At 57.2% G+C, this 103,993-nt stretch carries 96 protein-coding genes and 3 pseudogenes (1 of these 99 only partly in view); 34 read left to right on the forward strand and 65 right to left on the reverse strand.

Annotation, left to right across the window (positions count from 1 at the left end):
* Both ACRWA7_RS34860 and ACRWA7_RS34865 read left to right on the forward strand, forming a co-directional pair.
* Positions 1-257, forward strand: the final stretch of a protein-coding gene (locus ACRWA7_RS34860; protein WP_438397181.1) for a M15 family metallopeptidase. It extends 343 nt beyond the left edge of the window; only the last 257 of its 600 coding nucleotides appear in the window; its start codon lies off the left edge, out of view; its stop codon occupies positions 255-257.
* A 191-nt stretch (positions 258-448) separates the two neighbouring features.
* The gene (locus ACRWA7_RS34865) at positions 449-1,816 is read left to right on the forward strand and encodes a hypothetical protein (protein WP_438397182.1); all 1,368 of its coding nucleotides are present in this window, start codon (positions 449-451) and stop codon (positions 1,814-1,816) included.
* 295 nt (positions 1,817-2,111) lie between these two features.
* On the opposite strand, the gene ACRWA7_RS34870 is transcribed toward ACRWA7_RS34865, so the two are convergent.
* From ACRWA7_RS34870 to ACRWA7_RS34980, 23 genes are all read right to left on the reverse strand, one after another.
* Positions 2,112-4,991: an LPD7 domain-containing protein gene (locus ACRWA7_RS34870; RefSeq protein WP_438397184.1), complete on the reverse strand. Its 2,880-nt coding sequence runs from the start codon at positions 4,989-4,991 to the stop codon at positions 2,112-2,114.
* Between the two features lie 22 nt (positions 4,992-5,013).
* Positions 5,014-5,391 carry a plasmid mobilization protein gene (locus ACRWA7_RS34875; protein ID WP_438397185.1) on the reverse strand — a complete coding sequence of 126 codons (378 nt, stop codon included), beginning with the start codon at positions 5,389-5,391 and terminating at the stop codon, positions 5,014-5,016.
* Positions 5,392-5,417: 26 nt separating this feature from the next.
* The gene (locus tag ACRWA7_RS34880; protein ID WP_438397186.1) at positions 5,418-5,873 is read right to left on the reverse strand and encodes a PH domain-containing protein; all 456 of its coding nucleotides are present in this window, start codon (positions 5,871-5,873) and stop codon (positions 5,418-5,420) included.
* A gap of 119 nt (positions 5,874-5,992) precedes the next feature.
* Positions 5,993-6,430 (reverse strand): single-stranded DNA-binding protein, encoded by a 438-nt coding sequence (gene ssb, locus ACRWA7_RS34885; protein WP_438397188.1) that lies wholly within the window; start codon positions 6,428-6,430, stop codon positions 5,993-5,995.
* Between the two features lie 31 nt (positions 6,431-6,461).
* The gene (locus ACRWA7_RS34890; protein WP_438397190.1) at positions 6,462-6,878 is read right to left on the reverse strand and encodes a hypothetical protein; all 417 of its coding nucleotides are present in this window, start codon (positions 6,876-6,878) and stop codon (positions 6,462-6,464) included.
* Between the two features lie 12 nt (positions 6,879-6,890).
* Positions 6,891-7,262: a hypothetical protein gene (locus ACRWA7_RS34895; RefSeq protein ID WP_438397191.1), complete on the reverse strand. Its 372-nt coding sequence runs from the start codon at positions 7,260-7,262 to the stop codon at positions 6,891-6,893.
* 64 nt (positions 7,263-7,326) lie between these two features.
* The gene (gene stbB / locus ACRWA7_RS34900; RefSeq protein WP_438397193.1) at positions 7,327-8,070 is read right to left on the reverse strand and encodes a StbB family protein; all 744 of its coding nucleotides are present in this window, start codon (positions 8,068-8,070) and stop codon (positions 7,327-7,329) included.
* Positions 8,071-8,094: 24 nt separating this feature from the next.
* The gene (locus ACRWA7_RS34905; RefSeq protein WP_438397195.1) at positions 8,095-10,287 is read right to left on the reverse strand and encodes an LPD7 domain-containing protein; all 2,193 of its coding nucleotides are present in this window, start codon (positions 10,285-10,287) and stop codon (positions 8,095-8,097) included.
* Positions 10,280-12,289, reverse strand: a complete 2,010-nt coding sequence (locus tag ACRWA7_RS34910; protein ID WP_438397196.1) for a type IV secretory system conjugative DNA transfer family protein — start codon at positions 12,287-12,289, stop codon at positions 10,280-10,282. The genes ACRWA7_RS34905 and ACRWA7_RS34910 overlap by 8 nt, the downstream gene beginning before the upstream one ends.
* Before the next feature lie 122 nt (positions 12,290-12,411).
* Positions 12,412-13,578 (reverse strand): ATPase, T2SS/T4P/T4SS family, encoded by a 1,167-nt coding sequence (locus tag ACRWA7_RS34915; RefSeq protein WP_438397198.1) that lies wholly within the window; start codon positions 13,576-13,578, stop codon positions 12,412-12,414.
* Complete coding sequence (virB10, locus tag ACRWA7_RS34920) at positions 13,556-14,860, reverse strand: type IV secretion system protein VirB10 (protein ID WP_438397199.1); 1,305 nt, start codon at positions 14,858-14,860, stop codon at positions 13,556-13,558. The genes ACRWA7_RS34915 and virB10 overlap by 23 nt, the downstream gene beginning before the upstream one ends.
* A complete protein-coding gene (locus tag ACRWA7_RS34925; RefSeq protein ID WP_438397200.1) occupies positions 14,860-15,564 on the reverse strand; it encodes a TrbG/VirB9 family P-type conjugative transfer protein in 705 nt (234 codons plus the stop codon). The genes virB10 and ACRWA7_RS34925 overlap by 1 nt, the downstream gene beginning before the upstream one ends.
* A 137-nt stretch (positions 15,565-15,701) precedes the next feature.
* A complete protein-coding gene (locus ACRWA7_RS34930; RefSeq protein WP_438397201.1) occupies positions 15,702-16,754 on the reverse strand; it encodes a virB8 family protein in 1,053 nt (350 codons plus the stop codon).
* Between the two features lie 157 nt (positions 16,755-16,911).
* A complete protein-coding gene (locus tag ACRWA7_RS34935; RefSeq protein ID WP_438397202.1) occupies positions 16,912-17,232 on the reverse strand; it encodes a hypothetical protein in 321 nt (106 codons plus the stop codon).
* Between the two features lie 35 nt (positions 17,233-17,267).
* The gene (locus ACRWA7_RS34940; protein WP_438397204.1) at positions 17,268-17,951 is read right to left on the reverse strand and encodes a type IV secretion system protein; all 684 of its coding nucleotides are present in this window, start codon (positions 17,949-17,951) and stop codon (positions 17,268-17,270) included.
* An 18-nt stretch (positions 17,952-17,969) separates the two neighbouring features.
* Positions 17,970-18,914, reverse strand: a complete 945-nt coding sequence (locus ACRWA7_RS34945) for a type IV secretion system protein (protein WP_438397206.1) — start codon at positions 18,912-18,914, stop codon at positions 17,970-17,972.
* Positions 18,911-21,091, reverse strand: a complete 2,181-nt coding sequence (locus tag ACRWA7_RS34950) for a transporter (protein WP_438397208.1) — start codon at positions 21,089-21,091, stop codon at positions 18,911-18,913. The genes ACRWA7_RS34945 and ACRWA7_RS34950 overlap by 4 nt, the downstream gene beginning before the upstream one ends.
* 260 nt (positions 21,092-21,351) lie before the next feature.
* Positions 21,352-21,765, reverse strand: a complete 414-nt coding sequence (locus tag ACRWA7_RS34955; RefSeq protein WP_438397209.1) for a VirB3 family type IV secretion system protein — start codon at positions 21,763-21,765, stop codon at positions 21,352-21,354.
* Positions 21,762-22,067: a hypothetical protein gene (locus tag ACRWA7_RS34960; protein WP_438397210.1), complete on the reverse strand. Its 306-nt coding sequence runs from the start codon at positions 22,065-22,067 to the stop codon at positions 21,762-21,764. Before ACRWA7_RS34960 ends, ACRWA7_RS34955 begins: the two co-directional genes overlap by 4 nt.
* 58 nt (positions 22,068-22,125) lie before the next feature.
* Positions 22,126-22,794 (reverse strand): lytic transglycosylase domain-containing protein, encoded by a 669-nt coding sequence (locus tag ACRWA7_RS34965; protein ID WP_438397211.1) that lies wholly within the window; start codon positions 22,792-22,794, stop codon positions 22,126-22,128.
* Positions 22,791-22,997: a hypothetical protein gene (locus ACRWA7_RS34970; protein WP_438397212.1), complete on the reverse strand. Its 207-nt coding sequence runs from the start codon at positions 22,995-22,997 to the stop codon at positions 22,791-22,793. The genes ACRWA7_RS34965 and ACRWA7_RS34970 overlap by 4 nt, the downstream gene beginning before the upstream one ends.
* Positions 22,997-25,108, reverse strand: a complete 2,112-nt coding sequence (locus tag ACRWA7_RS34975; RefSeq protein ID WP_438397213.1) for a DNA topoisomerase — start codon at positions 25,106-25,108, stop codon at positions 22,997-22,999. Before ACRWA7_RS34975 ends, ACRWA7_RS34970 begins: the two co-directional genes overlap by 1 nt.
* 834 nt (positions 25,109-25,942) lie before the next feature.
* Entirely contained in the window at positions 25,943-26,224 is a 282-nt protein-coding gene (locus ACRWA7_RS34980) for a hypothetical protein (protein WP_438397215.1), read from the reverse strand.
* Positions 26,225-26,621: 397 nt separating this feature from the next.
* Here ACRWA7_RS34980 and mnmH point away from each other — a divergent pair, with 397 nt between their 5' ends.
* The gene (gene mnmH, locus ACRWA7_RS34985) at positions 26,622-27,680 is read left to right on the forward strand and encodes a tRNA 2-selenouridine(34) synthase MnmH (protein ID WP_438397217.1); all 1,059 of its coding nucleotides are present in this window, start codon (positions 26,622-26,624) and stop codon (positions 27,678-27,680) included.
* On the opposite strand, the gene ACRWA7_RS34990 is transcribed toward mnmH, so the two are convergent.
* The 4 genes from ACRWA7_RS34990 to ACRWA7_RS35005 form a co-directional block, all read right to left on the reverse strand.
* Positions 27,606-28,412, reverse strand: a complete 807-nt coding sequence (locus ACRWA7_RS34990; RefSeq protein WP_438397219.1) for a fatty acid desaturase — start codon at positions 28,410-28,412, stop codon at positions 27,606-27,608. The two genes, mnmH and ACRWA7_RS34990, sit on opposite strands and share 75 nt — an antisense overlap.
* Before the next feature lie 211 nt (positions 28,413-28,623).
* Positions 28,624-29,364: an autoinducer binding domain-containing protein gene (locus ACRWA7_RS34995; RefSeq protein WP_438397221.1), complete on the reverse strand. Its 741-nt coding sequence runs from the start codon at positions 29,362-29,364 to the stop codon at positions 28,624-28,626.
* A 24-nt stretch (positions 29,365-29,388) separates the two neighbouring features.
* Complete coding sequence (locus ACRWA7_RS35000) at positions 29,389-29,619, reverse strand: hypothetical protein (RefSeq protein WP_438397222.1); 231 nt, start codon at positions 29,617-29,619, stop codon at positions 29,389-29,391.
* Positions 29,620-29,626: 7 nt separating this feature from the next.
* Positions 29,627-29,902, reverse strand: a complete 276-nt coding sequence (locus ACRWA7_RS35005; protein ID WP_438397224.1) for a hypothetical protein — start codon at positions 29,900-29,902, stop codon at positions 29,627-29,629.
* 900 nt (positions 29,903-30,802) lie between these two features.
* On the opposite strand from ACRWA7_RS35005, the gene ACRWA7_RS35010 reads away from it, so the two are divergent.
* Together ACRWA7_RS35010 and ACRWA7_RS35015 are read left to right on the forward strand one after the other, a co-directional pair.
* The gene (locus tag ACRWA7_RS35010) at positions 30,803-31,144 is read left to right on the forward strand and encodes a hypothetical protein (protein WP_438397225.1); all 342 of its coding nucleotides are present in this window, start codon (positions 30,803-30,805) and stop codon (positions 31,142-31,144) included.
* Positions 31,145-31,893: 749 nt separating this feature from the next.
* Positions 31,894-32,937, forward strand: a complete 1,044-nt coding sequence (locus ACRWA7_RS35015) for a rod shape-determining protein (protein ID WP_438397227.1) — start codon at positions 31,894-31,896, stop codon at positions 32,935-32,937.
* Positions 32,938-33,607: 670 nt separating this feature from the next.
* Here the strand turns inward: ACRWA7_RS35015 and ACRWA7_RS35020 are convergent.
* Positions 33,608-34,978, reverse strand: coding sequence for a hypothetical protein (locus ACRWA7_RS35020; protein WP_438397229.1), 1,371 nt, complete (start codon positions 34,976-34,978; stop codon positions 33,608-33,610).
* A gap of 365 nt (positions 34,979-35,343) precedes the next feature.
* Positions 35,344-35,928 carry a DUF7713 domain-containing protein gene (locus ACRWA7_RS35025; protein WP_438397231.1) on the reverse strand — a complete coding sequence of 195 codons (585 nt, stop codon included), beginning with the start codon at positions 35,926-35,928 and terminating at the stop codon, positions 35,344-35,346.
* A 317-nt stretch (positions 35,929-36,245) separates the two neighbouring features.
* Here ACRWA7_RS35025 and ACRWA7_RS35030 point away from each other — a divergent pair, with 317 nt between their 5' ends.
* Complete coding sequence (locus ACRWA7_RS35030; protein ID WP_438397233.1) at positions 36,246-36,779, forward strand: nucleoside 2-deoxyribosyltransferase; 534 nt, start codon at positions 36,246-36,248, stop codon at positions 36,777-36,779.
* Between the two features lie 130 nt (positions 36,780-36,909).
* On the opposite strand, the gene ACRWA7_RS35035 is transcribed toward ACRWA7_RS35030, so the two are convergent.
* From ACRWA7_RS35035 to ACRWA7_RS35070, 8 genes are all read right to left on the reverse strand, one after another.
* Positions 36,910-37,062, reverse strand: coding sequence for a DUF2256 domain-containing protein (locus ACRWA7_RS35035; RefSeq protein ID WP_082771563.1), 153 nt, complete (start codon positions 37,060-37,062; stop codon positions 36,910-36,912).
* A gap of 373 nt (positions 37,063-37,435) precedes the next feature.
* Positions 37,436-37,942, reverse strand: a complete 507-nt coding sequence (locus ACRWA7_RS35040; RefSeq protein WP_438392298.1) for a hypothetical protein — start codon at positions 37,940-37,942, stop codon at positions 37,436-37,438.
* A 106-nt stretch (positions 37,943-38,048) separates the two neighbouring features.
* Positions 38,049-38,555 (reverse strand): hypothetical protein, encoded by a 507-nt coding sequence (locus ACRWA7_RS35045; RefSeq protein WP_438392299.1) that lies wholly within the window; start codon positions 38,553-38,555, stop codon positions 38,049-38,051.
* Positions 38,548-40,872 (reverse strand): hypothetical protein, encoded by a 2,325-nt coding sequence (locus ACRWA7_RS35050; protein WP_438392300.1) that lies wholly within the window; start codon positions 40,870-40,872, stop codon positions 38,548-38,550. The genes ACRWA7_RS35045 and ACRWA7_RS35050 overlap by 8 nt, the downstream gene beginning before the upstream one ends.
* Positions 40,869-42,413 carry a site-specific integrase gene (locus ACRWA7_RS35055; protein ID WP_438392301.1) on the reverse strand — a complete coding sequence of 515 codons (1,545 nt, stop codon included), beginning with the start codon at positions 42,411-42,413 and terminating at the stop codon, positions 40,869-40,871. The genes ACRWA7_RS35050 and ACRWA7_RS35055 overlap by 4 nt, the downstream gene beginning before the upstream one ends.
* A gap of 2 nt (positions 42,414-42,415) precedes the next feature.
* Complete coding sequence (locus ACRWA7_RS35060; RefSeq protein ID WP_438392302.1) at positions 42,416-43,654, reverse strand: site-specific integrase; 1,239 nt, start codon at positions 43,652-43,654, stop codon at positions 42,416-42,418.
* Between the two features lie 193 nt (positions 43,655-43,847).
* Positions 43,848-44,480: a TetR/AcrR family transcriptional regulator gene (locus ACRWA7_RS35065; protein WP_438397235.1), complete on the reverse strand. Its 633-nt coding sequence runs from the start codon at positions 44,478-44,480 to the stop codon at positions 43,848-43,850.
* Positions 44,481-44,649: 169 nt separating this feature from the next.
* Positions 44,650-46,056: an efflux transporter outer membrane subunit gene (locus ACRWA7_RS35070; protein WP_438397236.1), complete on the reverse strand. Its 1,407-nt coding sequence runs from the start codon at positions 46,054-46,056 to the stop codon at positions 44,650-44,652.
* A gap of 282 nt (positions 46,057-46,338) precedes the next feature.
* Here ACRWA7_RS35070 and ACRWA7_RS35075 point away from each other — a divergent pair, with 282 nt between their 5' ends.
* From ACRWA7_RS35075 to ACRWA7_RS35110, 8 genes and pseudogenes are all read left to right on the forward strand, one after another.
* Entirely contained in the window at positions 46,339-47,460 is a 1,122-nt protein-coding gene (locus tag ACRWA7_RS35075) for an efflux RND transporter periplasmic adaptor subunit (RefSeq protein ID WP_438397238.1), read from the forward strand.
* Positions 47,457-50,564: an efflux RND transporter permease subunit gene (locus ACRWA7_RS35080; RefSeq protein ID WP_438397239.1), complete on the forward strand. Its 3,108-nt coding sequence runs from the start codon at positions 47,457-47,459 to the stop codon at positions 50,562-50,564. Before ACRWA7_RS35075 ends, ACRWA7_RS35080 begins: the two co-directional genes overlap by 4 nt.
* A 10-nt stretch (positions 50,565-50,574) precedes the next feature.
* Positions 50,575-50,799, forward strand: coding sequence for a hypothetical protein (locus tag ACRWA7_RS35085; RefSeq protein ID WP_438397241.1), 225 nt, complete (start codon positions 50,575-50,577; stop codon positions 50,797-50,799).
* 236 nt (positions 50,800-51,035) lie between these two features.
* Positions 51,036-52,019 (forward strand): alpha/beta fold hydrolase, encoded by a 984-nt coding sequence (locus ACRWA7_RS35090; RefSeq protein WP_438397242.1) that lies wholly within the window; start codon positions 51,036-51,038, stop codon positions 52,017-52,019.
* Between the two features lie 237 nt (positions 52,020-52,256).
* Positions 52,257-52,856 (forward strand): annotated as a pseudogene (alr, locus tag ACRWA7_RS35095) (alanine racemase); the annotation flags it as partial.
* A gap of 156 nt (positions 52,857-53,012) precedes the next feature.
* Entirely contained in the window at positions 53,013-53,390 is a 378-nt protein-coding gene (locus ACRWA7_RS35100) for a Rid family detoxifying hydrolase (protein WP_438397244.1), read from the forward strand.
* A gap of 128 nt (positions 53,391-53,518) precedes the next feature.
* Positions 53,519-54,094 (forward strand): LysE family translocator, encoded by a 576-nt coding sequence (locus ACRWA7_RS35105; RefSeq protein WP_438397245.1) that lies wholly within the window; start codon positions 53,519-53,521, stop codon positions 54,092-54,094.
* A gap of 68 nt (positions 54,095-54,162) precedes the next feature.
* Entirely contained in the window at positions 54,163-54,798 is a 636-nt protein-coding gene (locus tag ACRWA7_RS35110; RefSeq protein WP_438397247.1) for an FMN-binding negative transcriptional regulator, read from the forward strand.
* A gap of 296 nt (positions 54,799-55,094) precedes the next feature.
* On the opposite strand, the gene ACRWA7_RS35115 is transcribed toward ACRWA7_RS35110, so the two are convergent.
* From ACRWA7_RS35115 to ACRWA7_RS35165, 11 genes are all read right to left on the reverse strand, one after another.
* Positions 55,095-55,394 (reverse strand): hypothetical protein, encoded by a 300-nt coding sequence (locus ACRWA7_RS35115; RefSeq protein ID WP_438397249.1) that lies wholly within the window; start codon positions 55,392-55,394, stop codon positions 55,095-55,097.
* A gap of 375 nt (positions 55,395-55,769) precedes the next feature.
* The gene (locus ACRWA7_RS35120) at positions 55,770-56,771 is read right to left on the reverse strand and encodes a transketolase family protein (RefSeq protein ID WP_438397250.1); all 1,002 of its coding nucleotides are present in this window, start codon (positions 56,769-56,771) and stop codon (positions 55,770-55,772) included.
* Entirely contained in the window at positions 56,768-57,610 is an 843-nt protein-coding gene (locus tag ACRWA7_RS35125; protein ID WP_438397251.1) for a transketolase, read from the reverse strand. Before ACRWA7_RS35125 ends, ACRWA7_RS35120 begins: the two co-directional genes overlap by 4 nt.
* A 36-nt stretch (positions 57,611-57,646) precedes the next feature.
* Positions 57,647-58,975, reverse strand: a complete 1,329-nt coding sequence (locus ACRWA7_RS35130; RefSeq protein ID WP_438397252.1) for an MFS transporter — start codon at positions 58,973-58,975, stop codon at positions 57,647-57,649.
* Between the two features lie 80 nt (positions 58,976-59,055).
* Entirely contained in the window at positions 59,056-59,805 is a 750-nt protein-coding gene (locus ACRWA7_RS35135; RefSeq protein WP_438397253.1) for an SDR family NAD(P)-dependent oxidoreductase, read from the reverse strand.
* Between the two features lie 149 nt (positions 59,806-59,954).
* Positions 59,955-60,866, reverse strand: coding sequence for a LysR substrate-binding domain-containing protein (locus ACRWA7_RS35140; protein WP_438397254.1), 912 nt, complete (start codon positions 60,864-60,866; stop codon positions 59,955-59,957).
* A 188-nt stretch (positions 60,867-61,054) separates the two neighbouring features.
* Positions 61,055-61,414: a hypothetical protein gene (locus tag ACRWA7_RS35145; protein ID WP_438397256.1), complete on the reverse strand. Its 360-nt coding sequence runs from the start codon at positions 61,412-61,414 to the stop codon at positions 61,055-61,057.
* Between the two features lie 73 nt (positions 61,415-61,487).
* Positions 61,488-62,660 carry a hypothetical protein gene (locus tag ACRWA7_RS35150; RefSeq protein WP_438397258.1) on the reverse strand — a complete coding sequence of 391 codons (1,173 nt, stop codon included), beginning with the start codon at positions 62,658-62,660 and terminating at the stop codon, positions 61,488-61,490.
* Between the two features lie 359 nt (positions 62,661-63,019).
* A complete protein-coding gene (locus ACRWA7_RS35155; protein WP_438397260.1) occupies positions 63,020-63,289 on the reverse strand; it encodes a DUF1488 family protein in 270 nt (89 codons plus the stop codon).
* Positions 63,290-64,048: 759 nt separating this feature from the next.
* Positions 64,049-65,218: a zinc-dependent alcohol dehydrogenase gene (locus ACRWA7_RS35160; RefSeq protein WP_438397262.1), complete on the reverse strand. Its 1,170-nt coding sequence runs from the start codon at positions 65,216-65,218 to the stop codon at positions 64,049-64,051.
* A gap of 1,039 nt (positions 65,219-66,257) precedes the next feature.
* Complete coding sequence (locus ACRWA7_RS35165) at positions 66,258-67,352, reverse strand: LysR family transcriptional regulator (RefSeq protein ID WP_438397263.1); 1,095 nt, start codon at positions 67,350-67,352, stop codon at positions 66,258-66,260.
* 199 nt (positions 67,353-67,551) lie between these two features.
* Between ACRWA7_RS35165 and ACRWA7_RS35170 the strand changes: the two genes are divergently transcribed.
* The 6 genes from ACRWA7_RS35170 (at position 67,552) to ACRWA7_RS35195 (ending at position 72,732) form a co-directional block, all read left to right on the forward strand.
* Positions 67,552-68,526, forward strand: a complete 975-nt coding sequence (locus ACRWA7_RS35170; RefSeq protein ID WP_438397265.1) for an agmatinase — start codon at positions 67,552-67,554, stop codon at positions 68,524-68,526.
* 62 nt (positions 68,527-68,588) lie between these two features.
* Positions 68,589-69,446, forward strand: coding sequence for a transporter substrate-binding domain-containing protein (locus ACRWA7_RS35175; protein ID WP_438397266.1), 858 nt, complete (start codon positions 68,589-68,591; stop codon positions 69,444-69,446).
* A gap of 45 nt (positions 69,447-69,491) precedes the next feature.
* Positions 69,492-70,157, forward strand: a complete 666-nt coding sequence (locus tag ACRWA7_RS35180; RefSeq protein WP_438397267.1) for an amino acid ABC transporter permease — start codon at positions 69,492-69,494, stop codon at positions 70,155-70,157.
* Positions 70,158-70,193: 36 nt separating this feature from the next.
* Positions 70,194-70,916, forward strand: coding sequence for an amino acid ABC transporter permease (locus ACRWA7_RS35185; protein ID WP_438397268.1), 723 nt, complete (start codon positions 70,194-70,196; stop codon positions 70,914-70,916).
* Positions 70,913-71,749: an amino acid ABC transporter ATP-binding protein gene (locus ACRWA7_RS35190; RefSeq protein ID WP_438397270.1), complete on the forward strand. Its 837-nt coding sequence runs from the start codon at positions 70,913-70,915 to the stop codon at positions 71,747-71,749. Before ACRWA7_RS35185 ends, ACRWA7_RS35190 begins: the two co-directional genes overlap by 4 nt.
* A gap of 2 nt (positions 71,750-71,751) precedes the next feature.
* Entirely contained in the window at positions 71,752-72,732 is a 981-nt protein-coding gene (locus ACRWA7_RS35195) for an arginase family protein (protein WP_438397272.1), read from the forward strand.
* 676 nt (positions 72,733-73,408) lie between these two features.
* Here ACRWA7_RS35195 and ACRWA7_RS35200 read toward each other — a convergent pair.
* Positions 73,409-73,684, reverse strand: coding sequence for an HU family DNA-binding protein (locus tag ACRWA7_RS35200; protein ID WP_438397274.1), 276 nt, complete (start codon positions 73,682-73,684; stop codon positions 73,409-73,411).
* A gap of 353 nt (positions 73,685-74,037) precedes the next feature.
* On the opposite strand from ACRWA7_RS35200, the gene ACRWA7_RS35205 reads away from it, so the two are divergent.
* From ACRWA7_RS35205 to ACRWA7_RS35235, 7 genes are all read left to right on the forward strand, one after another.
* Complete coding sequence (locus ACRWA7_RS35205) at positions 74,038-74,640, forward strand: amino acid synthesis family protein (protein ID WP_438397276.1); 603 nt, start codon at positions 74,038-74,040, stop codon at positions 74,638-74,640.
* Positions 74,609-75,439 (forward strand): alpha/beta fold hydrolase, encoded by an 831-nt coding sequence (locus tag ACRWA7_RS35210; RefSeq protein WP_438397278.1) that lies wholly within the window; start codon positions 74,609-74,611, stop codon positions 75,437-75,439. Before ACRWA7_RS35205 ends, ACRWA7_RS35210 begins: the two co-directional genes overlap by 32 nt.
* 97 nt (positions 75,440-75,536) lie before the next feature.
* A complete protein-coding gene (locus ACRWA7_RS35215) occupies positions 75,537-76,397 on the forward strand; it encodes a flavin reductase (protein WP_438397279.1) in 861 nt (286 codons plus the stop codon).
* An 11-nt stretch (positions 76,398-76,408) separates the two neighbouring features.
* Positions 76,409-77,446, forward strand: a complete 1,038-nt coding sequence (locus ACRWA7_RS35220; protein WP_438397280.1) for an LLM class flavin-dependent oxidoreductase — start codon at positions 76,409-76,411, stop codon at positions 77,444-77,446.
* 12 nt (positions 77,447-77,458) lie between these two features.
* A complete protein-coding gene (locus ACRWA7_RS35225) occupies positions 77,459-78,928 on the forward strand; it encodes an aldehyde dehydrogenase (protein WP_438397282.1) in 1,470 nt (489 codons plus the stop codon).
* A 110-nt stretch (positions 78,929-79,038) separates the two neighbouring features.
* Entirely contained in the window at positions 79,039-80,451 is a 1,413-nt protein-coding gene (locus ACRWA7_RS35230; protein WP_438397283.1) for a purine-cytosine permease family protein, read from the forward strand.
* 148 nt (positions 80,452-80,599) lie between these two features.
* Positions 80,600-81,331 carry a glutamine amidotransferase gene (locus ACRWA7_RS35235; protein WP_438397284.1) on the forward strand — a complete coding sequence of 244 codons (732 nt, stop codon included), beginning with the start codon at positions 80,600-80,602 and terminating at the stop codon, positions 81,329-81,331.
* 466 nt (positions 81,332-81,797) lie between these two features.
* Here the strand turns inward: ACRWA7_RS35235 and ACRWA7_RS35240 are convergent, their stop codons facing one another.
* The 12 genes from ACRWA7_RS35240 to ACRWA7_RS35295 form a co-directional block, all read right to left on the reverse strand.
* Positions 81,798-83,222, reverse strand: coding sequence for an NAD-dependent succinate-semialdehyde dehydrogenase (locus ACRWA7_RS35240; RefSeq protein WP_438397435.1), 1,425 nt, complete (start codon positions 83,220-83,222; stop codon positions 81,798-81,800).
* A gap of 222 nt (positions 83,223-83,444) precedes the next feature.
* Positions 83,445-84,152 (reverse strand): GntR family transcriptional regulator, encoded by a 708-nt coding sequence (locus ACRWA7_RS35245; RefSeq protein ID WP_438397286.1) that lies wholly within the window; start codon positions 84,150-84,152, stop codon positions 83,445-83,447.
* A gap of 194 nt (positions 84,153-84,346) precedes the next feature.
* On the reverse strand, positions 84,347-85,435 hold the full coding sequence (locus ACRWA7_RS35250) for an ABC transporter ATP-binding protein (RefSeq protein WP_438397288.1): 1,089 nt from the start codon (positions 85,433-85,435) through the stop codon (positions 84,347-84,349).
* 10 nt (positions 85,436-85,445) lie between these two features.
* Entirely contained in the window at positions 85,446-86,249 is an 804-nt protein-coding gene (locus ACRWA7_RS35255) for an ABC transporter permease (protein WP_438397290.1), read from the reverse strand.
* Position 86,250: 1 nt separating this feature from the next.
* Positions 86,251-87,132: an ABC transporter permease gene (locus tag ACRWA7_RS35260; RefSeq protein WP_438397292.1), complete on the reverse strand. Its 882-nt coding sequence runs from the start codon at positions 87,130-87,132 to the stop codon at positions 86,251-86,253.
* A 54-nt stretch (positions 87,133-87,186) separates the two neighbouring features.
* A complete protein-coding gene (locus ACRWA7_RS35265; protein ID WP_438397436.1) occupies positions 87,187-88,185 on the reverse strand; it encodes an ABC transporter substrate-binding protein in 999 nt (332 codons plus the stop codon).
* 87 nt (positions 88,186-88,272) lie between these two features.
* Complete coding sequence (locus ACRWA7_RS35270) at positions 88,273-88,587, reverse strand: NIPSNAP family protein (RefSeq protein ID WP_438397294.1); 315 nt, start codon at positions 88,585-88,587, stop codon at positions 88,273-88,275.
* A gap of 182 nt (positions 88,588-88,769) precedes the next feature.
* Complete coding sequence (locus ACRWA7_RS35275) at positions 88,770-89,726, reverse strand: flavin reductase family protein (RefSeq protein WP_438397295.1); 957 nt, start codon at positions 89,724-89,726, stop codon at positions 88,770-88,772.
* Positions 89,719-90,633: an alpha/beta fold hydrolase gene (locus tag ACRWA7_RS35280; protein ID WP_438397297.1), complete on the reverse strand. Its 915-nt coding sequence runs from the start codon at positions 90,631-90,633 to the stop codon at positions 89,719-89,721. The genes ACRWA7_RS35275 and ACRWA7_RS35280 overlap by 8 nt, the downstream gene beginning before the upstream one ends.
* 226 nt (positions 90,634-90,859) lie before the next feature.
* Positions 90,860-91,537 carry a GntR family transcriptional regulator gene (locus tag ACRWA7_RS35285; RefSeq protein ID WP_438397298.1) on the reverse strand — a complete coding sequence of 226 codons (678 nt, stop codon included), beginning with the start codon at positions 91,535-91,537 and terminating at the stop codon, positions 90,860-90,862.
* Between the two features lie 188 nt (positions 91,538-91,725).
* Positions 91,726-92,760, reverse strand: coding sequence for a GNAT family N-acetyltransferase (locus tag ACRWA7_RS35290; RefSeq protein ID WP_438397299.1), 1,035 nt, complete (start codon positions 92,758-92,760; stop codon positions 91,726-91,728).
* A gap of 344 nt (positions 92,761-93,104) precedes the next feature.
* Positions 93,105-94,229: an MFS transporter gene (locus tag ACRWA7_RS35295; protein ID WP_438397300.1), complete on the reverse strand. Its 1,125-nt coding sequence runs from the start codon at positions 94,227-94,229 to the stop codon at positions 93,105-93,107.
* A gap of 912 nt (positions 94,230-95,141) precedes the next feature.
* Here ACRWA7_RS35295 and tnpA (ACRWA7_RS35300) point away from each other — a divergent pair.
* From tnpA (ACRWA7_RS35300) to tnpC (ACRWA7_RS35310), 3 genes are read left to right on the forward strand one after another with little or no spacing between them, the layout of a single operon-like run.
* Entirely contained in the window at positions 95,142-95,489 is a 348-nt protein-coding gene (tnpA, locus tag ACRWA7_RS35300) for an IS66-like element accessory protein TnpA (protein WP_438397302.1), read from the forward strand.
* Positions 95,486-95,836 (forward strand): IS66 family insertion sequence element accessory protein TnpB, encoded by a 351-nt coding sequence (tnpB, locus tag ACRWA7_RS35305; protein WP_438397303.1) that lies wholly within the window; start codon positions 95,486-95,488, stop codon positions 95,834-95,836. The genes tnpA (ACRWA7_RS35300) and tnpB (ACRWA7_RS35305) overlap by 4 nt, the downstream gene beginning before the upstream one ends.
* 30 nt (positions 95,837-95,866) lie before the next feature.
* Positions 95,867-97,471 (forward strand): IS66 family transposase, encoded by a 1,605-nt coding sequence (gene tnpC, locus ACRWA7_RS35310; protein ID WP_438397305.1) that lies wholly within the window; start codon positions 95,867-95,869, stop codon positions 97,469-97,471.
* 390 nt (positions 97,472-97,861) lie between these two features.
* On the opposite strand, the pseudogene ACRWA7_RS35315 reads toward tnpC (ACRWA7_RS35310), so the two are convergent.
* Positions 97,862-98,050, reverse strand: a pseudogene (locus ACRWA7_RS35315) (transposase domain-containing protein); the annotation flags it as partial.
* A 171-nt stretch (positions 98,051-98,221) separates the two neighbouring features.
* Here ACRWA7_RS35315 and tnpA (ACRWA7_RS35320) point away from each other — a divergent pair.
* On the forward strand, positions 98,222-98,650 hold the full coding sequence (gene tnpA / locus ACRWA7_RS35320) for an IS66-like element accessory protein TnpA (protein WP_438397307.1): 429 nt from the start codon (positions 98,222-98,224) through the stop codon (positions 98,648-98,650).
* On the forward strand, positions 98,626-98,865 hold the full coding sequence (tnpB, locus tag ACRWA7_RS35325) for an IS66 family insertion sequence element accessory protein TnpB (protein ID WP_438397308.1): 240 nt from the start codon (positions 98,626-98,628) through the stop codon (positions 98,863-98,865). The genes tnpA (ACRWA7_RS35320) and tnpB (ACRWA7_RS35325) overlap by 25 nt, the downstream gene beginning before the upstream one ends.
* Here tnpB (ACRWA7_RS35325) and istB read toward each other — a convergent pair.
* Together istB and istA are read right to left on the reverse strand one after the other, a co-directional pair.
* Positions 98,822-99,661 carry an IS21-like element helper ATPase IstB gene (gene istB, locus ACRWA7_RS35330; RefSeq protein WP_438391858.1) on the reverse strand — a complete coding sequence of 280 codons (840 nt, stop codon included), beginning with the start codon at positions 99,659-99,661 and terminating at the stop codon, positions 98,822-98,824. The two genes, tnpB (ACRWA7_RS35325) and istB, sit on opposite strands and share 44 nt — an antisense overlap.
* On the reverse strand, positions 99,658-100,725 hold the full coding sequence (gene istA, locus ACRWA7_RS35335) for an IS21 family transposase (RefSeq protein ID WP_438391857.1): 1,068 nt from the start codon (positions 100,723-100,725) through the stop codon (positions 99,658-99,660). The genes istB and istA overlap by 4 nt, the downstream gene beginning before the upstream one ends.
* 137 nt (positions 100,726-100,862) lie before the next feature.
* On the opposite strand from istA, the gene tnpB (ACRWA7_RS35340) reads away from it, so the two are divergent.
* Both tnpB (ACRWA7_RS35340) and tnpC (ACRWA7_RS35345) read left to right on the forward strand, forming a co-directional pair.
* Positions 100,863-101,042 (forward strand): IS66 family insertion sequence element accessory protein TnpB, encoded by a 180-nt coding sequence (tnpB, locus tag ACRWA7_RS35340; protein WP_438397437.1) that lies wholly within the window; start codon positions 100,863-100,865, stop codon positions 101,040-101,042.
* Positions 101,043-101,160: 118 nt separating this feature from the next.
* A pseudogene (gene tnpC, locus ACRWA7_RS35345) lies at positions 101,161-102,501 on the forward strand (IS66 family transposase); the annotation flags it as partial.
* A 160-nt stretch (positions 102,502-102,661) separates the two neighbouring features.
* On the opposite strand, the gene ltrA reads toward tnpC (ACRWA7_RS35345), so the two are convergent.
* Positions 102,662-103,990: a group II intron reverse transcriptase/maturase gene (gene ltrA, locus ACRWA7_RS35350; RefSeq protein ID WP_438395213.1), complete on the reverse strand. Its 1,329-nt coding sequence runs from the start codon at positions 103,988-103,990 to the stop codon at positions 102,662-102,664.
* Positions 103,991-103,993 lie beyond the last annotated feature (3 nt).

A 103,993-nucleotide genomic window follows, 5' to 3' on the forward strand; every position in this document is an offset into this window, starting at 1 on the left:
ATTCAAACCACAACTTCGGAATTGCATTCGACATCGGTGTTTTCGAAGGAACAGCGTACCTTTCCCAATCTGCAAAGTACAAAGCTGTCGGCGCGTTGGGAATGCAACTTGGCTTGTCTTGGGGCGGAACATGGCAGACATTCCACGACGAACCGCACTTCGAACTGAAACCACTATGGGCGACGACCATGCCCGAAACTAAAATGGTCGATGAATTGCGCCGCCGGAAGGATGCAGGCACCGACGCCTTCGCCTGAGGCCATGGACTTCCCCTCGGCTCGAGTATTGAAAACCCCGATTTACCTCATTTAGTCCCAACCCAATAAAAATTATTAATGAGTAACTTGTATTTGGTAGAAACGGCGTAACACAGAAATCCACTTCCATGCGATCGCAAATCAGGTCGTCAGTAATTCGGTTTCCTGATTGTTGCTAGGCGGAGCGTAACGTGTTGCAAATACTCTTGGTTGCTCAACGGAAGGCTCGGTTCTTACTCACAGGTATTCTGATATTCATCTGCTGTTTCGACGTTTGTGCTCAGCAGTCGGCCGCTTCAGCGCAAAGCACCTGCGTAGACTACGCGACGATCATCAAAGACAATAATGCCGGGGACCTCGCCGCGCAAGCGGTGACCCGCGTCGTGCCAGCAGAGGGAGACGCACGCTTCGTGTTTAGGAAGCCACTCGAGACCGCGAATCCCCAGCACTTCCGCGTCTTCAACATTCCGGACGGTTCGGAGGTCTCAGTCGTGAGTGTCGAACCGGCTCCAGAGAAACTGGTCAGCGGCTACCGGCCATCCGATAGCGTTCTCCTCCATCTTGATATACCTGCGAAGTCCGCTTCACCGTGGGACAAGCGCACGTTTATAATCGTTGAATGCACGGATGGAAAGTTCAAGTCTTGGGCTAGAGTACAAGCGCATGTCAGCGCAGCTTACGTCTCGCTCTTCTGCATACCCGTGGCTCTCGTTTGCTTTGGGCTTTCTATTTTCGCGGTTTACAAGTCTCGCGAAGAAACGGTGGCTGGCTTGATTACTAAGTATCCTGCAGTGTTTGGCGCGAAGAAGTTCGACAAAATTGATTTTTTCAATCCTATCCAACTGGCCGCAAATGCATTCAACCAAGGAAGCGTTCAAAAACTCCAAGTTTTGCTTTTCTCGTTCCTGATCGGCTGCCTCGTCCTATCGCTAGTTCTCCGCACGGGTACCCTCGCCGACATGTCGGCGACAATTGTTGGCTTACTGGGGATTTCGGGAATTGGTGCTGCAGTCTCCCAGGTGACTTATACCTCGCGTACACGCTTGTCTTGCGAGAACTGGTCGTGGCTACAATCAAGAAATATCCTGAAGCCTTCAGAGCCTCGCGGTCCGCAGTGGAAAGATCTCGTGCTAACGAACAGAGAGTTCGATGTGTATAAACTGCAGACCATCATATTTAGTCTAGCCGTGGCTGCGGCATTGGTGGCTGCCGGCGCATCTGATTTGGCGACGTTTGAAATTCCGTCCGCAATGCTGGGCGTCCTTGGTCTGTCGCAAGTAGTTTTCGTAGGCGGCATCCTTGTCCGGCCTCCAGCGACCGGCGATTTAGATGATACGCTCAAAGGGCTACGTGCGGCTGCGGATCTATGCAGACAGGCCAAAGAACGGCGCATGGACGTAGATTCGGAGGGGAAGCTTGTAGCGATTTCGGCTGACGTCGAGCCAGGACTGGCCGCCAAACGACGATACGAGAAGCTCGCGACTGATGCAGTGCCAATGATTGAGTCGACGCTCGAAGTCGAGGTTGATGAGCAGAAACTTCTATCGATATGCCCATGACGCGCTTCGCTGGCCAGTGAAGGAGTCAGATCAGCATATGGCCGCTGCACTCTGGGACAGGACATTGAGGCGTTGATCAAATGATTGACTGCATAGGGCGACTTCTGCCAGCCGCTGGTCAAGGGTCACCTAGTTGATCGCAGATTCGAAAGACTTGCCGTTCGCTGTGGTCCAGACGACAACGAAAGGCAAATTTCATCTCGGCGTGTCCATCGTCCCTTGCGCAGCCGACCACGGCAGTTCGCGCCAATGATTTGATCGGCTTTTTAGCGGCGATCTTGCGCAAATCGTACCGTTATAACGTATGAGCAGACGGACTGGACGGCGGTAAGTCTTCATTCGGCGTCGACTTCACGCTAAGGACGGGATCAGGTGCATGGTCTTGACCTGCCGGCATCGGCTTTGCTGGCGCGTCGCGCCCGCGTGAGCGATCTTTCGATCGCGTCTCAAGCACCGTCGCACGGTCTGCGATCAACTCGACGCGCCGGTCTTGCATGATGACGTTAAGCGAATTGTCGGAAAACTCCACGTATAACCCCGCTTCGGCGGCGACTCTCGCTGCTTCCCGCTGCATTTCCACGGGCCCTTGCAACTTAAGTACGGGTCCGAACTTCGCTTGCGAGAGGCGCAATGCCGCTTCGATGGCTGCAGGATCCGTTTTCAGCACGCGTACAGCGGACCCGTGATCGCGAACCACGCTGCGCCCATCATGTTGATAGGTCACGACGCCGTCCCGATGCACTTCGTAGCTCAAGTGCGGCGCCCGGTAGATGATTTGGTTGTCGTAGCCGGATTCGCTCAAGTCTTCTTTGCCCTCTGCCGTGGGCGCTTGTCGCTTCCCGCGCGCGCGCTCCTCGCCCACTGGCATGATCCAGTTTTCTTCGGGCTGAGGCGGCTCCGGGGTCGTCGGCCGCATCCGGCGCAGCTCGACCAACGCGCGGGTGTCGCCGGCTTGTGCACGTGCCTGCAAGAACTCGCCAAACGACGCGCCTTGACGCGGACCGTACTTCGCTATCAGCGCATCGCGCTCGAGTTGAATCTGACCGCGCAACGTTTGTTCTGCGTCTGCCTTAGTCATTCGGGCGATCGACACCAGTGCGCGTCGGCCGGACGGCCGCAAATCAAAATTGTTGCGTGCTGCGTCGCAAGCAATATTGAAGGTCTGCTTGATCTGAGCGCGGCGTGATTGTTCGCTGGTTTGCTGTGTCGCCATGGCGTCCTGTCGCGCGCGCCTGAATACGTCTCGGTCGGTCGTGTACTCGCGCCAGAGTGCGGCCCGTGGAAGCTCGCGGGTCATGGGGATCGCTGCGCCCGAAATCTGGCGCTGGTACGAACCGCGGAGGATATCGGATGCGTCGCGCCAAGGCAGGTGGAGTTCCTTGGTCAAAAAATCCGAGACGTTTAAATGCCGTGCGCCGGCGCGAATCCGGCTCGTGCCATCGCGACCCATCGTGATCCTGTATTTCTCCGGCCGCACGCCATGGGAGTGCGAGAGCTCGGCAAGCAAACGATGCGGATCCAGGTTCGAGCGAATGACCGAGTACTCATCGCCGGCAGAACGCTGCACGATCCGTTCGCGCTCGTCGCGCATACGTTGGGACAGCGCGCTATCGGCGCGTCGGCCAGTTTTCCTTACGCCTGCTCGCTCGCGATGGCTATTCCGTCGCACGCTATCCGATGGTACGGCGCGTTCGTGCTCCAGCTGGTGAAGTGCATGATCCGGCACCAGCACTGCACGTCGTGGGGCGAAGCGGTCCACAGGGACGCCGGACATACCTCGCATACCGTTGAGGGCCGGGGCCGGCGTTCCTTGGGAATCTGGGAAAGCGCCATACTGCTGGCGTTTGGCAAAAGTGCCGCGGGGTCCGCTGGGGATGTCGCGCCGGGCATCGAGCGGGAGGGCGCCGGGGCTTCCTGATCCGAAGCCGTGCGGGAATCGGTCATCACCCCTGGCATCGAGCCGGGGATCGACTCGCAATCCGCTTCGGGGACCTCGGTCGAATTCATGTAGTCGTCCATCGCCGCGAAGACGTCGGTTGCTGGTGCCGTGTTCGTTGACTCTTCGCGGACTGCCTGGCGTACTTCCGCCGGATGCGCTGCCTGGCGTGCTACCTGATCGTCCGCTTGATGGTCGTGCTGTTCCTGATTCATGATGATCCTCCAAATGTTTTGAATAGAAAGCGTCGCGCCGTTGTTCAAGCATGGCCACGCGTTCATCGACGGACGCCGCCTGATACGCCGGAAAGGTTTTGGTGTTGCCGTTATTCAGATATTTCACTTCGAGTGCGCGGGTCGTGTGCCATCGATCGAGGGTTTCAAGAATGGCCGGCGCCGTCTCACGCGAAGTACCGCCCGATTCGTATTTGGGTTGAAGGTCGGCCGACAGATGCATGAGCTTTTCAGCGGTCGGCAATTCGACGAACGCGCGCGAGAACACGTGATCTTTCAAGTTCACGCCTTTCAACGCATCGGCCACCTTGACGTTCGGATACTCGTTTTCGCGCCCCCGGTTGCGCAGGCGCGTCTGTCCATGTTCAGCGAGCAACGCCATGAAATCGTCGTACTGCTCGATCTTCCTGTCGAGCATCGAATCCAGGAGCGTCTCCTTCAGAGCACGGCTCGAACCTTTAAAAAGATCACCCTTGTATCGACTGATCATCTCGGACGCATCCGAGAATTCGATACGACGGTTATCTTTTGGACTGGCTAGACCATATTTCGCGTTGATGTGCTCTTGAAACGCATCAATGAAATCGATGTTCGACTTAACGAAGCCCAACGGTTCAAGATGACCGCCAGAGATGAGATTTGTTTTCGGTATCACCACATGGATATGCGGTTTGCGCTCAACAAGCTTTCCCGACGCATCGTCAAGATAGCTTTTGACCTTCGGCAAATGGGCTTCGGCGTAGAAATTGATTTCGTCCGGGCGATAGGCGGCAGAAACGAACGCACGAAATTCCTCAGTGATTGCGAGAAGTGTTTCGCGACTCACTTCGTCTTCCTTGAAACTCAAGGTGACAGACAAATACCGGTCAACATCTGACGCGACATTGATCGACTGAATGATCGAATTGGTTAGCTCAAGATCGCCGACGAGAATGACGCGCTCGTCCATCTCATCACGCTTGAGCTCGCGGCCGAGTTTGCGCCCGTTCTCAAGATATTCCTTCACGCCATCGTGGCGTCCTTGCGGTCTAATCAACATTCTTCAGGTGTGCCCGTAGCAGCAATTCGATGCTTTCCAGCGTATCGAGCGCGGCCAGATACGTGGTCTCAGAAGCACTTTGATCAAGTCGAGCAGCGTTCAGCACGTGAGCGATCTGGTTCAAATTATTTCCCGCCTTGTTCACAACAAATACGGTGCGGTTTCGGTCGACGCTAGGAGCCGCTCGTGCGATAACCTTGGTGCGGTTCGTGAGCACGCATTGACGAAAGAATTCAGCCTGCGTTAATCCCGACTCATGAACCTTCGCGAGAAAAGCATCACGATCTGCAAGCGGCAGCCTGAAAGCGATTGGCTTATCAAACTTTGTTTCTTTGCGTGGCCGACCGCGCTTGATCTCAGTCGTCACGCGGTCAGCCGTCACTCGGTCCGCCATCACACGCGCCCCATGTTGACTTCACGAATACTTTTGGCGTCGCGTCGCGCGATGGCTGCGAGATTCATCCACTCTCGCAAAGCTTCGACATCAGGCATTCCACGCAAGGTCCATCGCGGATGATTGACGTCGCTGCTCTCGACAACCAGCGTCCCGAAGCCCATCAGCCGTTCCCACCAACGGCTCACGCACGCAACGTTTTGGACCCGGTACATCTCAACGCTCGCCACGCGTCGGCTAAAAACGCCGCAGCGCATGGTCATGCGAACGCTATCGATCACAATCTGTGTTTGCGCCGTTGTGGCCGCACGTAGGCCGATAGCGATAGCAATCCCGACGGTCCCCACTATCAACAAAAAGAACGGAATGAGCGTGGGCCACGCGGCTGACTCCCACACAACTAACAATCCAACAATCAAGGCCAATGCGCACTTCAAATAAAAAGGCAGGTTCATGGCCCAGCTCGGCGAACCGAGAAACCTGACCACTGTGGGCTGATTGACCGACGGCGGAATTGCGATAGCGTGAACGTTTGAGCGAAAATCGTGGTTGATTCTGTTCATCGTTTACCTTTTCACTTAGCAATACCCTGAGATAACTCCGCTTCGTCGTACGCACGAACCCATTCGTCTCCATCGCTTGGCATCGGCGCGGCCGCGTCGGCTTCTCCTTCTGGGTGAGGGTGACCACGTGGTGCGCCAATCATTTCGATTGATTCGACAACGATTTCAGTGGTGTACCGGTCCTGGCCATTGCTGGACCACTTACGCGTGCGCAGCCGACCGTCGATATAGATGCGAGAGCCCTTCATTAAAAAGTCCCGTGCAATTTCGGCATAACGTCCGAAGAACACAAGGCGGTGCCATTCCGTTGCCTCTTTCATAGTGCCGCTCGCTCGGTCCTTGTAGTAATCAGTCGTCGCGAGTCGACAATTGGCGACTACGCCCGCGCTCAGGTCCTTCACGTCCGGGTCGGCGCCCAGGTGGCCAGTCAGCGTTACTCGATTTACCATGACTTACTCCTCGATAAATAGGTTGGTGAAACTACTTTCGCGTGAGGGGGACGTCTTCTTTACGCGGTACTACGGGATCCGAATTTGCCCAACGGGGCAACGGTGCGTGCACGGTCCAGGGCTTCGATTCGGCGTATGCGCTGAACTGCTTGCGGTTGAAGGTGATCGTCCAGAAATCAAGCTCCGGGCGCAGTTGCCGTATGTAGAGGTACGTCAGGAACCACCCATCTCCAGCTCGCGCCATATCCGCCCACCGGCTGGCGTGGATATCCGACGAGTACGCTTCCCAAGCCACGCCCACCGCATCGGCGGGCCACGTTTCAATTTCTGCGTAAAACGCCTGCAGGGTGGCGATTGTGGCGCGCTGTGCGATTGACCACGCGTGACCGGAGAGCGCCTGCTCGTCGAACTCGAATCCCTCCCGTGTCGCGTCAAATTTGAATGTCATTGCCGTTTGGTCTTAATGGATCAACGCCCAGACGCCTGCGAGGGTCGCCGCCCCGGCAAGCGCCGCACTTGCAAGTGCGACAGCAAACAGCTCGATGAGCCGGCGAGTAGAGCTTTCGCGCACAGTCCCGCCAATCGAGGCGAGCGTTAGTTCCACTTTGGCGAGCGTCCCCCCGAGCGAGTCCGCAATGCGCCGTTGGGTAGCAATGCTTGCCTGGGCGGACAACTCCGCGATTGCGCCCTCGCGTGCATGGGCGAACTCACGCGACGCCTTGAGAAGCTCAGCGATACGGCCGCTCAAGCGTTCGTCGGATGTCTGGATAATTGCCGCAAGATCGCTCACCGACTTGTGCAGCATATGAACGTCACCCAATATCTCCGCCATAACTTCATCGCGAACGTGCGGCGATAGCGGATCTCGACGTACGCGAGCGTTTGGCTCGCCGGTCTCACTCATCGCGCGCATCAGCAACCACCGCCACGGCCGGACGAACGATTGCCTCAAATACCGCGTCGAGCTCGGCGTTCACACGTGAGGCCAAGCGACGCAGACCTAACAGCGCAACAAGCCGGTTTTTCTCGGTGCCGGCCGGTGTCTTTGCAATTGCAGATTTGTAGTCGGTAGGGTCTGTCAATACGTCATGCATGCTGCGGCCAGCCTCAGCGGCATACCTATAGACGTCGCTTTGGTAGAGCACTGCGTCACAATCGAGGCGAAACGACCGTTTCAGGTTATAGAAGCTGAAGATTGAGCTGAAATGGCTTTCCTGAAATCCGAGCACTCGATCGACCTGATTAAAGACGACAACAATTTTCTCCCGATCAATACCCATGTTCGCGAGATTCAAGAGGGTAGCAACGGTGTCGCGTTGCTGTTTTTCTGCGCTGACGACGGGCACCACGAACAAATCGAAATCAGCATGTGAGCCGTCGAACTCGCTCATCAGCGCGACGAAGGACTCGACGTTGGATGCGCCTACGTCAACCACCACGTTATCCCCCGACAACAAACGGGCTTGCAATTCCGAGAACTGCCGACCGCGCAGCTTTTCGTCAGTCTCCTGTGCGCCATCGTCAGCATTAATTGATTCAATGGCGATGACCTTGGCATCGCGAACACGCGGCGCTAGCAGATGTCGCGCGATCGTGCTCTTGCCAACGTTGCCCGAAAAATTGATTACGGCGATATTCATGGTCGTTCCTTAATTGAGTGTGGTTTATCGCGCGACGCTCGGTGCGGTTTGTTTCGCGACGTCGCGCTCAGGGTTGCGCTTTGGTTTTGGCGCTTGTGCGATTGCTTGACGAGCCTCGCGGTCAACATCGACCTGAGCCAGGCGCGTATCGATCGCTTGCTTTAGATCTCGTGCGGGCGAGGCCGCCTTTTGCTGCTCCGTTTGCACTGCAAATCCGGCTTGAAGACGCTCGGCCAGCCGATCCATCACCTCCCGCACGACGTTATCTGGCTGACCCGCTAGCGCTTTCTCAACCTGCTCACGCAAGCCCGCAACGTTCATTGCGTAAGCGGTCGGGTCCTGAGCGTCCGGAGATTGTCTTTCCTGCTTCTGGATGTCCCAGACGTTGAGCCGCGTATCGATTTGCTCGACTCCTACTACCTTGCCTTCAGCATCTTTGATCGACCGATTGACGGTGACCGGGCGCGAGCCGAGGTTTTCAAGCGTGAGTGCGTCACCTAGCTCAACACCCGAATCCCGGATAGCGCGTTCCAGATCCTTACCCCATACCGTCTTTGTGGCGCCGTCGGATTCGCGATATGAGACGTAGTAACTGTCAGCGTTGTCCTTGTCGTGCTTGTACGGTGCTGCGCCATGCGCTAAGAGCACGTTTTGATTAGGCTGTACCGGGGCCGGGCGTATTTCAGGAACAATTGGCGCGGCCGATGCTGAAATTACGGTCGGCTCTGTCGATGCGACAGAAGGAGTCGGACCGGTGGGCTCTGAAGGGGTAGCAGTGGCCGGAGAAGCAGACGCGGCCCGTGAGACTGTATCCACTGGCGCCGCGGCGGTGGGCGCGGCTGCGCTGGACGCAGCCGCACTTGGGTTGTCCACTCGACGCTCGGGCGGCTGCTTGGCTCTCGGTTCAGTTGTAGGTGCCGCTGTAGGCGGCGACTGCGGTCGCGAAGCGTCGGGGACACGTTGACCGGCGGTGATGGTCAACGTGTCGCGCTCGCGGCGTGCCGCTTCGAGCATCGCGCGGTCTTGTTCTTTCGGCTCGAATCCGTGGGTTTTGATTCCCGCAAGCTGGGCTTCCATCCATGCGTTGCGACGGAACGGTTCGCTACCCTTAAGCGTGACCTGTTGCCAGCCCTTTGCCTGCGCAACTGTCACCATGTCTGCTGCTGTGCCGCGATCGTCTCCGCGTGTGGCCAGGCGAGGGCCTTTGTCGGTGAACTTCGGTTCATGCTTATCGGCGTTGGAAGGATCCTTTCCATCAAAGCGCCAGAAATCGCCATTACGCACGATGTAGCGGGATGCGATAGTTTCAGGGACGGCGTAGCCGTCCTTCGTCATGACGGCCGGTGACGAAATCTCGTTACCGCTGCCCGCGCGCTCACGGCCGACGAGCGATCGCGTAAAAGCGTCTAGCAGACGCGCGCCGGCATTGCGGCGCGGGATCTTTTCCTCAGCTTCGCGGTGCTTCTCGGAATCCGGCACTTGATTTGGCAAGTGCTGGCGCGTGGGGGCCGGTACCGCCTCGATAGCGTTTTCCTCAGCGGCCTCGCTGTCGTGCGCCGCGCTTGGCGCTTGCGGCGTCGACACTGTGGTTGCGGCCGCGGACAAATCCGCCGGCGCGCTAGCAGGTGCGACCGTAGCTGGTGATTGCGCTGCGCTATTCGCGGCCGACGTGGGCTTTTCGACTTTGATATCGCTGCGTGCGTTAAAAGTTCGCACCGCCTCGCGCTCCAGACCGTAATCGACTTGCGACAAGGCTTCTCGGTACTGCGGCATACGCATGTTGTCCACAATCGTGTCGAACGCCTTTTCACGCGCCTGCGGATCTGCGATTAGTTTCAGATCTTCCGAGTCTCCCGACGCCCATACTCGATATGCTCTCTCGCTGCCCAGATCAGACAACACACCGACGGCCAGTAGACCATCGCCGCTATGGCGAGACGCGATCCGCTCCTCAGGGGCTTTAATTGTTCCCGAGGCATTGCTCAAAGCACCGCCGACGCCTTGAGCACTTAGCCATGCCGGGGGTACCGATGGAGTCGCTGTACTGGCACCCGGAACTTCTGGCGACGAGGGTTCGGGCACTGCTCGACCTTCCCGAGCACGTGCGAAGAACGCGTCACGAGCCGCCTTGATCGCGGCTCCTTCTGGCGTTTCAGGCGCATCGCTGCTGGCGCCGTGGCCCTGGCGTGATGACTCGATGGGATTATTTTCAGCCATGAGTGGTTTCCTCTTGAATAGGCGAACGAGAGCTATGGGCCGCGCTGGCCTGGCTACCTGTGTCCGCAAAGTTGAATCGCTTGCCGGTTAGTTCCAGCAAGTCGGCGTAGACGCCTTCTGCGAGCGCAGCCGCAAGCGCAACTGACACTTCAGCGTCGCGCATTGCGACAAGATCGGTCGCGCGAGCGACGCGGGTACCGTCTGGATGCTTTGCTGCGGTCGCGGCGCGGCGCTTTGCCTGCCATTCGATCGGCTCGATGACCGGCACATCGCTTGTGCAGAGCTCGTTTGCGCCCGCGGCTTGCTTGAGCTGCGTTTCAGTAGGCAGTTCCTCGCCCAACGCACTTAACGACAGGCTCATTTCCTTGAGTCGGTCCACAAAGACTGGATCGTTGTAATAGAACGCTTTCTTACAGCGAATCGGTTTGCCAAAGCCGAGCAGGATTTCTTCGTCCTGTCCCATCTCTTCGAGCTCTTGCGGCATCATCAGCGCGCGCTTCTGATCCGAATGGTTCTCACCGCGTGGCTTTCCGGGCGTCCTGCTTTTCGAAACCGACGTCTCGGTGAAATAGCCCAGTGCGTCAGACAGATCCTTCGCTTCCTGGTGATCCTTAGGCGGATAAACCACCTTGGCCCCGTGGTTCACGACGAGCGTGCGCGTGCCTTCCTTGCCATACAACGACGGGCGTTCCATCTGTGACACCGCCTGGATAATGGTGAGCAGGCGCAGGTCATAGCCCGCAATGAACGCGTTCGACGTATCGATGATGTTCACTCGGCCAATGGCCGTGAACTCGTCGAGCACGAGCGTGCATTGATATTTGAGCGACGCGTCGTGCTCGGGCAGCACCGATGTGTTCAGATCGATCAACTGCGAGAAGAACAGGTTCACGAGGAGCGCTGCGTCCTCGAGCCGATTCGGCTGAATACCGATATAGATCGTCATGCGCTGACGGCGCACTTCGTTGATATCGAACGACGAATGGCTGGTCGCCGCGTCGACGATCGGGTTATCAAAAATCAGCAGCGGCGCATTGAAGGTCGACAAGATCGATGACAGAACCTCGTCGCCGGAGGCCAGGAAACGGTTCAATGCACCGGTACACGCCTCTGACAAACCCTTGGTGGCCCGCAACTGCGCGATGTGCTCCTTGATCGGTTTGCCCATACCCGACGATTGACGGAAAATTTCGCCAAGCGTGCAATGGCGCTCCATGGTCGCGGTCTCCATGAGATACAGGCTCAGACCCACGAACAGATTGCGCGCCAGGTCGTTCCAGAACTTGGTTTTCGCCTCGACGTTGGTCGGATAGAACTTAAGGCCAATCGCCTGCACATCACCAATGCGAAGATGCTCCGGGCGATGAGCGATCGAGTCGAACACGTTCCACCCGTGCGACTTGCCATCTTCCGCAAAGGGCGCCCACAGGAACACCTTCTGCCCGTACTTTTGCCGGTAGGCGGACGTGTACTTATAGTTCTCCAGCTTCAAGTCAAGGACGACCATCGAATCCGCATAGGTGAGGAGATTCGGGATCGCCACGGCCACGCCTTTTCCCGATCGCGTAGGCGCGGCGAGCATGACAAATTGCTGGCCCGGAAACGTCAGGTATTTGCCGCGATATTTACCGACGATCAGCGCGGGCTTGCCGTCTTCGTTGTCAAGTAGTCCGGTCTTGCGGATTTCGTGTGCTTTCGCGAACCGCGCACTGCCATGAAGCTCGCGTTTGGCTGTACCGAAAGCAGCAAAGCAGGCGGCCGTGATCGCACCGACGGGAATCGCTACCGAAACAAACGTACATGCGGTCAGCGCTTTCTTGACGGCAGGTACATCGCCATAGGCATGCCAGTAGTCGCGCAACGTAAAGATGCCAACCACCGACGACGGCAAGTGCTGCATTTTTGCGAAGAGCGCAGCGCCCGCGTACTGGCCGCCCACCGCAACGGCCGCAACGCCGGCGGCTGCAAGTGCGCTCACGAGGATCTTTGATTGAATCGTCATGTCCGTGACCTAAACGCAGCTGACTGCATCGCCGGGACTAAACATCCGAGTGGTCCAGTCACTGGCTGCGACCAACCCGGACGCAGCGTCAATTGGAAACACGGGCATCTTGCATCGGTCATTTATGCGAGCCCCCGCAAGAGCTTCCACTTCTCCACCGGGTCGTAGTGGATCTGCGTCAGGCGTTTCCGTTCCATGAAGAGCACCAGGTCGATGGTGGTCTTCACCTCGTGAAGGATGTAGCTCCAGTCGAGCGTCTGGCCAACCTGGCTTGCCTTGACCAGTGTCGCGATCCGCGAGAACGCAGACGCACAATCGTTCGCATGCACGGAAGTCATTCCGCCATCGGTACCGGTATTGAGCAGCGTGAGGTAATCCCACGTTTCATCGCCGCGCAGCTCGGTCAGGAACACGCGGTCGAATTTCATGCGCAGCGTCGAGCGGACGATTTCTTTCGCCGGCAAGCTGTCGCTAAAGAACATGTGGACGTGGTTGGGATGGTTCGGCAACGACATTTCGTGCGTGTCTTCGATCGTGCCAATGCGCGTGGTGGGTGGCACGAGATCGGCCAACATTTTCATGAGGGTCGTCTTGCCGGACCCGACACCACCGACCGTCACGATGTTGAGCTTGTGCTTGATCGCCAGTTCGAATAGCCGCGGGACGTTGCGCGCCGCTTTCGCCGCCAGCATCTCCAGCTCGAAGGGCGCAAGCGTGACGTCGGCCGGCACGAATTCGATGGGTGCAACATCCCGAACACCGTCATCCAACAAGCCAGGCATACGCCGTACGGCGGCCGATGCCGCCAGCACCGACGGAGATACATCCACGAACCCTGTCAGCGTGCCCGCACGAACATAATCGTCTTTGGAAAAGCGAACCGTGCTCGGAATTCGGATGGTCATCGAGACTGTGCCCGGCTCACACGCGGGCGCAGTCATGACCTGTCCACGCTCACCGTCGGGAAAGCGCACCGGCTTAATCGGCGCGAGGGCTGACAGAGGGGGGGTTGCCTTGTTGTAGATCGTCAGCGCGTCAGCCAGCTTCTTACAAAGATCAAACGTCAGCTCGGGTGCTGGATGTTGCTGCCATCCATCTACCGTCTCGGTCCAGATCTCATGAGGACGATTAATGGTCACTTCCGTGACACCTTGTGTAATCATTTTTTCGGCAATGCCGGTTGAACCAAGATAGCTGCGGACCGTTTTGCTCGAATCGAAATGGGTCGATGCAGCATGGATTGACGCAGCATGGGCGGACCCGACATTACTGCTGGTGTTCGAGGTCATAGACGCTCCTGAAGTCCACATCGCGTGCCACGAAAATGTTCAACGCGGAACCCTGATTCGAGTACGCGGTGGGCGGGATATCGATGGTGTTTTTGAGGGTGTCGTCCGCCAGGCTTTGCCCAGCCGACGAGGTGTTGGAAAACTGGATTTGGTTGTTGCCGTTGCCAAGCGACCGGTTGCTGGCGGCCTGCCCAAAGTCGCCAATGAGGCTCACCATGATGGCGCCCCCGAAACGATCCCAGAAATGGGTATCGACATAGGCATCAAGTCCGCTTGCGCCAAGCGAATCCGAGCCCGGCGAATTCAATGGGATCGTGACGCCATTGGGCATATCGATGCGTGACCACAGTACGAAGATGCGCGCCTGACCCTGCATGAGCGCGGTCCGCTGCTCGCCCGTGGCTTCGCTGCCACGTTCGATCAGGAGTGTTCGACCGTCTGCTGAATACACGTCCTTGGTAACGATGCAAGAAGTCGCGCCAGGATAGGTTGTAACGATCTTGGTTCTCTGAGCGCATGGGATGATGATCCCCCGCTTGAGCAGATAGTCCAGATCAGGGAGAAAGCTCGCTTTGACGCTGGCTAGCGCCGAGGGCGTGAGCCGGTCATCCAGACCGCCGGTGACGCCGCGCGCGACAACAGGGACGAGACTTGCGCCCTTGCCACTGCTACTTCTGGTGTCATTTGGAGCGCCACTGCCGCCTTTGTCGTCGTGGTTGTTCAGCAATACATCTCCATCAAGACGGCGCTCCGCGACGGTCTCGACGTGTGGCGCGGGTTGGGCGGCCCCACCCCCATGTGCACCAGCGCTTGTTACCGCGACAGCGCTCGCGGGCGCGCCGCTCGGCACGGGCATCGATGCCGCTGACTGCGCGGCCGCAATGGATGCTTGTTCGGCGGCCGCCGCTCTTTCGCGCTTTAAACGGTCCGCATCGACTGCAAAATCGTGTCCAGTGTCAGCGCCCATTTCTTTCGGTGCTGCGCGCGAATCAGCCTTGGCCTGGTTGTGCTGGTCCTGCAAGCGCTTGGCAAACATCGCACCGCCTAATGTCACCGTGGCCAAGGCGATCACGGCGATCGACACAGCGGTCAATTTGTTGACATTCGCTTTCTTGCGCGTCTGCTTAAGGTTCGGCATCCCGCGATCGCCGGTCATTCCCGCTGCGCCCACGCCCGCTTCGCTGGATATCGACGACATCCCGGACTCGCTGCGTTCATCGCCATTGCCTCCGCCGTCATGTCCTTGACCTTCACGCCCCGAGCCAGATTCGATTCCGCTCATTACTGATGCTCCTTCGTGATCCGCACGGTGCCGGGAACCGTGGTGCCGGTCGCGTTGAACTGCCCGTCGGGCGTGTAGTTGTTGTTGCGCACCCCCAGCACTGACTGCCCGAGGCGCAACATGAATTTGGCCGCTGTTTCGTGCACGACAACCGTGTCACCATCCACATGCGAATTCACCAACGCTTCCGACCCGTCCGGAAGCACGCGGTTAATGTCCGGCAAATCACGCGTCGTCGCGTATCGGAAGTACGTGAAACGACCGTCGTCCCACATCGAGGTGGGCGCAAGTACGGTATCGCCCTGCATGTCGTAGTTCTCGTTCGCGTGAAGGGACGTCGCCGCGCTGCTACGCGCGCGGTCAGCGGCCAGCGCCTGTTTTTTGGCCGTCGCCTGCGCCTCACGCGCTCGCGTGTCCGGATAGGTGAAATTGAGCGACCACACAGCAGCCTCGCCACGATCTGCGGTGACGAGCTCAACCGCATAGCGTCGGCGATCAGTGACCACAATCAGATTGGTATCCGCATGCGCCTCCGTGGGCTTGAACAAAATCCAATTGCTCTTCGCACCCACTTTCCAGGCTTTCGAATCGCCCATACCTATCCCGGATGCAGGACCATCGATCACCTCGCCGGGCTCCAGCTGAATAAGCGTTGCGGTACCGGCCCGAAATGGCACACGGTAAACTTCCGTCGAATCGAACACAGCACAGCGAATATGGGCGTCCGTGCCACACGGTCCAGGTGTCGTCAACGCGTGTGCAGGGAGCGCGCACACAGCGGCCGCGATCGCAGAGGACGCGGCCAACGCATTTGCGCTGCACCGCAAGTTCATTGTGATCGTCATTGCGCGGTACCTCGCTGAACGGCGGCACCGGCGGCCGCAGGTGACACTGGCTGAGTACCAGACTGTGCGGGGGGCATGGGCGTCGGCGTGTCAGACGCGCGCGTCCAGTCGCGATCGACGACATAGCTGGTGACACGAAAGCCTGTCGGGTCCAGCTCCAGCTCACTGGCTTTTTCCGGGAGGTGATCGTGCCGATAAGCGATGGTTGCCACCCAGTACTCCGTCTTCGGCGGCATGCTGCCGCTCAATGAGATGAGCTTGCGTGAAAAAAACACTTGCGCCGTGCTACCGACAAACGTGATCGCACCCACGCGTGCAATCACGCGGTACTGGTCCTTGAGCACCTTTTGCGGGGCGTTAGCCAGTGAGTACATCGAGATGAACTGGTCACGCTCCTTGTCGGCTGACATGAGCTTGACTGCATCGAACATATCCTGGATTGTTTCCCAGTCGTAGCTCTCGCGCATCTCGACATAACGGCGCAAATCGGCGCGGTCGTTTTTTTCGGTGAAGATCTCCCGATTGTTGGGGCTCACATTCAGCACGTCGACCACCCCGGTCGTATCGTTCATGCGCAACACAGCAGGTGGGTTGGGTCTCTTCAGTTGTACTAAAGCTGCCGAACCAATAATAGAAACAACCGCAATTGCGCCAGCGCCGATCGCAACGCGCCACGCGAGTTTGGTTTGCCGGGCCTGTTGCTCCTGCTTGGACGCTTCAAACTTCAACGCTTGTTGCAAGTACCAACGTCCGGTCGCAATGGCAGAACCATTCTTTTCGGCAGGCTCTGTCTCGCCGGAACCAGGTACCGCAACGGCTTGGTTACTCATCGCGAGCTCGGACGCGGGCGGGCGCTTGCGTTTTGAAAACATGATCATGCTCCCTTTGACGCAGTCGACAACGGCGCAGCGGATGACGACACTGACGGCGGATGATTGACAGGGACCCACGCGCCCGATGGCTGCGGTGGCTGCGGCGGCGAACACCCTGCCAAAAGCACCACGAGAAGTATGCAGATTGAAACGGCTTTCATTGGTCAGCCCCGACATTGCAAGGCGCCGGTGCGGCCGTTCGACACGCGAGGCATGTTGGTCCAGCTAAGCGGCCAGATACATTCATCTCAATCTCCTTAAGCGACTTGAATATCATTTATCGCGAGGCAGGCGACTTACGTCACCGCCCTGCATACAGGCAATAGAAAACGTCTTACTTTCCACCGCGCTGCAGCTCTTCGCCCGCAATCAATAGATGGCCTGTCGACTTGTCGATCACCACAGGAATTTCTCCGCCTACGCCTGCGTGTAGCACCAAGCGATCGCCAACCATGTCAGCGGTGAATTGATCGAATTGCCCGGTCATCAAAACGCTAGGCTCTTTGATAACGAACACGTCTCCGTGCTTTTCGATCGTCAGATCGGGGCCTTGCCCAGCGACTTTCGTCCAGTGGCCGAGGTAGTCCTCACCCGAAGACTTCCCGCACGCGGAGATCAACACGGGAAAGAGCGCTGCGATAAAAAGCATTTTCATTTTTGTTCCTTCAAAGTGTTAGGCGCGCGTCGTGACTACTGCGGCGTTTGCGAGGCGCTTCCCATCAGCGTGTTCTTGAAGGTGTCGGCGTCCTGCTTTTCTGCGAGCTTTTCTTCAGCCTGCTGCAGCTGACCCACCAGGTTAAGCTTGGTCTGTTCGTTCTGGATCATTGCGTTTTCGCTAAGCAACCGATTTTGCAAATCAGCCTTCGCCGCGGGGTCCTGCGTCAGGTCGGACTGCTGCATCAGGTTCTGTATGTTTTGGAGCCGGGCGGCCGACGCTTGATAGGCTTGCGTCGCCATTGCTTTGTTGGTTGCGAGCGTGTCGTTGTAACGCTGCTGAGAAGGTGTGTGTGCGGCCATGCCTTCCTGGCTTTCGATCTGCTGCGCAGCACTGCTTAACCCTTGCAATTGTCCGGACTTGACCTGGCTATAAACCGATTGCCATTGAGAAGGCAAATAGCTCGTCAATGAAGGGTTGTTCAGGATCTGCCCGAAACCACGATTTCCAGTCAGTGCGTGGTATTGATCCGTCATGGTGACAAGCTGCGATTGGAGGTTTTTTGCCATAAGCAGGTCTTGCGCAAGTTCGCTCGTGCTGATGACAGGGATACCCTGTGCATGTGCGGGAGCAAATTGTCCTTCGATAGCGAGGATGCAACCAACGAGCGTCATCATCTGCCGAAATTTACTGGTTCGAGTTTTGACGTGTGCAAACATAATTACTCCTGGTATGAATTACCCTTCGATCGATCCGCCGGCAGCACGGCCGGTCAACTGCTTGGCAGCCCTGTATCCCGAGCTGATGCCTTTACCAACGCTCTTTCCGGCGAATCTGGCGGGGCCCCCTGCGTGCTGTGCCATCGCCGAGATGCCGACGCCACCGGCCAGTGCGGAAGCCAGCGCAGGTAGGTTTAGTGATACGACGATGAACGTGATCCCCATCATGGCGAGCTTGGCCGTGGTCGGAATGTCCGTCAGGGACCCCGCTGGTACGCTCGCGGTTGCGAACTTGACCTCAATGGCGCCGGCCGCTGCGAAGAGCGCTGTCAAGAACGCGTAATTGAGGCATTGCGCGGTCCATGCTTCAAAGAACTTGCGCGTTGCAGGAAAGAGCGCCGCCGCGATGAACATCGGCCCCAGAGCGAGCAACAGCCCAAGCGCGAACTTCGCAAGAATCAGATAGGCGGCCGCAAGCGCGAGAAAGGGAAGGGCGACTAAGATGATCAGCAACGCGTTGGCACACGAAGCAACGTAGCCACCGACGTTGAACGGGCTCAAAGGGGCGAACAGGTTGTTGATCGCGGTGAGATAAGACGACAGCAAGGTGTCCAGGGCCGTACCTGTCGAGGAGCTATTCGTCAACGCCTGAGCAATATCGTCGCCGACGCCATTGAAGAAGGGCACCACATACTCGGTGTAGTACTGGATGTTCATCCCGGCGGTGATAATGAGTCCCCAGGCCGCGAACCGCATGAAGAAGTCGATCACTGGCTGGTCCGTCGCACCACGCCAGTAGGAGGTCATGATCAACAACATGTAGACGCCGAGGCCAGCGGCGACCAAAGGGCTGATCAACGTGATGAGGTTGGCAGAGCCCGTCATGATCGTCTGGTTGACGGTCGTGTCGAACATGGTCATGAGGGGCTGGAAAATGGCGACATTGATCGGCGCAACGCTCATGATGTTGCTCCCTCTTCAAGACTTGCTGCATAGGCTGGGCCATGCGAGGGGTCTATGGCATGCCGATCGAATTTGGCAGCCTTCTTCTTGCCCTTGCGCCGTGATTGGAAGACGGCCATAGACTTGTCGATATCAGGCCCAAACTCAGCCCATACTTCGTCCCAAATCGGAATGTTGTCCGTCGTGCCGGAGAGAACTGCAAGCGCGTCCGACATGCCATATAGATCAAGCGTTGCAAACACTGACTGATTGCTCTGTTTGATGAGAAACGTCCGCGATTCCTTGTCGAGGCTCTTGAGGACGTCGAACTCCTTGCGATTCATGTTGCACATCTCGTAAGCCTCGAACCGCGCGTCCGGATTCGGTAGGTAGATCTTGGTGGCCGTCTGCTGTTGAATCGCGGGAAAGATCGGGCTCGCAATGGCATCTTCCGGCGACTGCGACACAAGCAGCACGAACTCTTCGATCTTCCGACCCGTCTTGAGCGACTTCAAAATTAACTCTTGCGTCACGGGGTACTGCGCTGGCAACCAGAATTCTTCGACGATCGTCACCAGCAACCCGCCGTTCTCCTGCATCAGCTTTTTCAGGTAGAAGAGGTAGGCAAGAACTGGCTCAGTTGGCCGATAGTTTTTTTGCAGGAAGTCGGTGACATCAAAGCCGATGCGGTGCTGCTTCGTTACGTCGATCATCGTGTTGGGCACGTTATCGAGCGCCCATGCGAATTCGCCATCGGCCGCATGGCACCACTTCGACAGCCGCGTCCAGAGCGAATTGGGCGTACCGTCATCCGCAATGTTTTCGAGCAAGCGAGAAAACACCCGGTCTTCGACCCGTTCGATGGCATAGATGGCATCTACTGCGTTCTTGACCTTGATCGCGTCGGCGTCCGTAATCTGTCCGGCAGAGTCGCGACCGCACGAACGCACCAGGCTGTAAAGAAATTGCAGATTCGCTTCGGTCGGCGGAAGCTCGAACGGCGCAAGCCCCGTTTCGACACCGGCCTTCAACGGCAGATAGACACCGCCTAAGTTACGAATTAAGATCTCCATGCTCCGGTCGAGGTCGAGTGCGAAAATCTTCGGATCAAACCGCTCGAGAAATCCCACGAGGGCGAGTTGCAGCGTGGTCTTACCTGTGCCTGTCGCACCGAGCATCAGGGTGTGACCTGCGAATTTCTCGCCGGTGTTGTCCTGATCAGGCAGCGACGCGTGAAAATTGAAATCGAATCGACCCTTGCCGATGGTCGAAAGCGGCATGACCGCAGTACCGTCGCCGATCGGATTGCCTCGCGCCTTGCCGGTCGAGTAGTTGTGCATGCAGGACGTCGACGCCAGCGTGCGCGTAGACCGCGGACTGGGTCGCGGCTTTTTGGTCGCCCCCGGGACCTGACTAAAATAGGTCACCGGTGCCGACAAAGTCGCAGGCATCCAGCTCACGCCGCATTCATTGAGCGACTGCGCGGCAACGTAGGTCCCGTTTTCGATTGCCTTCTGCGCGCTCGATCCGTACACCACGAGCGCACCATGGTAATCACCGAATGCAAGCTCACGCGCAGCGAGTAGGGCCTGCGCATGGCTCAGATCATCGATTTGATGAACCGCCTTGTCTTGCACCGACGTAAGCTTGCCAATCTGTGTTTCGATCTTCGCGTTCGCCTGATGCGTGCCCAGAAATCCGAACGATTGCGTCAGAGTGAACTCGACTGGCACAGTCAGAAGCGAGTTCATCTGCCCCCAGCCGCTCTTCGGCAAATCCTTCAGGTCGTAGCAAACAGCGTATTTAGTGTTGTTGTCGGCGCGCACTTCCAAAACGTCGTAGCCAAAGTGCATCCACGCGTTGGGTATCGCCTGGTAGCCGGGCATTTCGGTCACTGGCACCCGACGCTCGACGCCATTGATCAGCTCGCCGATGAATTCAAAGGTTTCGGAAAACATCACGCCATTGCGCTCGTAAGCGCACAAGATCTCCGGGTCGTACGCGTTCAGGGCTTTTACGATGGTCTGCAAGAGCTCTTCCATCTCGGCCACGCCTTCCGCGAGATCGTCGTGCTTAAGCACCACGCTCAAAAAATAAGTGTTTTCGAAATAGTCGGTTTTCTTGAAGCGCGCGAGATACTGTTCGCTAAAGTCCTTCATAAACGACGAGCGAAACCCGTACGTCTGGTCGAGCGCCATGCGCCGGCGCTTGAGCGTCGTAGTGATCGACAGTCGATTGCCTTTGGTCGCGCCGAGAGACGACAAGAAGCGATTGAAGGAGTCGAAGCGGTTTTCCAGAATGGAGTCCGTCGCCGACTCAAACGGGATGCCCGGCAGACGAATCACGCCCAATGTTCGATCGTTTCCGCAGCTCGTTACGTGCTCAGACACCGCATGACCGACCTTGGGCATCTTGTCTTCGACTGCCGGTTGACGTTTCATTTTTTCGTAAATGGACATCAGTTTTCCTTGTGCTGCGAGAACGCGACGCGAAACTGCTCATGGGCTACCAGCGAAGGCGTGCGCTCAAATGCAGCTCTGAACGTGTCGAGCCGGTAGCCGTACTTCATCGGGCTGAGCGTGTAGGTGTTGCCAAACATCCGAGCGTTGGTGCGTCCTAGAAAGCAACGCATTTCCAGCAATAAGATGTTGAGCGCCTGGTCATCGGTCGCGCACACCTGCTTGATGAACATCACGGGTGCAAGGCAGGGGACGAACAGGAGAAACCCCGCTGGTCCGAAGGCGAAGCCGCCAACCATGGCAACCGCGACGCTGATTCCGAAAAGGACCAAGCCGGCCATGAGGGGAACGCCTTTAATCATGGCAACGCGCCCAAGGCCCGCATACGACGAATACAGGGCTTTTTCGCTCATGATCCGAAGACGGTCCAGGCCCACGCTGCGAGAACTGGAACGGAGCCAACGGCCGCTACCTTGGCAATGGCGCCACCAAAGTCATGCACCCAGTCGGCCTTGTTGCTCCAGCACTGAATCCCGACCCAGAGCAGGTAGCAAATCGCGAGAATTCCGCAAATCGTAAAGAACCAAACTTCAAAATTGGTGATCGCGCTGGTCCCGGCTGTCAGGCCGCCTGCATACGCGCTCGCGCTTACCAGCGATACAGCGAAGCCAACCAACGGCGATACAAGCAGGGATAATAGTTTGGTACGTTTCATAGTTGTCCTGATAACAGGTTGGTAATTTGGTTGCGAAGAAGAGGGCTGGATCAAAGGTTCAAAAATCTCCGAATGTGTCCCAGGATGGGTGGGTATGCTCGGGTTGCGCACGCCGTGATGTCGAAGGCGTTTTAATCGCTGCCGGTGCCCCTGTATCAGGGTCGAGTCGCGGCACGGTTTGCCGCACGGTCTCGGGCGTAGCGACTGGCACGACAGCAATGGGCCGAACGTCTCCCTTAGCCGTTTCCGGGTCTGTCGACGCTACGAAGGAAACAATGCGCCGGACGTAGCTCGATGTTCCTAAATCGCGGACAAATCCACGCTTAAAATTCCCGCTGTAGTAGCAGCTGAACGCCGCGCGCAATGCGTTCTGGCCAGCACCCATACGGGCCGACGCACGGCTATAACAGTCCGACAAGATCGCCGAGCCGGCGCGCAGATTTGTGCAAGGATCGAATGCAGCATTTGCGTCCATGCCATACCTCGCGAGGTTGTAGCGATTCACTTGGCTTAAGCCCATGCTGTAGTTCCAGCCTCCCGCGTCGAGCGCCTTAACAGTGGCCATCGCTTCATCGCGGTTCTGTGGCTGACGCACGAGGCGACCTCCTACGACACCGATCGCAAAGGGGTTGAAACCCGACTCGGCGCGAACAATCGCCTGCAAAGTCGTCGGATGAACTGCGGGCGCGCATTGCTGCGCGAGGCTATTGAAGTCGGCGGGCATCATTGCGCGGCTTCGCTGTCAACGTCCGGATCTTCGTCCGGACGGTCTGGTTCTGCATTCAGGAGCGTGTTCAAAGACGTCGTTTTCCCGACGTGGGCCGAATCCGAAACCATCGTGTTCCCGGCTGGTGGCTTTTCATCATCCGACGGCAGGTATGCTTCAGTCGCAAAATCCCACACGCGATCTTGTTTGGGTTGCTCAGCCATTACATCGCTCCCACTTTCTTAAATCCAAAGCCCTTGCTCCTGGGTTTCAGTTTCGACGTGAAGTCTGGTGCGCCGTCACGGTCCGGATAGGACGCGGAGCACTTGGGCTGCGCCTTGAAGTTCGAGCAACCCCAAAAGTGGCCGTCATTGCCAGAGATTCGCCGCAAGCGGCCCGATGTACATTTCGGACATGCTGGTGCGGGTGCCACGGGCAAGTTCATCTTCGAGGTCCGCAAGCCCGCGATCACCTTGGTAATGAAAGCGACGTTGCGGTCAATGAACTGGTCGTACGTGATCTGCCCGCTCGCTACCGCGTCGAGCGCGATTTTGAACATGCCGGCCATCGTTGGATCCTTGACTGGGCCGGGCAGTGCCGTAAGCAACCCCCGGCCGCTCGCGCTGCACGTCAGCTTGTTTTTGGTGCCCTTGGCGATCTCGAGGAAACCACGCTCGCGCAGGTCCTTGATGATCCCGGCGCGTGTGGCGCTTGTACCAATGCCTTTTCCCTCTTTCAGGCGTGCCTTGGCCGCTGGATCGGTCGTGAATTTGTGAAGGTCAATCATGGCGCTCAGCAACGATGCTTCATCAAAGCGGGAAGGGGGCTTCGTTGCTCGGCTCGCGGTATCACATGCCGTGCACGTTGCAGGGTCGCCCTGCGCCATGTCCGGAAGTGTTTGCTTACCGTCATCGGTTTCGCTTTCGACCGGCGTTTGTACAGCCGCTTCCTCGTGCGGCGCATAGACCTCACGCCAGCCGGCGGACACGGGCGTCTTGCCGTTCGCGGTCAAGCGCTCGCCGACACATGAAATTTCGATGCGTGTTTGCATAAATACGGCGGGCTCGAAGAATTGGGCGAGATAGCTGCGCACGACCAGGTCGTAGACGTTGCGCTCAATTTCATTCAGCGCGGATAGGTCCGTTACGCATACGGTCGGCACGATGCCGTGGTGCGCTTCACCATTCATCTTCTTGTCGTCGAACGCAGCCGATTTGCGTTTCGTGTCGGCGCAGCTGATCAATGAGCCGAGCCCGGGCAGGTTTCGGCTAACCGACGCCAGAATGGTCGGCGCTTCATCGTGCTGCGCCTCCGACAGATAACGGTTCTCCGTGCGCGGGTAGCTTGTGACTTTGTAACGTTCGTACAGCACTTGCGCCGCGGCCAACACTTCGTCACCCGTGTAGCCAAACTTGCCGCATGCGGCCACTGTCAATTCGTTCAGGGACAAAGGCAGCGGCGGCGCCTCTCGCTTGGGCGACTTGTCATACGCTGATATCTCTGCCGGCTGGTTTCGCATCTGGACAACAAGCGCACGCGCAACGGATTCGTCGATCAAACGGCCCGCATCGTCGAGACCGGCTTGGTCTTCGCGCGCCTTCCAGTTGGCGACAAACAGGCCGTTCTCATGCTGCATCTTCGCCGCGATAGTGAAATAGCCGGCCGGCTTGAATGACTCGATAGCCCGATCGCGTCCATATACGATCATGAGCGTCGGGGTTTGGACGCTCCCGACGGTCAATACGCCGTCGAATCCGAGCTCACGAGCGCGTAATGTGGCGGCACGCGTTAAGTTCAGACCGAAGAGCCAGTCGTAACGCGAACGCGCGAGTGCCCACACAAACCATGCGCGAAACTGCTGCTCCTCGTTGCTGTGCATCGAGTCAAGTGCCTGACGGACTTTGGCCGGGTTGTAATCGTTGACGAGCAGCCGTAGGACGGGCTTGGTGTTACCTAGATAGATCAGAACTTCATCTACAAGAAGCTGGCCTTCCTCATCCGGGTCACCCAGATGCACGACTTGATCGACCTCGGACAAAAGTTTTTCTACCGCGCGGACGTTGCGCTCCAAATCACCACGGGGAGCCATCAGCCAGGCAGTTGGTACGATCGGAAGGTCTTGATAACGCCAGATCTTTGAACCGCTCTTGCTGCGTGGTAGGTCATCGGGAAGATACTCGTCTGGCATGGCCTGCTCGAGTGCGTGACCAGCGAGCGGCACGAACGCATCGTCGCCGATATAGGTCGCCACGCCGTCGCGACGCGGCGTGCCCGGCAAGACTGCGACCACGGCTTGCACGAGAGATGACTTTTCGCCAACGAACAATCTACGCACCTTTATTACCTTTCAGTTGTACTAATTGGCTGATCGAGATCAAGCGCTGTTTCTTGATACGGTGCCTGACGTCGCACCAACTGCAGTGGGGATTACAGCGACAGTACGCGTGCGCAGGTTAGTGATTGCCGCCGGTATCTACGCCAGGCGACTCACCGGCCCCTGGCGCATCGGTCCTTGACAGAAATTGTTGCGCTGATGAGGCGGGGTCATAGGGGACTGTGGCCGACCCTTGCCCATAGAACTCGGTGATGGTCGCTTTGCCGTTGATTCCCCACCAAACACGGGTGAACAGCTTGTTGTCGATGGTGACGTTGATTGCGCCACGAGCGCCGCATGTGAGCATGCTTTGCTCGGGTGGACCCCAGAAGAGGAGATCTGGGCTGCAGTAGTTTGGGCCTGCGCCTACGCTTTGCGCGCCTGTGCCTTGGCCAGCATTAAGCGAGCTCGCAGGCAATGAGCTCCTGACATCAGGCGGGAGGTCTGCCACGCTGCTATTCAAGTCGCATGTGGGAAAGGGCTTGCCATGTTCAAGCGCATTCCAGAGCTTTTCGATGGGCGGCTTGCATTCTGATTCAGTCTTTGCGCCGCGAGGATCGGCAAGGCACAGCAACACTTGGCAACCCCAATCGTCGGCGAAAACTAAGGAGGGCGTTACGAATGTCAACAGCCCGCCGCAAACTATAAGGCTATGGACTCCGCCTTTCCAAATCAACGGACGAGTCTTTCCACCTATAATGGAGTCAGCCATTTGAGCCTCAACAGTTCCAACAATGGTTAGGTTGATGTCGGTGTTGGTAGCACTAGCATCAACCGCTTCATCTCACGTCGCAGTCACGTCGATTCTTTACGCAGTAACACGTGTACCGTGCTGACGCGCGGGCAAGTCTCTTTGACAAAATCAACCGCAATATCAAGGCGCTTCCATAGCTTCGTCCGCCCCAACGCGGTTTGGACGAGGTAGACCTTCGATTCGCTAGGTATCTTCACGTTCATCAACCACCAGCCATCACGGTCATCACCAGTTTCGCTCTCGCTGGTCTCCACCAAAAACACCTCGTATTCAGGTTGGGCTCCGTCGAGGACCGCGAGGTCCCGTTTCGTCAGCGTGTGCATTTGATCCCTTGCAATCGTTCGTACAGCAAGGAGTAATGCCACGAGACAGCTTAGTTTTCCATGATTCAACCTACCAATCTCACGAAATGCATCGAGTGTTTAACGTTTGATATGATTTGTTATACATGGGAACACGTTTATGGATTTGATTCAACAGATTTATTTGTTGAAGGTGTGTCGCTTCGTAACGCGATGCCACGTAGGGTGGAAGTCTGCAAACGATCCCTTGCGATCCGCACGCATCTCTTGCGGTACGATTGCAGACTGCTCTCTCGCGGAGGACGGCGTTTGCGAGTGACCCGCCTGTCTTGTCTTATGGTAGCCCGACCTTGATTAGTAACGGTGCAGGTGCGCTTAGTATTGACTTACTTCAGATGTTATGGTGGCGGAACGAACTATGTATGACTTGCAAACGTTGACGGGCTTCGATTTGATCATCGACGCAAGGAGCCCGCGGGAATTCAAGGAAGACCACGTGCCGGGAGCTATTAACCTCCCCGTGGTATTCGATGAAGAATACGCTGAGGTCGGGACCACTCATCGGACTGACCCGATGCGGGCTTATCAGATCGGGGTCGCATACTCGCTTAAAAACATTGCTCGTCATTTGGAGCTTCCGTTTTTCCAGACAAGCAAGCGAGCGACCATCCTTGTGTACTGTTTTCGCGGCGGGAAACGGAGCAAGCTTTGGACAGATGCGCTGGAGACAATTGGCTACAAGGTAGAACGGTTACCTAGAGGGTGGAAGGGCTATCGGAACTGGGTGAGAGAAACACTTGCGCAAGTGCCTACCAAAATGACTTTTAATGTGCTTTCTGGTCCGACTGGATGCGGAAAGACGAGTCTGCTTCACGCGCTGCGAAAGGCGGGAGCCCAGATGCTGGATCTCGAAGCGCTCGCTTCACACAGAGGTTCCATAATTGGCGGCATCCCCGGGCATCCCCAACCCAGTCAGAAGTACTTTGACACGCTTCTGCTCGACGAAATAAGTCGGTTTGACCTAGCGAAGCCTATCTGGATCGAAAGCGAGAGCAAGAAGATCGGTCAGGTACAGTTGCCAACTTCATTATTCGAGGCGATGCATCGCTCCCGTTTGTTTATCGTGCACACACCGATGTCAGAGCGTGTTGCGATGTGGCACCGAGAATATCCACATTTTGCAGAAGACCCTGTTGGGCTGATCGAAAAACTAACCTACCTGAAACCGCTGGTAGGAGGGGTCACGATCGACAGATGGAAGGAACTCGCTGAGCGTAGGGAAATGGACGCGCTTTTCGAGAGCATCATGGTTGATCACTACGATCCCGCTTACACGCGGTCAACAAACAAGAACTACGGCAAGACCGGGGAGACGACTGCAATACACTTGGATTCTCTCGACTCAGACTATCTTGCCGCGGTCGCGGAGGGACTGCTCGCGAAGGGTGACCAGTTGTCGGCGCCGTCGCTTGTTTAGGACGTTGACGCGTCTATCCATGACGGAGAACCAAGCCGGCGGCACAAGGCTCAGCCAAAGCATGTGGAAATAACCCCCCGGTAAGGCGGCTCGGGTTGGACGCAGTTGAGTGTACGGCGACCGTCCGTTTTCGTGGTGTGCCCCATGGTATCCGTTGTTGACCAACAGGCAATTGGACAGCCAAAAATCAACATCCCAGGAGTGGATAGCGTCGTGTTGGCTTTGGTGGTCAAAGCCGTAGTGCTGCATGTAACCTACAGTCTCGACGATGAAGACGCTAATTGTCGCGTAACCAAACACGAACAATGACAGCCGCCAAGCTTGCAGCGTTAGCGGCAAGATCACCAGCAGAAGGGCGATCGAGATATTTGCATACAGGCGCCGAGGGATGGAGCGATCTCGATACGATGTTGGATTCAGCGAAGCCCTCAGCGCGCTGAGATACGACCGGACCACGTGAGCCCATGATGACGTGCCCACGGAAGCAGTGGACCCAAACAACGGGTCGCCGAGATGGTCGTGGTGTAATTCATGCGCGAACCTGTAGTGAGGGTAGCCAGCGACCGTAAAAGCAATGTCGCTAACGCCGCGCCAGAGCCGTTCGGTTCGATGGGTCAACTCGTGCAGATGGGCCATAGCGGTGGCACTTAGCACTCCGCTGGAGACAACCAAACCAACAAATTCGACCGGGCCTGCAGTTGTCGCTTCGCGAGCTGCGATTGCAAGCGCCATCGTCCAGCTTAATGCAAACCAACAAGGGATTTGGCGCTCGGACAACCTCTCGATTGGAACTGCACTCAAAGGTGGGCCTCGGCCAATACATGCGTCGAGAAGTGGCACCAAAACTAGCGCAATCGCTACAAACATCCACGCATAACCGGCAGCAAATAGCACGGCGCCTGACAAAGGGAGGCTCAGCGAGAGCCAGAAGCTCCGTCTTGGACTAAACGAGCAGTCCATTGACTTCCGCGAATTTGACTACCTCGGATATGTGGGAAGCACCAACCTTGTCTTTGATTTTCTTGTAGTTGCCGTAGATCGTCTGCACCGAGACATCCATCTCCCTTGCGATATCCTCGGCCGTGAAGCCGTCTTTTAGGTAGCTGACGACTTGCAGGTCTTTACCCGTGATCGAGCGAGACTCCATGATTTCGCGCTTAGCTACGCGAATAGACCAATCAAGCAGCTCCACGGCAAGTGCACGAAAATACATGCGACTCACGGAGAAGATCTTTTCGCCTTCCGCCTCAGTCTTGTCAGACCCCAGGTAAAGCACACCGATTCGCCCCTTGTCGCTCGCGTGTACCGGCACAACGAATCCGCTGCGGAAGCCATGTTCGTGAGCTGAGGTAAGCATATCCTTCTGCCCTTGAGTCGTTACCTCCACTTGGGAACCGAAGATAGGTTCTGTATTGCTGACTGAGTAATCCAAGAACGGATCCGTCATGAACCACTTGTTAGCGTTGTACAGTTGGCACCACTCGGGCCGACATCCTATTAGAAACCGGTGTGAGGCACGGCTTTCAGGGGACTCGGCTGGATTCATTGAGACGAAGACATACGACTCAGCACCCAACGTCGAGACGATCGCCCTCACACAATGCGCCACGTCGGACTCGTCATGCGCAGATATGATTTGGTCAAAATACTTCAAAACTGATGCTTCGGATTGGGTCGATTCCATGCCTCAGTCTCCTTCGATTACCAGTTATTGCTTTAAACCATCATCCGTAAGTTTGCGTCGTATCTCATTGTAAAAAGGCGCAATCTGACTTTTGTACGGGTCGGCATTTGCAAAAACGTCAAATTCGTCAAGCTTGCTGATTAGCAAGACCTGGACCGATGACGCGTCATCTTTCTCGATGATGCGGCGTTCCAGCGAATATCCACGAGATACCTTGAAAAGCTTCAACGTCACCTGTTCGGTGTCGACGTTCACGGATCGTTCAAATGCCAGAGTCTTCGCCATCATCGACCTCGCCGCGATGGTTGTGATGTCCGCACTTCGAACAAACGACGCTCTCTTGATCGATATCTGTAAGGCTCGATACAAACTCGTCGGAGCCACACGCATTGCATTCGACGAGCAACGCTTCGAATTTCGTGCGGCAAAATTGGCAAGTAATATGATGCACTTCACCCTCGGCAAGCACTTCCCATCCATCTGCCATCGGGATGCTGCATCGCGGGCAAACAAAACCCCGGTGTTCGATTTCGTTCATGTTTTCGAAAGGACAAGGTAATAAAACAACCGTGCTACGGTTGCTGTCTAACGAATATGGTAGCGTGAGATCGAGATACGTGTTGGCCGCTGAATCCTTTGCCCGACGCAGCGGTCGCGCCAACTCTGCGATTGGAGAAGCTTTTTTCCAATTGGCAGCGACGTAATATTTAGGTTACCTGAGTGTTTTTTTTCGCGCCGAAGCATGCACGCAAGTCGCGCATTTTTGGTATCGGGTATAACTTCGCGTCCTGATGATGACCGAAGCACAGGTCGAGGTGCCAGCAGACGCGGCGCTCGCTGAGGAAAAAGGCCCGACAAAGTCGGGCCTTCAAACCAAGGCGGGAACCCCCGTTACCGCCTTGGTATTATACCTCTCGTAACTGACCTTTTCTTTCTGCCTATTGGTTTTGTGGTCGGGCGCTTTTTGTTGGTCAGCAGGCGCATAGTAGTAGGCAACTAACACCTACTGTGTGGGCTAACGCACGCTCGACTTACGTTTCGTTACAGGTGTTGCTAAATGTGTACGAGGAGCGCTGTCCATCGAAGCAATTGGTCGGTTCGACGCTTCTGCGAAAACGAATTTTTTGTCGCCGATGAGCGTGCTCCATTCGGCATTTCATCTGGGAGGTAGGCGACAGGTAGGGTAAGAGCCATGTTCGACGCGAGCATAGTGATGCACCCTCAAAACGTCCAGTGGATTTCAATAGCGGGACCGCAGAAACGGATGTCCCCATGATCGTGGCTGAAAAAACTGTGACGATACACTATGCCAAATAGCCAGCGGATGATCGCCCTATAATTGCGAGACAAGCTCATTGAAACAGCGGAGAAATGTCGGTCTCCGGCGCGCAGGTCTCCAGGTAGCGAACCTGCTTCAAGACTTACTGGCCGAAAAGCTGTGAACGCAGCCAAACCCACTACTCCAGACGGTCGATACTTCGTTGTCAAAGGGCGTCTCTGGCGATGTACGAACCCGTCCTTACCTTCCGAACTAAAAGAAAAGTTGGTCAGTGAACTGATGCGAGCCCGCCGAGAAAAGGGCGCAGCAATGCGTGTTGGCGACAGCGTCCGTCGCGAAAAAGCGCGGCAGCGAATTGACTTGATAAAAAATGAACTCGGGGAGCGCGGTCCCGTCTGGTGGTCGGACGATGCACCGGACTTGAATCGGCATATGGCTAAAAACACGCCATATGCACAATGGTTTGCCGGGCTTACCGCAAAACAGCATGAAAAGGATTAAAGCGGTCCACACGCCCTTGGATTTGTTGTGGCCACCATTGGCATTGCCCTTCGCAGCGATCGCAGCACTGGTGATTGGTCTAATAGCTTGAGAAGCGTATTGCAAATAGGCGGGAAACTCTTCGGGCGGGAATTTCCTTTAGAGTACGCGGAAGCGCGGGCTGATCAGGTTGTTCAACAGGGACTGCTTCGGTCCCGTGCATATGCCGCGTCCGACGCTGCTCGACTGCTCCGAGCTTCGTGGTGCCTCGCCCGTATTTGTTCTGTTTGCTTCAAGCGCGACCGTTAGATCTGCCTGACGCGATGCATCGTCACCAAGAAGCTCACCTCGCTCGACTGACGGTGCCTGCAATCCACGGAGCAACGCGCCCGCCTTGCCTCCTGCCCCGTTGCGGGCTGCTCGGGTTTGCGTAGCAAAAGCCTTCACGGAAGAACAATTGGTTGAAGACGGGAAGGCTGTCGCAGCAATACCGCAAGGCCATTGCATGTGACATTCGTTTCTTACCCGCACCTCTGCCAGAGCCGGCGGGTCGCTGAATGTACGGCGGATCTTTTGCGGACTTGCTATTTCTTGCCCCAACTCATCGACGACTCAGGCCGACGTCAGTTCCACGCCTGCACATCCTCATCGATAACAGCGTGGACCTCGTAACCCTCGTCCCCCGGAACTGCTACCCTCTGCGTTCTCGACCGCCGATTGGTCGCACATGGTGAGCCAAGCGTTAGGCAGCCAGCAAGACAGGATTTTGAATGTTCGGTTTTCTGCGTAGTTATTTTTCCAACGACCTGGCGATTGATCTCGGTACTTCAAACACACTGATTTACATGCGGGGCAAGGGTATCGTTCTCGACGAACCCTCGGTTGTGTCGATTCGTCAAGAAGGCGGCCGAAATGGCAAAAAAACCATTCTGGCGGTGGGCAAGGAAGCCAAGCAGATGCTCGGCAAGGTGCCAGGCAACATTGAAGCGATCCGACCGATGAAGGATGGTGTGATCGCTGACTTCAGCATTACCGAGCAAATGATCAAACGCTTCATCCGCATGGCGCATGAAGCGCGCATGTTTGCGCCGTCGCCACGCATTGTTGTCTGCGTTCCATGTGGGTCCACTCAAGTCGAACGACGCGCAATCCGGGAAGCCGCACAAAGCGCCGGTGCTTCGAAGGTCTACTTGATCGAAGAACCAATGGCCGCAGCCACTGGCGCCGGGTTACCTGTTTCCGAGGCGACCGGGTCGATGGTGGTTGATATCGGCGGAGGCACCACCGAAGTGGGCGTCATTTCGCTCGGCGGTATTGTGTACAAGGGTTCCGTGCGCGTGGGCGGCGATAAATTCGACGACGCGATTGTCAACTATATCCGTCGCAATTACGGCATGCTGATCGGTGAACAAACTGCCGAAGCCATCAAGAAAGCGATAGGCTCCGCGTTTCCTGGTTCGGAGGTCAAGGAAATCGAAGTGAGAGGGCGCAACATGTCCGAAGGCATACCGCGCAGCTTCACGGTTTCCAGCAATGAAATCCTCGAAGCGCTTACCGATCCGCTCAACCAGATCGTATCGGCGGTTAAGATCGCCCTCGAACAGACGCCGCCTGAGCTGGGCGCCGATATTGCCGAGCGCGGCATTATGCTCGCGGGCGGCGGTGCGCTACTGCGTGATCTCGACCGCCTGCTTGCTGAAGAGACTGGTTTGCCGGTGCTCGTCGCCGAATCCCCTTTGACCTGCGTCGTGCGCGGCTCGGGTATGGCGCTCGAGCGTATAGACAAATTCGGTAGCGTCTTTTCCTACGATTGAAGACGGCGCTGCAATTTCTTGCGGACGCTATTCGGCGAACTCACGAATAGCGTCCGCAAGGGCCGGCAACCCGCCGCTCAGACAAATTCTCAGTGTCGTGCCCATCGATGAAAATCCAGACCGCTCGCGCGAAGACGCTGATAAGCGCGTGGTTCTGAGCATGGTTTTCAACGGAATCGTCTGTGATGAACGGCCCTTATCCATAGCGATTAGTCGGGCTTTTCGGAGGCTGGCCGATCTTGACCAGTTCGGCCGCTGTGCGTCATAGGCCATTTTGGGAACGGCCAAACAACTGCGCTTGGTTCGGTTGTCTTGACGACCGTGGCCGGAGCGCGGCATCCGCAGGAAGCTCGCAGGCCACTCCTTACGTAGCTGGACGCGATAATCTTCACGGATCCGCAGTCGCACTGGAAAAGCCAGCGCGCGCCGTTCTTGCCGTGGTTCACGTAGTGGGACGCAGTGAGGCGGCCAAAGCGATGGCCAGGCGCAATGTCGATTTGGCGCAAGCAGCCGCATGACAGAGTCTTGCGGTACCTTACGCTACGAGCCTCGAGCACTTTTTCGACGCCACATGCGCACTTGAACCGCCAACGAGAGCCGTCCTCGCGGGCTATCGCGGTGAGCCTGCCAAACGTTCGACCGGTGAGATCAAGTGCCATATCGAATCAGGTCAAAGCAATACGGCTTGCCGTAACAGTTCCAACGCTTTCAATTCGTCCAGGCGACCGGTACGTGCCTTGCCCGCGAGCGTCTTGAGCAGCGCCTCCGCGATTGGTGCAATGCCGAGCAAATCGTCCAGACTGGTCGCGGGTATAAGACGGTACGGCTGCCCGCTGCCTTGCGCTTCAGCGGGCGCTGCAAACTCCTGAAGAGCGGGGGAAGACGAGACGCTACTATCGACGGGTTTCAGGACGGCCGATTCGGCGACGGACGGGGCGGCTTGATAGTCGGGCTTAACGACCGCTTCCGTCTCAAAGGCTACGCCTGTCGGATGGCCCGTGCCACTCGCACCATCGATCTTGGCGATTCGAGCGTCCGCCTTCCGCGCTTTAGTATTCGCAGGCGTCTTCGCCATCGGCGTTTTGGATTCGGCCAAAGGCTGCAGCTCTTCCTGAGTGCCCGCGTGATGAGCCGACGAGGGGATCAGCAATTCCGACACCGACTTGGGAATGTCCGTTTCTGTCCGGGGAACGTCAAACCAGCCAGTGGGCAGACCGAGGCGTTCCGTGAACCGGTTCGCTTCAGCATCGTCCAAGCGCTTTTGCCCATAAAAACGATTGGCCATGTTCGAGTCGCTTAGTCCCATCACCGCGCCGAGCCGCACCTTTGATCCTTTGCGGGCTGTGAGCACGTGCAGGTTAGCGCGACGGATCTTTTCCAAAGCAGCGACATCGGTCAACGGAAGCGATTGCTGAGCCGCCGACTTGGATGGCGCTTTCGTTTTCCCAGGCACCGTCTGCGGTGGCGTTACCTTGCTAGGCTTTGCAGCAGTCGTGTTGCTCTTCGCGACGGCCTTATGCGACCCGCCATTTGTTTTCTTTGGCATTTCCGGGTCTCCGGGCGGATGATCAGTAAGGGTAGGGTGGTGATTGAATTGTGTAGAAGGAGCTGGCCGAATCACTTCCACGTACGCCGATTCCGGTTCAAGGTTTGCGTGAATAAAGTCTAGGGGCGACCTTAAGCGCGCAACGATTTCAGATGTGAGGACAGGATTGGGTTGATCGAAAAAACCATGCGGCAGGCCAAGCGTCGTTTCCATGTGAAAAGCTGTCTCGGGCGTAAACCTCTCGCCATTCACCAATTCGGCTACGCGCGTTAAATTAGAGTCGAGTCCGAGTGCAATGTTTTCTGCGCCCACTGCATCGACCAGCAATTTAAACGAACGCATTTTGAAGATGGATGCCGTATGAGCCGGGTCTCTTGCCGGCGGCGCTTTAATGTACGGCTTGTTCGGTCGGCGCGATGTTGCATCTGATTGTTGGCGCGATTGATGCTGGCCCTTATCTCGAGATCCAGAGTATCGCCCGTGTGGTTGACTCATAAAGTGGGGCTCCCGGTCGTCAAATCACTAACAATTTCCACATTATAGGGCGACGGTGTACCTACAGCGGCTTCACTATAGGGAAAGAACCCGTCCTCAGGATTCAACTCTCTCTGTGCTGCTGTTGGCGCCAGATGTTACCGGGTCGAAGGCAGCGCCCATTAAAGATACAAGATGTCGAACCTCGTGACGCGGGGCCCAACGTTTAAGGATGAGTCGACGACATACTTGGGAAGGGCGTACGCAGTGTTCGCTGGCGGTCCTGATGCGCTTGCTGGGCTCAGCAATTAAGCTACACGGGAGTCAAGATACGAACCGTCTAATCTACCTGACAGCGATCGGGATTGTTGCGGGAAGCCCCCATCTCAGATTTCGTCACTTGGATCGCACAGTTCGAGCTTGAACTGCCATCCTTCAAACGTCATTAGCATGCGCCCGAGCTCGTCCCATTCAACACGGCGCCCATCTACGACGACGCACGGCATACGCGAATGCTCGTCACCGTCCCATTCGATTCTGCCGCGGATTGTCTCGTCGACAATTTGCAACCCGAGATCACCATCTCTTACGTGTACAACCGCAAGCAAACGACGCATCTTTTCAATCAGCCTTCCAAGCAAAACAAATTGATCCGCTTCCGCATCTCCAAGAACCTGAAACCGGTAGCCTGATGGTTGATTCTCGCTAGTCGCGCCGAATGCCTCCAGAGAGAGTTTGTCGCCAAACAACAGACTTCGAAAACGAAACTCGTGAACAGTTCCGCTGGCGTCCGACAGGTGCATCGGTTCAAACTTTGTTTGATCAAAATTGTCGATGCCGGCGTGCTTTGCCATTTCGCGGTTAAAGCAGGCGGTGCACAGCAATCGGTCGCTGTGCTCGTCGCTTCCAGTATGGATGGTGTCGTACTGTGGCACGGTGGCTTTGCAAGCTGCGCATTGACTGACGGACATGACGGAACTCCACGAAATCAAATGAGCGGCGCGTTTCGCAACCGATGATACTTCGCGGGCCCGATGCGGTACGAAAGATCGGCTTTGTTCGCGACGGGCCCATTTTCTCATGCCAGAACGGCCCTGCAACTATATGCGGCCGATCTATTTTCCTGAGAGCGCTTTTGATGTACAAATTTGTTGTAGCTTAAGTGGCATACAACGTCTCACATCAATCAGGTTCCGCCTTAACAGATTGTCTGACTGCCGAGAGATAATTGCTCATGTTACGAGTTTATTGCGCGGGTCCGCTTTTTAACCCAAGCGAGCGCGCTGAGATGGACAGCATTGCCAGCACACTGGAGCTGTCTGGCTTTTCAACCTTTCTTCCGCATCGCGACGGGTTAGAGTTTGCTCAGATCAAGCCTGCGTTGGAACAATGCGGCGCATCGCCCAGCGAAGCGGCGAGGATTATTGATAGAGCGATCTTCGCTTTGGACACTTATCAGTTGCTCCGATGTTGCGATGTCGTTGTGGCGAACTTGAACGGCAGAGTACCCGATGAGGGAACAATCGTCGAGGCGACGCTCGCGTGGCACTCCGGCAAACCGCTTGTGCTGTACAAAACGGACGTACGCTCGATGCTCGGCGGTTCTGACAATCCGATGGTGACAGGACTTGGCGACTTCGAATCAATCAACGATTTGTCCTCTTTGCCGGCTGCCGTAGAGCGAGTCGTCGCCAATCACAGCTCAGAAAAATTATCCGAAACCATGGAATTTGGCGCATCCATAGCGGCGCTTCGGGACAAAAACGACAGTGTCTGCGCCGTTGCGGCGGTACTTTACCAAGATAAGCTTTCGAAAAAGTAACTTGAGGCGCCATACCCATGGTGAGGACCTCTGGAAACACTGCCGATACTTTTAAGCAATTTCGCAACACCAACCGAAAGTTGTTGATCTTTGCGGATTAAGTGTCAGTACAACGGCTACAAAAAGAGGATCACCTCACAGCTGTGCCGCGTGCACTACGACATTTATCCGAGCAGTATTTGACGCTGCTCCAATCGCGCTCCCATTTCTTGCGCCATGTGAATGTGCGGCCACAACTCGCACAAACCTTACTTGGGAGGGTATCTTTTTTCTGCATGCGCATCCGGGACATCCTAAAACCATTGTTCAATGACACTCATTCTGAATCACAAGTCATGTTTGTGCACAAAGAACTGCAATATCCATACGCCCGCAATAGCCAGTCGTTCAACGAAGAGAGTTAAGCGAGTCGAGGTCAAGTAAGGTACTTAGGACAACGAACAAACGTTGATTCTTGGCACCTAGGGCGTGGTGTTGCGAAGGTCTGTTCTTCGACTCTTCCTTTATTTATAAGGTCGAAGTTATCCACAGGCGCAGAGTATTTGTCGAAGTGCTGTTGCGCTAACGAAGAGCACCCCAGCGTTGCGCGCCCAAGCGCGTAGTGACGCAACACCCGTGGCTCATCGCCGACACGACATGCTTGGTGGTTGTTGCGTTCACGCATATTGATCCCCGGCTGCTCTGGTCCCGAGTCGCCACAGCATGTCGATGTTTTTCAGATATGTGGCGACGTCCTCGGGTGCCGCGTGGATGATTGAATGTAGCGAGCTATCAATGCTGTTCACTTCCGCCGTCCACGGATCCTCAAGGCTCGTGCAAACGCTCTCAACATCGTCACGATAACGCTGCAAAGTCGGCTCATCCCACGCGTCTATGACGGCCGGCGCCAGGAGTATCGAGAGCACACCTTTTCGTTCCCCGATGAATCGAACCGGAGCCAGCAGGCCACCAAGGTAAAGGATCAGAATCGCATCGATGATCCGCTCGTCGTGGTCCTCATCCCAGACAATAGCGAAGTCAAGAAACGTGGCGCTCTGGAGCGGATTCAACAGCTCATCGTGCCACGTCGGTACTCGCAGAACGGAGTAGTGACTTCCCCGGCCGAGATGGCCCACGGGACGAGTTTCATCATGCAGCGTCTGGAAGAACGGGCAGTAGGACATGTGACACTCCTTTCGGGAGAGGGCGGCGCCAGCCGCGAGGCTCAGCCATTTCGTGGCAAAGCGTTCGACAACCGTTAGCATACCGCTATAGCGCTAGACCAAGAACTCAGCGTCGCTTCTTCGCCGGGCCACGGGCCGGCTCGACGCGAGAGTCCGGGGACATCGCAGACACTGCCGCCTCCGGCAGCGCACCAAGCTCGGCGAGTTTGTCTCGTGCTTCCCGATACGGCTCGTAGAACTTCGCCCACGTGCTGAAGCCACCCAGTTCACCAACGGCGCGTAGCATGGCGAGGTGCGATGCCGTCAGCAACTCAACGGTCGACTCGAGCTCTGCGATCCGGATATTCTTGTCGGCTAGTGATGTTGCCGTGTCTGCGCCGGACCGTTTCGCAACGCGAGCGCGCCAGCGCCGATACTCCGCCTGACGCTGCTGATATTCAGCGAGCAACTTGCTTCGTGGCTCACTGCGCGTGATAGATGATGCGGCATTGATGGACGGGTGCAGTCGGGCGACGGCGCGTGCCGTAATGTCTGCGTCATCGGCCAGCAACGTTTCGAGGATCTCGCGCATTTCGTTGTCGTTGGACGGTGCAATCTCGTTCGGTTTAGTCATCAAGTACTCCACGTTCCCGGGGCTGTGACAGGTCCGGGCCATCAGGGAAGGGACGTTCTCCTGGTGGCGTCGTGAGGAGCTTCTGTACGCCGGCCAAGCGCTTTTCTGCGTGGTCAAGCTGGTTTTGCCAGCCGATGCTGGTTGATGGTCTAGCCTTGATCGACTCAAGGGCAAGCTTGAACTTGCCCTCGAGCCGGATCAGGTTCTGCCGGTTCTCCGGCAGGTCGGTGGCCGACAGATGGCGGCAGTCCGCGAAGCACTCGAGATGTTTGGGGCAGGGATCGACCGTAAATGAATTCAGGCAATGCCCATACGGTGTGACATGGAAACCGTCCGCTTCGGCGCGCAGGTACTCGTACGCGGCAGTGTCGCCCTCTGTTGCCTGGATGCGCCGGAACGCGTCCACGATCGGGCCATTGGCCTTGCCGCCCTTGATGAGCCTGGCAACCGTGCTGGCTTTTTCACCGAGCATGATCTCGATGTCCTGGGGGATCTCGATCTGGTCCAAATCTTCTGCGAGGCTGCGATGGTCGTACTCGTAACTCTGTGCGACGCTGCGCCGGTTGAAGCGCTTCGAGATGATGGTGTCGGCGACGCCCAGCCGGAACAGCTCGGTGTTTTGCAGATGACGCAGCATGTGCGACTCGATCTTCAAGGCACGGTCTTCGTCGGTCTGTCCGTATTTTTCGAACAGCGACGGCAGGTCCTTCGAGTCGCCGAGCGCCTGTCCGATGAACGTAGGATCAGGCCGGTTGACCGCCATGTAGCGGGTCACGTCGCAAACGCCGTCGTTGCGCTCCTCGGCGAGCGAGCGCTTGGGCTGAACGAACAGAAACTCCCACGGTTGCACCACGCCGACCGCAAGCGGCAGCGGTGTTATATCAGAGACCTTCGTCGGGGTCGCCGAACGGATATGCTCCTCAAGCTCGCCGATGTTCAGATAGCTGTCATGCCATCCCGCACGCTGTCGGTCCCCGATGGCCCTACCGTCAGCACGGCGGACGCGAAGGGTAGTGTGTCCGTCCCGCATTTTCTTTAGTAGTCTGCTTCCGAACTTGTAGACCGCCATATCAAGTCCGACCGGACCGTGCAGATACCGTTCCGTCTGGTGACGATACAACTCAATCAGCACCTCCGGATCGAATTCCTGCCGGTAGCGCTCAATGAACGGTTCCCGTTTGATGTCCAGCCAGAACGGGTTACCCATCAACCGCGTATAGATTTCGATGATGGGCACGAGGCCGTCGCTCGGGTACCACGGAAGCAGACGCCCTGTCTCGCATTGCAGCTTCAGCGTCGCGCGTAGCGGATCTGTGAGCTTCGCGATGTGGTCAAGCGTCTCAGTCAGCAGAGCCCGGAACATGTCGGGAACAGGCTGGGTGTTTTCACGCAGGAAGCGGCTGTCCGACTCGTCGTCCTGCTGCTTTTCCGCGAAGTGCCGGGCCATCAGCGACGTTGAGATTCCACCGGCTTCGCCGGCAGGCCGCCCCTTTGAGTCCAGATACGTCCGCTCGCGCTTCCAGTCGACCGGCAACAGGGCAGCTTCGCCCGCACGCATGCCAGTCACGATCATTGTCCGCACGGCGGCGAACCGCAGATCGTCCATGAACGTCCGCGGGCTCTCGGTCATCACGATCCGGGTCAGTTCCCAGAACGCCCGGCGTTCGGGTAGCCGCTCCTTGCGCTTGCGTGCCTCCAGGTCGGCGCGCAACTCGTCCTGCGACCAGGTATGTTTCGCCTTGATCACGCTTTTCGTACGCATGCGCGCACTGTCTAGCGACGGATACAACTGCCCCACATCGCAGAGGTGCTGGGCATCAAGAATCACCTTGACGATACCGGCGACCAGATCGCCAAGCTTGCCGCTGGCCTGTATCGCTGCTCCAATGCGGATCGCGATACGGAGATCATCAACGGTTAGCTGCCAAGGATCCTTTTCCACGCATGTTGCAACCACCCGGAGCGGGCGCGCGATGTGTTGCATGACATGTCCGGTGGTGTTCCGTTTGAACAGTAACTGTTCGGTAACGGATGCCTTGATCAGGTCCTGCCAGGCCGGCGAGAGAGGGCGCCGGGGCAGTGGCGCCAGGCCCTGCTCAGCGCGCTCCGCATTGATGATCGCGAGCGCCTTCGCATCAGGTCCGAGATCTCGCAGGTAATGGGTCGGTGGCGGTACGTCGCCGGCAATGACAGTAAGATTCCAGCCGACGCCGTCGCATGCGGCGCCTGTTTCGTCGAGAGGCATGTCCCATGACAGGCCTTTCTCATGGGCCAGCGCTTTGCCCAGATCGATGAACGCGGAGTAGTGTGGATTCATCGATTCTCGCCTTCCAGTTCCTCGATGACCGACTGTATTTCAGCGATCGTGCGCTGCAGTTGCAGGTAGGCTGGCGAGCTGGTGTCGCCGCGAGAACTCTGATCGAAGAACACCACTACTTCACGCATGGCGGCTAGCACGTGCTCATGCATCGCCTTATCGTGCAAGGGCATGAACTTCCTGCATCCATAGCACGACGTGACCGGGTTGTAAGGGCAGGCAGGTTGCCCCGAAGAACATCCGCCGATACCTGCAATCGGAATGCCGTGAGGCACACCAGCGATCTGTTGCTCACCTTTAAGAAGGGTGAGCTCTTCCGGGGAGATGAACCGGTCGTGTGCAATTTTCGCCACGCGTCGGTATATGTCCGATGCGCCGAGTGCACGGTTGACGCGCTCCGCGTGAGTGGCAGATGTTTCGTAGTAAACGAGCCCGGTCCGCACATTGGAATGGCCCATGAATTCGGCGAGCTCCTCGTGACTGGCACCGGCGTCAACGAGTCGTTGGGCCGCTGTATGTCGCAGGTCCATGGCCGTACCGAGATCATCAGAACCGATCAGTTTCCTCACCAGCGTGGCAATGCGCGCTCCCGCTTCGTAGTTCGATTGAACAGCAAAGAAACGAGCGGCACCAGCAGCTCCTTCAGCTTGCCGGTGACCATTAAACGCAACGATGATCGGAGCCCATTCTCGCTTGACCCGGCGCGTGAGTGGCTTTCTTTTTGAGGTACTTTTCTGCTTGGCCATATGGAAGGTCAAATGCACCGTCGGCGGACCATCCGGCGCATCCTGCCAGATACGCACATTTCTCATGCTCAGCATCGCGATCTGGATCGGACGCATGGCAAACTGATAGGCACACAGCAACATGCCGGCGTCGCAGAGGTCCTCGTGTGCTGGAGGTGCGCTCACGGACGACGTGAGAGCTGAAACCGTTTCGTCCAGATGCCTCACGATCGCTGCTTCTTCGTCGACCGATAGAAAGACATCTCCAGAATGCACTCCAGCGTGCGAATCTGTTGCAGGACCAGGCAGGGAAGAGCGTATAAATTCTTCATACGTCGGAGACCAGCCGCAAAGTCGGTGGGCACACAGCAGCCGCAGCAGTGTTTTGCCGAAGCGGTACGCATCCTGAGGCAAGTCGCGAGCGCGCATGACGGCCCATTCACGACCGATTTTGTGCGGGCCGGCGTCGACCAGCCTTTCGACTTCGGGAACCGAGAAGTGCATCGCTCCACTGGCTGCCTTGAAGGCGGAAACGACATGAAGTCCTTTGCCTAGCAGAAACAAGAAGAGCTGCTTCACCAGCATGCCATATGCGCCTGGACAACGATCGAAGTCCAGCCTGTGCAGCCGCCCATATATCAACAGTTCGAATACCACAGTGTCCGCGGGCGAAGTGATCGAGCGGGTAGCGTCATCAAATTCGTCGTAGTAGCGGATGATGGGAGGAAGCGCTGGAAGTCGCGAGACCACGTCGGCGATCAGATCTCCGGCCTTGCGAGCGACATCCGCAACGCCGATGCTGCGGGGCACTTGCATGGTCAGAGCCCTTTCGGGATGGCGCGTAGCAACGCTACCTGGTCATCGAAACTGTCATTCCACACGTCCGCTAGCCGGTCCTCGAACACAGCCCGCGCGTAGCGTGAGGGCATCAACGATTTCTTTGACCATCCGAAGAACGCTCGCATCTTCTGCAGTGCCTCATCCATCGCGTCACCGCTATCCAGCAGTTGATGTAAGCGCACGACAGCGCTTGTGTGACGCAGGTCATGCGGCATAACGGAATCCTTGCCACAGCGATCGCTCAATTCACGACGTACCGGCTCCGGCAACACATTCGAGACTTCGCGAAACGCTTTTGTCAGCGATTCAGTCGCGAGCGGGTTGCCAAGATATGAATTAAGCAGGAAGGGGTGGCTCGGGCGGCCGCGATAGTTTTCAACGTAGGTCTGGACCAGCTGAGCCGTTAGCCCACTGACAGGAATCTGTCGGACAGAATGGACTGTTTTGATGCTTGGCTTCGAGTACCGCGAGTCGATCGTCTCATCGGCTTCGCCGTCCTCATATTCGTTCTCCTGCACATTGAGCCAATAACGCGGTGTTTGCCTTTTCTTGTCAAAGCCGGACTTTACACAGTCGGCTGTAAGCAGCAGCAACTCGCCACGCCGCAGTCCTTGATGCAACATCAGCACGAAGGCGATGTAAATGCGCCAGCGGGTCTTCGCACGCGTGAACGGATTCCCACTCGACTCCGGGTCCAGCAGATCGTAAAGCGCCTCCACGACGGATGCTGGCAATGAGCGGACGGTTTCAACCTGACTGGTTTTCCGCACATGCAATTGGCTGTATAAGGTCGAAAGCCTGTGCAAGCGCGCCTCGATGGCTCGCAGGCGATCATCCGGAATTCGGCTCTTGGAACGCCATGTCACCACGTCCGTCACAAACCCGAGGCCGGCATGCCAGCGCAGCTCGTCGGCTCGGGTGGCTCGCGGCCGATTCCGGATCGAGACAAACCACGACTCAAGAACGTCGGCCAGCGCGCCATCATCGACGCCAGCAAGCGCATCGTCGAGACCGTTTGGTCCCAGAATCCGGTCCGCGTGCTGGTAAAGGTCCTCGATGTACCGAAGCTTGCCAGTTTGGGTCGATTCGGCCAGATGGCCCATCGACATGATCAGCCAGACGTTGGCCCAATATCGTGGAATTGCAGACTCACCGACCAGGGTGACGCTTCTCAGTTGGCCCGGAACCAGCGAATCCGATAACTGGAGGAAAGTCATCGATCGACGCAACGGTAAAAAGGTGCCAAATGATATGAAGCTGTTGCGTCGAATCCATGACAGCGAGGCGAAATCCGCAACACTTCTTTAGATACCACTGAAAGTGATAATAAAGCTTATGTCAACTTAGCGCGATCCAGCCGCTTTGTTGAATCGCTTGGTAATTGACTTCAGACTCGAACTGTTACCCGGGCTAAAGAGCAAGGCTTCGAAGCACCAGGCTCGTCACAATGTTCAAACGGCGATCGAGCTCCTCGGCTGGCTCCGATTCGAGCAATCTGGGATGCGAAAAACACATCGACGCCGCTACGATCGCGCTGCATATTTCATCCACTGGGGATTTCTTCTCGAATTCTCCGGACTTTCGACCATCTACGATCACCCGACGAATTGCGTTCTCCACCGCTGCCTGATGGTCGACAGTGGCGCACCAGTTGTTTTCCATCGCGACGGTAACGATCTCGTGGACCTTACGATCCTTCAGAAATCGGTCGCAACTACATTGCATCATGGTCGCGAGCAACCGACGCAAGCGGGCCGTGGCGCGCTCCGGTCCTTCGGCGATCTCCAGCAGACCTGCATCCATTTCGCTCAAGACGTGTGCGACGATTGCCTCGCCGATCGCTTGCTTGGAATCGAAAAAGCGATAGATATACGCGGCCGACACACCAATTGCACGTCCAAGAGCGGCGACGCTTGTCTTCGAGTAGCCATAGTGCCGAAAATGCTCGTCGGCCGCCTTAAGGATTTGAGCACGTCGCTCATGGTCTGCGGGTCCTCGTTGACCAGTAGGTGCGCTGTCAGCTGTTCCGATGAACTCTGCCATATCCTTCACTTGCCGAGTGGCATTGCATTAAGAAAGACGACCGGTCAAATTTCAGCGGCCCGCCGGGCAATCGCATGCGATCGATCGCGAAATATAGCGCGCCCGGCACGCATTTTACCTCGTCCCACCATGCCACATCGGGACCAGAAAGCAATCCGCGAGTTTGAGATTATTCGTCCCAGCCACCTCCCAATGCTAGGAAGGAAGCAACAGCGGCGCGTGCAGCATCGGACTGAGCGACGATTCGCGCGTCCTGGACACGCTGCAATCGATCGTCCGCATCCAGCACCTGCAAGTAACTTTCAGACCCGGCCTGATAGGCCGCCAGTGCCGAGACGCGCGCCCTGGTTAGCGCAGTTTCCCCTAACGCCAGTTGCTGTTCTTGAGCCTCACGCTTGACCACTAACGAAAAGGCGTCTTCGACGTCGGCGGTGGCTTGAAGGATGCTCAAACGATAAGCGGCCAGTGCTTCCGCGTTTTTCCCTTTTGCCGCCTGAACCTCCGCATCCACCCTGCCGAAGTCGAACAAGCGCCACCTCAGTCCGGCAGCCCCTTGAGCGAGCACAGCGTCGCCCGTAAAGAAATTCCCGGCAACCGTCGTAGCGGACCCAACCAGCGAGGACAAGGAAATCTTCGGATAGTACTCGGATAGCGCCTGGCCGATCCGTGCATTCGATGCAGCCAGATGCCGCTCGGCGACAATCACGTCCGGCCGTCGACGCAGCAGAGAAGCCGGACCTCCGGCGGTCTCAATTCCCGGTGGCTGCGGAATCGGCCGCGGGGAATCCAGCGCCTCGTCAGCGGTACCCGGTTCGATACCCATCAAGACGTCGAGACCATTGCGCGCCGATACGAGTGCCGTTTCCAAGGCAGGAATGGTGGCCGCGGTCGTGGCAAGCTCGCCTTGCGCCTGACGCAGCTCCAGCTCAGGTGCGACGCCCCTGCCGTATCGTATTTGCGCGAGCTCGACGCGTCTGCTTTGCGTTGCCGTTTGCTCCCGAGCCAACGCGATGCGCGCCTGTATCGTCCGTACCAGAACGTACGTGTTAGCGGTTTCGGAAATCACGGATAACCGTGCAGCTATGCTCGATGCCTGCGCCGCTTGATAGTCGGCCTGTGCTGCCTCGGCGCTTCGCCTAAGACCGCCGAATACGTCGAGTTCCCAAGTCGCACCCGCGCTTGCTTGGTAGAGCCCCGAGTTGCGATCGAAGCCAGGTTGCGCATTCTCAACTCTTCCTAAAGGGTCTTCCAACGATTGATGCGCGCCTGCGGCCTGGCCATTCAACTGGCCTGCAGGCAACAGCGCCGCGCGGGAAGCCCGCGTCGAGGCTCTTGCCTGCGTGACTCGAGCGGTTGCCTGCGCAAGCGTCAGGTTCTGCGCAAGCGCCGTTGTGACCACACGATTCAGCACTGGGTCGTTGAAGCCTGTCCACCATCGCGACAACTCCGGCGCTGGCGCACTGGCGCGTTCATTGACCGCTGAGCCTCCCTTGAAAGCCGACGACGCCGGGACGCTCGGCGCCTCGTAGTTCGGGCCGACTGCGCACCCGGCCAAGGCAAAGACCGGAAGCAACATTGCTGACAACACCTGGCGTTTTAACGTTGGGGAGGACATGCGTCTGCTCAATCAAAAAGAGTTACGATTGTATATTATCGTTACTTGAAGTCAAGTCGCTAGGTCAGATTTGTCACTGAGGCGGAGCCCTATTTGATCCGAATAATCGGCTAAAATGCAGGAAAAGCATGTGAGATGGCCATTCCGGCGAAGCGCTATCGAACGCTTAGAAAAAAATGAAACAGTAACGTATTGACGAAGTCGTAACTAAAAATCATACTCCCGGCACACACAGGAGTTCTGATGCGAGTTCGTCAACTTTGGTCCCCGCCGTTTATTGGCTTAGTCGCTGCACTGTCACTGGCCGCGTGTAGCAAACCCGCCCCGCAGGACCCGCGCACGGAAGTGCCGCTCGTGGCCGTCGCAACAGTCGCCTCGGCCGCGGATCTCCAGCGCAGTTTCACGGGCGTCGTCGCCGCCCGCTTCGAAAGCGACATCGGCTTTCGCGTCGCCGGAAAGGTCATTCAGCGCCTAGTCGACACGGGGCAGCACGTCGTGCGAGGTCAGGTGCTTATGCGGCTGGACCCGGTCGATCTGTCACTCGGTTCGACCGCGCAGCAGAACGAAGTCGAGGCGGCACGGGCGAAAGCGGTTCAGGCAAAGGCGGACTTGAACAGGCTGAAGGGCTTGGTCGAAATGGGCGCAATCTCGGCTCAGCAATACGACCAGGCAGTTGCCGCCGAGAAAAGCACGGCAGCGCAACTCAGCGCGGCCCTGGCGCAGGCAGATGTCGCGAAGAATGCCGATCGGTACACAGTGCTGGTCGCCGATGGTGACGGCATTGTGACCAATACCTTTGCGGACCCCGGCAGGGTCGTTGCCGCAGGGCAAACGGTGGTTGCCATCGCACGTGACGGTTTGCGCGAAGCAGCCGTCGATCTCCCCGAAAACGTCCGTCGGGTTCTGGGAACCGTAGCCGTCGCGTCCATTTATGGCGTCGACCAGGCACCGGTCACCGCAAGATTGCGCGAGCTTTCCAGCGCTGCCAATTTGCAGACGCGTACCTATGCCGCACGATTTGTTCTGGAAGGTGCGGATCAGAATCCACCGCTGGGCGCGACCGTAACAGTGCGCTTGAGCAACCGCGAAAGGACGAGACAACTCTCCTTGCCGGTGTCCGCGCTCTACGATCCCGGAACAGGACCAGGCGTATGGCTGCTGGATGCGAAAACGTCGACGATCTCTTTTCGCCCTGTCAAGGTAGACGAGATAGGGGAAGAAGAGGCGCACATTTCCAGCGGCCTCCAATCCGGCGATCGCGTCGTGGCGCTCGGTGCGCATCTGCTTAACGATCGTGAGAAGGTGCGGGTCGCGTCCATCAACAGGCAGGGCATGCTCGTGTCCTCGGACGGGGACGCAAAATGAACAGGTTCAACCTATCCGCGCTCGCGGTGCGCGAGCGGGCTGTCGTCTTGTTCCTGATCATCGCAATCAGTCTGTCCGGCGTATTCGCCTTCCTGAAGCTTGGCCGAGCCGAGGACCCTGCGTTCACCATCAAAGTGCTGACGGTATCCGCCGTCTGGCCAGGCGCCACCGCCGAGCAGATGCAGAATCTGGTGGCCGAGCCGCTCGAGAAACGTCTGCAGGAACTGACATGGTATGACCGTACCGAAACCATCACGCGCCCCGGCCTGGCCTTGCTTACGCTGACGTTGAAAGACAGCACGCCTCCGGACCAGGTGCAGGAACAGTTCTATCAGGCGCGCAAAAAGCTGGGCGATGAAAGCCCCAAGCTGCCGAGCGGCGCCTTGGGTCCTTTCGTCAACGACGAGTACTCGGACGTTAGCTTCGCCCTGTATTCGGTGGAAGCGGCAGGATTGCCGCCGCGGCTTCTCACGAGAGAAGCGGAATCTCTCCGGCAGCGTCTGCTGCACGTATCTGGCGTAAAGAAGGTAGACATTCTCGGCGAGCGACCAGAACGCATTTTCGTGGCGTTCTCTTATTCAAGGCTGGCGAATTTGGGCGTCAATGCACGCGACATATTCGAGTCCCTGCAGCGCCAAAACGCCTTGACCGCAGCGGGATCGATCGACGCCAACGGTCCGCAAGTTTTCATCCGGCTTGATGGCGCGTTCGACGACCTGCAGCAGATCAAAACGATCCCCATTGTCTCCAACGGACACACGTTCAGGCTGTCGGATGTCGCCGAAGTCACGCGCGGGTACGAGGACCCGGCCACTTTCCTGATCAGGCACAACGGGCAGACCGCCCAGGTGTTGAGCGTCGTCATGCAGGATGGATGGAACGGGCTCGATCTGGGCCGGGCCCTCGCAGTGGAGGAGAAACAGATATCGGCTGAATTGCCGGTCGGCTATAGCTTCAAGAAGATCACGGACCAGGCGGTCAATATCCGCGAGGCCGTCGACGAATTCATGTTGAAGTTCTTTGTCGCGCTCGCTGTGGTGATGTTCGTCAGCCTCGTTAGTCTCGGTTGGCGGGTGGGCATTGTCGTCGCAGCCGCCGTGCCACTCACCCTTGGCGTGGTCTTCGTCATCATGCTCATGACCGGCCGGGTGTTCGACCGCATCACACTGGGCGCACTAATCATATCGCTCGGGCTCCTTGTCGACGACGCCATCATCTCCATCGAGATGATGGTGGTCAAGCTGGAGGAAGGGGTCGAACGGACCAAGGCCGCCTCGTACGCCTGGAGTCACACGGCGGCTCCCATGCTGGCCGGCACGCTGGTGACGATCATTGGATTCACGCCCGTGGGATTCGCAAGATCGACGGCCGGAGAGTACGCCGGAAACATCTTCTGGATCGTTGGTTATGCGCTGATTGCCTCCTGGGTCGTGGCCGTGACCTTCACGCCTTACCTCGGTGTGAAGTTACTTCCGAAAATCAAGCCCGTTGAAGGGGGTCATGCGGCTATCTACGCTACCCCGAGGTATGAAAAATTCCGCTCGATGGTCGCGTGGGCCGTGCGTCGCAAGTTCTGGGTAGCGGGAGCCGTATTGTTGGTGTTCGTGATGGTCGGGCCCGGCATGGCCGTGGTGAAGCAGCAGTTCTTCCCGACATCGGACCGACCCGAAGTACTGGTCGAAGTGCAAATGCCGGAGGGCACGAGCATTGAGGCAACCAGCGCCGCAACGGCGAAGGTCGAGGACTGGCTCAAGCGACAACCGGAAGCGAAGGTGGTGACGAGCTATATCGGCCAGGGCGCTCCACGCTTCTTCTTTTCATACAACCCCGAACTGCCCGACCCTTCGTTTGCGAAGATTGTCGTGCTCACGCCCGACGAGGCCGCACGCGACGATCTCAAGGTCCGGCTGCGCGCAGTCGCCGCTCGCGGACTTGCGCCGGAGGCGCGCATTCGCGTTACGCAACTGGTATTCGGCCCGTACTCGCCCTTCCCCGTCGCCTTCAGAGTGATGGGCCCTGATAACAAGCAGGTTGGCGTCATCGCCAAGCGTGTGGCCGGGATCATGCGTGCCAACCCACATATGCGCCAGGTCAACGAAGACTGGAGCGAACGTGCGCCGACAGTCCATTTCGTTCTCGATCAGGACCGTCTTCGTGCCATCGGTCTTACTTCCGCCGATGCCGCACAACAACTGCAATTCCTGCTGACAGGGGTTCCCGTTACCCAGTTCCGCGAAGACATCCGTACGGTCGATGTCGTCGCGCGGAGTACCGGTCCTGAACGACTCGACCCGTCCCGGCTCGGGGACCTCGACCTGACCAGCAGCGACGGGCATCTGATTCCACTTTCCCAGATTGGTCATATGGAGACGCGCTACGAAGACCCGATTCTAAAACGCAGAGACCGGACGCCTACTATCACGGTAAGGGGGGACATCGACGAATCGTTCCAGCCGCCGGACGTTTCTCGCGAGATCGAGCGGGCCATTGCGCCGGTGATCGCTGCTTTGCCGCCCGGCTACCGGATCGAGACCGCGGGCTCGATTGAAGAAGCTGGCAAAGCCAATGCCGCACTGGCGCCAATTTTCCCGATCATGATTTTGCTCACGCTCGCGGTCATCATTGTCCAGGTACGGTCGTTCTCCGCCATGGCGATGGTGTTTCTCACTGCGCCTCTCGGAATTATCGGTACGGTGCCGACGCTGTTGCTCTTTCACCAGCCGTTCGGCTTCAACGCGATCTTGGGGCTTATCGGGTTGTCAGGGATCCTGATGCGCAACACGCTCATTTTGATCGGGCAAATCCATGTGAACGAAAAGGCTGGACTCGATCCCTACCATGCAGTCGTCGAAGCGACTGTTCAACGCGCGCGGCCCGTAGTGCTGACGGCCATGGCGGCGGTGCTGGCGTTCATACCTTTGACCTTTTCCGTTTTCTGGGGATCGATGGCTTTTACGTTGATCGGCGGAACAGCCGTCGGGACAGTCATCACGCTCCTGTTTCTGCCCGCTCTCTATGCCATCTGGTATCGCATCAAACCGACCCCGGACCATAAGTCAGCATCGCCGGCACAAACAAATCGTCTCAACACGTTCTCAGGATAAGGATATTTCAATGAAGCGCAGTCATTCTGTCAGCATTTTGAAGATCGTCACCCTACTCTTACTAACCGGCGCTTGTGCGGCCTGCGCCGGAGGTCTCTCGCAAACGCCGTCGGCGAGTGATTTGGCCAACCTTAACAACGATGCCCCAAAGAGCAAGTCGTCAAGCGGCAACGACGCGTCCTCCGAACAGCGCAACCGCGACATCGGGCAATCAGTTACCGGCAGGACAATGTAGGAGACAAAACGCAAAACCTGCGGCCCTACTCTAAATGGGCTGCAGATAGTAATTCGTATCCCGGTGAAACATCTTCCCCAGTCGTCGGGAATGCCCTCAGTCCGCCCACAACGCAGGATCTTTTTGTTTAAGCCCCGAATATTTAAAGCAGCAGAAGTTAATGAAATTTAGATGCCCAGTTACATGGGTACATATAAGCGCACTTATCAACCAATCTGATCCAGGAAAACAGCACCATGAAAAGAGCATTGTCTTTTTCAGCAACGTCACTGTCTCGTCGTAGGGCGCTTTGGGGAGGTGCGACGGTCGCCGCCGCGGCAACTTCTATGGCTGCATTTGGAAATGCCTCGGCTGCATCAAGTCAAAAAAAATTCCCGCACCACGACGAAACTCACCCGCAGGATTTTATTACCGTGAAAGACGGCACTCGTATCTTTTTTAAGGATTGGGGCAATGGCACGCCGGTCGTTTTCTCTCATGGGTGGCCACTCGACGCGGACGCCTGGGATTCGCAAATGCTGTTTTTGGTTCAGCACGGCTATAGGGTAATCGCGCATGACCGGCGCGGTCATGGAAGATCCTCGCAAAAAGGAACTGGCAATGACATCGACACATACGCCGATGATTTGGCCGCCGTCCTGGACGCACTTGATATCAAAGGCGCGATGTTGGTGGGGCATTCAACTGGCGGCGGAGAAGTCGTGCGGTACATCGGAAGGCACGGGACTCGCCGAGTAAAGAAGGTGGTATTAATTGGCGCCGTTCCGCCGATCATGGCTAAGACAGGCGCGAATCCCAGCGGTTTGCCCATTTCTACTTTTGATGGAATTCGAAGCGGGGTAGCAACAAACCGGTCGCAATTCTATCGCGATCTTGCAATACCCTTCTATGGCTACAATCGGCCAAACGCTAAGATCTCTCAGGGAGTCGTTGACGAATTCTGGCGGGAGGGCATGCTTGGCGCTATCAAAGGCCAGTATGAATGCATCCAACAATTTTCTGAAGTTGATTACACAGATGATCTGAAGAAGATCGACGTTCCCACACTTATCCTGCATGGTGACGACGACCAAATCGTGCCCATAGCAGACTCTGGAATGTTGTCGGCGAAGATTGTTAAGGACGCGACACTAAAAGTCTATCAGGGTGCTCCCCACGGCATGTGTACAACCGAGGCAGACCGCGTAAATGTGGACCTACTTGAATTTTTCTCGGCGTAGCTGACGCTGGTCCGCGAGGCAATGCGATGAGCCGCGCGGCTATCTGATCCTACACGGCTTCTTATCGGTCGGACAGACGAGCGGCCGATCACTTTAACGATGTGGACGGCAACACAAACCTTCGGTTTCCTGAGAGACAATTTGTTCGAGTTCGCAAGAACAAAGCTAAAAATTTATAGTGGATCCGAGGTCTTTAGTAATTAGGATAACCAATTGATTAATATAATTATGTCAAATATGAGCCACTTCGCGAATGCTGACGAAGGCGACGTTGATTGGCAGCTCAATAGGTTCGATGAAGTAACACAAGATATCCCTGGGGAACGGAGTGTCGCGAACTCAGCCGCAACGCTTTGGCATCGCAGCGCACATCGGGACTGGGTGCGCCCGGGAATAGTGCTTTACGGTGCATCGCCCTCCGGTCGACCGGAGGATATAGCCGACGTTCCGTTGCGCGCGTCCATGACGCTGCTCAGTAAAATCATTAGCATCCAGACTGTGCGGACGGGCGAGACAGTCGGCTATGCTCGCACGTATCAAGCCAGCGAAAATACGCGAATCGGCGTGGTTGCTTGCGGCTACGCAGACGGGTATCCGCGTCATGCACCTACCGGCACACCGGTATCGGTAGACGGCATCCTAACTTGCACTGTTGGTCGGGTCTCAATGGACATGCTAACCGTCGATCTAACGCCTTGCCCCGGAGCAGGCGTCGGTTCACCGGTAGAACTTTGGGGGGATAAAGTTAGGATCGATGACGTCGCATCTTCATCCGGCACGACCGGGTACGAACTCATGTGCGCATTGGCCAAAAGGGTACCGGTGACTGTCAAGTAGACAAAGATAACCCTAGCAAGTTGGTGCCGCAGTGTCATCATTTCACTGCTATTACTTTCCTTTCATGCGCTACAAATGTAGATCATCGGATGCGTCTTCTAACAATTGTTCGGGTGTCTATTCAGACTCCGCGACTTCAACACGAAAGAGAGCAATATGAAAAAGATTGAGTCATCACGGGCGCCTGCTGCTATCGGCCCGTATTCGCTGGCCATCGTCACCAACAAGCTTCCGTTTGTTTCCGGGCAACTTCCGCTCGACCCAGATACCGGCAAGGTTGTCGGCGTGTCGGCTGCTCAGCAAATTGAGCAGTGTTTAAAAAACGTTAGCGCTATTGCGAAAACTGCTGGTACCGCCATTCATGCGACTGTCAAGACTACCGTCCTGCTAACCGATTTGGGCGAATTTGCCGCAGTCAACGAAATATACAGCCAGTTCTTCAAGGACCCGTACCCGGCGAGAGCTTGCTACCAAGTAGTGGCGCTTCCGAAGGGTGTAAGGGTCGAAGTGGAAGCAGTGATCGGTCTCGAATGACTCCGAACTTGCCCTCCACCGCCGGTCCGTCTCTGCTCAATGAAGCTTTGCCACTGTCATGGCAAAGACCAACCAATAAACTGAAATGCTCCCGTCCGCCTCGTTTCTCATGACCCACACTACTCGCTGTGATTCCCGGTCCGGGAATCGCCTATGTTGTCGCACGAACCGTTGCCGGCGGAAAAGCTGGAGGCATTGCGTCAACGCTGGGCGCTTCAGTCGGTGGAATGTTTCATGTTCTCGCTGCGGCGCTCGGCTTGTCGGTCATCGTCGCCGAATCGGCACTGGCTTACGGCGTCGTGAAATATATCGGTGCGGCCTATCTGATTTATCTCGGTATCCGCATGCTTATATCGAACGCTGCCGCGCCTGGTCAGATAGCGCCGTCTACCCGCGGATCTTGGAGAGCGTTTCGGGACGGAATAATTGTCGAAGCACTGAATGTTAAAACGGCGATGTTTTTCCTTGCGTTCATCCCGCACTTTGTGTTAGCTGACCGTGCGCTCGCACCCCAGTTTATCGTGCTCGGTGCGACGTGCGTGGCGCTCAATAGTACCGTTGACCTGATCGCAATTGTGATCGCACATCGAGTTATCGGGTCTGGCGCCGCTAAAGCTGCAAAGCAACGATTGATGGGCCGTTTGTCCGGCGCAACAATGCTCACACTTGGACTCCTCGTCGCCATCAAGACCCGCGAAGGCTAGTCCTTACGCTAATTAACTATCACCGGCGCCGCCAAGCGAGGCGCTGTGCCCGTTCCCAGAGATCAGATATGTACATACCTTCTCAATTCGCTGTTGCAGAACCCGACGTCTTGCACGAGTTGATTTCGCATCATCCCTTCGGTGCGCTTATCACGCATGGCAACGGTGGGCTCGACGCAAATCACATCCCGTTCGAATTGGTCGTTGACCAAGGCGGACAAGGCGTACTGCAGGCCCACGTAGCACGCGCGAATCCGATTTGGCAAGAGGTCGCAGACGACGACGAAGTCCTCGTCATTTTCAACGCGGGCGATGCGTATATCTCTCCAAGCTGGTATCCGAGCAAACACGAACACCACAAACAGGTGCCAACGTGGAACTACGTCGTGGTTCATGCCCATGGACGGATCCGGATTCGCGACGACAGCAAGTTCGTGCGTGGTGTAATCGCGAAGCTCACGCGAACGCATGAGGCGCAAGAGAACAAGCCGTGGAAGATGGGAGACGCGCCTTCGGATTACATCGAGGCCATGGTAGGTGCCATCGTTGGCATTGAAATTGAGATCACACGGCTCGTGGGCAAGCGAAAACTCAGCCAAAATAAGGAGGCACGTGACATTCAGGGTGCAGGCGACGCGCTTATTACGCGCAATCAACACAAGATTGGAGATGCAATGCTTGCCTGTGCTGCGAAGAAAGCTTAGCGGAACATCGGATCGTGCGCATCGATTGTCCGGAGAGGTTCGGCCTGGCCGTCAGGAACCAGCTGCCGTCCCGGGCAACGACGGTCACGCTTAGACTGGAGAGCAAATACGTTGCCTAACAACTGCCGCCATGAAAGCAGACGTCTTGCGCAAATGCTGGTCCGCAGCACGGCTCGGAATGTACCTAATCTTGGGCAATGAAAGATCGATCGCATCAAAATTGCTTAGGCCCGAAGCGCCGTGGCGCATGTGGTGGGGACCTCGCTGTTTTCGGTTACCGGAAGCAGCAACGAGCCCTAGTTAGCGATACCCGTACGATGAGGTCGCGGCACGACCTGATAGACGTTATTCCTACCCTGAAGCTCAATTGAGATGAGTTGATGCTTTTTTAATGTATCCATGCCCGACCGCGTCATTTCGACGCTCCGTCCCATGAGTTCGGCGATCTTCTCGAGCGGCATTCGAACAGGCCCCTCCTCGTGCGACTCCGCAGCTGCGATAACGGATAGCACCGCATACGCCGGCAAGCCGATTTTTGCGATCAGCCCTTCAAGAATCTCATCTGAAAAATATGCTCCGCACGAATCGTTCGGCATATCGTCTCTCTCTTAACCCTAAACGTTTCGCACGTGACGCCACAAAAGACAGTTTAGCGTCGTGAATAACTACATTTAGTTCGCGGTCAGCTGGTAGACCCCATCGTCAACACCGGCCCAGCCGCACGCTTTTCACAGCACCTGTCGGTCGAAGGGCTGGCACCTCGGCCCATTGATTTATGGCTCTGCGGCACCCGAGGCGGTAAGACCGGTTAGCACAGTCAGCATGCCTCGTCTGGCGAAGCATAGCTTTGGCCAAAAGCCAACAGCTAAGACCGGTGTACGCAACAGGAATCGTTTGCGCCTTCATGCATCGCCATTGAATTTACACGCGAGCGCATTCAGAACCTGTCTGTACACCGCATCCTTTACTCGTCAGCCGAGCCAGCCCTTAATCGTCGCAACCATTGCCTCGGTCGAGATGCCATAACGGTCGTGCAGCGTCGGTAGCGCGCCGGCGGCAAGGAACGCGTCCGGTAAGGCGATCTGGCGAAACACGGGTGTCACGCCTGCGGTGAGCAGCGCCGTTGCGACCGCTTCGCCCAGACCGCCGATCGTCGTATGATTTTCCGCAACAACAACCATCCGGCCAGTGCGCTTTGCTTCGCGAATAATGGATTCGGTGTCGAGCGGCTTAATGGTCGGAACATGCAACACCCCTACCCCAACATTGTCGGCCGCGAGCGCCTTCGCTGTCTCGAGCGCACGCATGGTCATGATGCCGGACGAAATGATCAGCACTTCAGCACCATCGCGTAGGAGCTTCGCCTTACCGATCTCAAACTGGTAGTCGTATTCATCAAGAACCGAGGGCACGTTGCCTCTGAGCAAGCGCGCATAGACGGGGCCATTGTGAGCGGCAATGGCCGGCACCATCTGTTCAAGATCAAGCGCGTCGCATGGATCAATGACTGTCATGTTCGGCATTGCGCGCATCAAGGCGAGGTCTTCAGCCGCCTGGTGGCTCGGCCCGTACCCCGTCGTGAGACCCGGCAAGGCGCAGATCATCTTCACATCGAGGTTGTCCTCGGCGATCGCCTGATGGATAAAGTCATACGCGCGCCGGGTCGCGAACACGGCGTAGGTCGTCACAAAAGGCTGCGCGCCTTCGTGCGCCATACCCGCGGCCGCGCCCATCAACAACTGCTCCGCCATGCCCATCTGGTAATACCGCTCGGGAAACTCCTTCGCGAAGATGTGGAGGTCCGTATATTTTCCAAGGTCCGCAGTCATACCTACCACGTTTTGCTTGGTACGAGCCAACTCCACAAGCGCGTGCCCGAAAGGCGCCGAGCGGGTCACCTGGCCCTCGCCGGCGATCGAAGCGATCATTGCGGACGTTTTAAGCCGCGGCTTTTGTATCGTCGTATCGCTCATGCTTGTCTCCCTTCCTCAAGTGCTGCGAGTGCCAGCTGCCACTCATGGGCATCGACACGGATAAAGTGGTTCTTTTCTCGTTCTTCAAGAAACGGCACGCCGCACCCCATACGCGTGTCGCAAACGATCATGCGCGGCTGTGCAACCGGATGATTTCTCGCCGCATCAAATGCCGCCTTGACGGATTTGATGTCGTTGCCGACCACGCGCTGCGTGAACCAACCGAATGCGTCAAGTTTTTCGACAAGCGGCTCGAACGCCATGATCTGAGAAGACGGCCCGTCGGCTTGCTGGTTATTGACGTCGATGATCGCGATCAGGTTGTCCAGCTTCCAATGCGCGGCCGACATGATGCCTTCCCAGATGGCGCCCTCATCGAGCTCACCATCGGAAAACAGCGTATAGACGAACGCGTCCGAGCCCTTGCGTTTAAGACCCAGGCAACGGCCAACCGCGATGGTGAGACCCTGGCCCAGTGAGCCGCCCGACATTTCCATGCCGGGCGTATAACTTGCCATCCCGGACATGGGCAGACGGCTGTCGTCGCTTCCATAGGTTTCCAGTTCTTCGGCCGGCAAGATGCCGGCTTCGAGGAGCGCCGCGTAAAGCGCAATGGCGTAGTGGCCATTTGAAAGCAAGAAGCGGTCACGACCTTCCCAATGCGGATCTTCCGCGCGGTAGCGCATCGCGCCGAAGTAGGCGACGGCTAACACGTCCGCGATGTCGAGTGCCTGGCCGATGTAGCCCTGCCCCTGCACTTCGCCCATCAGCAAGGCATTTCTACGGATTTTGTAGGCGCGCTCGGCGAGCGTGACCACTTCCGACGATGGTTTATTCATGGTATCTCCTTCAATATGGGTATGGAGCAACACGTGTCAGCGATTGACGGTCTTGGCCGGTACCAAGAAAACAAGTCCCGCTCCGATCACGACAGCGACAGAAATGAAAATGAGTCCCGCAGTCGATTTACCGGTCAGGTCGTTTAACCACCCGACGATGGCGGGAGAGAAAAAGCCGGCAAGGTTGGCGAAGCAGTTGACTGCCGCAATCCCTGCCGCTGCCGACATGCCGCCAAGCACGGCTGTGGGTAGGGACCAGAACTGCGAGGACGACGCCAGGATCCCGGCCGCCGCAACGCTCACACACACCAGCGAGGCTGCAACGCCGCCGAGCATCGGCAAGGTCGCAAAGCCTGCCGCTGCGACGAGCATGGGAATCGCAAGATGTAACCTGCGTTCACGATGTCGGTCAGCGCTCGCACCAATCAGTGGCAGCGCCACAATTGCGCAGATGTACGGGATCGCTGTGAACAAGCCCACCCATAACGGATCAGCGACCCCGGACTTGCGAATAATCGTGGGAAGCCAGAATGTCAGCCCGTACTGGCCGAGGACGACGCAGAAATAAATCGCAGCCATGATCCACAGACGACGGTCCCGAACGAAAGAAAGGACGGAGACGTGTGCAACCTTGTGCGCATTGTCCTTCTCCACGTTTTTCGCAAGCAACGCCTTTTCTGCATCAGTCAGCCATTTGGCCGATGCAATGCCGTTGTCCAGATAGAAAAGGATTGAAATGCCCAGGACCAAAGAAGGCAGCGCTTCAAGGATAAAGAGCCACTTCCACCCGGCCAGATTGTGCACGCCCTGGAGGGAATGCATGATGTATCCCGATAACGGGCCACCCACAATTCCCGCGAGTGGGATCGCCATAAAGAAAATCGATAAGGCTTTCGCGCGCCGCGTGGAGGGAAACCAGTAGGTCAGGTAGAGGATGACGCCTGGCGCGAACCCCGCTTCGGCGACGCCTAAAAGAAAGCGCAGGATATAGAACGTCGTTGGCGTCTGAATAAAGACGAAGCACGCCGAGATGACGGCCCAGGTCAGCATAATCCGCGCGAGCCAGTTACGCGCGCCCACTTTGTGCAGAATGATGTTGCTCGGTACCTCAAAGAGAAAATATCCCAGGAAGAACACGCCCGCGCCCAAACCGTAGATGGTTTCGCTGAACCGCAAATCATTGAGCATTTGCAGCTTCGCAAAGCCGACATTGACGCGATCCAGGTAAGCGCCCAGATAACACAACATCAAAAATGGGATGATGCGACGGCCGACCTTCGCGTAGGTTCGGGCTTCAAATTCAGTTGTGCTGACGGGCACGTTGAGATCCGCGATGTCTGACGGCGCCACGGTTTTCGGTTTCATGCTTGTCTCCTGCTAATGCGCCTCGGGTTTCTCCCCGAGTGCGTTGGACTCAGCGGCTGCGAGCGCAGCGGCTGTACGTCTTAATGGATCAACATTCCGCCGTTGACGTCCAGCGTGATGCCAGTAAGATAAGAAGACAGGTCGCTCGAGAGGAAAAGACAGGCGTTGGCAACGTCGGCTGCATCACCCAGACGCCCGAGCGGAATACCTTTGATGATGTCAACTCGCATTTCCGGCGTCAGTTTGTCGCCGGTGATGTCTGTCTGGATCAGGCCAGGCGTGATCGAGTTGACACGGATACGATCGGGACCGAATTCACGAGCCATCGCACGCGCCAGTCCGAGTACGCCGGCCTTTGCCGCGCTATAGTGCGGACCACCGAAAATACCGCCGCCCCGCTGAGCTGAAACCGACGACATACATACAATGCTTCCGCCCTTTTGCTCTCGCATTTGCGGGATCACGGCTTGAGACATGTACAACGTCCCGCGCAAATTCACGCCGATGACGGCGTCGAAATTCTCCGCGTTGATGTCCAACGTTTTAATCGGTTGCGTAATGCCTGCGTTATTGATCAGCCCGTCGATGCGCCCATATTTTTCGACAACGGCTTTGGCAGCCTGGACACATGCGTACTTATCGGTCACATCGCATTGAAGGCCAAGGTGCCCTTGCCCCAAGTCTCGTGCGGCGCTTTCGGCATCTTCGCGGCGAAGGTCGAGAATCACGATTTTTGCGCCTTGATCGGCCATGGCCTTTGCCGTCGCTTTACCAATGCCGCGCGGTGAGGCAGCGCCTGTGACAATCACTACTTTGCTTTCGAGCAACATCTTTGTCTCCATCGGGTCGTCTGAGTTAGTGAACGCAGTTTCCGCGTTAGCCTCGATCCGATCAATGGAGTTACGCTCAGCTATTGCTGAAATATTTTCAGGTGTTGGAGTTTTTTTGTAGGGTTTACGCCATCATTTGATGTCGTTGCTTACTTCATGCCGCTTGTCCGGCCTGCGGTATCGCGGCTAATTTCGTGCTGCGTCCAAGCCAAGAAAGCCGATACGCGCAGGAGAATCGCATTTTGGGCTGGGTACACGATGTGGTGCGCGCCGACGGCCACTTCGAAATCACGTCCGAACACTGGAACCAATGTCCCCTTACTTAGGTAGCCCGCGGCCAGCATCGTACTTTCCAGAGCAATGCCATGGCCCAATGCCGCGGCCTCAATGGACATATAAGATCGGTCGAAAGAAAAATCGAACGCTTTGCGAGAGAGCGGAACACCGAACTTCCCAAACCATTGCTTCCACTGCACAAGTGGCGTTTGCGAAAGAATCAAGCGTCGCTCGAGCAGATCGGCGGGGCTTTGCACTGGATTGCGTCTGAGGTACTCAGGTGACGCAAGCGGGGTCACGCATTCATCGCGCAGCGTTAAAACCTCACCATCGGACCAATGAGCATAGCCATGTCGGATGTCCAAATCGTAGTAGCCCGATGTGAATGACACGTCCTCATAGGAACAGTCAAGATTGAGCTGGATGTTGCCGTTTGCCTCGTGAAATAACGCCAGGCGCGGCAACAGCCACATGAGCCCGAAGCTAGGGCTGGAATGGATACGGAGAATTTCGACACTGGATTCGCTGGATGCTCGTTCGGTTGCCCGGCTTAGATCGGCGAGCGAGCCGGTGACGTCGATCAGATATTGCTGACCCGTCGCTGTCAACACGAGGCCTCGCCCCAACCTGGCGAATAGCGGCCGCCCAACGATCGTTTCAAGGTTCGCAAGCTGGTGGCTGACAGCAGACGGTGTTAGCCCCAACTCGTCAGCCGCGCGATTGACACTTTTCGTTCGCGCAACGCTTTCAAAGGCGACGATGGCTTTTAAGGGCGGAATGCGCATGTCTTGAGTGGGAGCATGAGTTCACGCGATTGTACGGCACCCGCTCATGACAGCCCCGGCAGCGCGATCACCGGGCACTCCCCGGATGACCGCGCAGAACGCAAAGCTTGGGAGCCCGTCACCTTGGGCGAGAAGCTTTTCATTCGATACTCGGTTCTCTCAATTCAGTACACCGGCGTCAACCCCAGCTAATCATCGTGAAGCTGCAGCAGTGCTGCAATGTAATGCGCGTCGGTGTCGCTCACCTCCCACGTCTGGGTATCTGCTGCCCGGGTGATACATGCTTTGCGGCTGCGCTCCGCTGCGACAAAATTTCTTTTTTGTTCTTCGAGTGTCTCCGCATCGCTTAAGTAGAACGTCCAGTAGAGCGTTTTAAGGAGCTCTCCGGCGAGATGAACATTTCCCTGTGCACTTTTTAGCGCCGCGAGCGCCATGTGATTCTTGAGTGATATCGAACGTGTAATCGCCGGCGATGTAGGCAACAAATCGCTGCGACTCAACCGCGGTGATTGCTTGATTGACTTGCGCTTCTTCGTATTCGTTGACATGGCGATTATCGACTTAGCCGTTGGCGCGCACACTGAACGCAAGCCGCTTGGGTAGCAGTCAACGCATCAATCTTTACAACATCACGACCTGCTGAAGAAGCCTTAGTGCCGTACCTTCGTCTAGGCGTCCGGTGCGCGCTTTTCCCGCAAGCGTCTTGAGTAATGCTTCTGCAATCGGCGCGATGCCCCTAAGCGTGTCGAGATCAGTCATCGTCGTCGACGGATAGGTGTCGGCCGCCTGCGCATGAAACCCGACCGGTGCGGTTGGAGACGATGTCGTATCAGAAGCGTCCTCCTGGCTTTTTGCGAGCGCGCCGGACACTGCGATATCGAACCGTTCCTGTACTTCAGGTCGAACAGCTTCTGGGTCCCGGGAAGGGCGATCAGCTTGATCGATGCCCTCTTCGACGAACTCCTCGATGCCTTGGCCATCGCCGCGGGCAATCGTAGTTGCCGAGATGTCTTCAGCAGGCGTCGCGGATTGCGACGTTGTTCGACGTCGGCCTGAAGGCCTCAGGGTCTCTGCTACGGCCGCCGGCACGTCTGCGGTCTCACGGGGCACGTCCAGCCAACCCGAAGGCAAGCTTAATACAGTGGTGATCCGCTCGGCTTCCGCATCGTCGAGGCGCTTCTTACCGTGCAGGCGATGAGCCATGTTCGACTGACTTAAATTCAGTAAGCGGCTGAGCAATGCTTTCGAGCCGTTCCGTTCTGTCAAGACATGCAAATTGGCGCGTCGTATTTCCGGAACTGAGGGCTCAGCAGGTAATTCCAAAGATTGCTGCAATTCGGCTGTTGAAGCCTTAGATGCCTTTGACACGTGGTCTTTCGCTTTCTGAGTTAGATCGCGAGCGCCGGCCGCGCTGCCCCTTTTGTTTGATGAGAGAGTTGCTGTTGCCTTTTGCGCTTTCGTTGCCATCTCATTGTTCCGGGTAGGTGCGACCTCAATAGGACTTGCGTAAGCGATCGAGGAAGCGGCTGCATCTTGTGCTGATCGATCATCCAACTCGTCGACAACGATGTCTTTTTGCAAGATGTCCAGAGGCGAGCGCAGGCGCGCGATAACCTCTTGAGTCAACACCGGGTTAGGCTGATCGAAAAAACCGTGCGGCAAACCCAGCGTTGTTTCCATGTGGAACGCGGTCTCAGGCGTAAAACGCTCACCGTTCGCAAGTTCAGCGATACGACTCAAATTCGAATCAAGGGCAAGCGCCAGATTTTCGGCGCCGGCAGTTTCGACGAGCAATTTAAATGCTCGCGTTTTAACTACCGACGCTGTCTGACCTGAGTCCCTTGGCGACGTAGGCTTCGCAAAGTGCTGTTTTTGAGGTCGCGACGGCTTGGCATGTGGGGGCTGGTGCGTTGCTCGTGGCTTATTTCCCCGCGCTTGCGACCGCCCGTAGGGTTGGCTCATCAACAAACTCCAATGTGGTTTGTGCTGCTGGGATGACACGACGGACAGTGGACCTGTTCCTGTATGATTCCTGGCCCGAACGCGATCACCCTCTCCGTCATGCGCATGCGCTCCATTGCGACGGTCAGGTAAAAATGGGGCCCTCGCCCCGTATGAACGTTCGTTCTGCTGCGGTGACAAGGACGATTAATCTACCGTGCAAAATTCGCGGCATCGAGTCGGATCTCGGACGCCCCGCTTTTCAGCGCAATGCGCTGGGCCACAGCCGTAATGCGATCGTGACCTGCTGCAAAGGTGCGAAGCATGCATTCTGCATCTGCATCTTCGCGTAGCCAAAAGTACTGCTCCAACGCTTTTCTCGAGATCGAAGATTTTACCTCACGCCCGCCTGCGTTGACCGTGAACATTACGGCGCGGCCGTCTTCAGAAAGAGAGGGTGGGAATGGACACATGGTGTTCATAGGCGGTCAGGGCTCAAAGGCGCGAATTTACCTCACCCATTGACAAGTCCGCCCCCACACTGGAAAGTGGGGGTGCGGGTTACTAGTGCTGTACTCAAAACCTTGCCTACGAAGATCCTCAGGCGACCTTTGTTCGGCTAATCATCCGCCCTATCTGGGAGCGTCCACGCGCGAAGTGCATCGGGCGTGCGCATGTCCCGCGGAGCTCGAAAGTCTGCACGAGCGATACCGCGCATATCGTTAGCCGGGCGCGAAAAACCGCTGCGGCCGCTGTAGTCCCTTCTTGGTAGAGGCACATCGTTCGAAGGTTGATTGCGCATCCCGCGCGCTGCGTACACATCGAGCGCCGTAATGCCAAGAACATTAACCACCGCTCCGAGTGCCCGAGTTCGCGTGCTCGGGTCGGTGGTATCCGACTGCGCAACGATCGTTCCGATGTCCAATGCGTCGCCGCCCACCCGCGCCCAAAGGTATGGCGCTGCTTTATCGGAAGCCAGGATGCCTATTCCACATGCAAGCTCCCGCAACCCGTAAAGCCGGACAAGTGTCGGGCTGCTATCGAGCCCTGCTGAACGCGCAACCGCCCGCGGTGCCAGCAATTCGGCCATGCCCAGCGCGATACTGAACCAGCCTAACCCGCGGGCAACCGCTCGTGGCGCTTTGACGGCGTTTATATTGTCTCGATCGCGCTGCCGCGCAGCGTCCAAATCAAAGTTCGCATGGTCATTCATAATTCCGCCCTGACTGAGATGTGGTGAGTTATGGCTTGAGCACGACCTTGATGCAACCGTCTTCCTTGTCCCGAAAGGTTTTGTACATACCGGGGCCATCTTCCAGAGAGACCGTATGCGTGATGACAAATGACGGATCGATTTGTCCTTCCTGGATACGCCGCAAAAGATCGTCGGTCCATCGATTGACGTGCGTTTGCCCCATGCGCCAAGTGAGCCCCTTGTTCATAGACGCCCCAAAGGGAATCTTGTCGATGAGCCCGCCGTACACCCCCGGAACCGACAAGGTTCCGCCAGGGCGGCACACGTAGATCATTTCGCGCAGCACGTGCGGTCGGTCCGTCTCCAGCATGACCGCCTGCTTGACCCGGTCATACACCGCATCGACTGAACGAGTTGCGTGCGACTCCATCCCCACAGCATCGATGCACTTTTCTGGCCCTTTGCCGTTGGTCAGATCTTTTAGCCGTTCGACGACGCTTTCTTCATTGAAGTCAATGGTGACTGCGCCGCCGGCGCGTGCCATGGCCAAGCGTTCGGGCACGCAATCGATCGAGATCACCTGCTTGGCGCCCAGCAACACCGCGCTTCGTATCGCCATTTGACCCACGGGCCCAGCACCCCAGATGACAACCGTATCGTGCGGCTCAATATCGCATTGCACGGCGGCTTGCCAGCCGGTGGGGAAAATGTCACCAAGGAAAAGCACTTGTTCGTCAGTCAAGCCATCCGGAATTTTGACGTGCGTTTTGTCGGCGAATGGGATGCGGACATATTCCGCCTGACCGCCAGGGTAGCCACCAGTGAGGTGTGAATAACCGAAAAGGCCTGCTGTCGTGTGACCGAACACCTTGTCAGCGGCATCTTTGTTCCGGTTTGACCGTTCACAAACCGAGAAGTTACCGCGCTTGCACTGCTCGCATTCGCCGCAAATTATAGTGAAAGGGACGACGATACGATCACCGACTTTCAACACCGAATTGCCGCTGCCGACCTCAACGACTTCGCCCATGAATTCATGGCCCATGATGTCGCCTGACTTCATACCAGGCATGAAGCCGTCAAAAAGATGTAGATCCGAACCGCAAATCGCGCAAGAAGTTACCTTGAGAATTGCATCGCGAGGTTCTTCAATTTCAGGATCGGGAACTGTATCGTAGCGAATATCCTCTTTACCGTGCCATCTAAGCGCTCTCATTGGATCCTCCATACAAGCGGTTGTTTCGAAGTGATATGCGGTCGCGTCGAGAAATCAAGATCGCGATTCCCGCCAAACGCTTGTGGCTCGCGCAGATAGCGAATGGCTTCTGCCCTGCTGCAATCCACGGACCCGCAGCATGAGAGCAATGCTACCCAAGGACGTTCAGCGACTTGTTACGCTCAGCCGAGCAGGCTCTTGCATCGTCCCGCAGTGGAAAATTATTTTCTTTAATGCGACAAACGACCCGGCCAATCAATTAACAGCTTAATCAATGGAAAACATTTGAACCCGTCTGCGAGATCGACGTTTGTTCAAAGGGTAATATTGGCATTTAAACAAGCTACGGCCACGGGTGATCCGTGGCTTTGTCACAACCTCTGCACGATAACGGATCGAAAGCTAGAGAATTAACCGACGGTCCCATACCGAGTGCAACACACTGCTGCTGTCGGAAAAAACCAAGGACTCAGCGCCTCATCGCGGTCGCCAGATCGTGGACGACCCGTAAATGTGAAACCAATCGCGGTTACAGCCAACCGAATGTTTACAAGGATATGTGGGCGTCAACAACGTGAAGTAGCATATCGCCCCAACTCGGTGAAGCAAGAACTCGGCGTTGCGCCCCGGTACCTAGCCTTGCCTAGTTTGCACGAATCACAGACTGTCCCGCATAGATCACGATACGGCTGGCAAGGCTCAGTGATGCCCGTTGCACATATCGTTACTGACGAAGAAAAATCGACCTCCAAGTTGTTGAATGCCGTGTCAGCTTGCTTCCAATTTATCAAAAACTGCGCCACCTTGCGAAATGCAACGCAACAATTAAGGTGTGGGTTATGCAGACTCGCGCTCAAACGAAAGGAAATGTCCGTCTCGATTAATTTGATGCTCAGATTCGGCGGAGATGGATCCCGCCGAGAACCGGGTGGCATCCTGCGTATATGTGAGCGTTCGAACGTCGCAAGAGCATACTGGGGGGAGCCAGGGGACCTTCCGTACGCAGTGCTTCTTGCGGTTCTTACATGACTTCAAGCGATCACATGACAGGCCGCATTAAACCCGCATCTAAACTTTGCTTGTGCGTATCGAGCAATGTGCGCATGAACAACTCGGTGACAGGCGCAAGGTGGCGGTCCTTAACGAATACCAGGGCGAAAACGGCCTCGTACGCGAGTTCTTCCGCCTCGCGCACCGCAACGACCGGATGAACGGCGCTGAGTGCATCGACGTAGTGTGTTGGAAGAAAGCCGGCGTAGCGGCCGCTTGCAATCAATGTCGCCACCGCTTCCAGCCCCACCGATATGCCGTGGCGGTCAATCCCGACGCGCTCGACGAGCTTGCGCGTGTGGGCGTCGCGTGCGCGTACAACCAACTCGTAACCCTGTAGGGCTAGTTCGTCGAGCGTTGGCGCCGGCTTGCCTTCGCGGGCACGGACGTAGAGGCGGAATTCCTCGGTAAAGAGCGGCTCGCAAAGCAACGTCTCGTTGCCGAGCGTCGTGCCGGTCACGCCGCGCGATATTCCCGTGATGCCCAGTTGCAGATGACGATCTGCTAGGCGCGCAAGCAGATCGTCGGGCAAATAGATCGAGAGGTACACCGTTACTGCGGGCGCCAGTTCACGAAAGCGAGTGAGCGCCTCGACAAACGCCGAGCGCGTGTTGGTGAGGCAATTATCGGCGATACCGACGTGTAATTCGCCCGTCATGATGTTTCGCGCGACGTTGAGTTCGTGCCGGATCATATCGAGCGTGTCGTACGCGCTCACCGCGGCACGCCACGTAGCACGCCCAAAATCCGTGAGTTCAAACCCGCCTGGCCCCCGGAAGCATAGCCTCGCGCCGAGCCGCGTCTCAAGGGCATTGAGATGCCGACTAATTGATGAACGGTCCATTCCAAGCGCCATCTCAGCGGCGGCAAGGCCGCCCGCTTCAACGACAGCGCGAAAGATACGCATCAGCCTTAAGTCGGTTTCGGTGAGCGGTGGAATCACCGACAAAGACGAACCGGCGCTGTCCGACTCGTTGGCATGATCAGCCCGCTGAATCGGGTTGTCACTGTCGGAAAACGCGCCGTCCCGTCCAGAAACTCGCCGGTTCGCACTAGCAGAGTGCGAAGTGTGATCCGATTTCATGCATTTTCCGCGCTTAAAGAGCAGGACCGGGACCTTGCAAGGTATATGCCATGTTGCCTAGATTTCAATGTTGTGGTGGCTGCATGCATGGTTTCGCCGCGAGCCCTCGTCAAAAGAAAACGGCGCCGCCAGAGTTCGTCTCACCGCTTCATGAACTGCCGCCGGGCTTACTCGGCGGCTCGCAACGGAGAGAGCCCGCATGTCCCTGCCATTGACCGTCCCGCCCACGAAACCACATCAGAGCTTCCTGTGGTCCCCCATCGAAACGAATCTTGACGTGCTCGATGCGCACATCGCGATCATGGGGCTGCCATTTGGCAGCGCCTACCACGCCGGCGCAATCTCGAACGATCAGACTCGCGCCCCCGATGCAATCCGCTCGGTCACTGATCGCATCTCGCGCAGCATCGAACGATATGACTATGACGTGGGTGGCCCAATCTACGACAACCGCGCGCTGAAAGTCGTCGACGTGGGCAATGTGCCGGCTGACATGACGGATCTCTCAACGCACTATCCGCGAGCAACGGAAGCCATCGCGAAGATTCTTGCTGCGGGCGCTCTTCCGATCACGCTCGGCGGCGATCATGGCATTACCACGCCAGTGCTGCGTGGCTTCGCCGATCACGGTCCCATCACGATCGTGCACGTCGATGCGCATCTCGACTGGCGTAACGACGTCGGCGGCGTACGCGATGGATTATCCAGCCCGATGCGGCGCGCCTCTGAAATGCCGCACGTCAAGGACATGTTCCAGATTGGCATCCGTGCACAGGGCAGCGCCCGGACCGAGGAAGTGGAAGCCGCGACAGCTTACGGTTCGACGATCATCCCTGCGTTCGAAGTGCATGACAGCGGTATCGAGTCGGTGCTTGCGCGCATTCCAGATGGCGGGCGCTATTACATCTCGATCGATGCGGACGGTCTGGACCCAACCGTCATGCCAGCGGTCGAAGGACCGGCCCCCGGCGGCCTGACATTCCATCAGGTGCGCAAGCTGATCCACGGGCTGGTCAAGAAGGGGCGCGTGGTCGGCATGGACATTGTCGAGATCACGCCCTCGACCGACGTGAACATGATCACGTGCATCACTGCAGGAAGACTGATAGTCAACCTGATCGGCGCTGCGGTGCGCGCGGATTACTTCGATGCCCCGCCGGCAGCACAAGGCTGAGACCTGCCCGGCGTCTAGCCGCACGTCACGCATTCTTTTCCATAACCTTGTCGAGGTTCACCATGAAGGCAGCAAGTCGCCGCTCGTTGATGGCGTTCGCCCTAGCGCTGTGGGTCGGGGTTTTATCGTTAAGCGCGCCTGCGCACGCCGAGACCACGCTCGAAAAGATCCGTCGCACTAAAACCGTGACGGTTGGGACCGAAGCCGCTTATCCGCCCTTCGAGTTCGTGAAGGACGGCAAAATTGTCGGCTACGGCTCGGACATCCTGGCGGAGGTCGTCAAAGAACTCGGTGTAAAGGTCGTCCAGCTCGATACGCCATGGCAAGGCATTCTTCCGGGGCTGCTTGCCGGTAAATTCGATTTCATCGCGACGACCGTCGGCATCAACGAAGAGCGTGCAAAGCGTTACGCATACACCTTGCCTATCGCCGACGGTGCGCCTTATGCCGTCGAGCGCAAAGGCGACGGTATGAAGAGCGTAAAGGACCTCAACGGCAAGATGGTCGGAACGCAGATCGCGTCGTCGACGGAACCCATCGCGCGTACCGTCGATTCCGACCTAAAGGCGGCAGGTGGTCCGGGCTTCAAGGGCCTTAAGCTCTACACAGCGTTTCCTGACTCGTACGTGGCATTGTCCAACGGCGAGGTCGATGCAGTCATTCAGTCGCTCCCCAGCCTTGCGGTTCTCGTGAAAGAACATCCGGATTCATTCGCGATGCTCGGGCCGACCCCGGTGAAAAATTCCTATACCTATCTTGGCTGGGTGACGCGGCCAGAAGACAAGGATCTACGGGACTTTATCACCGGCGTGATTCGCAAGATGCGCGATGACGGTCGACTTGCCAAACTCCAGATTAAATGGTTCGGGTTTGAGATGAAGATTCCAGACTCCGGATACCTGCCGCCAGGCGCAATGTGATACCGAGCCAATACCGATCTTTAACAGCCGCAAGGACGTCATGCAATGGGCTTTAAATTCGATTATTTCCTTTCGACCTTGCCAACGCTCGCTTGGGCGGCCCTGAGCAACTTGCGGCTCGCGATTCTCGCGATCGCGATCGCGCTCGTGCTCGGAATCGGCCTCACAATTTTGCGCACTTATAAGATCGGGCCGGTGAACGCGGCAATTGCTGTCCTCATCAGCTTTGTTCGGGGAACGCCGTTGCTCATCCAGATCTTCATCTTCTTTTATGTGCTGCCAGCGGCCGGCCTGAACCTGAGCCCGATGGTCGCGGGCGTGGCGGCGCTTTCGTTCAACAGCATGGTGTTCGTCAGCGAAATCCTGCGCGCGGGGCTCGGAACACTCGATCCGGGCCAGATAGAAGCCGCCACAGCGCTCGGCCTCGAACCCCGATCCATCTGGCGGCATGTCGTGCTTCCGCAAGTGCTGGTGCGCTGCCTGCCAGTGCTTGTGAACGAATCGACAATCGTTGTCAAAGGAACCGCGTTGCTCTCTGTCATCACGGTCGTGGAAGTGCTGCGCACCGCGCAGCAGATGGCAAGTGCGTCCTATCGTCCGTTCGAGCCGCTCGTGGGCGCAGCTGCGGTATTTGTCGTGCTGAATCTGCTCGTGAGCGGCGGCGCTCGTCTGCTCGAACGGCGGCTCGTCACGCGCACACGCACGGCGTGATGCTCACTCTCAATTGCGAGACCATCGGTTGAATTTATGCGCTTCGATTTTTCGGTCATCATTGATAACCTGCCGCTGTTCCTGCACGGTGCACTTGTTACGCTTGGCGTCACCGTTGCAGCGTTCATCGCAGGGTATGCGATGGGCATTGTGATTGCACTACTCGACCTGTCGCTGCCACGACCACTTCGTTTCGTGGTGCGCGCGTATATCGAGGTGCTGCGCAGTATCCCTTTTATCATCCTGATGTTCATCGTGCACTACGGTTTGCCGTTTGCAGGCATCCGCCTGCCCTCCATTGTGAGCGGCGTCGGCGCCCTCGCACTGTTCGCAAGCGTGTACTACGCGGAGATCATCAGCGCGGCGCTGGCCGCTTTGCCGCGCGGCCAATACGAGTCGGCGCGCACGATCGGTATGTCACCCGCGCAGGCGATGCGCCATGTTGTGGTGCCGCAGATCTTGCGCGCGCTCGTGCCACCCTCGACCAACATGACGCTCACGATGATGAAGGAGTCAGCCGTGCTCTCCTCTGTCACGATCCCTGAACTAAGCTTCGAGGGGCTGATTGTCCAAGGCAACACGTTTGCCCCGTTCGAGGTGTTCGCGATCGTCGCCGTGCTGTACTGGATCATCGCGATAGCCGCATCCGAATTGTCGCGGCGGCTCGAAAAGCGGCTTGGGCTCGCGCAAGCCGGCGCGGTCTCGCATAGCGCGCTTGCGCAGCGCTACTTGTCGCTCGACAAGCAGGCGGCGCCATGAGCACCGCCGCCGCAACTCCTGCACTGGCGCTCCATATTGCCGGGCTCGTCAAGCGCTACGGCGCTCACAACGCGCTCGACGGTTTCTATCTAGATATCGCGCAGGGTGAGATTGTGGCGTTGATCGGACCTAGCGGCTGCGGCAAGAGCACGCTGCTACGGTGCGTCACCTGGCTTACGCCGCCCGAGGATGGCTTTGTGGAAGTCGGAGGAGAACCCATCGGCCGGATCCAGACGTCCGCCGGCGTGGTGCGCCGGCAGACTCGACGCGAGATAGATCTCATGCGCCCGAAGATCGGGCTGGTCTATCAGGACCTTAATCTCTGGGCCCATCTGAGCGCATTGGAGAACATCGTACGAGCGCAAGTTGTGGTGCTCCAGCGCCCGCGTCGGGAAGCGGAGGAACGCGCTCGCGAACTTCTCGGAAGCCTCGGGCTTGAAGCTTATGCGAAGCGCTATCCGTTCGAACTCTCGGGTGGCCAAAAGCAGCGCGTGGCGATCGCCCGAACGCTGGCCATGGACCCGGCGCTCATGCTTTTCGATGAGCCTACGTCCGCGCTTGATCCTGAACTGGTCGGTGAAATGCTGGCGCTTCTGAAGGCGCTCGCTGCACGCGGCACCACCATGCTGGTGGTCACACACAGCGTCGGGTTTGCCGCGGCACTTGCGCACCGCGTTGCTTTCATGGACGCCGGCCGGGTGGTGGAAGAAGGCGAGACGCGGCAGATTCTTGGCTCGCCGCAGTCCGCACGCTTGCGCGCTTTTCTCGCATCGACGTCGCACACCGCTGTTGCGTCTCATATCAGTACCGCTGCGTCTTTACTTAAGGAGTAGTCATGTCAAGAGTCAACCGGCCTTATGTCGGTATTCCGACGTTCCTGCGCTCGCCGTTGTGCGAGGACCTGTCCGTGCTTGAGGCTGCAATCGCCGTGTTTGGCGTGCCGTTCGACGAAGGCTCGCCTTATTTGCCGGGGTCTCGCATGGCGCCGCGGGCACTGCGCGAGCATTCGCTACGTTTCGGCAATGGCGGCAACGGCTTCTACGATCCGGAGACGCGGCTCGAATATCTGGTGGAGGAAATGCGCGACCAGTTGATCGCCGATGTCGGCGACGTCGACATTCATCCAGCCAACGCCGAGCGCACCTTCGTGAACATCACGGAAACGGTGCGCGGGATTCTTAAGCAGGGCGCGCTGCCCGTGGGACTTGGCGGTGACCATTCGATCACGTATCCGATCTTTCGGGCCTTTGAGGAAAAGCTGCACGTCTTTCACTTCGATGCGCATACGGATTTCGCGCCGTTCGAGAACGACCTGCAGCATACGAACGGACATGCTTTCAGACATATCGCTTCGTTGCCAAATACGTTGAGCTTGACGCAAGTGGGCATCCGCAGCTTGCGCCATTCTCCGGCGCAAATCAACGACGTGATCGCGTCGGGCAATCGCCTGATTCCCATGAGCGAGTTTCGCCAGCTCGGGCCGCAGGGTGTTGCCGCGACCGTACCGGCGGGCGCGCGCGTCTATGTGAGCATCGACATTGATGCGATGGACATGTCGCTCGTGCCAGGATGTGTATCGGCGGAGCCAAACGGGATGACGTATGCAGAGCTTCGCGACAGTCTCAAAGCGATCGCGGAGCGCCACGACGTGGCCGGCTTTGATTTCGTCGAAGTTAATCCCCTGCTCGACGTGCGCTCGGGTGTGACGGCCTATCTGGGTGCGCTAGTCGTGGTCGAATTCCTGGGCCATATTTGCGCACAGCCGCGATGGGCGGCACGGCGGCTTTCCCGTCCTGCGGCGGCATCTCAGCCGTAGTCAAGTATTTGAGAGCGGCGCGCACGCGGTGTGCAGCCTAGATGCCTTGCTGCTTGACTGATGTGAACGTCACGAGGCGCATCGTGGGTCGGCTGCGGCTTCGACAACCGCTTCGGGTCATCGCGGGCGTTCTTGTTCGGCTTAACCAACGATGCAACACCATCGCGGCTGATCTGGCATTCTTCGATCTCGAGCGACTGGACCCTTTCGCCCCGTTTCGCGGTGCCGTATGCCCTCACGGCAACACCGGGGATACGCAAACCTAATCTTCGGCATTCATCTAAAAAGTAACGTCCTGTGCTCTATGAGCATCCATACTTGGTGTTGCACGAACAGGAGGATTAACCTACCGTCCAAATGAGCGGCATTAAACCGAACCATGGTAACGTTGCTTTACAAAGCGCTACACTCACCGCCGTGTTGCGAACGCGACTGGCTGCAAACGTGCGAGGCATACAATCCGCATGTGCATCTTCGTAGAACCACAAGCCTGCTTCACCGCGGCTTCTGCGGTCGAGGCTTCCCCTCGCGCCCACTTCGATGAGTGTGAAACTTACGGCGCGAGCGTCATCAGTAAGTGGGCTTGAGGTAAGGACATGGCGTTGGTGTGTGTTCGTTTCCCAAAGCGAGTCGACCTCCCAACTGGCTTATCGACTCCGCATCAGGGAACGTTTTGTTACTTGTTGACGCTGTCCTTAAAACTTTTACCTGCGGTGAACTTGACCGTCTTTGCGGCAGCAATCTCGATCGACTCGCCCGTCTTCGGATTGCGTCCGGTACGGGCAGCGCGTGCTCCGGTAGAAAAAGAACCAAAGCCAATGAGCTGGACCGTGTCGCCCGACACAACCGCCTTAGAGATCGTGCCGAACACCTGATCGATCACTTCGCTCGTCAACGCTTTACTTGCGCCCGTTTGCGCCGAAACGGCGTCAACCAATTCTTGTTTGTTCATTACGCTGATCCTCATAGGATAGTTTGCAAAGTTGGGCTCATATCCTAGCAAACGCGAGGCGAGCTAGCCGACTCTTTCGTCGGCCGTCCTTGTCCCGGCTCTACTAGTGGCCTCATAAAAATAGTTCGTGGCGTGCGGGGTGCGGCTTGTGTTCAAAGTCGCGTCGGCATTCGCTGCGAATTTGCTTTAACCAAGAGAATCAACACTGACAGCGCAAGTCTCGCCCAAATTCTCCGACGATAAATCGGCGTCACGGATACAGCGCGTTGGCACGTCGCGGGTTTACTCCTATGGCATGCCGTACTATGGGATACCAAAATAGGCGTCATGTTCAACATCGCGAGGACCCTCCAGTGACCTTAATTCGCAAATCGATCCTGCACGTCGAGACGATCCATGTGGACGGCGACAAAGATGCGAGCACGCCCCTGAAATTGATTGGCGCGGCTGCTGTCATTAAGAATCCTTGGGCCGGCCGCGGCTTTGTCGAAGACCTGTCGCCCGAGATCCGCGAATTCGGACCTCAACTCAGCGCATACCTGACCAAGCTGATTCTGGATGAAGCCGGATCCGGTGAAGCGGTCGAAGCCTTCGGCAAAAGCGCCATCGTTGGCCTGAGCGGAGAACTCGAGCATGCTTCGGCACTGATTCACACCCTGCACTTCGGTAACATCTATCGCAGTGCGGTGGGCGCCAAGTCGTACCTGGCCTTTAACAATACGCGCGGACCGGCAAACGCCCCCCTACTTATCCCGATGATGGATAAGAACGACGAAGGGCGTCGCTCGCACTACCTCACGCTCCAATTCTCTGTTCCTGATGCGCCCGCAGCAGATGAATTGGTCATCGCCATCGGCGGCTCGACGGGTGGGCGCCCGCATCACCGCATTGGCGATCGCTATAAAGACCTTGCAGAGCTCGGAAATGACGTCAAAAACCCTGCAGCTGTCAAGTAATCGCGTCGCACACTATTTCGACCAGGGCGCGGGCGAGCCGCTTTTGCTGATTCACGGAGTGGGAATGCAGGCGCAGGCCTGGTACCCGCAGATTGACGCGCTGTCACGCGACTTCAGGGTGATTGCCGTCGATATGCCGGGCCACGGTCAGAGCGCCGCGCTCGACGCAGAGGCTGAGTTGCCGCAGTTCGTACAGTGGGCGGTCGCATTCATAGAGGCGCTCGACATGGGGCCCGTCAACGTGGCGGGCCACTCAATGGGTTCGCTGATCGCCGCTGGTGTCGCTGTGACGCGCCCGGATCTGGTTAAGCGTGTCGCCGTGCTTAACGGCGTGTATCGGCGAAACGACACTGCCCGACAAGCGGTACTTCAACGCGCCGCTGAGCTGCGCTCCGGCGCCATAGACATCGATACGCCACTACGTCGCTGGTTTAATGAAGATGAGGCGCAGCAGGTGGCGGCACGCAGGGTCGAATCATGGTTGAGATCAGTGGATTTGCAAGGCTATGCGACGGCGTACACAGCCTTCGCCAAGGGCGATGAAACTTACGCCGACGGCTGGCGCTTAATAGCATGTCCGGCGCTGGTACTCACCGGCTCGGATGACCCGAATTCAACGCCTCTGATGGCTAAGCAGATGGCGCAGGCGGCGAGGAACGCGAAGGTCGTAGTGATCGAGAACGAGCGCCACATGGTCAATCTCACGGCGCCGGACAAAGTCAATCGTGCGTTGCAAAACTGGCTACGAGTCGGGGGCGACCACGAGCCACATGAAGCAACCCTGAAATCGGAGGTGTGAGTTGAATTTGCAGACTGGGTCTACCTCGCAGACAGTTCCTCCCTCACAGAGAGTATCTATTGACACCCGCGAGCTTCGCGACGCGTTCGGCGCCTTCATGACGGGCGTGACAATTGTCACCACCATGCGCGGCGATCAGCCGCTTGGCTTTACGGCAAACTCGTTCTCGTCCGTTTCGCTCGACCCTGCGCTGCTGCTAGTGAGCATCGCCAAGTCGTCGAGCAACTATCAGACGTTTTCGACAGTCGGTCACTTTGCGATCAACGTCCTGGCAGAGGGGCAGAAAGATCTGTCAAATACGTTCGCCCGTCCGAGCGATGACCGTTTCGCGAGCGTCGACTGGCGCTTAAGCGCGAACGAAAATCCGCTCATCGAAGGCGTCAGCGCGTGGTTTGACTGCACCTTCCACGCGGTGATCGATGCGGGCGACCATGCCCTCCTCCTTGGCAAGATCAAGGACTTCGATTCGGCTGGATCTGCAGGGTTGGGCTATTACCGCGGTGGCTATTTCACGCCGGCGACGACGGCCACGCAAGTGATTGCCGGACCGAAGGTCGTGGTGAGCGCAATCATCGCGCGCGATGACAAGGTGCTTCTCAGCAAGACACCGAAAAACAAATGGACCCTTCCCTCAAAGGAAATCGGCAAGGAAGGCACGGACAAGGCGCTCGCCGATATCTTCTCAAGGTATCAGCGGGAGGCGTCTGCAAATTTCATCTATTCCGCTTACAACAACACCGAAACGCACTATCAGTACATCTCGTTCCTGTGCAGCGCGCCGCATGACCTGGCCGCCTTGGGAGAGTTCGTCAATCTTAACGATCTTCAGCCTGACGCGTTCGAAAACAGTGCACTCGCCAGCATGCTCGAGCGCTACCGTTGCGAGCGCCAGCTACAGCGTTACGGAACGTATTTTGGCGACCATAGCCAGGGCACGGTTTGTCCGCTCAATTCCTGAAAGGTAACACCATGCGTTTTTCGCTTTTTGCCCACATGGAGCGCGTCTCCGACAAGACCACTCAGAAGCAGCTGTATGACGAGATGGTTGAACTGTGCCAGATCGCCGATCGTGGCGGTATGCACGCCGTCTGGACCGGTGAGCACCACGGGATGGATTTTACAATCGCACCCAATCCCTTCCTCAATCTCGTCGATCTCGCCAACAAGACGACGAATGTCAGGCTGGGCACGGGCACGGTGATCGCACCGTTCTGGCACCCAATCAAACTGGCGGGCGAAGCCGCGATGACCGACATCATCACGAATGGTCGGCTTGAATTGGGCATTGCTCGAGGCGCGTATTCATTCGAGTATGAGCGGCTCCTGCCAGGGTTGGATGCGTGGAATGCAGGCCAGCGCATGCGCGAGCTCATTCCGGCTGTCAAGAAACTGTGGGAAGGCGACTACGCGCATGAGGGCGAATACTGGAATTTCCCATCGTCCACCTCATCGCCGTTACCGCTTCAAAAGCCGCATCCGCCGATTTGGGTCGCCGCGCGCGACCCCAACAGCCACGAGTTCGCCGTGTCAAACGGATGTAATGTGCAAGTGACGCCTCTGCACATGGGGGACGAAGAGGTTGAAAAACTGGTCGGTCACTTCAATGCCGCGTGTGAGAAATTCAGCGACATCCCGCGTCCACAAATCATGTTGCTTCGACACACGTACGTCGCCAGCAGCGAGGACGACGCGCAAATTGCCGCCAATGAAGTGAACATCTTTTACAACTACTTTGGCGCGTGGTTCAAGAATGAGCGGCCGGTTAGCCGGGGGATGATCAAGACATTAAGCGCCGAGGAAATCGCGGCGCACCCGTTCTATACGCCCGAAGCCATGCGCAAAAACAATGTCATCGGGGCGCCCGCCGAAGTCATTGCGCGTCTTAAAGCCTATGAAGCGCTTGGCTTTGACGAGTATTCTTTCTGGATCGACACCGGCATGAGTTTCGAGCGCAAGAAGGCGTCACTCGAGCGCATGATCCACGATGTGATGCCAGCCTTCGAGTGAGGTCCTGAACCTATGAATCCGCAATTTGAGCTTTACATCGACGGTCACTTCGAGCCGGGCGCCGCGAGTTTCGACAGCGTGAATCCAGCCACGGGCCAGGTCTGGGCGAAAATGCCCGAGGCTCGGACCGAGCAGGTCAATCGAGCGGTGGAAGCCGCGAGCCGAGCCCTCAGCGACCCTACCTGGGGGGCGCTCACCGCATCGGCGCGTGGAAAGCTGCTCTATCGGCTGGCCGAGCTCGTAGAAAAAGCGGCGCCGCAGCTTGCCGAGATCGAAACCAACGACACCGGCAAGATCATCCGGGAAACGCAAAGTCAGATCGCGTACGTCGCCGAGTTTTATCGCTACTACGCAGGCATCGCCGACAAACTCGAAGGAAGCCACATCCCGGTGGATAAGCCAGACATGCAAGTCTGGCTCGAGCGTGAACCGGTCGGCGTGGTCGCGGCGATCGTGCCGTGGAATAGCCAACTGTTCCTCTCCGCCGTCAAGCTCGGGCCCGCGCTCGCGGCCGGCTGCACGGTGGTGCTCAAGGCTTCCGAGGACGCGCCGGGGCCGCTGCTTGAGTTTGCCAAGCTGATTCACGAGGCGGGCTTTCCGCCGGGTGTGGTCAACGTCATCACGGGTTTTGGGCCGCAGTGCGGTGCGGTGCTCAGCAGCCACCCGAAGGTGGCAAAGGTTGCCTTTACAGGTGGACCCGAGACCGCCAGGCACATTGTCACGAACACATCGCACAACCTCGCGAAGGTATCGCTGGAACTGGGTGGCAAGTCGCCTTTCATTGTGTTCGCCGACGCCGATATTCAGAGCGCGGTGAACGCACAAGTGGCGGCCATTTTTGCGGCGAGCGGACAGAGTTGCGTAGCAGGCTCGCGTTTGCTGGTCGATGAGTCCATTAAAGAGCAGTTCCTGGCGCTCTTGATTGAGCGCGTCGCGCGCATTCGCATCGGCTCGCCAAACGACATCGAAACAGAGTTCGGGCCGCTTTGTACCGAGCGGCAACGCGGGACGATCGAGGCGGTTGTACAGCGTTCCTTGCAGCAAGGCGTGAAGGTGCTCGCAGGCGCGAAGTCGCTGGACCAGGATGGTTTTTACTACGCGCCGACGATTCTCGACTGTACCGATGTTGAACTCCCGGACTGCATCACGAAGGAGCTTTTTGGGCCGGTGCTATCGGTCGATACCTTTGCCTCGGAAGACGAAGCCATTCAAAAAGCCAACAGCACGGTCTATGGACTTGCCGCCGGTATTTTCACGACCAATTTGACGCGTGCACATCGCGTGTCCAAACGCATCCAGTCGGGCATCATCTGGATCAACACCTACAGAGCGATTTCGCCACTTGCGCCGTTCGGCGGCTTCGGTCTCTCCGGACATGGTCGCGAAGGCGGATTCAGCGCAGCACTGGAATACACAACAACAAGAACGGTGTGGCTGCGCACGTCCGATGATCCAATCAGTGATCCCTTTGTGATGCGCTAAGCGTAATGCATTCAATTGCAGCAAAGGCTCATCGCCGCTGCGGCTACGCCGTGCCATGCTAAATGAACGGAGCGATGCGTAGCCAAACAATCAGGATGGATGGAGACACCATGAAAGATTCGGGGAACGACACGAGCGTTCTGACCATTGAGAGTAACTCGATTGATTACGTTGGGCCGGAGCATCGGCATGGCAAGCCCGCAGATCTGTTCACCTTGTGGTTTTGCACGAACGTCGCACCGCTCGCCGTGATTTCGGGCGCCACCTCAATTTTGGTTTTTAAGCTTGATCTTGTGAGCGCGCTGCTGGCGATTGTGGCTGGGCAGTTCTTCGGTGCGCTTTTTCATGCGTTGACGTCGGCGCAGGGACCGCTCGTGGGGGTGCCGCAAATGATCCAGAGCCGGGCGCAGTTTGGCCGGTACGGGTCTCTGCTCGTGGTGGGCTTTACCACCGTGATCTATCTCGGCTTCTTTGTCTCCAACATCATCCTGGCGGGGAAGACGCTTCATGCGGTTGTCCCGATCGTCGCCGAACCAATCGGCACAGTTGCAGGGGCCGTTCTCTCTACGCTCATCGGCGTTGTGGGGTATCACTTCATCCATCGTTTCAACAAGGTGGGCGCGTGGTTCATGGGCTGCGCACTGCTGATTGGCATGGGCATGATTGCTCCCGGTATCAATGCACAGGTGCTTCAGCAGGGCCACTTCGAAAGTGCGAACTGGTTTGCGATGTTCGGACTGTGCGCCGTGTGGCAAATCAGCTTCGCACCGTACACCTCCGATTACTCACGCTATCTCCCCAAATCGACTGGCTTCGGGAGGACCTTCGCGTTCACGTACTTCGGCACGTCGTTGGGTACGATCTTCGCGTTCGTTTTCGGCGCGGTGGCGGTGAGTACGGGCGGCGGTACGGACGCCATGCATGCCATCCAGACACAAACGGGTGTCTTCGGCTATCTGCTGATCTTTCTGTTCCTGGTCAACATCATTGGCCACAACGGGATGAATCTGTACGGCGCAGTGCTGTCTTTCATCACGGCCGCACAAACCTTTCGTCCAAGCTGGATCCCTGGTCGCAGCGTGCGGATCACCGTGTCCACCGTCCTCTTAATCTTGTCGACAATGACGGCATTGTGGGCGTCGAGCAATTTTCTCTCGATTTTCCTGAACGCCATCTTTGCCATGCGCATTGTGCTGGTGCCGTGGATTGCGATCAATTTGGTTGATTTTTATCTGGTCAACGATCGGCACTATCAAGTCTCGGAGATTATCGGCAGCACTGACGGCGCATACGGGTCGTTTAATGGGAAGGCGATTGTTGTTTACATCCTTGGCATTCTTATTCAAGTCCCCTTCATGGAGGAAAGCTTCTTCCGTGGGCCTTGGGCGAATGTTCTCGGCGGTGCTGACATTTCCTGGATGGTCGGTATGGTGGCCCCCGCGCTTGTCTACTACGCGATTGCGACCAAGAATAACGTTCACTCGGGTCGAGGCGCGCCGGCAGGCGCCCACGCTTCAAAGTGAATGACTGGGAGCGGGTTATTTTCCCATCCCAGACGCTAGCGGCCCAGATGTTTGCCTCGAGTGATCTGCGGACGACATTAGTAGCACGCATCTTAGGCGGCGAATTTCGCCTCGAGCTTGAGTAGACAATCGAATTACAACTGAAATCATGGTTTCACCTTTTTCGCTGTTGCTTGTGCAAGTCGGCACGCCGCCCGACGAAGTCCGGAAGTCCCACGGAGATTTCCCGGAGTGGTTCAGTCGTGCGATGGGGTGTGAGCTCCGAAATTTCAAAGTGGTCCGCGCTTTCGAAGGCGAGCCACTGCCCCAACCGACTCGGGATCTCGTGGCAGTCGTTACGGGCTCGTGGGCGATGGTGACAGCGCGCCCTGCCTGGAGCGAGGCAACAGCGCAGTGGATTCGCGAAACTATGGCGGTCGGCATGCCGCTCTTCGGTGTGTGCTACGGTCATCAACTGATGGCGCATGCACTTGGCGGCCGCGTTGGCTACCATCCGCAAGGGTGCGAGCTCGGGTGTCAACCGATCACACTGGCGCCTGCGGCTGACCATGACGGACTCTTCGACAAGGTGCCGCGAGAATTCGCGGCACACTTGTTTCACGAGCAAACAATACTCGAATTACCGCCCGGGGCGCGGATTCTTGCATCGTCGGCGCACGACCCCCATCAAATCGTGCGCTATGGTCCGAACGCCATCTCTACGCAATTTCATCCTGAATTCACCCCGCAAATTGCAGCGACGTGCATTCAGCACGCTGCCAATAGATCGCCCGAAACAGGACTGAACGCAGATAATATTGTTGAGCGCCTGCAAGAAACGCCCGTAGCGCGCCAGATCCTTACGCGCTTCGTACAACTGGCTCGTTTGGCGCGGACGTGACAACGCTGCTATACGACATGAAGGGCGCCTTCCACTGACAGGCGTGTTCGCGGACGCTATGGAATAAAAAGCCCTCCCCGCCTCAATCGTGGCGGACACAATGGTTTTACTCCTTTGGGCGAGACTCCTGGCATTGCCTTGCCAAAACTCCCTTGAGACTGCTTCCCTCTTCTCTCGCACGGTAAAGGGAGAAACGCTATCATCGCCTGACTTGCCTTTTTCGGCTAAATGTTGAGCAACTCGACGATATCGGATAGATCTTCGGTACCCGAATTACCCAGCGCGGCGCAACACGGATAATTGTCAGCGGTCAGTCGTGTTTCTGCAAAGGTCGAGCTGCGTTCAACACTTGGCGGTACATGCGTCGATCTGGGCCTGCACGACGCCTGCTCGATCACCTCGACCGAGCAGCGCCTCGCGTCCTGCATAAGCATCGAATACTTGTCCCTATCCGTGCACTTACACGTCAGAGCGCCATGCACAGATATTTGATGACCAGATAGTCGTCGATACCATAGTGCGATCCTTCGCGTCCCAGCCCGGATTGCTTGACGCCACCAAACGGCGCAACCTCATTCGAGATGGCGCCGGTGTTGATACCGACCATGCCGTATTCGAGCGCTTCAGCTACACGCCAGATTCGCCCGATGTCGCGGCTGTAAAAATACGCGGCAAGCCCGAACTCCGTGTCGTTGGCCAGACGCACGACCTCCTCATCACTTGAAAAGCGAAACAACGGAGCGAGTGGCCCAAACGTCTCTTCCTTTGCGACGCACATGCTAGCGGTGACATTTTTGAGTACGGTCGGCTCAAAGAAACCGTGCCCTAATGCGTGACGCTCGCCGCCTACCACGATCTCGGCGCCCTTACCCACTGCATCGGCGATATGGGCTTCGATCTTCTTGACGGCCTGCTCATCAATAAGCGGTCCGAGCGTTACGCCAGCCTCGATACCATGTCCGACCTTTAGTTTTCCAACGGCGTCAGCAAGTTTTTGCGCAAACACGTCGTACACGCTATCGTGCACGTAGAACCGGTTCGTACAGACACACGTCTGACCGTTGTTGCGATACTTGGAGGCGATCGCGCCTTCGACCGCGGCATCTAGATCGGCGTCCTCGAATACGAGGAACGGCGCGTTGCCACCGAGTTCCAGCGTCACCTTCTTCACCGTGGGCGCGCTTTGCGCCATCAACAGGCGCCCCACACCCGTTGAGCCTGTGAAAGACAGCTTCCGCACCAGAGGGCTATCTGTGATTGCGCGGCCAATCTCTTTAGGATCGCCCGTCACTACATTGAGCACGCCGGCGGGAATGCCTGCTCGCTCGGCCAGCACGGCCATGGCGAACGCGGTGAACGGGGTCGATTCAGCGGGCTTGACGACGATCGGGCAACCCGCTGCTAGCGCAGGTCCGACCTTGCGCGTGATCATCGCAGCTGGGAAATTCCACGGCGTGATCGCCGCGCATACGCCAATAGGCTCCTTCACCACGACAATCCGTTTATCTGCGGCAGGCGTGGCGAGGGTGTCTCCAGCCACACGCTTGCCTTCCTCAGCAAACCACTCAATGAAAGACGCGGCGTACAGAATCTCGCCCTTTGCTTCGGCGAGCGGTTTGCCCTGCTCCGAGGTGAGAATAAGCGCGAGGTCGTCCGCATGCTTAAGCATCAGGTCATACCAACGCCGCAGCACCAGCGCCCGATCCTTCGCCGTCTTCGCGCGCCATGCCGGCCATGCTGCATTGGCCGCGTCTATTGCGCGCAGCGTCTCCGCTTCGCCCATTTTTGGAACACTGCCTAATGCACGCCCGGTTGCTGGATCCAACACGTCGAAGCTCGCGCTAGAATCTGATGAACACCACTGGCCGTCAATGAAAGCCTGATGACGCATAAGCGCTGCGTCCTTGAGTCGGGATTTCAATTCCACAATTATTCCTTTACAGTAAAGAGACGTCCGAATGCCCACGCTCGAATGGGCGAAAACGCATGTCATTAGTCAGTTCGAAGAGGTTCTTGTTCGCCGAAATGGCTCTCCCATGGCCGCCTTCCGACGATTCGGTGAACCGGGTCTGGTTGAGATGGCTCGCGATTGCTTTACGCTTCGATTGCTCCACTAGCCGGTGAGCTTTTGAGACGCGCTAGGCGGCCCATCGCTCAAAAGTTGTTGCGCGATTTCCGCTACCCGTTCAACGTGCGCCTGAGCCGCATCGCGCGCGCCGCAGGGATTGTGTGCGTTGATGGCTGCAAGAATGTGGCGCATTTCCTGAACCGCTTGTCGGCCTCGATCGTCGGACGCGATGGTCAATGCTCGTAGCCGATTTATCCGCGCGGTCAGGGACTGTACGATCTCCCAAGCGACGTTTTTTCCGCCGCCGGTGAACATGCGTTCATAAAATGCGGTGGTCAAATCTCGCACGGCGTGATGGTCCTGCTCATTGAACGCAGCCTGGATCTCCTCAATGCATTCCGCGAGCGCGCTGACGATCTTTTGGTTGGCGCTTTGCGCGCAGGCCATCGCCGCCTCCCCTTCCAGCAACGCACGGATCTCGTAAATCTCCACAGCGGTATTGACGTCCAGAATCGCGACAATCGGCCCCTGATTCGCGAGTGTCTCGACCAATCCTTCTGTTTCCAGATGGCGTAGCACTTCGCGCACAACGGTACGACTGACGCCTAACTCTTCGCACAGCGCACGCTCCACGAGGCGGTCGCCTGGCTGGAAGCGTGCATCGAGAATGGCGGTGCGCATTTTCTGCAACGCGAGCTCGCGAAGCGTAGTGTTCGTCCGTTCGACTTTCAGGGAAAGCAGTGTCTCGCGCATGTGAAGCTCTGTTTTTGTTTATAAGACCGTGCGAACAGCCAAAGTCGGTCGCAAGGTTAAGAGCGAGGCACTCCGGCTGGCGCGAACTGAACGGACAGATCAGGCAAAACCCATCTGTTTGCCGCCGGGTTCAGCGCGCTCGACTCAAGATGAAAAGAAACTGCGCAATTCGAGCGGTGTAAGCGGGTGGTTTCTCAGGCCTGCGCGAACAGCCGGACGTCGCGCGCATCCCAGTCCATCAGCGCTTGCGTGCCGACCAGAAGGCCACTGTCGCGATGGTCGCCCGCGGGCATGCGAATTGAAATTTCCTGCTCCCAAGGGGTCGCCACCGCGTAATGCATCGCGTCGCCCAGATATGTGATGTCGCGCACGGTCACGGGCAATCCGGCAGAGCCGTTTGAGGCGCCAAGCGCGCGTAGACGTAGTTGTTCCGGGCGCACCATCAAGGTACCGTCATCGCCCGACTTGAGCGCCGCGTTGCCGGCGGCCGCAACAGCAAGCCCGTTGGGAAACACACCGCTTGACTCCTCCGCACTGCTTGCGGTCACGCGCACCGGGAGGAAATTGGAGTTGCCGATAAAGTTCGCAACAAACTTGGACGCGGGATTGGCATACAGCTCCTCTCCCGTGCCGCATTGCTCAATGCGTCCCTTGTTGAACACCGCGATACGGTCGGACAGGCGCAGTGCCTCCTCCTGATCATGCGTGACGTACAAAATTGTCACACCCGTCTCTTGGTGAATGCGGCGCAGCTCAAGCTGAATTTCCTCGCGCAGCTTCTTGTCGAGCGCGGACAGCGGCTCATCCATCAGCAGCACCGGCGGATCGTAGGCGAGCGCTCGCGCAATGGCTACGCGCTGCTGCTGGCCACCGGACAGTTGCGCAGGCATCCGGTCGCGCAGATCCGACAGATGCAGAAGCGCCAGCATCTTCTCGACCTTCTGCTTGATCTCAGCATCGGGGCGGCGGCGCACCCGCAACGGAAACGCGACGTTTTCGCCCACGGTGAGATGCGGGAAAAGCGTATAGCGCTGAAACACCATGCCGATGTTGCGCTTATTGGGCGCGACTGATAAAAGCGGCTTGCCGTCGAGCAGGACACGACCCTCGGTCGGCTCCTGGAAGCCTGCGACGATGTAGAGGGTCGTGCTCTTGCCCGAACCTGAGGGCCCAAGAAAGGTCATGAATTCGCCACGTTTGATGTCAAGCGAGACTTGGTCGATGGCAACAACGTCATCGTAGGTTTTGCGCAAGCGCTGGATTTGCATGAATGCGGATGTCATGGCACGTATCTCACTTGATCGAACGGGGACGGCGCAGGACCGCGGCCGCAAGCATTAAAAACGTTGTCAGTGCGACGAGCAGCGATGACGCCGCGGCGACAACGGGTGTCAGGTCTTGCCGTAACGTTGACCAGATACGCACAGGTAACGTCTGCAAAGTCGGGCTTGACATGAATATCGACACGACAACTTCATCCCAGGAAGCGAGGAACGAAAAGATTGCCGCTGCGAAGATGCCCAGATGAATTGCGGGCAATGTCACACGCAGCTTCACTTCGAGTGGCGACGCGCCGCAAATAAGCGCTGCATCTTCGAGCGATGTATCGAAGCTCGCCAGCGAGTTGCTGATGGAAATAATTGAAAATGGCAATGCAATGATCAGATGGCCAATCACGAACCCGGTCGTGGTGCCATTTAGTCCGACCCGCAAGCTGAACGCATACAGGGCAACCGCCAGAACAACAACGGGCAGCACCATCGGGGTGAGGAAAAACGCTTGCGCGGCGCTTCGTCCACGGAACGTACCGCGCACCAGCGCAAGCGACGCGAGCAGACCCAGCACCACAGACAGTACCGTCACGATCACAGCGAGCTTGGCGCTCGTGAGGAGCGCATCCACCCACCCCGAGTCGGTGAACAACTGGCGATACCACTCGAGCGTCCAGCCAGGCGGCGGAAAAATGAGCCACTGTGAGTCGCCGAACGAAAGCGCCACGATAAAGAGGATGGGTAGCAGCAAGAAGAGGCCGACCGCGCTGCCAATTGCAATCAACACCCACCTGAGAGATCCCAGCCGATCGAAGTCGAGCAACATGTCAGCGCCCTCCCACACTTGCACGTACGCCACCTGTAAAGCGCATTTGCAACGCGAACAAACCGAGGGTTACCGCGAGCAAGACAAACGCAGCGGCGCCGGCCAAACCCCAGTTCAGCATGCCCTGAACGAGTTGAGCGATGAGTTCAGCGAGCATCATGTACGACGGCCCGCCAAGCAATGCTGGCGTGACGAAATAGCCCAGCGCCATCACAAACACCATCAAAGCACCTGAGGCGACGCCCGGCGCCGCAAGCGGCACCAGCACGCGCCAGAACGCCTGCCAACGGCTTGCTCCGCAGACTGCCGCCGCACGCAGCGTGGATGCGTCAATGCTTCGTATGGTCGCGTGTAGCGGCATGACAAGAAACGGCAGCATGATATAGGTCATGCCGATGGTCACGCCCACTAGATTATTTACCAGCGGCAATGGTTCATTGATGATATGAAGCGTTATCAGCAAACGGTTGATGGGCCCTGTTGATTGCAACAGCACCATCCATGCGAAGGTGCGCGCAAGCAGGTTCGTCCACATTGACAGCAACAGGATCGAGAACAAAAAAGAACTGATCTTGCGTGGCGCGATGGCAAGCAGCCACCCCGTCGGAAAACCGATGAGCACTGTGACGACTGTGACGACCGTTGCGACCAGGAAGGTGTTGCCAAAAACCTTCAGGTAAGTGGTCGAGCCCAGCAGTTCCGTATAGTTGTGAAGGCCCGGCGTGGGTTCCAGGATGCTACGAAGCAGCAGCGACAGCACGGGCAAGACAAAGAAAATTGCAAGCAACAGCAGCGCGGGAGCAAGCAGGCGCATGCTTCGCCAATCGGGTTTGCGCCGTGCTGGCGCAACAGGCGGCGCAACAGTACTGAGGACATTTGGCATGGTGACTTTCATCCGGGCTTATAGTGTCTGACGCTCAACCGTGAACGCGAAGACTTACTTTGATTGCCACGCGTACCAGCGCTTGGCAATCGCGTCGCGATTGTCGGCCCAGTACTTCATGTCGAGGTTAATCTGCGAGCTCTTGTATTGATCCGGGAGCTGCTTGGCAACTGCGGCCGGCATCAGCGCAGGCGAGTTCACATTGATCGGCGCGTATCCGGTATCGGTCGCAAACTTCGCTTGCGCCTGAGCGCTTGTTGCGTAGGCGAGGAATTTCATGGCTTCGGCTTTGTGCTTTGAGCCCTTAGGTACCACAAGCATGTCTGCCGCCGTCAGGTTCTGGTTCCACGAGATTCCGACCGGCACGCCCGTTTGCGCAAGCGCGTGCAGACGGCCATTCCAGAACACGCCCATTGGCGCTTCGCCCGATGCGAGCAATTGCTGCGATTGCGCCCCGCCGCTCCACCAGACGATGTCGGTCTTGATCGTGTCGAGCTTCTTGAATGCACGGTCGAGATCCAGCGGATAGAGCTTGTTGGGCGGCACGCCATCCGCAAGCAACGCGACTTCGAGCACGCCAGGCGCTGACCACTTATAGAACGTACGCTTGCCAGGATATTTCTTGGTATCGAAGAGGTCGGTCCAGTTGGCGGGCTGGGCGCTCGCATACTTTGTCTTGCTGTAACCCAACACAAACGAGTAATAAAAGCTCCCCACCGCACTTGGCGTGGCAAACCGCGGGTCGAGGTCATTCTTTTTCACGACGTTGTAGTCAATCGGCTCCACAAGTCCGGCCTTCTCCGCCACGAAGGCAAAGTCGCCTTCGACGTCAACCACATCCCATGTCGCGTTACCGCTCTCGACCATCGCCTTGAGCTTGCCGTAATCCGTCGGACCATCCATCAACACGTTGACACCCGTCGCTTGCGAGTAGGGCTGCGCCCAGTCTTTTTGCTGCGACGATTGCGTGGTGCCACCCCAACTCGTGAAAACGATCGGGTCCGCCGCGTGTGCCAGTCCGCTCGACAAGCAGGCTGCCCCTGCGGTAATCATTGAGGCTGCAAAACGTGCATTTCGTGTGTTCATACCCGTCTCCTGCTGTGAAGGTTAAAGCCGCTTTATCGCGGTCTGGATCGGTTTTTAGTTAAGCGGCGAGAAGCTGGTCGGCTTCATGATTTTGTTTTCCATCTCTTCCATCAGCGCCTGAATTTTTGGTGCAAAGGCCTGCCATGCCGGATCGTTGGCGAGTGCAGCGCGTCTGCGTTCGCGCTCGTCAAGCGACGGATAGGCCCAGATATGGACGATTTGATTGAGTGGACCGATCTCTGAAAAGAAGTAGCCAACAAGGTCCTGCAGGTACTTCTTCTGAAGCTCGATCCCCTCTTCTTCAACGAGCTTCAGGTAGGCCGGAACCGCGCCCGTTTTGATGCGATAAGTACGGATTTCGTAGAACATGGGTTTTCTCGAGTTAGCATCGCCAACGGAGCAGCGATCGGTTCGTTGGCGGTACAGTTCCACACAGCGTTGATTTGGGGGCATTAGAGCGGATTGAGCCCGCTTTCCGTCCAACACAAATGGCGCAGCGCAAACGGGGTTTGCGCATGCGGGCGTCTGCGCTCAGCCAAGCTCTGCGGAGCTCAGTGAGAAGGTACAAGCGACTGAACCTTTCCCGCCGCGCTGTCGCCGACATAAATGCCGAACGCATCTTCGCTGCGCTCGCGCACGTAGCGTTCGAGCATCGAACGCACGGCGTCGTTACGAATCTCGCTCCACGGAATTTGAGCGAGCGGCACGACTCGAATGCGCGCCGATGGCAAAGCCAAGCCGTCGCTTGCGACGCGTCCGCGGTAATACACGTTGACCCCGGCTCCCTGTCCGCCGCCGCCTTCAAACACGGCGAAGAGGAAGTCGAGATGCGCGTCCAGTCCGAGCGTGGCGAGCACACCTCGCAGACTGTTCGGGTCGTTCGACGGCTCGAGGCGGATGCCGGCAGGTAATTCCAGGCCATTGGCCGTTTCAAGGAATACGAGACCATCGTCGAGCTCGAGGATCGCACCAACTCTTGCTCGCGACCCTGCAGCAGCAAGGGCTTCCTGAGACAAGCCAAAGTTCACGTAGGCGCCACGGCAATAACCAAGCGGTGACGAGGTCGTATGCGTGAAATCAACCACGCGGCCAATCAGAATGATGTGGTCACCTGCATCGACGACATCGTGGGTTTTGCAATCGAAGCTCGCAGCAGCTCCGCTCATTAGCGGCGCGCCTGTGACGCGCGCATGCCAGTCGACCTGACTAAATTTGTCCGGAGACTTCGATGCAAAAACGCCCGATACCGCTTTCTGCGCATCTGCAAGCACGCTCACCGCAAAGTGATCGGTCGTCGAGAACACCGCGTGGCTTGACGCAGTCTTCGCGATGCACACGAGCACCAGTGGAGGATCGAGCGATACTGAGGTGAACGAGTTCGCGGTAAATCCGCGCGGCGAGCCGTCGGGTTGAATAGTCGTGACGACGGTGACGCCCGTCACGAAAGCGCCCAGTGCGCGACGGAACTCCGTGGGATCGAGCAGCTGCTCATTGATCGTGTCAGTCATGACGTTCTCCGTTATGGGTGTCGCGCATCGTTTGCACGCGAGTAGTTGGGGCAGCCGCTTTGGTCAAAAAGCCAAGGAGCCGCTCGTTGACGGGCGAAGGGTCGGTGACGTTCATCATGTGGCGGGCGCCGGAAATGACTTCCGCCTGTCCGTTGCGCGTTGCCGCAGCCATAGCTTTCGACATCGCCGGGCTTGAATTTGGATCGAATTCGCCGGTCAAGAAAAGCGCGGGGGCGCAGAGTTCGCCAAGACGGCCGATATGAGCATCGTCCGAGCTTGCGAACAGCCGATATGTACGGGCGTACCCAACCGAATTCACGTTCGTCAGAAGCGAACGTAAGTCTTGCGCGGCCTGAATTAAATGGGCGGGCACCGGCTCGCCGAACCATCGCGCGATCGTCGCGTCAGCCCCCGCAATCGCGTTCTTGTGTGCATCCTTTCCTGCTTCCGCCGGGATTTCGTGAAGCGTCATAGCCCGCTTCATGACGGCCGAGCGCTGCGCGGGGGTGCGGTCATATACAGCGTTCAGTGCGGCGACGCTCAATGTGCGCGCCGGATTTGTCAGCGCGAACTCCAATGCGACGAGTGCGCCCATTGAATGTCCAACAACGTGCGTGCGGCTGATTCTCAAATGCTCAAGCAGCGCTGCAAGTTGCACTGCGTAATCGGCGAGCGTCGGGTTCGCGCTTGGTAAAACACTTTCGCCGTGGCCAAGCATGTCGTAAGCCAGCACCTGAAAACGGGCAGTTAGCGCATCGATTTGGCGAACCCAGACGCTGTGATTCATACCGACACCGTGGATTAGCACCACAGTTTCGACAGGTTCGCCGGTGCGGGATGCGTAAAGGCTGAATCGCGTGCCGGCCGCGGTGTCACCCGAGATCCGGCTGCTTACTTCTTGTGCCACGACGCGAACTCCCTAGCATCGAACTTGAAATTGCTTCGCTGTTTCAAAACCGTCTCCCCAAAAAGCCGCTGCTACGCTTAGCAGCTTATGGGATACCATATTATTGCCGTAGAGCAGACGATGGTATTATGGAATACCATAATGCTTCGCTTGTAGTCGTTGGGTTGGGAAGTGGACGAAAAAAAACCGCCCGTAGGCGGTTGAATCGAAGCTGACAGTAACGTCCTTAATCTGGCTCTGGAAGCTTATTCAGTGCGTCTTGTGCAAGTTGCGAAACCCGCTGGATGTGCGCGGTCGACGCTTTGAAAGCCGCAGCGCCGTCGCCCCGCTCAATGGCCGCGAGCAGCGTATTCATTTCCTTGTTGGACTCGGCGCCACGGCCCGCCGAAGAAATTGTCAAGGCGCGTAGTCGATTGATTCGGGTGTTGAGTGTACGCACGACCGCTAGGGAGACCGTCTTTTGCGCGCCCTCGAAAAGCGCGTCATAGAATGCCTCAGTATGCGTCAGGACGTCGGCGAACGCGTTCTTCTCGAACGCCTTCTCGATTTTTCGACGAATGCCCCGGAGCTTCTCGATAGTTTGCGGCGTAGCCTTTTCCGCGCAAGCGCGCGCTGCGTTGGCCTCAAGCAGACCGCGCAACTCGTAGATCTCCCCTACCTGCGTGGGGTCGAGCCGAGCGACAATCGGACCATGACCCGCCGCGATTTCAACGAGCCCTTCGGTCTCGAGATGACGTAGAACCTCGCGAACAACAGTTCGACTCACGCCCAGTTCCTCGCACAGTGTTCGCTCGACCAGCCGGGCGCCGGGGCGAAAATAACCTTGAACAATGGCCTCACGAAGCTTTTCAAGGGTCAACTCTCGAAGTGTTTTCGCGTTTCGATCAACTTTCAGGTCGGACATATCGCTTGATTGGCCATCGGCACTGGCAGTTTTTGGAATGCCATATTATGACCGATACCATATTACGTGTGAACGATTACCTCGCAGGCATCAGATTTAGCCACGGAGTGTTTGAAATGACCTTAATCAGGCGAAGCGCTACGTCTGCGCCGTGCCGCCGCAACAGTTTGAAGACCTGTGCACGTGCCCTAACGGCAAAAGAAATTCGGAAGTTGGCGCACGGACTGGAGCGCTCGCAAAATGTGCATCCCGCGAGTTTCACGAGTTCCGATGTATCTAGGCGCGACCGTGCCGCTGAAGTTTGCCGCGAGTCGAGCGCTTCCTTCGTCGACAATGCCGTCAAAGTCGAAGATAAGACCTTTTTGCATCGCATCGCTGATCGCTTCCCAGAGAAGCAAGCTTGTCGCCCCGCGATGCGCGTCGATCGTGCGCGTCGACATCAAATAGTAATATGACCCATGGTCCCAAACACAGAAGATAGCAGCGAGTAGTTCGCCCTTTGCGTTACGCGCACCGAATAGCATTCCCTTGCTTCTTGCCAGAGTCGACTCGATGATTCTGGCAGCGAGGCTCATGTTCATATAGTTCTTGTGACCGAGGGACTCGAGGTTACGTCCGTATACTTGGATGAATTCATTCGAGGTTAGGTCACGGTAGACAGTCAAAGAGTTACGCGCAATCCGAATGCCATTTCGGCCCTTGTCCCGCATACCTGCCCACACGTCCTGTATTGGCTGCGGCGATATCTCATGGGTAAATTGCACCGAGGATCTGAAGGCTTGATTCTGAAAGGCCAAGATGTCCGACACCCCACGGTGGCATTTAATGTAGGTTGACGATACCTTGGGCAGTTGTTCAATAAGCGCTCGAGTTATATCAAGGCGACGTAAGAAGCGAGTGTTCTCTTTTGCTTTTCCGTCAACAGTCGCGGGCCCGAGAAAATGTGTTAGCGGCGGCATGTCGATGATCGAAAGCTTTCGATTTTCTTTGAGCACATAAGGCATGCGTCCCACGACCTTCCCCTTCTCCACTACTTCAGAAAATTTGCACCGACCGTCGGTTGCAATGTCGAGCCACCAACGCTCGTGGAAGATAGTTGGCTCGAGAGGGTTGACGGCGATTTCCGCCGCTTTGAGAGATGAAATGTCTACTTTTGCAACGTTGGTCGCTTTTTCATGACGCGCATGCTCAATCAAGTCTGGACGATCATCTTCAATTATCATGGGTACACGCCTAGCCGAAAGAAGCCGCAGATTACTATATGGAATCTTTCAAGATCGCCGGTGGCAGCAAACTCAGCGACTATGGCGGAATAAAGCTAGCTGACAATTGTATTCAAATTACTTTTCGTGTTACCCCACCTGTGTGAATATTCGCTGCTCAAGCAGCAGCGTAGATGCTTTAAAAGACATGTCCATACTCTTGATTTCGGCTGCCTCCTTGCTGCGGCACGAGCCGTCGAACAGCCCATAGCGGTGAAAGAATTCACCGGTTCTGTTTGCAATTAACAAGAAAACCGAGAAAGTGCCGCTTCGACTTCTCACACTGTCTGCGAAGCCACGCGCACCTACTTCACGTATGGTGTACGAGCCGCGTGGTTTCGCGCAGCTAAGGTAAGCGCGTGCCTGGCACTCAACGCCAAGAGCGCACAAGAAATCGCGTTGAAGGCAAACAAGCCTCGAGGCCCCACAAGCATCATCGTCGTTGAAGCCAACGTTGGTCCGGTCATGCCTCCGAGCGAAAACAATACTAAAAGCATTACTGAAACCGCGACCCGGAGATGAGCCTCTGTTCGATCCTGCACGTGCGAAACGATCAGCCCGTACTGCGTGAATGTGACAGCGACATATACCAATGTCGCACACCATGTGACCTCACGAACATCAAAACACATTAGCACGACGCTGAGCACAGCCGAAGTCACTGCTGTCCAGTAAACAAGACGCCGACGGTCAATCCGATCGGACAAACGTCCCATCGGAAACTGAGGTAATAACGCTCCAATGAGAGCGACCCCCATAAACGTTGCTATCTCATGGGTCGAATAGCCCGATCGCTCAAGATAGACCGGCATCATTGAATAAAAGCTACTGTAAATGAAGCCAGCCAGGATGCACCCGGGCACAGCTAGTGGCGTTGCGTTCTTCATATCGCGCAGGCTCTCACGCCATGCCCGCACCGGCACCCGCTCGAGGTTCTCGTCCCTCACCCTGACCGGCCAGCCTTCCATCAGCGTGACGGGCATCACCGCTGCCGCAAAGAGAGCAGCAGCAATCGAGAACTGCTGCGCAGGCGAGTCGACACCCACATTAAGCAAGAACTGCCCGCTCCCGATCGCGAGGTAGCCGAGAGCAGCATAAAGACCGAACACTTGTCCACGCTTGCTGTTCTCGACAGTACCGTTGAGCCAACTCTCGACCGACGTGTACAGCCCCATGAACGCCACGCCCGTGAGCAAGCGAATGCACCCGAGCGCCCAAGCTGAATGTGCACCGCCAAACGCAAGTGCCAGAATCGATGCCGCTGCGGAAAAAGCCACGAACGTGCGGTGTTGACCGATGCGATCGATAAGTCGCCGGTTGACCACTGCGCCCAATATGTAGCCCGCGTAGTAGCACGATTGAATCAAACCGATGACGAGTGTCGAGTAATCCGACTGGATCATGCGCAGCGGAATCAGCGTTTGGAACAAGCCGTTTCCTGCAAGAAGCAACGCATAGCCAAGTAGAAGACCAGCGAGTGCTCGCGCGAGCTCTACTGGGCTCGCGGCATTGCGACCTACGTTAGCGGCCGCTGAATCTGGTCTAGGCGGAGTCTTGCGTCCGAGAAGTGCAGCTTCGTTTAACGGACCTGTGCGTCCCACTAACGATGAGTCGTGGGAGATGTCCGTCTCACTTCGTGGTCCCTCTACGTTTTGGTCACGAACATTCTCGGCGGAGCGCGTCTTTTCGTCTTCTCGTTTTGACATGAAAACCTTGATTACGCTCCCAAGCGATCCGGACAACTAGTGCCTGCTTCTCGTTGGAGAGCGAGCCAAGCGACAACATCACGGATACCTCAGAGCAAGCGTTTGGGATCGATTTGCAGCTATGGTACCCGAGCGTAAAGACGCACTTGTAATGGCTGTTTGAGGGGCCGTCTCTTACCTTTGATAAAAGAAGCGAACCAGGAAACCTGACTCCGGCATCCAACGCCGAGAAGCGAAGGCAGTACACATGACAAAATGAAGCTTGGTCGGGAATCTCGATACGCACACGGCAAAGCAGAAGCTTTAGTAGCGAGCCGCCAGTTTCCCATCGCTTCTAAGGGCGGCGGTCACGCTACCGCAATGCACAAAAAGAGGCCGGCACTAACGCCGGCCCAACGGGGAATCACCGACCTATGGAACAGCTCCGGTGAGACACATGCGATGAGCATCGTACGTGCCCGAATAGCGCCCCTCCTTTCGAATGACATAAAGATGCCCAAGGCCTTTTTCGCGAAAACAGGCCGCTGCAGGTGGCGGAACTTCATGCGTTTGGTAAGCGAGTCATCAGCACCGCCTGTTAATAGCGACGCGGCTTCGGCATTCTGATTCCCACCAGATCTAGTGGGAATCAGAATCATGGAAGTGAGCGCACCAGGCCGCCCCCGCGGCTCAAGAAACTACACGGAAGAATTCCGGGAGATGGTGGCAGCGCAAGCTAACGACCCGGAGCGTTCGATCGCTGAGGTTGCTCAGGAACACGGTCTGAACGCGAACATGGTCGCGAAGTGGCGACGTCAACGGTCGCCCTCGCCACCGGCGACGCTATTGCCGGCACAAGAATCATTTCTCCCGGTGCAAATCACGCCATCGACGCAGCACCCAACCATCACAGTGGAGTGCGGAGCGGTCCGGGTTCGCTTCGAAGGCAACCCTGATCTGGACGTGCTGCGCGTTGTGCTGGCTAGCTTGCGTGACGCTCAATGACGCTAGGACCACCCACTGGCACACGTGTGTGGCTGGCCGCGGGCGTCACCGACATGCGTGGAGGCTTCAATAGCCTCGCCGCGAAGGTGCAAACTGTCCTCGAACGTGACCCGTTCAGTGGTCACGCGTTCGTCTTCCGTGGCAAGCGTGGCGACCTGCTCAAGGTACTGTGGTGGAGCGGCGACGGCATGTGCTTGCTCACGAAGCGGCTCGAGAAGGGGCGCTTCGTGTGGCCACAGGCCACCAGCGGAACGGTCTACTTGAGTCCCGCGCAACTCTCAATGCTGCTCGAGGGCATTGACTGGCGCCAGCCCACGCGCACGGCGCAGCCCACATCCGCGTTGTAAACGTCGGCGCGGACACGTAAACTGTCGGTCATGACTTCGGCCGACACCCTTCCCGACGACATCGATGCCTTGAAAGCGCTGCTGCGCGAGCGCGACGCGCGCATTGAACGCCTACAGGATGTCGTCGACTCCCAGGAGGCGGTCATCGCCACGGGTAAGGCTGAGATCGAGCACTTGAAGCAGTTGATCGCGAAACTCCGCCGCATGCAGTTCGGTCGCAAGTCCGAGAAATTGGATCGACAGATCGAGCAACTCGAACTGCGACTCGAAGAGCTCGAAGTCGACGAATGCGCGACGCCGGTTGAAATTCGAAAGGCAACACTTACGGCGCCAGAACAAGCACCGCGTAGGCCATTGCCCGAACATCTGCCGCGCGATGTTCAAACGTATTTGCCTGAGTCGGGCGAGACATGCCCGGGGTGTGGCAGCAAGATGAAGCCGCTGGGCGAAGACGTTGCTGAACAACTCGAGTATGTACCGGCAAGCTTCCGCGTAGTCCGGCATGTGCGACCGAAGTTCGCGTGCTCTTGTTGTGACCACATCGCACAAGTGGCCGCGCCGAGTCGACCCATCGAGCGCGGTCTGGCCGGCCCCGGTCTTTTAGCTCACGTGCTGGTCTCGAAGTTCGCCGATCACTTGCCGCTTTATCGGCAGTCGGCAATATACGCACGCGAAGGTGTGGAGCTTGATCGTTCTTTGCTCGCGAAGTGGGTGGGTCACTGCGCGACGCTCCTGCAACCGCTCGTTGAGGCGTTACGTCGCCATGTGATGGCAGCGACTAAACTTCATGCCGATGACACGCCTGTACCGGTGCTCGCACCCGGCAACGGCAAGACGAAGACGGGCCGCCTGTGGGTGTATGTGCGTGATGATCGTGCCTCGGCTGATATGACGCCGCCGGCGGTATGGTTTGCCTACACGCCAGATCGCAAGGGCATCCATCCACAACAGCATCTCGAGTCATTCAGCGGCACATTGCAAGCTGACGCATACGGCGGGTACCAGGCCATTTATGAAACCGGACGTGTGACTGAAGCAGCGTGTTGGGCACACGCTCGAAGACAATTCTACGAATTGCATGCGGCCCGTCCAAATGCCCTGAACACCGAAGCGCTTGAGCGTATCGGCGGCTTGTATAGGATCGAGGAAACGATCCGGGGCAAACCACCTGATGAGCGTCGGGCCTATCGACAGGCGCATGCGCGGGCACTACTCGCCCAACTCCATACGTGGCTCACCATCACACTAGGCACTCTCTCGCAAAAATCCGATACGAGTCGAGCGATCCTCTACGCCCTTAACCGATGGGAAGCGCTCACGCGCTACTGCGACGATGGCCGGCTCGAAATCGACAACCTGCAAGTAGAGCGTGCGTTGCGCGGGGTCGCAATCGGCCGGCGGAACTATCTGTTTGCCGGCGCCGACTCAGGCGGCGAACGTGCGGCCGCGATCTACAGTCTTATCGGCACGGCGAAACTCAACAGTGTCGATCCCGAGGCGTACCTGCGTTTCGTGCTCACACGCATCGCTGACCTCCCGATCAACCGGGTCAATGAACTGCTACCGTGGCAATTTCCCGAGCTACGCGCCGTTCATTCAAAACAAAGTGCATCGGCTGGAACAACGGCGCCGTGATGTCGTAACACCTCGGCACGAAAAATTGCCCAGTCATCAACTCCAGCCCTGGTGTGGGTGCAATACAAACACTCGCTTGCCGCAGATTGCAACGACGCATTTCGGTGTACGTCAATGCCGAACCGCTTGCTGAACCGCGCCCAACACAACCCGTCCTCTCCATTGATCCAAAGCGTTTCGCCGTTGCCTGATACGGTGATCTCGTAACGCTGTCCCTGGATCGGTTCGTTGCTCACAACATGTCTCCCATTTAGAGCTTCAATTGTAGCTACCATCGCAGATGTCAGTGCCGGGCGCATGGCACGCTTGCAAAACGGCTCCAGTCAAGACGTCCTTCGGGATGCGCTTACTGCGTTTGTAAGCGCCCGGCAAAGTCAGGGGTGAGCTCAATCAGGGGACGGGTGGTACCCAGTTATGCGGAAGCAATTCGGCAATCTGGTCGGCCCGCTGTGTCGGCAGTCGCGTAAGGACGTCTTTTAAGTATGCGTATGGGTCGTGCCCATTGAGCTGAGCGGAACGCACCAGACTCATGATGGCAGCGGCACGTTGACCAGCGCGTAGTGAACCTGCGAAAACCAAATAAGGCCGGTTGCCGTTAGCAGGGGAAACTGGCTCTTCGCGGGTTCAGCTCGCGCGGGCCGGCGTCAGGCCGCAGTGATGAGTCTCATCCGTAAGCGGTCCGTTGTCAGCGTCTTGCGGAAGCGCCTCACAGTGGCGACCATATGTCCACGTAAATTAACGTGGACATCTATGACTGACATCATCTCAGAGTTAAAAGCGCGGCTTATTGTAGGCCGCAAGCAGGACGGTCGATGCGTGTACGACCCGAAAGCCAAGCGAGAACTGACCGAGGCCTGCATGGCGCCGGGCGTGTCCGTCGCACGTCTCGCACTGGACCACGGATTAAACGCGAACTTGCTGCGTACGTGGGTTACGGCTGATAAAAAACGGCGGGCGAGCACCGGGATCGTGCCGGAGGCTAAGACCTTGAACCCGGCGGCAGCGGCTTTCATACCCGTGCTTCCAACTCAGGCCCAGCCAAGGGAGACTGCACCTCGCTTGGAGATTCGATTTCCCAACGGCATCAAGGTTGAATTCGATGATGCTCGTGACGATCAGTTGCTGTCACTACTAACTGCACTGAGTGCCTTGCCATGTTTCGATTCGACGGAGGCTTGAAGGTCTTCCTTCACCGCGACGCCGTCGACGGTCGTAAAGGGATCAACGGGTTGGTTGCGTTGGTCGAGCAAGCATTGAAACTCGACCCGTTCGCTCCTGTCAAACGCAATCTCAAGTTGATACAGCTTCGTACGCAAACGCAATTGGAAATTAATACACCTACTCACGCGGTTATTGGCTGGGTGCTACCTCCTTTGAACTGCGTCTGCGTTTGATGTCGTCCCCGTCGTGCAATTGCGGCGGCGCAATTCTGTTGATCATCCCAGCCTGACGTTTTTCCTTTAGCCGATACGATTCACCGGAGATCGGTACGACGTGTGCATGATGAAGCAGCCGGTCAAGCAACGCCGCAGTCAGCGTCGCGTCGTCGGCAAAGGTCTGATCCCACTGACCGAACGGCAAATTGCTGGTGAGGACGAGACTGCCCGTTTCGTATCTTTTGGCAATGACCTGGAAGAGTAAGTTCGCCTGTTCCCGATCCATTGGCAGGTACCCCATCTCATCAATGATCAGAAGTCTGTACGGCTTCGTGATGCGCTTGATGGTTTCCTCGAGCTGGTTACGCCGCAACGCGGTCGTCAATTGCATCAGGAGGTCGGCGGCGGTGATAAAGCGAACGCGGAACCCGGCCTGCGTTGCACGATATCCAAGTGCCAATGCGAGGTGAGTTTTACCCACGCCACTAGGTCCGAGCAGTACGACATTCTCCGCACGCTCCACAAAGGCTAGGCTGCTTAGCTCGAGTACTAGCGGTTTGGGTACGCCGAGTGCGAACTCGAAATCGAAATCATCAAGCGTCTTGATCGCCGGGAAGCCGGCGAGACGGGTCAGCATCCGGCGCATTCGTTCCGTGCGAGCCATTGCTTCATCTTTTAACGCGTGTTCGAGGAAGTCGAGATAGCCAAGCTCGCGCTTCGCAGCCATTTGTCCAAGGTGCGCAATCTGCGTCGGCAAATGCAGGAGGTTGAGTTGCTTACACAACACGGTCAGTCGCTCGAGCTGCGGCGTCATGCGTTCACCTCCTGCGTTCGGCTGAAGGCATCGTAGACCGACAACGGATGCTGCAGCGGTTTTTCCCATTCCGACGTTGCATACCGCGATACCGGTTTCGGTTGCTCATGCGGCGTCGCTCCAGTTCGGACCGACCGTCCCACGTACGGTGCCGGCAGCGGCAGCAAATGTGGGCGCTCTTCGAGCAATACCTCAGCTGGTACGCGTTTCGTGGTGCCATGAAGACGAACGTTGGCAACGTCGCGCAGCCACCGCCTGACACGCTCATTGCAAAGGCCACAGTCCGCTGTCAACCCGGCTTGTTTAAGCATTGAGACCAACGGGACCCAGAAGCTGTAGCGCAAATAACCATTCATACGCTCGACTTTGCCTTTCGTCTTTGCACGGTATGGTTTGCAGACGCGAGGCACGAACCCGTGATGTTTAGCGAAGTCGGCGAATCCTGGATGATATCGATGCTGTTTTTTGCCATATGCATCGCGTTTCAGGATTACCGTTTTCATATTGTCATACACGATTTCTCTGGTGACGCCTCCAAATGCCTCGAATGCCCGCACGTGGCAAGCCAGCAGCGTTTCAATACGCATGTCGGTGACAAACTCCGCGTAACTTACGCGGCTGTAGCCCAACGTCGCGACGAACGCGGCGAGCATGCCGAGCTTGTGCCCCGGCTTACGAAACTCGATCCAGTCCATCTGCATCTGTTGGCCCGGCTCGGTCTCGAATCTGACTACTGGGTCGGGACGCGCAGCGGGTCGAAGTTTCTGCAGATAGTCCTGAACCTGTCGCAATCCGCCTTTGTAGCCGCGCTCCTCAATCTCTCGCTTGAGCACCGTCGCCGGGATCCAGTCTGGCTTTGCTGCTTCGACCCGGCCCTGAAGATACGACTTAAACGGCGCAAGCTTACTCACGACGGGCTCACGCACTTTGCGATGCGGAGGACCTAATGCCAGATATTTCCGAACCGTGTTGACGGCCATGCCAGTCTCTACCGCGATGTCTCGCAGGCTATTCCCTTGGCGACGCAGAATCTCGATTTCCATGTACTCCTCGTAGCTGATCACGGGCCGCCCAAAAAGAGCAACCCTACAACGAGGTGTATCAATTCCTAAACGCGTTGCTGTATTAATTTACAACTGCGCGTGACACTCCCGCGGTTTATGCTTTTACCAACAAGCGGCGCGACCGTGTAAAGCTCATCCTGTGGAACCGAACGGGCTTCTGGCTATTGATCAAACGGTTAGAGGCAGACCGCTTCGCATGGCCCCGCGAGGCGGCAGTTCTTGAGCTGACGGTGGAACAGTTGCATTGGCTGCTCGACGGTGTCGACCTAGCGGCCATGAAGAAGCATTCGGCCCGTCACTACATGCGCGCGAGCTAGCCACGCTCACGCGTACGACCGGTGCGTCTCGTTTGTCTGTCGCATTCACGAGACGCCGGTTAGATATTTAGAATTTCCCGTAAACCTACGAAGGCTCGCGATTGGCTATTGTTACGCCATGGCCCGCGACATTCACAAATCCCACTCGATCACCGCCGAAGAGCTCGCCGAGCTCATCGCTGAGCGTAATGCGGCGCTTGCCGATAGCCGAGCGTTGCGCGGCGAACTACGGGTGACCAAGGTCGAACGCGACCTTCTCAAGGAACAACTCAAAGCGTTCCAGCGCCAGTTGTTCGGCGCCAAGAGCGAAGCACGTAGTGCTGAGCAGCGGGACCTGTTTCTGAACGAAGCCGAAGCGCTTGCCCCCACCGCAGCGACGGCGCCGGCACAATCTGACGAAGCTGAAACTGAGGTCGCGGGTCATAAACGTAAGAAGCCCGGTCGAAAGCCGCTTGATCCTGCTCTGCTGCGTGAAGTGATTCGCTACGAATTGCCCGAATCAGAACGTACCTGCCCAAACGACGGCACGACGTTGATCGAGATCGGCGTCGAAGTCAGCGAGCAGCTTGACATCGTTCCACAGCAAGTACGGGTGATTCGTCACGAGCGCGTGAAGTACGCGTGCGCAGAGTGTGACCAGGGCATCAAGGTTACGCCGGCGCGTTTGCGCATCATCTCGAAGGGTTTGTTCACCGAAGCGGCGCTGGCCTGGTTCGTGGTGTCGAAGTTCATGGATGGGTTGCCGCTGTATCGCATTGCGGCGCTGCTCAAACGCTTCGGCGGTGACATCTCGCGCAATACGCTTGCGGCCAGTGTCGTGCGCCTGGGCGAGGCGGTGCAGCCCATCATCAATTTATTGCGGGATCACTTACTCGACAGCGAGATTGTGTTCGGTGACGAGACCACCGTGCAAGTGCTCAAGGAGCCTGGGCGAGCGGCGCAAACCAAGAGCTATATGTGGTGCCAAATCAACGGCAGCGGGCGACTCGTGCGGCTCTTCGGATATGCACCCGGGCGTGGCACGCAACACGGGTCAAACCTATGGGCAGGCATGCGCCACGGCGCCGTGCTGATGAGCGACGGCTACGAACCATACAACGCAATCGCGCAAACCCATGGCGCCGTGCATTTAGGTTGCTGGGTTCACGCGAGACGTTACTTCGTGAAAGCGGAAGACGGGTTACCCAAAGAGGCGCGTGGTGTACATCAGCCGTCCACGCAATTCATCCATCTCATTGCCAAGCTCTATGCGGCGGAGTCGCACGCGCATAAGAAGTCCAACTGGCGAGCGCGCTTACGTCGGCGCTACAGTCGTGCAGTGCTCACGGAAATCAAGAGACTCCTTGACCACCATCTCGATACGACTGCGCCGAGCGGAAAATTAGGCGAAGCCCTGAGGTATCTTGCCGGTCAGTGGCCAAAACTGATTCGCTATGTGGAAAACGAAGCGTGGCCCATTGGTAGAGTCGAGATGTGGCGCGGTGGCGGTAGGGTTGGTTTGTCTGTTGCCGCCCCTTTCGTCTGGCGGTGCCCGAATAACCTCACCATAGCTCCGTTTCCACATCCCGCTCATCGAACCGGACGTGCGGATTTCCCGCATCCGGCTCTCTTTCAGAACATCAGACCTTCGCGTTCGAACGGTTGGCGGCAAGCGTGCGGAGGCGTATCAGTCCCAATGATTCGTAAAGGAACTGGTCAGAGTATTGGCGGTACCCCGTTCCCGTCTTCCCGCGTTTGCGCATCAACCAGACCCGTAGGCGCCGCGCGACGTACCGGTCGAGATCTTCATAAATCCGCGTCACTGGGCCCTGACTAAAATAACCGGCCCAACCCCGCAACAACGGATTCAATTCCGTGACTCGACTTTCTACATCAAAGGCGTTCCAACGCCCCGTGGTGGCGTCGTGGACCGCATCCTTCAGCCGCTTGATAGACTTCTTCGACGGCCGAGTGCCCCAGTACGGACGGCCTCCCAAACCATAGAAGCGACCGACGGTATAACCGAGGAAGTCAAACCTTTCGTCCGGCAACTTCACCAGCCGAGTTTTCTTCTCGTTGACCGTCAGGCCAAGTTTTCCCATCAAGTGCCGCATCGCTCCCATGGCTCCCTCACCACGTCCTTCGCGACAGAGGATCACAAAGTCATCGGCATAATTCACGATTTCCGCCTGATACTTATCGGCGTAGCCGTGGCCATACCAAGCCAGCATGAACCGTCGGAAGTACAGGTTTGCAAGCAGTGGCGATATCACGCCACCTTGCGGTGTGCCTCGATGACTGTCCTTTGCTTCCGTGGATTGCCGCTCACCGTTCGATGTGCGTTCGATCACAGGCGCATTGAGCCAGTCACGTATCACCGACAGCACGGAGCCGTCGGCTATACGCCGAGCCACACAGCGCATCAGGTCGCCATGCGGAATGGTGTTGAAATAATCAGACAGGTCAGCATCGACAACATCCCGTGCACCCCGATCGACAATGCCGAAATGGATGCGCCGTAACGCCATCTTTGCGTCCACTCCCGTCCGAAAGCCATATTGCCAGCGAAACAAGTCCACTTCGAAGATCGGACCTGTTACCAGCAATACCGCCATCTGCACCACACGGTCCCGAACAGTTGGAATACCGAGTGGCCTTTCGCCACCACTAGCTTTGGGGATCCATACGCGCAGCAAGGGCTGAGGCCGATAAGTCTTGGCCTTTAACTCTTGCTGCAATCTTTCCAGCCAGTCGTTTCGTCCATGTTCTTCGATATCCTCAAAGCGCTCTCGATCGACTCCCGGCGCACCGCGGTTTGCGCGGCAGCGCCGATAGGCGTCGAACAGAACATCTTCTCGGCACACCTTGTCCCACAGACTGTAGAACCGCGTAGCCGGTTCGTTCTTTGCTTTCGTCTGCAATGTGGTCTGTAGCGTCCGAACCGAATCAAGCAGGGTTAGTAGACTCACGTC

It is taken from the genome of Caballeronia sp. DA-9 (assembly GCF_051615025.1).
Lineage (GTDB): Bacteria > Pseudomonadota > Gammaproteobacteria > Burkholderiales > Burkholderiaceae > Caballeronia > Caballeronia sordidicola.

Bases quoted from the DNA above. Each gene is read 5' to 3' on its own strand.
- ACRWA7_RS34880 (WP_438397186.1), bottom strand. From the start codon at position 5,873: ATGAACCTGCCTTTTTATTTGAAGTGCGCATTGGCCTTGATTGTTGGA.
- ssb (WP_438397188.1), bottom strand. From the start codon at position 6,430: ATGGTAAATCGAGTAACGCTGACTGGCCACCTGGGCGCCGACCCGGAC.
- ACRWA7_RS34890 (WP_438397190.1), bottom strand. From the start codon at position 6,878: ATGACATTCAAATTTGACGCGACACGGGAGGGATTCGAGTTCGACGAG.
- ACRWA7_RS34895 (WP_438397191.1), bottom strand. From the start codon at position 7,262: ATGGCGGAGATATTGGGTGACGTTCATATGCTGCACAAGTCGGTGAGC.
- stbB (WP_438397193.1), bottom strand. From the start codon at position 8,070: ATGAATATCGCCGTAATCAATTTTTCGGGCAACGTTGGCAAGAGCACG.
- ACRWA7_RS34905 (WP_438397195.1), bottom strand. From the start codon at position 10,287: ATGGCTGAAAATAATCCCATCGAGTCATCACGCCAGGGCCACGGCGCC.
- ACRWA7_RS34910 (WP_438397196.1), bottom strand. From the start codon at position 12,289: ATGACGATTCAATCAAAGATCCTCGTGAGCGCACTTGCAGCCGCCGGC.
- ACRWA7_RS34915 (WP_438397198.1), bottom strand. From the start codon at position 13,578: ATGACCTCGAACACCAGCAGTAATGTCGGGTCCGCCCATGCTGCGTCA.
- virB10 (WP_438397199.1), bottom strand. From the start codon at position 14,860: ATGAGCGGAATCGAATCTGGCTCGGGGCGTGAAGGTCAAGGACATGAC.
- ACRWA7_RS34930 (WP_438397201.1), bottom strand. From the start codon at position 16,754: ATGTCGGGGCTGACCAATGAAAGCCGTTTCAATCTGCATACTTCTCGT.
- ACRWA7_RS34935 (WP_438397202.1), bottom strand. From the start codon at position 17,232: ATGAAAATGCTTTTTATCGCAGCGCTCTTTCCCGTGTTGATCTCCGCG.
- ACRWA7_RS34940 (WP_438397204.1), bottom strand. From the start codon at position 17,951: ATGTTTGCACACGTCAAAACTCGAACCAGTAAATTTCGGCAGATGATG.
- ACRWA7_RS34945 (WP_438397206.1), bottom strand. From the start codon at position 18,914: ATGAGCGTTGCGCCGATCAATGTCGCCATTTTCCAGCCCCTCATGACC.
- ACRWA7_RS34950 (WP_438397208.1), bottom strand. From the start codon at position 21,091: ATGGCGCTCGACCAGACGTACGGGTTTCGCTCGTCGTTTATGAAGGAC.
- ACRWA7_RS34955 (WP_438397209.1), bottom strand. From the start codon at position 21,765: ATGAGCGAAAAAGCCCTGTATTCGTCGTATGCGGGCCTTGGGCGCGTT.
- ACRWA7_RS34960 (WP_438397210.1), bottom strand. From the start codon at position 22,067: ATGAAACGTACCAAACTATTATCCCTGCTTGTATCGCCGTTGGTTGGC.
- ACRWA7_RS34965 (WP_438397211.1), bottom strand. From the start codon at position 22,794: ATGATGCCCGCCGACTTCAATAGCCTCGCGCAGCAATGCGCGCCCGCA.
- ACRWA7_RS34970 (WP_438397212.1), bottom strand. From the start codon at position 22,997: ATGGCTGAGCAACCCAAACAAGATCGCGTGTGGGATTTTGCGACTGAA.
- ACRWA7_RS34980 (WP_438397215.1), bottom strand. From the start codon at position 26,224: ATGCACACGCTGACGAAACGGGACCTCGCGGTCCTCGACGGAGCCCAA.
- mnmH (WP_438397217.1), top strand. From the start codon at position 26,622: ATGTATGACTTGCAAACGTTGACGGGCTTCGATTTGATCATCGACGCA.
- ACRWA7_RS34990 (WP_438397219.1), bottom strand. From the start codon at position 28,412: ATGGCGCTTGCAATCGCAGCTCGCGAAGCGACAACTGCAGGCCCGGTC.
- ACRWA7_RS34995 (WP_438397221.1), bottom strand. From the start codon at position 29,364: ATGGAATCGACCCAATCCGAAGCATCAGTTTTGAAGTATTTTGACCAA.
- ACRWA7_RS35005 (WP_438397224.1), bottom strand. From the start codon at position 29,902: ATGAACGAAATCGAACACCGGGGTTTTGTTTGCCCGCGATGCAGCATC.
- ACRWA7_RS35015 (WP_438397227.1), top strand. From the start codon at position 31,894: ATGTTCGGTTTTCTGCGTAGTTATTTTTCCAACGACCTGGCGATTGAT.
- ACRWA7_RS35020 (WP_438397229.1), bottom strand. From the start codon at position 34,978: ATGAGTCAACCACACGGGCGATACTCTGGATCTCGAGATAAGGGCCAG.
- ACRWA7_RS35025 (WP_438397231.1), bottom strand. From the start codon at position 35,928: ATGTCCGTCAGTCAATGCGCAGCTTGCAAAGCCACCGTGCCACAGTAC.
- ACRWA7_RS35030 (WP_438397233.1), top strand. From the start codon at position 36,246: ATGGACAGCATTGCCAGCACACTGGAGCTGTCTGGCTTTTCAACCTTT.
- ACRWA7_RS35035 (WP_082771563.1), bottom strand. From the start codon at position 37,062: ATGCGCATGCAGAAAAAAGATACCCTCCCAAGTAAGGTTTGTGCGAGT.
- ACRWA7_RS35040 (WP_438392298.1), bottom strand. From the start codon at position 37,942: ATGTCCTACTGCCCGTTCTTCCAGACGCTGCATGATGAAACTCGTCCC.
- ACRWA7_RS35045 (WP_438392299.1), bottom strand. From the start codon at position 38,555: ATGACTAAACCGAACGAGATTGCACCGTCCAACGACAACGAAATGCGC.
- ACRWA7_RS35050 (WP_438392300.1), bottom strand. From the start codon at position 40,872: ATGAATCCACACTACTCCGCGTTCATCGATCTGGGCAAAGCGCTGGCC.
- ACRWA7_RS35055 (WP_438392301.1), bottom strand. From the start codon at position 42,413: ATGCAAGTGCCCCGCAGCATCGGCGTTGCGGATGTCGCTCGCAAGGCC.
- ACRWA7_RS35060 (WP_438392302.1), bottom strand. From the start codon at position 43,654: ATGACTTTCCTCCAGTTATCGGATTCGCTGGTTCCGGGCCAACTGAGA.
- ACRWA7_RS35065 (WP_438397235.1), bottom strand. From the start codon at position 44,480: ATGGCAGAGTTCATCGGAACAGCTGACAGCGCACCTACTGGTCAACGA.
- ACRWA7_RS35070 (WP_438397236.1), bottom strand. From the start codon at position 46,056: ATGTTGCTTCCGGTCTTTGCCTTGGCCGGGTGCGCAGTCGGCCCGAAC.
- ACRWA7_RS35075 (WP_438397238.1), top strand. From the start codon at position 46,339: ATGCGAGTTCGTCAACTTTGGTCCCCGCCGTTTATTGGCTTAGTCGCT.
- ACRWA7_RS35080 (WP_438397239.1), top strand. From the start codon at position 47,457: ATGAACAGGTTCAACCTATCCGCGCTCGCGGTGCGCGAGCGGGCTGTC.
- ACRWA7_RS35085 (WP_438397241.1), top strand. From the start codon at position 50,575: ATGAAGCGCAGTCATTCTGTCAGCATTTTGAAGATCGTCACCCTACTC.
- ACRWA7_RS35090 (WP_438397242.1), top strand. From the start codon at position 51,036: ATGAAAAGAGCATTGTCTTTTTCAGCAACGTCACTGTCTCGTCGTAGG.
- ACRWA7_RS35100 (WP_438397244.1), top strand. From the start codon at position 53,013: ATGAAAAAGATTGAGTCATCACGGGCGCCTGCTGCTATCGGCCCGTAT.
- ACRWA7_RS35110 (WP_438397247.1), top strand. From the start codon at position 54,163: ATGTACATACCTTCTCAATTCGCTGTTGCAGAACCCGACGTCTTGCAC.
- ACRWA7_RS35115 (WP_438397249.1), bottom strand. From the start codon at position 55,394: ATGCCGAACGATTCGTGCGGAGCATATTTTTCAGATGAGATTCTTGAA.
- ACRWA7_RS35120 (WP_438397250.1), bottom strand. From the start codon at position 56,771: ATGAGCGATACGACGATACAAAAGCCGCGGCTTAAAACGTCCGCAATG.
- ACRWA7_RS35125 (WP_438397251.1), bottom strand. From the start codon at position 57,610: ATGAATAAACCATCGTCGGAAGTGGTCACGCTCGCCGAGCGCGCCTAC.
- ACRWA7_RS35130 (WP_438397252.1), bottom strand. From the start codon at position 58,975: ATGAAACCGAAAACCGTGGCGCCGTCAGACATCGCGGATCTCAACGTG.
- ACRWA7_RS35135 (WP_438397253.1), bottom strand. From the start codon at position 59,805: ATGTTGCTCGAAAGCAAAGTAGTGATTGTCACAGGCGCTGCCTCACCG.
- ACRWA7_RS35140 (WP_438397254.1), bottom strand. From the start codon at position 60,866: ATGCGCATTCCGCCCTTAAAAGCCATCGTCGCCTTTGAAAGCGTTGCG.
- ACRWA7_RS35145 (WP_438397256.1), bottom strand. From the start codon at position 61,414: ATGTCAACGAATACGAAGAAGCGCAAGTCAATCAAGCAATCACCGCGG.
- ACRWA7_RS35155 (WP_438397260.1), bottom strand. From the start codon at position 63,289: ATGAACACCATGTGTCCATTCCCACCCTCTCTTTCTGAAGACGGCCGC.
- ACRWA7_RS35160 (WP_438397262.1), bottom strand. From the start codon at position 65,218: ATGAGAGCGCTTAGATGGCACGGTAAAGAGGATATTCGCTACGATACA.
- ACRWA7_RS35165 (WP_438397263.1), bottom strand. From the start codon at position 67,352: ATGAAATCGGATCACACTTCGCACTCTGCTAGTGCGAACCGGCGAGTT.
- ACRWA7_RS35170 (WP_438397265.1), top strand. From the start codon at position 67,552: ATGTCCCTGCCATTGACCGTCCCGCCCACGAAACCACATCAGAGCTTC.
- ACRWA7_RS35175 (WP_438397266.1), top strand. From the start codon at position 68,589: ATGAAGGCAGCAAGTCGCCGCTCGTTGATGGCGTTCGCCCTAGCGCTG.
- ACRWA7_RS35180 (WP_438397267.1), top strand. From the start codon at position 69,492: ATGGGCTTTAAATTCGATTATTTCCTTTCGACCTTGCCAACGCTCGCT.
- ACRWA7_RS35185 (WP_438397268.1), top strand. From the start codon at position 70,194: ATGCGCTTCGATTTTTCGGTCATCATTGATAACCTGCCGCTGTTCCTG.
- ACRWA7_RS35190 (WP_438397270.1), top strand. From the start codon at position 70,913: ATGAGCACCGCCGCCGCAACTCCTGCACTGGCGCTCCATATTGCCGGG.
- ACRWA7_RS35195 (WP_438397272.1), top strand. From the start codon at position 71,752: ATGTCAAGAGTCAACCGGCCTTATGTCGGTATTCCGACGTTCCTGCGC.
- ACRWA7_RS35200 (WP_438397274.1), bottom strand. From the start codon at position 73,684: ATGAACAAACAAGAATTGGTTGACGCCGTTTCGGCGCAAACGGGCGCA.
- ACRWA7_RS35210 (WP_438397278.1), top strand. From the start codon at position 74,609: ATGACGTCAAAAACCCTGCAGCTGTCAAGTAATCGCGTCGCACACTAT.
- ACRWA7_RS35215 (WP_438397279.1), top strand. From the start codon at position 75,537: ATGACGGGCGTGACAATTGTCACCACCATGCGCGGCGATCAGCCGCTT.
- ACRWA7_RS35220 (WP_438397280.1), top strand. From the start codon at position 76,409: ATGCGTTTTTCGCTTTTTGCCCACATGGAGCGCGTCTCCGACAAGACC.
- ACRWA7_RS35225 (WP_438397282.1), top strand. From the start codon at position 77,459: ATGAATCCGCAATTTGAGCTTTACATCGACGGTCACTTCGAGCCGGGC.
- ACRWA7_RS35230 (WP_438397283.1), top strand. From the start codon at position 79,039: ATGAAAGATTCGGGGAACGACACGAGCGTTCTGACCATTGAGAGTAAC.
- ACRWA7_RS35235 (WP_438397284.1), top strand. From the start codon at position 80,600: ATGGTTTCACCTTTTTCGCTGTTGCTTGTGCAAGTCGGCACGCCGCCC.
- ACRWA7_RS35240 (WP_438397435.1), bottom strand. From the start codon at position 83,222: ATGCGTCATCAGGCTTTCATTGACGGCCAGTGGTGTTCATCAGATTCT.
- ACRWA7_RS35245 (WP_438397286.1), bottom strand. From the start codon at position 84,152: ATGCGCGAGACACTGCTTTCCCTGAAAGTCGAACGGACGAACACTACG.
- ACRWA7_RS35250 (WP_438397288.1), bottom strand. From the start codon at position 85,435: ATGACATCCGCATTCATGCAAATCCAGCGCTTGCGCAAAACCTACGAT.
- ACRWA7_RS35255 (WP_438397290.1), bottom strand. From the start codon at position 86,249: ATGTTGCTCGACTTCGATCGGCTGGGATCTCTCAGGTGGGTGTTGATT.
- ACRWA7_RS35260 (WP_438397292.1), bottom strand. From the start codon at position 87,132: ATGCCAAATGTCCTCAGTACTGTTGCGCCGCCTGTTGCGCCAGCACGG.
- ACRWA7_RS35265 (WP_438397436.1), bottom strand. From the start codon at position 88,185: ATGATTACCGCAGGGGCAGCCTGCTTGTCGAGCGGACTGGCACACGCG.
- ACRWA7_RS35270 (WP_438397294.1), bottom strand. From the start codon at position 88,587: ATGTTCTACGAAATCCGTACTTATCGCATCAAAACGGGCGCGGTTCCG.
- ACRWA7_RS35275 (WP_438397295.1), bottom strand. From the start codon at position 89,726: ATGACTGACACGATCAATGAGCAGCTGCTCGATCCCACGGAGTTCCGT.
- ACRWA7_RS35285 (WP_438397298.1), bottom strand. From the start codon at position 91,537: ATGTCCGACCTGAAAGTTGATCGAAACGCGAAAACACTTCGAGAGTTG.
- ACRWA7_RS35290 (WP_438397299.1), bottom strand. From the start codon at position 92,760: ATGATAATTGAAGATGATCGTCCAGACTTGATTGAGCATGCGCGTCAT.
- tnpA (WP_438397302.1), top strand. From the start codon at position 95,142: ATGGAAGTGAGCGCACCAGGCCGCCCCCGCGGCTCAAGAAACTACACG.
- tnpB (WP_438397303.1), top strand. From the start codon at position 95,486: ATGACGCTAGGACCACCCACTGGCACACGTGTGTGGCTGGCCGCGGGC.
- tnpC (WP_438397305.1), top strand. From the start codon at position 95,867: ATGACTTCGGCCGACACCCTTCCCGACGACATCGATGCCTTGAAAGCG.
- tnpA (WP_438397307.1), top strand. From the start codon at position 98,222: ATGACTGACATCATCTCAGAGTTAAAAGCGCGGCTTATTGTAGGCCGC.
- tnpB (WP_438397308.1), top strand. From the start codon at position 98,626: ATGTTTCGATTCGACGGAGGCTTGAAGGTCTTCCTTCACCGCGACGCC.
- istB (WP_438391858.1), bottom strand. From the start codon at position 99,661: ATGACGCCGCAGCTCGAGCGACTGACCGTGTTGTGTAAGCAACTCAAC.